Below are 112,430 nucleotides of genomic sequence, written 5' to 3' on the forward strand. Positions count from 1 at the left end.
GGTGTTGCCGGGATTTGTGTCTGGCGGTGATCCCCTGTAGGAGCTGGCTTGCCAGCGAAGGCGGTGAGTCAGGCGACGGAGGTGTAGGCTGTGCTGGCGTCATCGCTGGCAAGCCAGCTCCTACAGGAAAATCACCATTCAAAAAATGGTTTACAACCGCTGCACCGTCACAGACCCTGCAGCCCCCTCCATTCCTGGCTGTCCGTCAACACCAGGCTTGCCGCTCTTGCCGCCATCGGCCTTGTAGACAAGACAGCCTTTGGCCTTGCCGCCGGCACCTGGCTTGCCACCAGGCCCGGCCACGCCACCGGCACCGCCGGCCACTTGAACCTTGATCTTGTCTGCCGGGTAATCGCGCGGCACGGCCAGCTTGACCGCCGCGCCCGGCGCACCGGCCTGGCCATCACTGCCATCGCTGCCATCGGCACCGCGACCCGCCTGGCCCCAGGCGCAACCCGGTGCCTGACCGTTGGCCCCGTCGAGGCCGACGAACCCTGGCGCACCCGCGCCACCGCGAGCATCCACCCGTAATTGCGGGGCATTCAGGGCCTTGATCTGCAAGTCCAGATTGCGCCCGGAACGGGCGGCCTTCTGGTAAGTCCCCGGTGCACCCCGCGCGGTGATCTGGCTGCCTTCGGACAACTCGGCGCGATTGACCTTGAGCTCCAGCGCCTGTTCGCCGGGGACGATGGTGATTCGCGCATCGCGACCCAGGTGCAGTTCGCCGACGGTGACTTCGGTCACGTTCGAGGGAATCAGCAAGGTGCCGTAGTCGGCCACTTCCAGGCGTTCCAGTCGCAAGGTGCTGGCGGTGTTGGGCAGGCGCATCAACGAGTTGGTTTCAACGCTCACCACCTGGGCGCAAGCCAATGGACTGATGAGGGCAGCGAGCAGACAGAGTTTACGCATGGGAAGCCTTAGATACGGTGGGAGCCGGGATGGTTTGCAGGTGGAAAACGCCGAAAAAGAGGATCTTCAGGCGATCGAGCCAAGGATGGGCGCGGCCCCTGAGCGTGCGGAAGCAGAACACCGCCTCCAGCAGATGAAGCCCCGCCAGCAGGCAGCCGGCCAGGTCGACCAGCAGGTGCAGTGGATAGACGAACGGCGTGAGCTGATTGACCAGCACCACCAGCCAGAACACCAGGGTCAACAGCTTCCCCAGCCCCCATATCACCTTCATACGCGCCCCCGATGAGAATTATTATTTGCTCGCACAGTAACGGCTTCCATGCAGGATAAGCCAGAGGGCAAACGGAAATTCTCGAGGAAGATGGCAAATGGCCGACGGAACGACGAAAATCATCGCCCGACGGCTCTATTGCGCGGCTCAGCGATTGACGTGCAATTCCACGCGACGATTCTTCGCGCGCCCTTCTTCGGTTTCGTTATCGGCAACAGGCTCACTTTCGCCCTTGCCTTCGCTGGTGACCTTGTTCGGTGCAACGCCCTGGCTCAGCAGATAGCCGGCGACGCTGCTTGCACGTTGCTGCGACAGTTGCAGGTTGTACTCATCCGATCCGACGCTGTCGGTATGACCAATCACCTTGATGCTCGCGACGCTGGCGTCCTGCAGTTTGCCCATGATCGAATCGAGTTTGCTTTGCATGGAGGGGGTCAGGTCAGCGCTATTGAAGGCAAACAGCACATCGTCGGCATCGCTCAGGGTGATGACTTCGGCTTGCACAGGTTCAGGTTTCACGCTGGCCGGGTATTGCGGCAGCGGGCAACCATGATGCTCCACAGGGGTATTGGCGGGCGTGTCGGGGCAGCGATCGCGACGGTCGAATACGCCATCGTCGTCTTCGTCGCCGTCCTGGGCATAACAGATCAAACCACCGGTCAAGACACCCAGCGCCGCTCCACCGGCCGCCCAACCGCTACTTCCGATAGCGCCCAGACCTCCGCCGACGAGTCCGCCAAGGAGGCTGCAGATCGGCCAGGTACGTTGATTGAGGGGGGCAGTGCCATCGCTGTGAGTAGCGCAACCGGTCAACAGGCTGCCAAGCAGCAGAACCGGCAAGACGGTCCTTGTGAGATTGCTCATTTTTGAAAGCTCCTGTGTCACCGGCCAATGCCGGTTACACAGGAGTAAAGACCCGCATCCACGACTGCACAAGCCGTGGATGCGAGGGGTTTAGCGGTTGATCTTGATTTCCGTGCGACGGTTCATCGCGCGGCCGTCAGCGGTTTTGTTATCGGCAACCGGCTGGCTTTCACCGGCCCCGGTGACCGACACGAAGCTGCTGCGAGGCACACCACTTTCGATCAGATATTCCACCACCGAGTGGGCGCGTTTGTCCGACAGTTTCTGGTTGTAGGCATCGCTGCCCACGCTGTCGGTGTGACCGGTCACGGTCAGTTGGGCGCTGGCTGCTTCCTGTTTCAGGCGAGTGGCAATGGTGTTGAGTTTGTCTTTATCGGCGGCTGTCAGCTTGGCCGAGTCGAACTGGAAGTTGACATCGCGAATGACGATGGTTTCTTCCTTGACCACCACGGCCTCTTCAACCACTGGAGCAGGTGCTGGTGGTGGGCAGCCATCGGCATCGACCCGTACGCCTTTTGGCGTGCCCGGGCACTTGTCGCGGCTGTCGAGTACACCATCACCGTCTTCGTCACCATCACCATGGACCCAGCAATAGGCTGCCGCCGTACCGCCGGCAATCAGCGCGCCGTAGCCGGCCCATGACGAGCTCTCGATTGCCCCGAGACCTGCGCCGACGACACCACCGACCGCCGCACAGATCGGCCAGTCGGTTTTTTGCAAACCTGCGCAACCAGTCAACACACTGGTTAGCAGAACCAGGGGTAATGCTGTCCGAACTATGCTCATCTAGTTTTCTCCTGAAGGATCGGCTTAGAACCGATTCAGGGAGTAAAGACCGGAGTTTTAATCTCCGCCAGCAATAGGCCATAGCAGTTTTGTCTCGTGTTCGCGGGGGATTGTGACTTTTGCCGCAAACCCGCTCTAGGATCGAACTGGCGGGCAGGCTAGTCTTGGTAAATCTGATTGAGGATCTTCGATGATTGCAGGTATTTCTTCGCGCACGCCGCAGCAGGCGCTGGCCGCTTTGCTCGACCGTTACGCCCCCGCGCGCCTGTTGTTGATTGGCGCCAGCGAGTTCCCCGCGCTTGAGGCTTTCAAGCTGGCGCATCCGGACAGCAGCGTGGCGCACGCAGCGCCCGGGCCATTGCCCGCAGAGTTGGCGGCGCTGCGCTTTGACCTGGCGCTGGTGGTCGATTGCCTCGAACATTTGCCCAAGCGTGATGGCCTGAACCTGCTTGGCGGCATCCGCAACCTCAACGCCAGCCGCATCGCGGTACTGGCCGACTTGCCGGCGAGCGGCTGGCAGGAAACGGATTTTTTCTCACTGGCACTGCAAGCCAGCGAACGTTTCCAGCGTGACGAGCAGGTACTGACCCTGTTCACCTATGATCTGCTTGAATACAAACAAGTACCCGACTGGCTCAACTCGCGGTTCTGGGCCAATCCGGAAAACTTCGGGAAATATTGGTGGTAACGCAATGAGTACATCCATTTGCCCCTGCGGCAGCGGCACCCTGCTCGACGCCTGTTGCGGCCATTACCATGCCGGACATCCGGCACCCTGCGCCGAAGCCCTGATGCGCTCGCGTTATAGCGCCTACGTGCTGGGCCTGATCGATTATCTGGTGGCGACCACCCTGCCCGCCCAGCAGGCCGGACTCGACCGTCAATCGATCACCGACTGGAGCGCCCAGAGCACCTGGCTGGGCCTTGAAGTCGAAAGCTCCGAAGTGCTCGGCGGCCAGCCGGAGCATGCCTTCGTCACGTTCACCGCGCGCTGGCACGACGGCAGCGGCGAACACAGCCACCGTGAACGCTCGTCCTTCGTACAGAATGCGGGGCGCTGGTACTTCATCGACCCGACCGTGCAACTGGACATCGGACGCAACGACGCCTGCCCTTGCGCCAGCGGGCACAAGTTCAAGAAGTGCTGTTCGGGGTATTTCGGTAGCTGATACAAGGTCAGGAGATCGACCCGATCTGCAGGAGCCGGCTTGCTGGCGATGCAGGCGACGCGGTCTGTAGGAGCCGGCTTGCTGGCGATGCATACGACACGGTGTGCCAGCCACTCCGCCTTCGCTGGCAAGCCAGCTCCTACAGGGTTCAAGGGAGAACAACGACCATGATCACCCAGAGACTCGAACGCTTTCTGCTCACGCTGGCTCTTTGTCTGGGGCTCGGCGGTTGTGCATCCTGGTTCAGCTCCGACGAGCCGGACCCCGAGGTCCATCTGGTCAGGGTCGAAGTCGTGCGGGCCAAGCTGATGGAGCAACGGTTCGTCCTGCATTTTCGCATCGACAACCGCAATGACAGCGAGTTGACCGTGCGTGGCCTGGAGTATCGCATCCACTTGGGCGACATCCTGCTGGCCGAAGGCGAGCATGAGCACTGGGTCACCGTGAACCCCAGGAGCAGCCGTTTCTACAAGGTGCCGATCCGCACCAACCTGTGGCCCAAGGTCAAGGACCTGGTCAAACAGCTGAAAAACCCCGAGCAGGCCGTTCCCTATCGTCTGGAAGGTGAGATGGAAACCGGTTTATTCATCGCCCACTACGTGCACCTGACGCGTAATGGCGTGATAATCCCCGCCGATCTAATTCCGGAGTAACCCCGATGACCCAGCAACCCCATGTCCATGGCCCAGACTGCAATCACGATCATGACCATCACCAGCATGATCACGACCATGGCCATGTCCACGGCCCGAACTGCGGCCACGCCCACCAGGAACCGGTGCGCAACGCCTTGAAAGACGTTGGCCGCAACGATCCTTGCCCATGCGGCAACGGCAAGAAGTTCAAGAAGTGCCACGGCGCCTGATTGACTGATCGGTAGGAGCTGCGATGCGGCTCCTACAGAGCTTTATCCAGAATGTGTGCGGTGCTGACGACCGTGGCGTACTCGCCATGCAAGTTGCCCAGCGACATCGCATGGACCTCTTCAGCGCTGTGGGCATTGCCGAAAAAGTCGGCCTTGTCGAAGGTAAAGCAGGCATCCTCCGCGACCCAGGTGTCAAACCCCAGATTGCCTGCGGTGCGCGCCGTGGACTCCACCGAGTTGTGCGTCGCTACGCCAACGATGACCAACTGCTCGATCCCCGCCTCACGCAAAAACGCCTCCAGCCCCGTCGAACAAAACGCATCCGGCACCTGTTTTTGAATGTGTCGTTCGCCGGCCGCTGGCTGAAACCGCGACTGAAATTCCACCCCGGATTGCTCGGGCCAGAACACTGAATCCTCTGACCTGGACAAATGCTGCACGTGGATCACCGGCCTGGCACTGTGGCGCCAGTGGGCCAGCAGTTCCAGCATGCGTTCTTCGGCGTGGGGATTGTTCCGGCGACCGAGTTTCGGCTGCAGGATGCCTTTCTGTTGGTCGATGATGATCAGCGCCGCGTTTGTCTTGAGCTCCATGCCGGCCTTTCTCCCTCGGGTCATTGGCTGTACCGCCCCCATCTTGCATGGGAGCGGTCATCAGCACCAGATCAATGACCGAACACGCCCACCTTCTTGGCTTTCTTTTCCGTGCGCTTTTCGATCGCCGATTTCAGCGGTTTTTTCTTCGCTGCCTTCTTTGAATCCATACCTTTGGACATGATGCGTACTCCACTGACTGGGGATGTGAGATCAGGTATACACCTATCGCCGCCGGCGTGTTCTTTTATAATCGCAGGCTTTGCACACCGACAGTCCCAGACCATGCCCGATACCCTGTACACCCGGCTCGACGAGCCGTTATGGCCATTGATGAACAAGTTTTATCGCGCCCACCAATCGTCGATGAAGGCGGTTCGCGACGCACAATTGTGGGTGGCGCGGCGCGACGGGATCGTCGGTGCGCTGTGTTTGCGGCCGGTGTCCGGCGGGTTTTGGCTGACCGGGCTGTTTGTCGACCCGGCCTGTCGCGAACAGGGTGTCGCGGGCGCATTGATCGCCGCAGCGATCAGCCAGGTTGAAAGCCCGGTATGGCTGTTCTGTCATCCGGACTTGCGGGAGTTCTATCAGCGTCGTTGCTTCGTCTTCGATCCGCCGATGCCTTACGCCCTGGTCGAGCGCCTGAGTCGATACGCGCGCAACAAGCCGATGATTGCCATGGGCCTTGCGCGGTAACGGATCAGTCGTCTGCGTTGGGATCCAGATCCGGGAACATCACCTCGGTAAACCCGAACTTGCTGAAATCGCTGATGCGCGACGGGTACAATCGACCGATCAGGTGATCGCACTCATGCTGCACCACCCGCGCATGAAAGCCCGAAGCGATGCGCACGATCGGCTCACCCTTGGGGTCGAAGCCTTCGTAGCGGATATGTTGATAGCGATCCACCGCACCGCGCAGCCCAGGCACCGACAGGCAACCTTCGAAACCTTCTTCCAAAGTCGGGCTCAGCGGCGTGATCAGCGGATTGATCAGGATGGTCTGCGGCACCGCTTCGGCGTCCGGGTACCGTTCGCTGTGCTCGAAGCCGAAGATCACCAGTTGCAGGTCGACGCCGATCTGAGGCGCGGCCAGGCCGACCCCGCCAACGCTTTCCATGGTCTGGAACATGTCGTCGATCAGTTGCCACAATTCGGGGCTGTCGAACATCTCGGCCGGCACTGGCGGGGCAATGCGCAACAGGCGTTCATCGCCCATTTTCAGAATTTCACGAATCATGGTCAGGTTTCGTCTATGGTCGGTTTCGGTTGTGAGTGATCGCGGCCCAGTCCCGATACGTGCTGTTTTTCCTCATGCACGGGGCCATGCTCGCCGGGGACCTTTTCGCCAGGGTCCTTGCCCTCTCGCGACATGTGCTCGATCACCGCATTCATCTCCGCGCCCAGCAGCAACACCGCGGCGGAGATGTAGAAGTACAGCAACAGCACAATGATCGCGCCGATACTGCCATACATGGCGTTGTAGTTGGCGAACTCCTTGACGTACAGACCGAAGCCCAGCGACGCGATGATCCACACCACCACCGCCAGGACCGAGCCGGGCGTGATGAAGCGAAACTCCTGCTTGACGTCAGGCATGACGTAATAGATTAGCGCCACGGCGACCATCAGCAGGATCACGATCACCGGCCAGCGTGCAATGGTCCAGAGGGTAACGATGAAGTACTCGAGACCGACTTGCGCAGCGATCCAGCCCATCACTTGTGGGCCGAGCACCATCAGCGCGGCGGCGATCAAAAGCATGCCGGCGATGCCGACGGTGTAGATGATCGACAAGGGAAAACGCTTCCACGCCGGACGGCCTTCGACCACATCGTAGGCGGCGTTCATCGCGCTCATCATCAGCCGCACGCCGGCCGACGCGGTCCACAGGGCTATCACGATACCCACCGACAGCAGGCCACCTTTGGATTGCTGGAGCTGGTCGATCACCGGGTTGACCTGCTCCAGCGCCTGGGGCGGCAACACCAGTTCCGACTGCAGGCGCAGCCAGGAAAAGAAGTCAGGCAGGTGCAGGAAACCGATCAGGGCGATCAGGAACAGGATGAAGGGGAACAGCGAAAACAGCATCTGATACGCCAGCGCCGAGGCATAGGTCGACATTTCGTCGTCGACGAATTCAGTGACCGTGCGCATCATCACACGGTGCATGGGCAGACCTTTCATGTCCGGAAAAATCATTAGCGTCTCCATTCGCCGCAATCAGGATGGGTTGAAGTCATGGCGACTCAGGGGCTGTTTTCTACATCAAAAGTAGATTACCTGGCGACTTTGAAACAATTTCCCTGCTCAAGTTCAGGCTGACATAAAAACGGCCATCCGTGGATGGCCGCCGCTGTCACCAATCAAGGCCGAATCAGGCCTTGTCGACGCCTTTTTTAACAGCGTCCTTGGCTTTGCCCACCGCTTGTTGAGCTTCGCCTTTCTTTTCCTGCACCACGCCTTCGGCGCGCATCTTGTCATTACCGGTGGCCTTGCCAACGCCTTGCTTGACGTTGCCGGCTGCTTCGTTGGCCATGCCTTTTACTTTATCGCCTGTGCTGCTCATGGTGTTTCTCCCGAACAATATTGATGAATAAAGTGGTTACAGAAGGTTGACCGGAGGCGTTTGCACGGAGTTTCATTTATTTTTACCGCGACATTTCATCGATCCGCGCAGGTTGGGCTTTATGTTTACCGGCCAACCCCCGAGAATGCGCAACGTATTCAGGCCCTGGCGCTGAAGATCCAATTTTGTAGGAATGTTATGAAAATCGATAAAAAGCAGGCCATTGCCCGCAGAAACCTGGAACTGGGCGGTGCTGTGCTTGGCGTCAACAACTGCCATTTCACCGAACTGAACCGCAACCGCAACATCTGGTGGTTCGATATCCCGGTGACGCGCCTGGCCGTTGGTCAGTACGAGTGGATTCACCTGCTGATGCACACCCCGGACACCGACCAACTGCTGCACCTGAAAGTGCCGACCGTGTTCCTGCGCGAGAAGCTCGAAGGCCTGGTGGTGCGCAACGAAGGCAAGCGCAAGGCGGCGTTGAGCCTGGAACTGAGCGCCGACAAGGATTCCTTCCTGCAGGACATGCGCCCGGCGGGCACCAACGTCAATTTCGCGCCGTTCCGCCAATAATCGAAAAGACCGCAGCCCTGTAGGAGCTGCCGAAGGCTGCGATCTTTTGATCGTCAACAAAAAGCCCCGCATCTGCGGGGCTTTTTGTTTTACGCGGCGTTCTTCGCCTTGATCTTCTTCAACTCTTCATCGCGCAACTCACGACGCAGGATCTTGCCGACGTTGGTGGTTGGCAGCGCATCGCGGAACTCCACGGAGCGCGGAACCTTGTAGCCGGTGACATTGGCGCGCATGTGCTCCATCACCTGTTCCTTGGTCAGGGTCACGCCCGGTTTGGCGACGATGAAAATCTTGATCGCCTCCCCCGACTTCTCGTCCGGCACGCCGATGGCCGCGCATTGCAGAACGCCCGGCAGGGTCGCCAGCACGTCTTCCAGTTCGTTCGGGTACACGTTGAATCCGGAGACCAGGATCATGTCTTTCTTGCGATCGACAATGCGCATGTAGCCGTCAGGCTGGATCAGCGCGATGTCACCGGTCTTCAACCAGCCTTCGCTGTCGAGGATTTCATCGGTGGCTTCCTGGCGCTGCCAGTAACCCTTCATCACCTGCGGACCTTTCACACAGAGTTCGCCGATTTCGCCCATTGGCTGTTCGACACCAGCATCGTCGACAATTTTGCACAGGGTCGACGGCACCGGAATGCCAATGGTACCGATCTGGATCTTCTGGATCGGGTTGACCGTGGCCACCGGGCTGGTTTCGGTCATGCCGTAACCTTCGCAGATGGCGCAACCGGTGACCGCTTTCCAGCGCTCCGCCGCCGCCAGTTGCAGGGCCATGCCGCCGGACAGGGTGACTTTCAACGCCGAGAAATCCAGCTTGCGGAAGCCTTCGTTGTTGCACAGGGCCACGAACAGGGTGTTGAGGCCGACGAAACCGCTGAACTTCCACTTCGACAGTTCCTTGACCATCGCCGGCAGGTCGCGCGGGTTGCTGATCAGGATGTTGTGGTTGCCGATCAGCATCATCGCCATGCAATGAAAGGTGAACGCATAGATATGGTACAGCGGCAGCGGCGTGATCAGGATCTCGCAACCTTCATTGAGGTTGGAACCCATCAGTGCCTTGCACTGCAGCATGTTCGCCACCAGGTTGCGGTGGGTCAGCATAGCGCCCTTGGCCACGCCAGTGGTGCCGCCGGTGTATTGCAGCACCGCGACATCGCTGCTGGCCGGGTTGGCTTCAGTCACGGGTTGGCCATGGCCCTTGCTCAACACGTCGTTGAACTTCACCGCTTTTGGCAAGTGATAGGCCGGCACCATCTTCTTCACGTACTTGATCACGCTGTTGATCAGCAGACGCTTGAGCGGTGGCAACAGGTCCGCCACTTCCGTGACGATGACGTGCTTGACCCCGGTTTTCGGCACCACGGTTTCAGCCAGGTGCGCCATGTTAGCCAGGCAAACCAGGGCTTTGGCACCGGAGTCATTGAACTGGTGTTCCATTTCCCGCGCGGTGTACAGCGGGTTGGTATTGACCACGATCAGCCCGGCGCGGATGGCACCGAAGACGGCAACCGGGTACTGCAGCACGTTCGGCAGCTGCACGGCAATTCGATCGCCCGGCTGCAAATCGGTATGCTGTTGCAGGTACGCGGCAAAGGCACCGGACAATTCGTACAGCTCACCGTAGGTGATAGTCCTGCCCAGGTTGCTGAATGCCGGTTTGTTGGCGAAGCGTTGGCAGGATTGCTTCAACACTGCCTGAATATTCGGGTACTCGTCTGGATTGATGTCGGCAGCAATTCCAGCTGGGTACTTATCCTTCCAAAAGTCTTCGATCATGGAAGCCCACTCCTCAGCAACGCGAATTCAGCACCGCATTTGATGCGATTATTATTGGTGTTTGGTTATTGGTGAATCTGGGCTTTCATACAGGCCGAGAAGCACAAAACGCGCCGAGAGTAGCAGCTTTGCCAAGGGTCGCCTAGAGCCAAAAGCGGCCTCTACAGTCACAATTGTGACTCAAGAATGACAAGCGGTCATTTTAGAGCAAAAAACCTATATCGCCTTGAAACCCCCGAAAATCGGGGGCTCAAAACAAAAGATCGCAGCCTTCGGCAGCTCCTACAGGGGAATGTGATTCCTGTAGGAGCTGCCGAAGGCTGCGATCTTTGGAGAGCGCCCCGCTCTACAACCTGTTACGCGATATCCCGCAACTCCCGCCGCAGAATCTTGCCCACCGGCGTCATCGGCAACGACTCACGCAGGACGATGTGCTTGGGCACCTTGTACGCCGTGAAGTTTTCCTTGCAGTAGGCCTTCAGCTCTTCAAGGCTGACCCCCGCCTCACGCGCCACCACGAACAACTTCACCGCCTCGCCCGAACGCTCGTCCGGCACACCGATCACCGCGCAGTTGGCGACTTTCGGGTGAGCCATGACCACGTCTTCGATTTCGTTCGGGTACACGTTGAAACCCGAGACGATGATCATGTCCTTCTTGCGATCGACGATGCGCACGAAGCCGTCCGGGTCGATCACCGCGATGTCGCCGGATTTGAACCAGCCCTCGCTATCCAGCACTTCGTTGGTCGCCTCGGGTTTCTGCCAGTAGCCCTTCATGATCTGCGGGCCCTTGATGCACAGCTCGCCACGCTCGCCCAATGGCTGCTCGACGCCTTCGTCGTTGATCACCTTCAGCGTGGTGCCCGGCACCGGCAGGCCGACCGTGCCGATGCGCGACTGGTCGCCATAGGGGTTGGTGCAGGCCACCGGCGAAGTTTCGGTCAGGCCGTAGCCTTCGGTGATGCGGCAACCGGTCAGTTGCTCCCAGCGCTCGGCCGTGGCCTTGACCAGCGCGGTGCCGCCGGAGTTGGTGAGCTTGAGGCTGGAGAAGTCCAAGGTCTTGAAGTCCGGGTGGTCCATCAGCGCGACGAACAGCGTGTTGAGCCCCAGCAATGCCGAGAACCGCCAGTTCTTCAGCTCCTTGATGAAAGCGCCGATGTCCCGGGGATTGGTGATCAGCACGTTGTGATTGCCGGTCACCATCATGCACATGCAATTGGCCGTGAACGCATAGATGTGGTACAGCGGCAGCGGCGCGATCATTACCTCCTGGCCTTCGCGCAGCAGCGGCCGGCCGTCGGCCGCGAACTGGCCGAGACAGGCCCGGGCCTGCTGCATGTTGGCCACCAGGTTGCCGTGGGTCAGCATCGCGCCCTTGGCCAGGCCGGTGGTGCCGCCGGTGTATTGCAGCACGGCGATGTCGTTGAGGCCTGCCTTCAACCCCTTGATGCCCAGGCCGCGGCCCATGCGCAACGCACTCTTGAAGGAAATCGCCTGGGGCAAGGAATAGGCCGGGACCATTTTCTTCACCTTGCTCACCAGCGTGTTGACCAGCCAGCCCTTGGCGGCCGGCATCAGGTCGCCCATCTTCGCTTCGATCAGGTACTGGATGTCGGTGTCGGGCAGCACTTCCTGGACTTTCTGCCCGAACATGTTCAGGTACACCAGTGCCCGGGCGCCGGAATCCTTGAACTGGTGACGCATCTCCCGCGCGGTGTACAGCGGGTTGGTGTTGACCACGATCAGCCCGGCGCGCAAGGCGCCGAACACGGCGATGGGGTATTGCAGGACGTTGGGCATCTGCACCGCGATGCGATCCCCCGGCACCAGGTCGGTATGGGCTTGCAGGTAACCGGCGAACGCGGCGCTGTAGCGTTCCAGTTCGGCGTAGGTCAGGGTGACGCCCATGTTGGTGAAGGCCGGGCGATCTGCGAACTTCTTGCAGGAACGCTCGAACACCTCGATGACCGACTTGTATTCAGCGACATCAATGTCCAGGGGGACGCCGGCCGGGCGTTTGTCATTCCAGAAATCAGGTTGCATTGTTCTTGTCCTCTTTACCTGAACCGATCCGGGGCCGCTGATCTGTCATTTCTCAAATACAGAACGCGGAGCTTCACGGACACTAGCAGCTATGGCGAATCAGGCAAATATGGGCAAGGGCGTCATAGACCGTGTGAATCTTCCCGCCGTGGCGTGGGCTGATGCCAGCGCCGTTATGCGCTATACAATGCAACCACCCCGCGCCCATGCATGGAAAGGAATCGCCATGATCCACGACACGTTCTGGCTGACCGCCAGTGACCGCAGCCGCCTCTTCGTCAACCAGTGGCTGCCTGCTGGCAGCCCCAGGGCCGTGATCCTGCTGGCCCACGGCATGGCAGAACACAGCGGTCGCTACGGGCGCCTGGCGGAAAAACTCTGCGAACAGGGCTACGGCGTCTACGCGCCGGACCTGCGTGGACATGGCAAAACTGCCGAAAACGGGACGCTCGGCCATTTCGCCGACAGCGATGGCTGGGCCAAGGTGGTGGGCGACCTGGCGTGCCTCAACCAGCACCTCGGCCAGCAGCACCCCGGGACCCCGATTGTGTTGCTGGGGCACAGCATGGGCAGCTACATCGCCCAGGCCTATCTGCTGCATCACAGCGCCAGCCTGCACGGGGCCATTCTCAGCGGTTCGAACTTCCAGCCCGTGGCCCTTTATCGGGCGGCCCGCCAGATCGCGCGTATCGAACGTCTGCGCCAGGGCCCCAAGGGCCGCAGCGCCCTGATCGAATGGCTGTCGTTCGGCTCGTTCAACAAGAAATTCAAACCGGCGCGCACCCGCTTCGACTGGCTCAGCCGTGACCCGGTCGAGGTCGACCTGTACGCCAGCGATCCGCTGTGCGGCTTTCGCTGCACCAACCAACTGTGGATCGATTTACTCGGCGGCTTGCAGCAAATCAGCAAAGCGTCCAATCTCGCCCAGATCGATCCGGGCCTGCCGCTGCTGGTGATCGGCGGCGAATGTGATCCGGTGAGTGAGGGCAAGCGTCTGAATGATCTGGCCAACGCGCTGCGCGAGGCTGGCAGCCAGAGCCTGCAACTGACCGTTTACCCGCAGGCACGGCACGAACTGTTCAACGACATCAACCGCGATGAAGTGACGACCGACGTGTTGGCCTGGATCAACCAGGCGTTGAGCAATCCGCGACCACACCGAACCGAATAGTTTTTTGTGAATTTTTTAATTCGTCACAGGAATCCAGACACATGACCCAGGTTACCAACACCCCTTACGAAGCCCTCGAAATCGGCCAGACCGCCAGCTTCAGCAAAACCGTTGAAGAGCGCGACATCCAGCTGTTCGCCGCCATGTCCGGCGACCACAACCCGGTGCACCTGGACGCCGAATACGCCGCGACCACCATGTTCAAGGAACGTATCGCCCACGGCATGTTCAGCGGTGCGCTGATCAGTGCCGCGGTCGCCTGCGAGCTGCCTGGGCCGGGCACTATCTACATCGGCCAGCAGATGAGCTTCCAGAAGCCGGTGAAGATTGGCGACACCCTGACCGTGCGCCTGGAAATCCTCGAGAAACTGCCGAAGTTTCGTGTACGCATCGCCACGCGCGTTTTCAACCAGCGCGACGAGCTGGTGGTGGATGGCGAAGCGGAGATCCTGGCGCCGCGCAAGCAACAGTCGGTGACTTTGACCGAGTTGCCGGCGATCAGTATCGGTTGATTACGTTAAAAGATCGCAGCCTCGTTTCACTCGACAGCTCCTACAAGGCTGCGATCTTTTGATTTTTCAAGGCTCCTGCACCTGCACGCTCGCCGTCATCCCCGCACTCAGGTTGAGCCCTTCCGGCAACTTGTCCAGCTTGATCCGCACCGGAATCCGTTGCGCCAGCCGCACCCAGTTGAACGTCGGCTCGACTTCCGCCAGCAACTGCCCATCCGGCGTGGTATTGCGGTCGGTAATCCCCCGGCTGATGCTTTCCACCGTCCCCTGCAAGGCATCCCCGGCGCTCATCAGCCAGACTTTCACCGGGTCGCCGACGCGAATCCGCGGCAGCTTGGTTTCTTCGAAGTACGCCTGCACATAAAAGGTCGAGTCGTCGATCAAGGCCATGACTGACTGCCCGGCGTTCACATAGTTGCCCTGGGCCAGGCGCAGGTTGGTGATGTGGCCGTTGCGCGGGGCGTGGATCTGGCTGCGGTCGAGATTGATTTGTGCGGCCTTGGCTTCGGCCTGGGCCTCGCGCAATTCGCCCCGGGCGATGCCGGCGTTGATCTGCGCATTTTCCCGCAGCTCGGCACTGATCGCCTGCGGCCCGAGACTGGCGCGTCGGCTGGCTTCGCGCTCGCGTAGATTGAGTTGCTGCTGGCGGGTCTGCACCACCGCCTGGGCCTTCTCCAGCGCTGCCTCGAAACGATCGCGGTCGATGCTCAGCAACAGGTCGCCGGCCTTTACTTCCTGGTTGTCGTGGACCTTGAGCTCGCGCACCCAGCCCGACACATCCGGGGAAATCACCACCACATCGGCACGGATGCGCGCGTCGCGGGTCCAGGGGGTCAGCATGTAGTACTGCCACAGATGGACGCCGGCAAAAATCGCCACGGCCACCAGGCACAGGGTGACGGCTACACGTACGGGGGTACGCATGTTCAACTCCTTATAAAGGTCCGAGGACGACGGTGATCACGGTCAATACACAGACGTACAAGGCGCAATCGAATAATGCTTCATGCCAGATCCAGCGGCTCACCGGGGTCAGGCGCAATAACAGGCGCAAGGCGCCGGTGACCAGCAGTGCCAGCACCAGGTAAATCAGGAATGGACTGAGCAGCACGCCGCCCACCGACCACTCACGCAAGCCCATGAATTTCCTCCTGCTGGCGGCACCAGGCGCGCCAGCTGTTTTGCAATTGCAGCACCGCGCCCTGGGCCAGCTTCAGCGCATCGCTGGGAGGCAAGGCGTACAGGGTTTGCAGCAACGCTTCACTGGGTTCGGCCAAGGCCTCGGCGCGACTGCCGGCAGGGCCCTGGCGCAGGACATTTTCCAGGTCGTCGAGATAACGCCGCTGCGGCGCCGTGACCGGTACCTGCGCCACCGCCAGGCTCAAGCGCAGGTGCAGCAATTCGTCGCCGATGTCCAGGCCGAGCAGGCCGTCGTCCCAGCGACTGCGCGCCGGTTCCGGCAGTTCCGGATAGTGCCGCGCCAGTTGCAGCAAACGGTCGGCCATGCGCCCGCCGAACCAGCTTTCGGCACCGGCCAGGTTGCGCCGGGTCAGGCGCACCAGGTCGTCCAGGGTTGCCGCCAGCAAACGTCGGCCATGCCAGGTCGGGTTGCGCAGGATCAGCAAATGGAACGCCAGCACCGCCGCACCGACGCCGATCACCATGGCCTGGGCGCTGTTGAAGAAGGTCGCGACGCCGAACTGCATCTGGTTCAGCGGGGCCACCAGCACAATGAAATGCAGGCAGAACGAAGTGGCCGTGGCGCCGATCTGCGGCTTGGCCATGCCCAGCGCGCCGAAAAACAGCGGCACGCCCATGCCCAGGCAGAGCATGGCGAAACTGCTCCATTGCGGAAGCAAAATCTGCCCGACGACAAACGCCGCCGGAATGGCCAGGAAAATACCGCGCATGAAACTCATGCCGATCTGCGCGCCGTTCTCGCGGCTGGCAAACAGGCTGCAGACCACACAGGTCAACACCAGCGCACCAGCCGCGGCGGGCCAGGCGGTTGCCAGCCAGAAGCACGACACCACCAGGAAGGCCAGGGCGCTGCGGGCGCCGAAGACCAGGGCTAACGACAGGTCGCGGTGCGGTGTCAGGGTTCTCGGCGGAACCACTGCGTCACGGCCCTCCTCCACCGCTTTCAACGCCGCGTTCGCCGCCATGGCGGTGTCCATCAACAAAGTGAAACGGACCAGGCAATAACTCTGCGCAGAACTGATGTGCGGGTCATGGGAAGCATCGAGCAACCGCGGGCGCAAGGCTTGCAGGATCGCGGCATCGGCACTGCCCAGCGCCTCCTGGACCTCGTTCATCCACTGCAACAACTGCTCGGACTCCTGCGGTTCCAACTGCTTCCACTGCCGGCGCACCGAACGGGCAATGCGCAACAGCATCAACAGCTTCTGGCTCAAACCGCTGATGGCCCGCGCACGTTGGCGTCCCTGGCCGCCTTCGAACCAGGCGTGTTCGCGCTGGGCGTCCACCGCGACGATTCTGCCGAGGATCTCCAGCAGGCCCTTGCGCGCCTGGCCATCGCCAGCCAGGGTCGCCCGCGCGGCATTGATCCCGCTTTGCCAGGCGGCCCGGGCCTGGTCGGCCAATTGGCGTTCCACCCGCAGCGGCCAAATCAAGGCACTGCTGACCGTGGCGCAGATAATCCCCAGGCTGATTTCCGTGCAACGCGCCACGGCCTGATCGAACACCGTCAACGGATGGTTGATGGCCGGCAAGGCAATGATCGCCACCGTGTAACCGGCCAGCACAAATGAATAGGACCAGGCGCTGCGCAGCAGTGTTGAACTGGCGGTACACAGCCCGAGCCACAACGCCAGGGCCAGCAGGAACAGCCAGGGCGTCTGGGCAAAGACGCCCATGAACACCACCGACATGATCGTCCCGACCAATGTCCCCAACAGTCGCGCCAGGCCTTTTTGCAGGACCATCCCGGACAACGGCTGGGCCACGATGAAGGCCGTCATCAACGCCCAGGCCGGTTGCTCCAGGCCCCAGCGCAACGCGAGCCACAGCGCCACGCCCCCGCCGATCAGGGTCTTGATCGCGAATTGCACGGCGCGCAGGTCAGGCGCGAACAAAGCCTGCAGGGTGATAGGCACTAAATGGACTCTCGAGAGGACGATTTAACGATAGACGGCTTCTCCCACGACCTCTCATAAAACGCGGATTCTGTAGGAGCTGCCGAAGGCTGCGATCTTTTGATCTTGCTCTTCAGCGGGTTCAAAGCCGCCAAAAGATCGCAGCCTTCGGCAGCTCCTACAAGGGTTTTTGCGGTGTTATTCACAGGGCACAAAAAAACGCCAGGCTGGCTGGCGTTTTTGACAGCTAACGAACGCTTACGAGCGTGCGCGAGCCTGGTTACGCAGGGCTTTCACCTGATCGTGATTGCGCTGTACGCCATGGTACTGACGCTCAACCACATCACGAATGCTGACCAGGTTGTCCTTGTTGATTTTTTCGATGGCTTCCTTGTAAGCCTTCTTCGCATGGTCTTCACCACGCTCGGCTTCATTCAATACAGCCTCTTCGTCCTTGCCGGTGAACATCGACTTCACGTCGACCCAGCGACGGTGCAGATCACCGCTGACACTGGTGGAAGTTTCCGGATCGCCACCCATCGAGCGTACGAGGCTCTGCAGTTCAGCGGCAGCTTGTGCGCAATCGGCAGAACGTTGCACGAACAGGGTTTTGAGTTCAGGTTGTTTGATGTCTTCAGCGCAAGTCTTGAACCCTTCCTGACCGTCCTTGCAGGTTTCGATCAGGTCGTTGAGTACAGAAATCGCTTCTTTATTCATGTCGGTCATTTTCAATTCCTCGCGGGTTGATGAAAGATGCAATAGCTATTGCACTGGTCATGCCAGCCCGGAATTGATTGGTAATTCGTTATTTTTCAATTACTTAGAATTTATCCGAAAATCTGTATCCGTTTTATTTGCATGATCTGTCATTTGGCCTGCATGCAGAATGCCTGTATTTTCCAGACTGATTGATTCAAGACGGCCGATTGATGAACCCTGAAAAGCTCGAACTATTGATTACCCGGCAAATGCCCTTCGGCAAATACAAGGGCCGCATCATCGCCGACCTGCCGGGCCCCTACCTCAACTGGTTCGCCCGGGAAGGTTTTCCCCACGGCGAATTGGGCGGGCTGCTGGCCCTGATGCAGGAAATCGATCACAACGGCTTGTCCGAGTTGCTCGAACCCTTGCGCGCCAAACATGGCAAACCCGCACCCCGTCATTGAACCGAGTAACCCCATGCCCGATAACACCCGCCGCGCCCGTGATGAAGCATTCTGGAAAACCTTTGCCGACCGCTACGCTGTGCAACCCGGCCCGATCAACCTGGAAAACGGTTACTTCGGCCGTATGTCGCGCACGGTGGTCGAGGAATATCAGCGCAACATCGAACTGATCAACCGCAGCAACTCGGTCTATGTGCGCCAGCGTTTCGAACAGGGCGAGAGCCAGAAGATCAGCGCGCAGGTAGCCGGGTTGATTGGCGTTGCCGCAGAAAGCGTCGCCCTCACCCGCAACGCGACGGACGGTTTGCAATCATTGATCCGCAACTACAACCTACTTCAACCAGGCGACCAGGTACTGTTCAGCGATCTGGAGTACGACACTGTCAAGGGCGCCATGCGCTGGCTGGCGCGCCACCGCGGTGTTGAAGTAGTCGAGATCGAACACCGTCATCCCGCCAGTTTCGACAGCCTGCTGGGCACTTATCGCGAAGCCTTCGCGCGTTATCCGCGACTCAAGCTGATGGCCCTGACCCACGTCACCCACCGCACGGGCCTGGTGATGCCGGTCCAGGCGATTGCCGCCGCCGCCAAAGAACATGGCATCGACGTGATTCTCGACGGCGCCCATGCGCTGGGCCAGTTCGAGTTCGACCTCGCTGAGCTGGGCATCGACTTCGCCGCCTACAACCTGCACAAGTGGATCGGTGCGCCGCTGACCCTGGGCTTCGTCCATATCGCCCCCGAGCGCCTGGCCGACATCGACCCGGACATGGGCGAGATGCATTTCCCGGCGACCGACATCCGCGCCCGCACGCCGTACAGCACGCCCAACATTCCGGCCTTGCTCACCCTGCCGCTGGTCATCGAGGAGCATCATGCGATGGGCGGTGCCGCCGCCAAGGGTGCGCGACTCAACTACTTGCGCAACCTGTGGGTGAGGCCGGCACGGGAGCTGCCGGGCATCGAAGTGATGACGCCGGATGACCCACGGTTGTATTGCGGCATCACGTCGATGCGTTTTACTGCGCATGCCGATCAACAGCCGATGGTCGAGCGCCTGCTCAAGGACTACAACCTGTTCACCGTGGTGCGCAGCGGGGCGGCGTGTGGGCCGTGTATTCGTATCACGCCGGGGCTGACGACTACGGCGGCGGATATGATGGTGTTGACTTCGGCGTTGACTGAGTTGCGCTGAGATTACTGTGGGAGCGGGCTTGCTCGCGATGGACGTTAACGATAACGCGGGTTGCCTGATGCCCCGCGTTGTTCACAGGTTTTTCGCGAGCAAGCTCGCTCCTACAAAGGTTTTTTTGCGGGCAAAAAAAACGGTGCACCGACCAAGCGCACCGTAAAGCCGTAAAGCACACAACGAAGTGTTGGGGTGAAGCTGATCAGTCCAGCAGCGCCAGGGCCTCGGCGGTGCATTCCTGAATGCGGGCCCAGTCGCCGTTCTTGATCCACTCCGGATCAAGCATCCAGCTACCGCCCACGCACATGACGTTTTTCAATGCCATGTAGCTCTTGATGTTGGCCGGACCCACGCCGCCGGTCGGGCAGAATTTCACTTCGCCGAACGGGCCGCCCAGGGCCTTGATGGCCGCGACGCCGCCGCTGACTTCCGCCGGGAACAGCTTGAAGCGGCGATAGCCCAGGCCGTAGCCTTCCATGATGCCCGAGGCATTGCTGATGCCTGGCAACAATGGAATCGGGCTGGCGACGCTGGCTTCGAGCAGGTCACGGGTGATGCCTGGCGTGACGATGAACTGCGAACCCGCAGCTTCGGCCGCGGCCAGCATGTGCCGATCCAGCACGGTGCCGGCACCGGTCACCAGCTCCGGACGCTGCTCACGCAGCACCTGGATGGCCTTGAGGCCGAACTGCGAGCGCAGGGTCACTTCCAGGGCGGTCAGGCCACCGGCCGCGAGGGCATCGGCCAGCGGCAGGATGTCCTGCTCGCGGGCAATGGTAATGACCGGCAGGATCCGCGCCTTGGCGCAGAGGCTGTCGATCAGGGCAACTTTGTCCGCCATGGAAACGGTCGGGGATGGGTTTGTCATAGCGGCTGTTCCTTGGCTCATGGGCACCAGTAAATCTCTAACGTGGGTTGCAAAAACGCGCGAATCGGCAGTGCGGCGACATCGTCACCGGCCAGTGCGGTATCCAGGGTGGTCAGCTTGGACTGACCGGAAATCGACAGAATCTTGTGTTTGGCCGAGGCCAGCAGCGCACGACTCATGGTCAGGCGCTGACGCGGCACGGTGGGTGCCAGCATCGGGTAACAACGACGGGTCCCGTCAGCCTTCAAGGCTTCGGCCAGGTTCGGGCTGCCGGGGAACAGCGACGCGGTGTGGCCGTCATCGCCCATGCCCAGCACCAGCACGTCGATCACCGGCAGCTCGGAAAGCAAACGGTCGGCGTGATCGGCGGCCTGTTCAAGGTTGGCGCTGGCGCTGTACAGGCTCAGGAACTGCGCCTTGGCCGCTGGCCCTTGCAACAGATATTTCTTCAGCAGGCCGGCATTGCTGTCGGCGTGCTCGACCGGCACCCAGCGTTCATCGGCGAGGCTGACCACCACGTTCGACCAGTCCAGCGCCTGCTTGGCCAGGTGCTGGAAAAACGCCACCGGGCTGCGGCCACCGGAGACCACCAGGGTCGCCGTGCCCTGGGCTTCAATGGCATCGCTCAGGTGCTTGGCCACGTTCAGCGCCAGGCTTTCAGCCAGCAGCACCGGGCTCTTGAACGCATGGGCGCTGACGCCCTGCGGCAGTTTCAAATCAGATATCGCCATACCACGACCTCCCATCCCGCGTGATCAGAGCAATGGAGCTCATCGGTCCCCAGGACCCGGCCGCGTACGGCTTGGGCGCATCACCGGATTTTTTCCACCCGGCGATCAACTGGTCACACCACTTCCACGCGGCTTCGATTTCATCTTTACGGACAAACAGGTTCTGATTGCCGCGCATCACTTCCAGCAACAACCGCTCGTAGGCATCGGGAATCCGTGCGCTGCGCCAGGTGTCGGAAAAATTCAGCTGCAACGGACCGCTGCGCAGCTGCATGCCCTTGTCCAGGCCTTGTTCCTTGGTCATCACCCGCAAGGAAATGCCTTCATCCGGTTGCAGGCGGATAATCAGCTTGTTGCTGATCTGCAGGCGCTGCTCGGGAGCGAAGATGTAGTGCGACGGTTCCTTGAAGTGGATGACGATCTGCGACAGCTTCTGCGGCATGCGTTTGCCGGTACGCAGGTAAAACGGCACGCCGGCCCAGCGCCAGTTGCGGATGTCGGCACGCAGGGCGACGAACGTCTCGGTGTCGCTCTGGGTGTTGGAATTGGGTTCTTCCAGGTATCCGGGCACCGGTTTGCCTTCGCTGTAGCCGGCGATGTACTGGCCACGCACCACCTGGGTGGTCAGGCCTTCCGGGCTGATCGGTGCCAGCGCCTTGAGCACTTTGACCTTCTCGTCGCGGATGCTGTCGGCGGACAGGTCGGCCGGCGGGTCCATGGCGATCAGGCAGAGCAGTTGCAGCAGGTGGTTCTGGATCATGTCCCGCAGCTGGCCGGCCTTGTCGAAGTAACCCCAGCGCCCTTCGATACCAACCTTCTCGGCCACGGTGATTTCCACGTGGGAGATGTAGTTCTGGTTCCACTGGGTTTCGAACAGGCTGTTGGCAAAACGCAGGGCGATCAGGTTCTGGACGGTCTCTTTGCCCAGGTAGTGGTCGATACGATAGGTGCGGTTCTCCGGGAAGAACTGCGCCACGGCGTCATTGACCTTGCGCGAGGATTCGAGGTCCGAACCGATGGGTTTTTCCAGTACCACGCGGGTGTTTTCCGCCAGGCCGACCTTGGCCAGGTTCTCGCAGATCGCCCCGTAGACGGCTGCCGGTGTGGCGAAATAGGCGATGACCCGTTGCGCGCTGCCGGCCACTTCAGCCAGGGCCACGTAGTCTTCGGACTTGAGGAAGTCGACGTGCAGGTAGCTCAGGCGCGCGAGGAAGCGCTCAAGCACGGCTTCGTCCAGCTCCTTGGCACCGACGTAGCGGCGCAGCTCGGACGTAATGAACGCCAGGTGCTCCTGTTCGCTGCCAGGCTCCCGGGCCAGCGCGATGACACGCGTGTCCTCGTGCAAGAGGCCTGCGCCATCGAGTTGATAAAGGGCAGGAAACAGCTTGCGCAGGGCCAGATCGCCCAAGGCGCCGAACAACGCGAAGGTGCACGGTTCAACCGTAATCGAAGGCATGATGTTTGTTCTTTTATCAAGTTAAGCTACAAATACCTTTTTTCAAGGCATCACTCAAGGGAAAATGTAGTAATAACCACAACATTTTCGCAAAATACAGATTCCGTGTGGTGGTCAGTCGGAGCCATCAGTAGGATAGGCCACCGTTACGGGCCTCACCAAAGGCCCTTTTTGCATTAGCCGCGCGCTTATCGGCGCAGGTGTAAAGGATACTTATATGGACCGCGTGCGAAATTTACTGGAGCAAATCCAGAGTCGCCTTGAAGAGCTGAACAAGGCCGAACGCAAAGTGGCCGAGGTGATCCTGCTCAACCCGCAGCAGGCCACCCGCTTCAGCATCGCCGCCCTCGCCCAGGCGGCGTCCGTCAGCGAACCGACGGTCAACCGTTTCTGCCGTTCGTTCGGCGTCAGCGGTTACCCCGAGCTCAAGCTTCAGTTGGCCCAGAGCCTGGCCAGTGGCGCGGCCTATGTCAGCCGTGCGGTCGAGGCGGATGACAACCCTGAAGCCTATACCAAGAAGATTTTCGGCAGCGCCATCGCCTCCCTGGACAGTGCCCTGCAGGCGCTGGACCCGAACCTGATCAGCCGCGCCGTCGACCTGTTGATCCAGGCCCGGCAGATCCACTTCTTCGGCCTCGGCGCCTCGGCTCCGGTAGCGCTGGATGCCCAGCACAAGTTCTTCCGCTTCAACCTGGCCGTGACCGCCCATGCCGATGTGCTGATGCAGCGCATGATTGCCTCGGTGGCGCATACCGGCGAGTTGTTCGTGATCATTTCCTACACCGGCCGCACCCGCGAACTGGTGGAAGTGGCGCGCATCGCCCGGGAAAACGGTGCTTCGGTACTGGGCCTGACTGCAGAGAACTCGCCCCTGGCCAAGGCCAGCACCTTGAGCCTGAACATTCCGCTGCCGGAAGACACCGACATCTACATGCCGATGACTTCGCGGATCATCCAGCTGACCGTGCTCGATGTGCTCGCCACTGGCATGACCTTGAGGCGCGGGGTGGATTTCCAGCCGCATTTGCGCAAGATCAAGGAGAGCTTGAATGCCAGCCGGTATCCGGTGGGCGACGAGTTCAACTGATCCGAAATCCCGGCTGACCGGTCCGGCCTCATCGCTGGCAAGCCAGCTCCTACAGGTTAAGCGGCGGTCGCAGTTTTTGTGCTCGACGCGGACACTGTAGGAGCTGGCTTGCCAGCGATAGGGCCAGCCGAGACACCGCAATATCCAGAGCTAAACCCCCACCCGCGCCTGCAAACTCAAATGCGCCCGCTCCCCAGGCTTCAGGCACAGGCTGTCGGTGCCGCCACTCGCCGCCTCTACACAAACGAATTCGGATATCTCGCTCCAACTCACCCCCAGCAACGGCCGCGAACCCGGATGCCACACAACGGTATCAGCGCTGGCGCCCGTATCGATGCACAACGCCCGCTCCCAGGCGTGATCGTTAAGCTGTAACTCACCGTCATGCTGGAACACCCGCTGGCAGCCGCCTTCGACGCGCAACTCGCCTTCCTGCTGGCAAATCTGTCGGTTCAACTGGTCGTAACCTTGCGCGCCATCGAGCCCAGACAGCGCTACCTCACCGACATCACCAATACGCCAGTAAGCATGCAAAGCCTGGCTCAACTGGCACGGCATGTCGTCCTGATGCTCGGTACTCAGGCGCAAATCCATGCGTTCCCCCAGGTGCGCATGCAGGTCTACCTGCCAGTCGCACAGCTCCAGCTGCCAGTGCAGGCGCACGCCATCGTCATCGTTGCTGCTGTCGATCAGTTTCCAGTCGAGTAAACGCGCCCAACCGTGGGACGGCCAGGCGTTTTCGCTGGGGTGACGGCCGTACCATGGCCAGCACACCGGCACACCACCGCGAATGGCCCCGACCTGCGGCCACTTCGCCGCGCACCACAGCCAGGGTTTCTGGCCCTTGGGCTGGAAGTGCAGCAACTGCGCACCCTGGCGACTGAACACCGCCTGACACAGCGGATGATCGATCACCAGCACGTCGCGCTTCTGATAGCGCTCCCAGGCAAACACCGGCCGTTCGCGCAAGGATTTGAAGAAGCGTTGTAGCGGATGCTCAAGCATGTGCCACGGTCCTGAAAATCGTCTGTTACCGGGGTGCGCCGCCGGCAAAAAAAAGCGGACAGCCTTGGCCGTCCGCAAAATGCGCACATGGAGAGGAGCTTATCGCAGTCGCGTTAGAACACCGACTGAATTTTCAGGCCGGCGACCAAAGCGTCATCGACTTCATCCACACCGCCCGGGTGAGTGATGTATTGCAGGTTGGGACGCACGGTCAGCCAGTTGGTCACGTGGAAGCCGTAGTTGAGCTCGTAGTTGTATTCGGTGTCGCGCAGCGGCGAGAACAGCGGATCGTTGTAATCGCTGACACCATTGGAGGCGTTGACCAGCTCGGCGTTTTTCTTCACGTCATCGTTGACATGGATGCGGGCGAAACCGATCCCCATGTCATCCTTCGGACGTGCATCGAACGGGCCTTTGTAGACGAACATCAGCGACTGGTAGTTGTCGACGATGTTGGTGTCCTTGTCGTGGAACGTCGCGTTGGCGGCGATGTTCAGACCGCGGGTCGCGTCACCGTTATGGCTGGTGAGTTGCTGTTGCGCCACGAACCAGTAGCCGTGCTTGCTGCTGTGGCTGCGATAGGCGTTGCCGCTGGTGGCCGCGTTGTTGCCGTTGTCATCTTCAAGCACGTCATCGGCGCTGGCGGTGCTTTTGTAGTAACCAACACGGTATTCGCCCGGCAACTTGCCTGGGTTGGGCAACCACACCAGTTCCACCGGCAGGACGGTGCCTTCGGTACCGCTGCCGCTGAGCTTGAAGCCGTTGCCGTGCTCCAGTTGGCTCGGGTTTTGGTTATACGCACCGATCTGCGCATACCACTCGGGCGAGAAGTTGTACTTCACGCGGATCGCGGCCTGACTGACCGGCCAGTTGTACCAGATGTTGGTGGCCCAGTTGCCCACCTGGGAGCCGCAGAACGCCAGGTTCTGGAATTCGCAGGGGAAGGTGTTGAAGTCTTCACCTTCACCGAAGTAACCGGCCTTGATGTCGAGTTTGTTGTCGAAGAACTGATGCTTGATCCACAGTTGGGTCAGCCGGACCATGTGCCCACGACCATAGACTTCCTGGGAGGAACTCAAGGTGCCGGCACGCGGGTCGCCGATACGGTCGTTGGAGATGTTCTCACCGTTACGGTTGGTGAGCTGGATCTTGGCCTGGGTGTTGTCCCAGCCGAACAGTTTCTCCAGGTCCAGCGCCGCCCCCAGGCCGAACTGGTCACTGTAGCGTGCGGTCTTGTCATCGTTGAAACCGCCGTCGAGGTTGCCGCCCACTTCACCGACGTAGTCCATCTTGATGTCGATGCCCTGCTCGATCAGCCTGGTCCGCTCACCACCCCAGTCGCCCGTCATCCATTCGGAATCGGCACTGAACGCATCAGCCGCGTGCACGCTACCGGCCAGCATCATTGCCGCAATCGCCGATAACTGGCAGATAAGCTGAGCGTTGTTGTTCTTCTTCATCCCTACATCCTCGTCTTATTGTTATTAACTGTTTTTATCTAACGCGGTTACATCCCCTGTGGGAGCGGGCTTTTGTGGGAGCTGGCCTGCCGGCGATAGCGTCAACTCGGTTCGAGGTTAAACCGAGTTGTCCGCATCGCCGGCAGGGCCAGCTCCCACACGACCCCGCTCCCACATTTTTTGATCTTCAGCGGCCTTTGAATTGGGCCACGTTGGCGGCGTGAGCTTCGGTTTTCGGCAAGCCAGCCACCCCCAGCCGCTCACCTGTCTTGGCATCGAACAGCAGCACTTTCGCCGGATCGAATTGCAACGTCAGGGTCTCGCCAACCTGCGGCGCCACGTCCGGCGCCAGGCGGCAGCAGACCTTGGTGTCGTTGAGGTTGACGAACACCAGGGTGTCCGGCCCCGTCGGTTCGGTGACCTGGACTTCGGCGCGAATGCTCGGCAAGCCATTGGGCTCGCCGCTGGCCAGCACGATCTGCTCAGGGCGCATGCCAAGGATCACTTCGCGGTCTTCGAGCCCGGCGTCCTGCATGCCCAGCGGCAGCTCGCAACGGGCCTGGCCGCTGTCGAGCAGCGCCAGCAGGCGACCGTCCTTGCGCTGCAGGCGCAGGGGGATGAAGTTCATAGGCGGCGAGCCGATGAAGCTCGCCACGAACAGGTTGGCCGGGTTGTTGTAGATATCCTTCGGCGTGCCGAACTGTTGGATGATCCCGTCCTTCATCACCGCCACTTTGTCACCCAGGGTCATGGCCTCGATCTGGTCGTGGGTCACGTACACCGTGGTGGTTTTCAGGCGCTGGTGCATCAGTTTCATTTCGGTGCGCATCTCGACCCGCAGCTTGGCGTCGAGGTTGGACAGCGGTTCGTCGAACAGATAGATCTTCGGCCGCCGCGCCAGGGCACGGCCCATCGCCACGCGCTGTTGCTGACCACCGGAGAGCTGGCCGGGCTTGCGATTGAGCAGGTGTTCGATCTGCAGCAGCTTGGCGACGCGAGTGACTTCCTCATCGATGGCCGACTGGCTCATCTTGCGGATTTTCAGGCCGAACTCGATGTTCTCGCGCACGCTCATGGTCGGGTACAGCGCGTAGGACTGGAACACCATGGCGATGTCGCGATCCTTGGGGCTCATGCCGCTGACGTCCTGGTCGCCGATCATGATTGCGCCGCCGGTGATGGTCTCGAGACCGGCGATGCAATTCATCAGGGTCGACTTGCCGCAGCCCGACGGGCCGACAAGGATCAGGAACTCACCGTCCTTGATCGACAGTTCGATGTTCTTCAGGGTGTCCGGCAGGCCGGCGCCATAGGTCTTGTTTACATTGCGAAGTTCGAGCGTAGCCATGATTACCCCTTGACTGCGCCGGCCGTCAGCCCGCGCACGAAATACTTGCCTGCGACCACATAGACCAGCAGGGTCGGCAGCCCGGCGATCATCGCCGCGGCCATATCAACGTTGTATTCCTTGGCCCCGGTACTGGTGTTGACCAAGTTGTTCAGCGCCACCGTGATCGGTTGTGAATCCCCGCTGGAGAACACCACCCCGAACAGGAAGTCGTTCCAGATCTGAGTGAACTGCCAGATCAGGCAGACCATGATGATCGGCGTCGACATCGGCAGGATGATCCGGCGGAAGATGGTGAAGAAACCCGCACCGTCGAGGCGCGCCGCTTTCACCAGCGCATCGGGAATGCTGATGTAGTAGTTACGGAAGAACAGCGTGGTGAACGCCAGGCCATAGACCACGTGCACGAACACCAGGCCCGTGGTGGTGCTCGCCAGGCCCATCTTGCCGAGGGTGAACGAGGCCGGCAGCAGGACGGTCTGGAACGGCAGGAAGCAACCGAACAGCAACAGGCCGAAAAACAGCTGCGAACCACGGAAACGCCACATCGACAGCACGTAGCCGTTCAGGGCACCGATGGCCGTGGAGATCAGCACCGCCGGAACGGTGATCTTGATCGAGTTCCAGAAATAACCGTCAACCGTGGCCCAGGCCTTGACCCAGCCGATGCCGCTGACCACGGTCGGCCAGCTCAGCAGGTTGCCGGTGCTGATGTCTTCCGGGGTCTTGAAACTGGTCAACAGCATGACCACCAGCGGAATCAGGTAGAGCATCACGGCGAGGATCAGCACGGCGTAGATCGCGATGCGACTCAAGCTGATGGCAGGTTTGGCAGCGAGACTAGTCATGACGCTTGGTCCTCAGCTCGGAGTACAGGTAAGGCACGATGATTGCGAGAATCGCACCGAGCATCAGAATCGCACTGGCCGAACCCATGCCCATCTGGCCGCGACTGAAGGTGAAGGAGTACATGAACATCGCTGGCAGGTCCGAGGAGTAGCCCGGGCCACCGGCGGTCATCGCCGCCACCAGGTCGAAACTCTTGATCGCGATGTGCGCCAGGATCATCACCGCGCTGAAGAACACCGGGCGCAGGCTTGGCAGCACCACTTTCCAGTAGATGCGCGGCATGCTCGCCCCATCGATCTGCGCGGCACGGATGATCGATTGATCAACGCCGCGCAGGCCGGCGAGGAACATCGCCATGATGAAGCCCGAGGCTTGCCAGACAGCGGCAATCACCAGGCAATAGACCACGCGATCCGGGTCGATCAGCCAGTCCAGGCGGAAGCCTTCCCAGCCCCAGTCACGCAACAATTTATCCAGGCCCATGCCCGGGTTGAGCAGCCATTTCCATGCAGTACCGGTGACGATCATCGAGAGCGCCATCGGGTACAGGTAAATGGTGCGGATGAAGCCTTCTCGACGGATGCGCTGGTCGAGGAAAACCGCCAGCAGCACGCCGATCACCAGGGTGATGCCGATGAACATGCCACCGAACAGTGCCAGGTTCTTGCTCGCCACCCACCAGCGGTCGTTGTCGAACAGCCGGGCATATTGCGCCAGACCCGCCCACTTGTAGTTGGGCAGGAAGGTCGATGTGGTGAACGACAGAACGAACGTCCACAGGATGTAGCCATAGAAGCCCACCAGCACGATGAACATGCTCGGCGCCAGCACCAGTTTTGGCAGCCAGCGTTGCAATGCATCGAACGGCGAGGCCTTGCTGAACACAGCAACAGAACTCATGGGGAAATCCAGTACGAGGGAATTAGGAGTACAAGTGCGTGTCCTGTGGGAGCCAGCCTGCTGGCGATTGCGGTGGGTCAGTTGATACATCCGGTGTCTGACACTCCGCTATCGCGAGCAGGCTCGCTCCTACAGGGCCAAGCATTACTTGGCCGACTGAACCGCCGCGCCGAGTTTTTTGGCCGCATCAGCCGGGTCGGCTTTCGGGTCGTTGATGTAGTTGGTCACTACGTCGAAGAACGCACCCTGTACCGCCAGCGTGGTCGCCATGTTGTGCGCCATGCTCGGTTGCAGGCCGCCGGACTTGGCGTCAGTCAGGAAGTCCTTGGCCGCGGTCTGGGCGCACGCATCGAAACCGTACTTGCCCATGTCCGCCAGCATGTCGTTGCGCACCGGGATCGAGCCCTTGTTGATGCTGAAGACTTTCTGGAAGTTCTCACCCAATACGACTTTGGCGATGTCCTGCTGACCGGCTGCAGTGCCTTTGTCTTTTTGCTTGAACACTGCCAGCGAGTCGATGTTGTAGGTGAAGGCCTTGTCGGTACCCGGGAACGCTACGCACTCGTAGTCCTTGCCGGCGACCTTCTTGGCGGCGGTCCACTCGGACTTGGCCCAGTCACCCATGATCTGCATGCCGGCCTTGCCGTTGATGACCTTGGCCGCTTCCAGGTTCCAGTCCTGACCTTTGCCGTCGGCGTCCATGTAGGTCGCTAATTTCTTCAGTTCGGTCAGCGCCTTGACCATTTCCGGACCGGTCAGCGCGCCATTGTCGAGATCAACCAGGGCTTTCTTGTAACCATCGACACCCATGACCGAAAGCACAACGGCTTCGAACACGGTGCTGTCCTGCCAAGGCTGGCCGCCGTGGGCGAGCGCAATGAAGCCGGCAGCCTTGAGCTTGTCGCCCGCCGCGTAGAATTCTTCGAGGGTGGTCGGGTTCTTGGTGATACCGGCTTTCTTGAAGACTTCCGGGTTGATCCACAGCCAGTTCACCCGGTGGATGTTCACCGGAACGGCCACGTAATCACCTTCGTACTTCACGGTATCGGAGACTTTCTTGTCGAGCAGGCTGTCCCACTTCTCTTCTTTGGCAACGTCCTTGAGGACGTCGGTGTCGAGCAGACCGGTCGACGCCCACTCCTGAATGTCCGGGCCCTTGATTTGGGCAACGCCCGGCGGGTTACCCGCTACGGCACGGCTTTTCAGCACGGTCATGGCCGTCGCACCGCCACCACCGGCGACTGCGCCGTCCTTCCAGGTAAAGCCGTCTTTTTCGACTTGAGCCTTGAGCACATCGACCGCTGCCTTTTCACCACCCGAGGTCCACCAGTGAACGACTTCCACGGAACCTTTGGATTCGGCGGCAAGCACACTGAGCGGAAGCGCAGACAGGGAGACGAGGGAAATGACAGTAGCGAGGCGAGAAATCGCATTCATCGAGAAGTACCTTTCTTGTTGTTATGCATGCAAGTCTGGTGCTTGCGCTGCAGAGGATTTTAAACAGGGGACGGCCCTTCGCAGGTAACGAAGGGACGCGCGAATGTCACCGCATGGTTACACAGAACCGCTCTGGGACAATGCTGCCAGCGCACTGGCCATGCTCGGCGCCAACGGCAGGCGCGGGATCAGCACCGCTTGCCAGGCGTGATAGAGGTCGGGTTTTCCGGGCCAGATATCGGCACTTGGGCGGTTCAAGGGGTCGAGTTCGTGATGCCAACTGCCATCGCATCGGTCGATGAAATGACTGTCACAGAATTCCCAGAACAGGCGATACCAGCGTTCGTATTGCTCATCCCCAGTACGCTTGAGCAAGGCACTGGCGGCGGCGCTGGCTTCGCAATGGGTCCAGTGCAGGCGATGGCGAACCACCGCCTTGTTGTCCCAGTCGAGGGTGTAGACCAGGCCCGGCGCGCCGTCGATGTTCCAGCCGTGGCGACAGTTGTGCTCGAAGAGTTTTTGCGCGTCGGTGGCCAGCCAGCCTGGGGTGAGCATGCCGGCGCGTACTCGCGCAGCCTCGAGATGCAAGAGCAATCGAGCCCATTCGAAACCGTGTCCCGGCGTGGTGCCGTAGGGGCGAAAACCATCGGCCGGGTTGTCGTGGTTGTACTCGCGCAGCGGTTGCCAGTCGCGGTCGAAATGCTCGATCACCAGATAGTCATTGGCGGCGGCGTGACCATGTATCACTCGCTCGACGATGCGCTGGGCGCGGTTTAACCAGCGCTTGTCGTCGGTGACATCGGCCAGGGCGAGGAAAGCTTCGGTGGCGTGCATGTTGCTGTTGGCACCGCGGTACGCCTCCTCCTCGCTCCAGTCGCGATTGAAGGATTCGCGCATGGCACCTTCTTCTTCGCTCCAGAAACAACTGTCGATGATGTCGATCGCGTCATCGAGCAAGGCCTGCGCACCGGGCCGTTGCGCGACCACCGCGGAACTCGCGGCCAGGGCCACGAAGGCATGCAGGTAGGCGTTCTTGCCGGTGTTACCGTCACGGTGTCCGGCGACCGCGAACCAGCCACCGTGCACCGCATCGCGCAAGGGCCCGCGCAAGGCCTGGATGCCGTGATCCACCAGGTCGGCAAATCCTGGCAGGCCCTGGATATGCGCCATGGCGAAGCAGTGGGTCATGCGCGCGGTGTTCATGGTGTGGGCTTGGGCGTCGGCCGGCAGACGACCTTTTTCGTCGAGATTGCCGAAGCCTTCAGGCAGTCTTGATGCCTTGGCGAATGCCAGCAGGCGCAAGCCTTCGGCGGCGAGCCATTGCTGATGGGCCGGTGCGTTCAGCCAGCTGCTGAAGGCGGGTTGAGAGGAGTCCATGGGGTGCCTTTTTTGTTGTTATGACTGAGGGGCAGTCTAAACAACGGGCGGTGGTGGGCTTGTAACGAAGGGGGCGTGTTATGTCACCAAGCTGTGACATTTCCCTTTTGAAATTGCGTTGAATGCACTGACGCCTTCGCGAGCAAGCCCGCTCCCACAGTTGGAATGCATTCCAACTGTGGGAGCGGGCTTGCTCGCGAAGAACGATAACGCGGTATTACTAATCAACACTGCGGGGCAGTTGCAGGGTCACCCGCAACCCCCCCTCACGCAAATTCTGCAAACTCACTTCACCCCCATGACTATGGGCAATATTGCGCGCAATCCCCAACCCCAACCCATACCCCTGCTGCTGCCCGGCCAGACGAAAGTGCGGCTCGAACACCTGCTCCAGTCGCTGCTCGGGAACCCCTGGCCCTTCATCATCGACATGCAGGACAAACGCGCTGTCGTCGTCATCGATGTGCAGGTGGGCGTTCTGGCCGTACTTCAGGGCGTTGTCGATCAGGTTGCCGATGCAACGCTTGAGCGCCAGTGGTTTGCCCGGATAGGCCGCCAGGGCGCGGCCTTGCTGGGTCACGCGGCCGTTACCATTGGGTGACAGGTACGGTTCGACCAGGCACTCGAGCACATGGTTGAGGTCGACCTGCTCGATGTTCTCGTGGATGTCGGTGTCTTTCACACATTGCAGTGCGCCCTTGACCAGCAGCTCCAGCTCATCCAGGTCACGCCCGAACTTGGCTTGCAGCTGTTCGTCTTCGAGCAATTCGACCCGCAGGCGCAAACGGGTGATCGGGGTGCGCAAGTCGTGGGAAATCGCGCTGAACAACTGGCTGCGTTCGGTCAGGTAACGGCTGATGCGCTCGCGCATGGTGTTGAAGGCGCGGCCGACTTCGACCACTTCACTGCCGCCGCCTTCGGCCACCGGCTCGACGTCGGCGCCCAGCGACAAATCCCGCGCCGCCCGCGCCAGGCGCTTGAGCGGCCGGCTTTGCCAGTGCACCAACAGGCCGATGAACAACAGCAGGAAGCCGCTGGTGAGGACGATGAACCACACCTGCTGCGCCGGCAGGCCTTGTTCTTCAAGACTGGTGTAGGGCTCAGGCAACAGCGAGGCGATGTACAGCCATTCGCCCGGCGCCATCTGGATCTGCGTGACCAGCACCGGCGGGTTCACCGGCTCCAGGGTCAGCGCGTAGTGCGCCCAGGAACGTGGCAGTTCGTCGAGCTTGAGACCAGCGTTGAAGATGCGCAGGTCTTCGGGGCTGACAAAGGTTACCGAGATGTCGGTGTCCTGCCCGAGGGACTGGCGTAGCACCTGGTCCACCGCCTTGATCACCGCTTCCTTGCGGGGCGTGATCGGCAACACTTCCATGCCCAGGGGTTTGTCATTGAGCGTCACCACGAACCGCGTACCGCCCATGCTGCGCAGCTGGTCGAGCACCAGCGGGCGATAGGCCACCGGCAACGAGCGCAGGTAACTGACGCTGGCGTTCATCGAGTGAGCGAGGCTGCGCGCGCTGGTGACCAGGCCTTCCAGCTGGGTCGCACGTAACTGGGAAACCCAGATCACGCTCGACAAGGTCTGGGCAAACAACACCGCGAGTAACGTCAGCAACAACATGCGCCCGAGCAGCGAGCGTGGCACCGGCACGCGGCCGGCGAGCTTACGCAAAAAATCAGTGACCATTGGCGGCAACCACACTGGCTGCCAGCTGATAGCCGCTACCCCGTACGGTGCGAATCAGCCGCGGTGGTTTTTCCGTATCGCGCAGACGCTGGCGCAGACGACTGACCGCCATGTCGACGATGCGGTCCAGGGGCATCAGATCCCGGCCACGGGTGGCGTTGCCGATGGTGTCGCGGTCGAGGATTTCCTGGGGGTGATCGAGGAACAGCTTCAACAGGGCGAAATCGGCACCGGACAGAATCACCTCTTCGCCATCGATGTGGAACAGGCGATGACTGACCATGTCCAGGCGCCAGTCATCGAAGGCCAGCACTTCGTTGCCGGAGCGCTCCTGGCCGAACTGGGCCCGGCGCAGCAAGGCCTTGATGCGTGCCTGCAATTCCCGGGGGCTGAAGGGCTTGCCCAGGTAGTCGTCGGCCCCCAGCTCCAGGCCGATGACCCGGTCGGCCTCGTCGGAGCTGGCGGTGAGCATGATGATCGGCACCTGTGACTGACGCGGGTGCTGGCGAATCCAGCGGCACAGGCTGAAACCGTCTTCGTCCGGCAGCATCACGTCGAGGATCACCAGGTCGCTGGGGGCGTCGTTGAGGGCCTGGCGAAAGCCGGCGCCATCGGGCGTGGTACGCACCTGGAAACCCGCGCGGGTCAGGTAGGTGTCCAGCAACTCGCGTATCTCTTGATCGTCATCGACCAACAAAATCGACTTGTTGACTGAGCTCACAGGAAGGCGTCCTTGTTATTTGAATTGGGCGGATTATGCCTTAAGCACCATTTCTACAAACACCACAGAAACAATTGTGGGAGCGGGCTTGCTCGCGAAAGCGGTGTGTCAGTCAACGAATGTGTTGAATGTAAAACCGTTTTCGCGAGCAAGCCCGCTCCCACATTTTTGATCGCATTTCACACTGGGACAGATTGTTCCAGTGCTACCCCTGCCCCCATCAACCCGGAATATGGCGCCGTCACCAGCCACACCGGAATCCCCTTGAAGTAATCGCTCATGCAACCCTTGTCGGCAAAGCATCGAGCGAAGCCGCTTTCGAGGAAGAAATCGGCGAAGCGCGGGATCACCCCGCCAACGATGAACACACCACCACGCGCACCGGTGGTCAGCACATTGTTGCCGGCCACGCGACCGAGCCAGCTGCAGAATTGTTCGAGCACTTCCAGGGCAATCGGATCGCCCGCCAACCCGGCAGCCGTAATCGCCTCCGGGGTTTCGAGTACCGGCGTGTGACCGTCCACCGCACAGATCGCCCGATAAACTCGGGGTAAGCCGCCGCCACTCAACGCCGTTTCAGCGCTGACATGGCCGATCTCGTTGAAGATGTGCTGCCACAGTTGAGTCTCGCGCGGACTGCTCAGCGGCAGATCGACGTGACCGCCCTCCCCCGGCAACGCGGCAAAACGCCCGTCGCCCAGATCGAGCAACGTGCCAACGCCCAGCCCCGTACCCGGGCCAATCACCACCGCCGGGCGCAACGGCTCCGGCGTGCCTTCGCACACCACGCGAAATTCGCCGGGTTGCAGGCGGGTCATGCCCAGGGCCATGGCCGAGAAATCGTTGACCAGCAGCAGCTGATCGACCTGCAAGGTCTTGCAGAAACCCTTGCGGCTCAAACGCCAGTGATTGTTGGTGAATTTGAATTCGTCGCCGCTCACGGGGCCTGCCACCGACAGGCATACCGAGCCGATGGAACCCGGCGCCAAGCCGAGTCCGCTCAGGTAGAGGCTGATCGCCTCTTCCGGGCTGGCGTGATCGGCCGTCGCCAGCACCTGGACGCTTTCCAATTGCTGGTTTTTCCACAACGCGAAACGTGCGTTGGTGCCTCCGATGTCACCGACCAAAGCCAGTTTCAATTAAGCGTCTCCAGGGCAGAAGTGAAGGCGCTGGCCCCCTGCTCCGCCGAGCTGAAGGCCATGCGCATGAAACCAAACAGTTCGCGACCGGTGCCGATGTTGTTGCCCAACAAACCCTTGGCTGGTGTGCGCGCTGCAAATTCTTCGGCGTCCACCTTAAGCTCCAGGGTGCCTTTGACGCCATCGACGCGGATGATATCGCCCTCTTGCACCCGTGCCAAAGCGCCGCCCACATAAGCTTCAGGGCTGACATGGATGGCCGCCGGGATTTTCCCCGAGGCACCGGACATGCGCCCGTCGGTCACCAGGGCCACCTTGAAGCCGCGATCCTGCAGCACGCCAAGGAACGGCGTCATCTTGTGCAGTTCCGGCATGCCGTTGGAACGCGGGCCCTGGAAGCGCATCACCGCGACAAAATCCTTCTCCAGCAAACCGGCCTTGAACGCATCGGCCAGGTCCTGCTGATCCTGGAACACCATGGCGGGCGCTTCGACGATCTGGTTTTCCAACGCCACCGCGGAAACTTTCATGACGCCGCGACCGAGGTTGCCTTCCATCACCCGCAGACCACCTTCCGGCGAGAATGCGCGGGCGACCGGACGCAGGATGCTTTCATCGAGGCTTTCGGTAATGCCTTCGCGCCAGACCAGTTCGCCGTTGTCGAGGAACGGCTCCATGGTGTAACGGCGCAGGCCGTGACCGAGCACGGTGTTGACGTTTTCGTGGAGCAGCCCGGCGTCCAGCAGTTCGCGAATCAGGAACGACATGCCGCCTGCGGCCTGGAAGTGGTTGATGTCGGCCTTGCCGTTCGGGTAGACGTGGCTCAGGGTCGGCACCACCTCGGAGAGGTCGGCCATGTCCTGCCAGGTCAGCTGGATGCCCGCCGCCATGGCGATCGCCGGCATGTGCAAGGTGTGGTTGGTCGAGCCGCCGGTGGCGTGCAGGGCGACGATGGAGTTGACCAGCGAACGCTCGTCGACGATTTCACCGATCGGCAGGTAGTCGCCGTTCTGCTTGGTGATGCGCGTCACCTGGTGCGCCGCTTCGCGGGTCAGGGCGTCGCGCAACGGTGTGTTCGGGTTGACGAAGGAAGCGCCCGGCAAGTGCAGGCCCATGACTTCCATCAACAGCTGGTTGGTGTTGGCGGTGCCGTAGAAGGTGCAGGTGCCGGGGCTGTGGTAGGAGTTCATTTCCGACTCCAGCAGCTCTTCGCGGCTGGCCTTGCCTTCGGCGTAGCGCTGGCGCACGTCGGCTTTCTGCTTGTTGGAAATACCCGACACCATCGGCCCACCCGGGACGAAGATCATCGGCAGGTGGCCGAAGCGCAGCGCGCCCATCATCAGGCCCGGGACGATCTTGTCGCAGATGCCGAGCATCAGCGCGCCATCGAACATGTTGTGGGACAGCGCCACGGCGGTGGACAGCGCGATGACTTCGCGGCTCGGCAGGCTCAGCTCCATGCCCGGCTCGCCCTGGGTCACGCCATCGCACATGGCCGGGGTACCGCCGGCGAACTGGCCGACGGAGCCGATTTCGCGCAGGGCCTTCTTGATCAGTTCGGGGAAGACTTCGTACGGCTGGTGCGCCGAGAGCATGTCGTTATATGACGAAACAATTGCGATGTTGGCGGAGTTCATCATCCGCAGGCTGTTCTTGTCGTCGCTGCCGCAACCGGCCACGCCGTGGGCGAAGTTGGCGCATTGCAGCTTGCCGCGCATAGGACCGTCGCTGGCGGCATCGCGAATCAGTGCAAGGTAAGCCTCACGCGTGGCGCGACTGCGGGCGATAAGCCGTTCGGTGACCTCAAGGACGCGGGGATGCATGTGTAGAACTCCAGGCTAACGGATGTTGCGACCTGATTGTCTATGCTGATCAAAGGCCGGTGTCGATGGGATGACAGACGGTTTTCTTGATCGGTTGGACCAGTTGATTCAGGTCACTCGTTGTAGATTGAATAAAATATTGCCATTAAAAAGGCTTGTTTTCTATTTTTTTGCGAATAATCTTGTAATTCCAACAACAAAACGACGGCGGCGCTGATAAATGACTCTACGAATCGCAATCAATGGTTTTGGCCGCATTGGTCGTAACGTCCTTCGAGCACTCTATACCCAAGGCTATCGCCAGGATTTGCAGATCGTCGCCATCAACGACCTGGGAGACAGCGCTATCAATGCGCACTTGCTCAAGTACGACACGGTTCACGGCACGTTCGAAGCCGATGTCCAGCATGACCAGGAAAGTCTGACCGTCAACGGCGACCGCATTTCGGTCAGCGCCATTCGCAATCCGGCCGACCTGCCCTGGGCTGCGGAAAAGATCGATGTGGTGTTCGAATGCACCGGTCTGTTCACCGACCGCGCCAAAGCCGCCGCGCATATTACGGCCGGCGCACGCAAAGTGATCATCTCGGCCCCGGCCGCAGGCGCCGACGCCACCGTGGTATATGGAGTCAACCACGACATTCTGCGCCAGTCGCACCAGATTATTTCCAACGCCTCGTGCACCACCAACTGCCTGGCCCCGGTGGCTCAGGTACTGCACCGCGAACTGGGCATCGAAAGCGGCCTGATGACCACCATCCATGCCTACACCAACGACCAGAACCTGACCGACGTCTACCACAGCGACCCGTACCGCGCCCGTTCGGCCACCCAGAACATGATCCCGAGCAAGACCGGTGCTGCCGAAGCGGTCGGCCTGGTGCTGCCGGAACTGGCGGGCAAACTGACCGGCATGGCCGTGCGCGTGCCGGTGATCAACGTCTCCCTGGTCGACCTGACCGTGCAGCTCAAGCGCGAAGCGTCGAAGGAAGAAGTCAACGAACTGCTCAAGCAAGCCAGCCAGCACTCGAAAATCCTCGGCTACAACACCTTGCCGCTGGTCTCCAGCGACTTCAACCACAACCCGCTGTCGTCGATCTTCGACGCCAACCACACCAAGTCCAGTGGCAAGTTGCTCAAGGTGCTGGCCTGGTACGACAACGAATGGGGCTTCTCCAACCGCATGCTCGATAACTGCCTGGCGCTATGCCACGCCGAATAATTCGGCGCCTGCATGATCGCCATCGCCAGCAAGCCGGCTCCTACAGGAATCGCATACGACGCGCCTTGTAGGAGCCGGCTTGCTGGCGATGGCGTCCTCAGAATCACCCTCGCAAATCGCCTGTGGAACACTCCATGATCGGTATCAGCTTCACCCAAAAATCCATCGCCGCGCGCAAGCGCATCGCCCTGGTTGCCCACGACCACTGCAAGGTGTTTTTGCTCGATTGGGCGGCACGTCAGAAAGACCGCCTGGCCCAACATGAACTGGTCGCCACCGGCACCACCGGGTTGTTGTTGCAACAACGCCTGGACCTGCCCGTGGAGAGCATGATCAGCGGCCCCCTGGGCGGTGACCAACAGCTCGGCGCGCGCATCGCCGAGCAGCGGGTCGACATGCTGGTGTTCTTCTGGGACCCGTTCGAACCACAGCCACACGACCCCGACATCAAGGCATTGCTGCGGGTCGCGGCGGTCTGGAACATCCCGGTGGCATGCAACGAATGCAGCGCCGACTACCTGCTCAGCAGCCCGCTGATGGATCAGGCACACGCCCATCGGATTCCCGATTACGCGACGTATTTGCAGGGTCGTGCGTAAACCTTCACAAATCAGGACTTGACCATTCAAGTAGATGATAAGCATTATCATTCGCTTAAAATGGATCAGGTCCTCCCGTGAGTCAATCGCGCTTCAACGACGTCTTCATCACCCAGCGAGTCTCCCTGCTGCGCACGCTGGAGCGGATGGTCAACAATCACAGCACCGCCGAAGACCTCCTGCAGGAGACCTACCTGCGCGTGACCCGGGCGCTCGGCGAGCGGGCCATCGATCACCTCGAACCCTTCGTTTTCCAGACCGCCCGCAACCTGGCGCTGGACCACCTGCGTGCGCGGCGCATCCACTCGCGCACCATGGTCGACGACGTGCCACTGGAGGTGGTGGAAAGCGTCGCCGCCCCCGCCAGCAGTGCCGAAGACGCCGCCCATGCCGAACAACTGCTCGAGCGTTTGAACGTGCGCCTCAGTCAACTCAGTGCCCGCCAGCAGCAAATTTTCATCCTCAGCCGCCTGCACGGCCACAGCTACCTGGAGATCGCCGAGAAACTCGGCGTCTCGCTCAGTACCGTGCAGAAAGAGCTGAAACTGATCATGACGATATGTATGGCTGTCGCAGAGAACAGCAGCGGCAAGCTTTAAGCTGCAAGCTCCACCGCCGAACCGAGCTTGCAGCATGTAGCTTGAAGCTTGAAACTGCATCTCTCAACCTTCCGAGTAAACACCGTGACGGACACCCACCGCGCCCCTTCGCCTGCCCCGGCGCAGGCTACAGCCGAGGCGATGGACCAGGCCCTGGACTGGCTGATTGTGCTGGACAGCCCGAGCGAAGAGCAGACCCGCCAGTTCCACCAATGGCTCGCCGCCGATCCGGCGCACGCCGAGGCGTTCGCCAGGGCCCAGGCGATCTGGAACGGTGCACCCGTCACACAATGCGCGCAAACCCTGGCAACGCAGCCCACAAAAGTCAGCGTGCTGTCGCGCCTGCGTCCGCACTGGAAACCCCTGGCCACGGCCGCCGTGCTGATCCTCGGTTTGTTCAGTTTCAGCAATCTGCCCATGCGCCTGCAGGCCGATCACCTGACCGTGGTCGGTGAGCGCCAGCGCCTGCAACTGGAGGACGGCTCGCAAGTCCTGCTCAACACCAACTCGGCCTTTTCCAGCACCATCAACGATCAGAAGCGCGTGGCCCGCCTGTATCAGGGCGAGGCGTTTTTCGACGTGCAGCCCCATCGCGGCCTGCCGCTGGAAATCGACGCCGGGCGAGTTACGGCGAGTGTCCGCGATACCGCGTTTGCCGTGCGTTACCTCGACGGAGTGACCCAGGTTCGGGTGCAGCGAGGGGATGTCGACTTGCGCGCCAGCGGCGACAACGCCCTGGTACGCCTGACCGCTGGGGAAAGCATCCGCATCGGCCCCAACGGTTTCGACCGCCCGGCCAAACTGGATGCAGCCACCGACCTGGCCTGGGTCCAGGGCCGCCTGGTATTTGAAAACTGCCCGCTGAGCCAGGTGCTGGCGGAATTGCGTCGCTACTATCCGGGCTGGATCATCAACAACAACGAGCAGTTGGCTGATGTCGCCGTGACCGGAAACTACCGTCTCGACCAGCCGCTGGACGTGGTCCGCTCCCTGGCGCACATCACATCGGCCCGGCTCCAGGAATTCCCGGCACTGGTCATCTTGAACTGAATGAGAATTATTTTTACTCGATAGCCGAAGCTCGTACGTCTCGTTATAGCCAATGCAATTGATTCGCATCCTTGATGCCAATCAGCACCTATAAAGATTCGTGCGACACGGAGCGCTATCGATGTCCTCTCGCCTTACCCGCCCAGCCTCTTCACCTTCCCGCGTACTGTCGCTGCTGACCGCCGCCATCCTGATGGCCGGTACTGCGCCGGTCATGGCCGCCACTGCAGCCGAGCAGCCGTCGCGCAAAATGGGCGATTACGCGTTCACCATTGCGCCACAGCCGCTGGTCTCGGCACTCAATGCCTTTACCGCCGTGACAGGCTGGCAGGTGGGCTTTTCCGCCGAACTGGCGCAAGGCATGAGCTCGCCGGGCGTGCGTGGCTCGCTGCCGCCGGAAAAAGCCCTGGATCGCCTGTTGGTGGGGACCAACCTGAGCTATCGAAAACTGGGCAGCAACAACATCGTGCTGGAACGCCGCAGCAATGCTGGCACCCTGAACCTGCAACAGGTGACGATCAGCGCCACGCGTAACGAGCAGGACGTGAACAGCGTCCCCAGCACCGTCACCGTCCACACCCGTGAAGAGCTGGACCGCAACAACGTCAACACCATCAAGGACCTGGTGCGCTACGAGCCAGGCGTTTCGGTGGGCGGTGCCGGTACCCGTGGCGGGATCAGCGGCTACAACATCCGCGGCATCGACGGTAACCGAGTTCTGACCCAGATCGACGGTGTCGAGATTCCCAACGGTTTCTTCAACGGTCCTTACGCCAAGACCCAGCGCAACTACGTCGACCCCGAGATCATCAAGCGCGTGGAAATCCTTCGCGGTCCGGCTTCGGTGCTCTACGGCAGCAACGCCATCGGTGGTGCCGTCAGCTACTACACCCTGGACCCGGACGACATCATCAAGCCAGGCCAGGACGTCGGTGCCCGCCTGAAGACCGGCTACAGCTCCGCGGACGAAAGCTGGCTGAAATCCGCCACCGTGGCCGGTCGCGCCGACCAGTTCGACGGCCTGCTGCACTACAGCCAGCGCGACGGTCATGAAACCGAATCCTACGGCAGCAACAACAGCACCGGCCTGACCCGCACCGCCGCCAACCCTGAAGATGTGCGCGCCACCAACGTGCTGGCCAAGCTCGGCTGGAACTACAAGGACGATGCACGCCTGGGCCTGACCTACGAGAAATACAAGGACGATCGCGACACCGATCAGAAAAGCGCCTATGGCGGTCCTTACTTTGCAGGCGCGCCGACCATTCCCGACAGCATCCTGCCCGGCGGCATGTACCAGTCGCGTACCGGCAACGACACCATTACCCGTGAACGCTTCGGCCTGGAGCACAGCTTCGCGCTCGACAGCCTGTTGGTGGATAACGTCAAGTGGAGCCTGAACCACCAGATCGCCAAGACCGACCAGAGCACTGACGAGGTCTACTTCCCGATCACCCGCAAGGTGTTGCGTACCCGGGACACGGTCTACGAAGAAAAGCAGTGGGTCTTCGACGCTCAATTTGAGAAGGGCTTCAGCATTGCCGACACCGAACACCTTCTGACCTACGGCACTACCCTCAAGCAGCAGAAAGTCACCGGCTCACGCAGCGGCAACGCCACCTGCCTGGCGGTCGGTCGCGGCTGCACCGCCATCGGTGCTCCCAGCCCGGCGGACGTGCTGAAGAAATCCAGCGACTTCCCGGACCCGACCATCAACACCTACAGCCTGTTCGCACAGGACCAGATCAGCTGGAACGACTGGACCTTCCTGCCCGGCCTGCGCTACGACTACACCGAACTCAAGCCGGACATCACCCAGGAGTTCCTCAACACCGTGGACCCGGACGGCCTTGGTACCGTCAGCGACGGCAACAAGACCTGGCACAAAGTCTCGCCCAAATTCGGCCTGACCTATGCCCTGACGGAAAACTACACCTGGTATGGCCAGTACGCCGAAGGGTTCCGCACCCCGACCGCCAAGGCGCTGTACGGGCGCTTTGAAAACTCCGCTACCGGCTACCGGGTGGAACCGAACCCGGACCTGGACCCGGAAAAAAGCCAGAGCTACGAGACCGGCCTGCGGGGCAACTTCGAGCAGGGCTCCTTCGATGTGGCGGTGTTCTATAACAAGTACCGCGACTTCATCAACGAAGACGCGGTCACCCCGGGCTACGACGAACCGACCTTCCAGAGCGCCAACATCAAGCACGCCACCATCAAGGGTGCGGAGGTCAAGGGCCGCCTGAACCTCGACGCCTTTGGCGCCCCCCAAGGCCTCTATACCCAGGGCTCGGTGGCCTACGCCTACGGTCGCAACAACGACAACGGCGAGCCGATCAACAGTGTCAATCCACTGACCGGCGTGTTCGGCCTCGGTTATGACCAGGACCATTACGGCGGCCTGCTCAGCTGGACTCTGGTGAAAAAGAAGGACCGCGTCGACGACAGCAACTTCAAGTCTCCGGACGGCGTCAGCAGCCAGTTCAAGACCCCGGGCTTCGGCATTCTCGACCTGAGCGCCTACTACAAGGTCACCGACGACGTGACCGTCAGCGGCGGCGTCTACAACCTGACCGACAAGAAGTACTGGCTGTGGGATGACGTGCGTGGCTACGACAACGTCGGCGAAGCGTCGGTGACGCAACCGGCCAACCTCGATCGCCTGACTCAGCCTGGACGCAACTTCGCGATCAATCTGGTCTGGGACATCTGAACCTGTGCACACCGGGCGGCGCTCTGATAGCCGCCCGGTGAGGATTTTTTACTGTCACACGCCTGCTCATTCGTCTCGTTACCAAGCGCCTCTTCTTTTCAAGGATTTGCCATGACCACCCAGGACACCGCCCAACGCCCCACCCTGCGCTCGCAACGCTTGAACCAGGTCACCAACGAGCCCCACAGCAAGCTCGATGCACTGGTCAAAGCCCACGCACCCTTTGAAACCCAGGCCAACTTCGCCCGTTTTGTGGTGGCGCAATACCTGTTCCAATCGGAGCTGGTGGCGCTGTACAACGATGCCGAACTGACAGCCATCGTCCCGGACCTGCCGGCCCGATGCCGTGCCGATGCAGCCAAGGCCGACCTGGCAGACCTCGACACCGAAGTTCCGGCGCCCGTGGCCGGTGCGCTGCAAAACCCGAGCAAGGCCCAGGCCCTGGGCTGGCTTTTCGTCTCCGAAGGCTCGAAGCTGGGCGCAGCGTTCCTGATCAAGCGTGCCGTGGGCCTAGGCCTGAGCGAAACCTTCGGCGCCCGCCACCTTGGCGAACCTGAAGGTGGCCGCGCGCAAGGCTGGAAAAATTTCGTCAAGACCCTCGATGAACTGAAACTCAGCGCAGAGGAAGAAGCCGAACTGGACAAAGGCGCCATCGACGCCTTCAACCGCTTCACGGTATTGCTGGAACAAGCGTACGCCAGCACCCCGGAAATCGCCTGACACCCCACCCCTCCCCTGTGGGAGCGGGCTTGCTCGCGAAGGCGTCGTGTCAGTGATATCAATGTCGCCTGACACACCGCCTTCGCGAGCAAGCCCGCTCCCACAGGGGACCGAGTCAGTCCAAAGAATTCTGATCAAGCGCCCCATGCCTGCCTCCTCCAAACTCGCCCGCTTCCTCTTCGGCCTGCTGGCCTACGTCAGCCTCGGCATCGGTCTGGTCGCCATTGTCATACCCGGCCTGCCGACCACCGAATTCATCCTGCTGGCCGCCTGGGCTGCCACCCGAAGCTCACCGCGCCTGAGTGCCTGGCTGGAAAACCATCGGCTGTTCGGGCCCATTCTCAGTAACTGGCGCAACGGCAAAATCATTGCGCGCCGGGCCAAGGTCAGCGCCACTGTCAGCATGCTGTTCTGTGCCGGGCTCATGCTGGTGATGCTCGATCATGGCTGGCCGATCTACCTGGCGATTGCCGGCATGAGCCTGGGCAACCTGTGGATCTGGTCGCGACCGGAATCACTGGCATAACGCCGACAAACTTCCCCGTTTTTCACCGGCTTTTCGGCACATTCCCCCGCGCAAACGTTCAAACATGACCGTTCGTCGGCAGCCCACTCATGCAATCTGTACCCCCCGCCGATGTGCTGGAATGGCGCTAAATGGATTTGGCGTGTCGAGCCGCCATGGCTCACAGCCAACCTCTCATCCATTCGCGAGCTCGCCCCATGTTCGACTCACTGTCCATCCGCCTGAAAATCGTCCTGCTGTCCGGTCTGTGCCTGCTTGGCGTGGTCGCAGCGATCGTGGGCATGAATTTCTACCAGACCAATCAGAACGATGAACTGGTCAGCGCTTCCAGCAGCACAATGCTCACCGACAGCGTGCAGGACCTGCTCCAGGCCAAGGCCGCCGAGCAAGCGGTGCGGGTGCAGAAGACGTTCGGTGAAACCCTGACGGTGGTGACCGCCCTGGCGGACCAGATCAAGGATCTGCGCACCATGGCAGCCAAGCGTTCGCTGGACGCCGGCACCCTGCGCGAGGAGCTCAACCAGAGCCTGAAGACCGCCTTCGAGCGCAACGGCAAGGTGCTGGGGATCTGGCTGGCGTTCGAGCCCAATGGCCTGGATGGCAAGGACAGCGAATTCGTCGGAGACGCCGCCCGCCAGTCCAACGAAATCGGTCGTTTCGCCTCTTACTGGAGCCGTAGCGCAGGGACCGCACTCAACACGATCATGGTCGAAGAAGACATGACCAAGACCACCCTGAACCTCAGCGGCACACCCTACAACGTGTGGTACACCTGCCCCCGGGACAGCAAGCGTACCTGCCTGCTGGACCCGTACGCCGACACCGTCGCGGACAAGGAAGTGTTGATGACCACCATTTCCCTGCCGCTGCTGGTGGACGGCAAGGTCATCGGCGTCGTCGGTATCGACATCGCCCTCGACACCCTGCAGGCCGCGGCCGTCGACTCCCAGCGCGAGCTGTTCAACAACGCCGGACACATGCTGATCGTCTCCGGCACCGGCGTGCTCGCCGCCTACAGTGTCGACGCTGGCAAGGTCGGCAAAAGCATCGGCGACACCCTGGGCGCAGAGGGTAAGGACATCCAGCAATCGCTGGCCGGCGGTGCGCCGAAGATTCTTCAACAAGGCGACCTGATCCGCGCGGTGTACCCGGTCAGCCCGATTGCCGACGCCAAGCCCTGGGGCGTGGTGATCGACTTGCCAAAGCAAGTGCTGCTGGCCGACTCGGTGAAGTTGCAAGCAGTGCTCGACGATGCCCAGCAAAGCGGCACGCTCAAGGCGATCATGGTCGCCGTCGTTGCCGGCCTGCTCGGCCTGCTGCTGATGTGGCTGACCGCGTCAGGCGTGACCCGGCCGATCAACAGCGTGGCCGAGATGCTCAAGGCGATTGCCAGTGGCGACGGCGACCTGACCCAGCGCCTGCATTACAGCAAGAAGGATGAACTAGGCGAACTGGTCAGCTGGTTCAACCGCTTCCTCGACAAGCTGCAGCCGACCATCGCGCAGATCAAGCAGAGCATTACCGATGCCCGCGGCACCGCCGACCAGTCTTCGGAAATCGCCCGCCAGACCAGCGAAGGCATGCAGGTGCAATTTCGCGAAATCGACCAGGTCGCCACCGCCTCCAATGAAATGAGCGCCACCGCCCACGACGTCGCCAACAGCGCATCGAACGCCGCCAGTGCGGCAAAGGGCGCCGATCAGTCGGCCCGCGATGGCATGCAGATCATCGAGCGCAGCACCCGCGACATCAATCAACTGGCCGACGAAGTCAGCAAGGCCGTGACTGAAGTCGAGGCATTGGCGGTCAACAGCGAGCAGATCGGCTCGGTACTGGAGGTGATCCGCAGCATCGCCGAACAGACCAACCTGCTGGCACTCAACGCGGCGATCGAAGCCGCCCGTGCAGGCGAAAGCGGTCGCGGCTTTGCGGTGGTCGCCGACGAAGTGCGCAACCTGGCCAAGCGCACCCAGGACTCGGTGGAAGAGATTCGCCTGGTGATCGAGCGCATCCAGAGCGGCACCCGCGGCGTGGTCGCCACCATGCACTCGAGCCAGACCCAGGCCCACAGCAACGCCGGGCAGATCCAGCAAGCGGTCCAGGCCTTGGGCAAGATCAGCGACGCGGTCACGGTGATCAGCGACATGAACCTGCAGATCGCCAGCGCCGCCGAACAGCAAAGTGCCGTGGCCGAAGAGGTCAACCGCAACGTCTCGGCGATCCGTACCGTCACCGAAACCCTGACCGGCCAGGCCACCGAATCGGCGCAGATCAGCAGCCAGCTCAATGCCCTGACCACCCAGCAGATGAAACTGATGGATCAGTTCCGGGTGTGATCCTTACCTGTAGGAGCTGCCGAAGGCTGCGATCTTTTGATTTTTCAAGATCAAAAGATCGCAGCCTTCGGCAGCTCCTACGGGGTTTTCATCAGCTCTGAGGTTTTTTTGTTTTATGCTCGGGCTCTCGTTCCGGAGAGCCCTTCGATGACTGATCTACTCACGTCCATTCAAGCCGAACTCGGCTTGCCGCTCACCTGCATCGCATTCACCTCCAGCGGCGCCCTGCCCTCGGCGTTCGCCGTCACCGACCTGGCGTGCGCCAGCATCGCCGCCGCCGGCCAGGCAGTCAGCGAATTGCTGCACCAGCAAACCGGACGCTTGCCCGGCCTTGAGGTCGACCGGCGCCTGGCCTCCTTCTGGTTTTCCAGTTCGATCCGCCCGCTGGGCTGGAAGGTCCCGCCACTGTGGGACCCGATTGCTGGCGACTACCCCACGAAGGACGGCTGGATTCGTCTGCACACCAATGCGCCCCATCACCGCGCCGCCGCTGAAGCCGTGCTGGGCGCTTGCATCGACCGCAAGTCGATGGCAGCTAAAGTGGCGCAATGGGCCAGGACTGACCTGGAACAGGCCGTGGTCGATGCCGGTGGCTGTGCCGCCGAAATGCGCACGTGGGAACAGTGGCAGGCCCATCCGCAAGGGCTCGCGGTCAACGCCGAACCGCTGGTTCAGTTCAGCGCCGGCCACACTCCGCAGAACACAATCTGGCAAGGTTCGGTGGCGCGCCCCTTGGCCGGAATCAAGGTGCTGGACCTGACCCGCGTACTCGCAGGCCCGGTCGCCAGCCGCTTTCTCGCGGGCCTTGGCGCCGATGTATTGCGCATCGACCCACCCTCCTGGAACGAGCCGGGCGTGGTGCCGGAGATGACGCTGGGCAAGCGTTGTGCACGCCTGGATCTGCACGACCAAACCGATCGCCAGGTATTCGAAAGCCTGCTCAAGGACGCCGACATCGTGCTCCACGGTTACCGCGCCGATGCCCTGGAGCGCCTGGGGTATGGTGCCGCCGAACGACAGCAGCGGATCCCCGGCCTGATCGACGTTTGCCTCAACGCCTACGGCTGGAGCGGTCCGTGGCAGAACCGTCGCGGCTTCGACAGCCTGGTGCAGATGAGCAGCGGCATCGCGCACGCGGGCATGCTCAGCCAGCAGGCGGACAAACCGACGCCCTTGCCACTGCAGGCGCTCGATCACGCCACCGGGTATCTGATGGCGGCCAGTGCGATCCGCTTGTTGGCAGAACGCTTGAACAACGGCCTGGGTGGTTCGGCGCGGCTGTCGTTGGCGCGTACGGCGAAGCTGTTGATCGACCAGGGTCCCGGTAGCGCCGAGCCATTGCGGGCTGAAGACGAACAGGATCAGGGCATGCTGGTCGAACAGACGCCATGGGGCCCGGCACATCGCCTGCATGTGCCGCTGAAGATCACCGGGACGCCCGTGCAGTGGACGCTTGCAGCGTCTGAACTGGGTTCCCATCGGGCGCAGTGGTAACCCCATGAAATTCGACCTCGCCTATTGCCTCGGCCTCGAGGAAAAACTGTCGATCTATGACGTGCGCGACCTGAATTTCGACGAGTCGATGGCGTTCGATTCCGCACAGGAACATTTCCAGTGCCCCAACGATGCCTGTCGCCTGGCGTTTGATGCGGCGAACGGTTTGGGCACGTTCAACGCCAAAAACGTCAACTACGTGCGCACGCCGCACTTCAAGAATCTGCCGAGTACGCGGCATGTCGCGGGTTGTCCTTATGCAAGCCTGAAAACCCCGGCTTCGGTCGGCGAGGAAACGGATGACAGTCGCGAGGAACATTTCCCGTCGGAATTGTTACTCAGTCGGCGAGAGTATGTGCGCAAGCCGTCGCACCCGACGGTGGCTGCCGATCTGCAAGGAGCTGAGCCAGCAGCGGCATCGACGATCAGCAGCGTCGAGCAATCCGGCCGCGAGTCGGCGCCGGACAAGACCAGTGTCTTCGCCCATCCGGTGGAATGTTTCGTGTCGAACTTCGAGGACAAGGCGCTGCTCAAGCGCATGCCGCTGAAGATTGGCCAGCACACCGCGCCCTATGCCTCGTTTTTCAAGAAGATCGAGTACCTGCAAGACAACCCGGGACTGATTTACTGGGGCAGGATCAAGCAGATCAAGGACTACACCCAGAGCTTTCGCATCGACTTCGAAAAGAAGGTCTGGTTCGAGAAGACGCCCTACTCGGTCAACGTTTACCTGAACAAGAAGCTGATCGACAGCTACCGCAAACGCAAGGCGTTCCTGGAGGAAATCAAGCACGCCATCGAGAGCGGGAAGCCATTGTATTGCTTCTTTTATGGCGTCCAGCCTGCGTTGCGGCAGGTGCCCAGCAAGAAAAACCCCGAGCAGACGTTCGGGGTGTTCAGCGCCAACATCGAGAATCTGGATCACTTTATCGTACGCGAGGCACCACTTTTGGATGAGTCATCCAAGCCATAAAGGCAGTGACCTTCCGTCTGGCCATGGGGGTATGAAACAGAAAAATCGAAAAATGCGTTTGATCCGGATCGAAAACAACTGTACAAAAACACAGTATATTTAAAACCAGTACTCTCGAGCCCGGAGAACACCCATGGCCTCTCAAGCGATGAAAATCACCCTGGAACGTATCGCCCTCTTCCAATTCACCCCGGCCCACTGCGCCCAGGCCCGAGCGATGCTGGGCTGGAGCGTGGAAGTCTTGTCCCGCGAAGCCGGGGTTTCGGTGCAGGCCATCGAGCGCTTCGAGGCGCGGCAGGAGGTGCTGGATGTCACTCGTCTGGCCTTGGCATACAGGCTTGAAGCTGAGGGGCTGGTGTTTTTCCCGGGGTTTGCGCCGGGTAGAGGGATGAACGTGAAAGGCCCTACGCCGAATCCGGTGGCGCGGGCGGATTTTGCGATGGTTGAATGAGGTCGCAGCGCCATCACTTGCGCTACGACCAGACGTGCATGGAACTGAAACTAGGGCCTGAATGCAGGTATTGGCCGCGCATGGGAGGCTTGTTCATAGCCATACGCCAATGCCAGGAGGCTGGCTTCGCTCCAGCGTGCACCGAAGAATAATGCCGACGTGGGCAGCCCGTCTTCATCCGCTCCGGTAGGCACCATGATGCTGGGGTAGCCAGCCAGCGGAACGACATTCAACCCCGGTGAGCCGACATCGAGCACCACGGCATCCAGTTGGTGCTGCACCAGGACGTCATCGATGGCGGCGGCGTTTTCACTCTGGATGGTCTGCCACAGTTGCTCGTAGGTAAGTGGGTCAAACACCAGGTTGTTGGCCGCGATCAACACGCTTTGCCCATGGTCTTCGACCCCAGGTATGCGTTGATTGAAACGGACAAGGTCTTCCAGGCTCTTGATGGGCAGGCCGGTGCGTTGCGCGAGGTATTCAGGCAGGTGTCGTTTGATTCCCATGGACAGGGCCTCCTCCACCTGCGCCGACTGCGGGTCTTTGAGCTCAATGGGTATCAATTTTGCGCCGGCGGCCTGCATGACTTCCAGCGCCCGGGAAAACTGAGGATCGCTCTGCGCGGCCTCGCCGCTCACATCGAACTTGAGTGGGTAACCGAGGCGTCGCCCCACCAGCGAACCAGGTCGCAGCAATGCCGTGTAGTCCACGCCATCGAGGGCTCGGGGTTTACTGACCGGATCGGCGGCGTCATTGCCCGTCATGGCGTTGAGCAGCAGTGCCGCATCGCGAACGCTGCGAGCCATCGGCCCAGGGGTGTCGAGTTTGTGTGTCACAGCGACAATGCCACTGCGACTCAACAACCCCACGGTGGGCTTGACCCCCACCACCCCATTGAGCGATGCCGGACAGATAATCGAGCCGGCGGTTTCCGTCCCTACGCTCAAGGGTGCAAAACCTGCGGCCACTGCCGCACCGGACCCGGAGCTTGAACCGCAGGGCGTCTGGCTTAACAGATGCGGGTTCCTGGTTTGCCCGCCTCGGCCACTCCAGCCGTCGGGGACCGCGGGGTCACGAAAGTTTGCCCACTCGCTGAGGTTGGTCTTGCCCAGAATGATCGCGCCTGCGGCCCTTAGCCGTTGCACGATAAAGGCATCCTCGGCGGCGGGTTGCCCGATCATGGCCAATGATCCGGCGCTGGTCTGCATCTGGTCAGACGTATCGATGTTGTCTTTCAACAACAGCGGAATACCGTGCATGGGGCCGCGAACATGCCCGCGTTCTCGCTCCCGATCCAGCGACCTGGCAATCGCCAGCGCATCGGGGTTGAGCTCGATGATCGAATTGATCGTGGGTCCGTTTTTATCGAGCCTGTCGATGCGTTGTTGCAGGTGTTGCACCAGCGCCTCGGCACTCAGCTGGCCGCGCTGCATTTCCTTGCTGATTTCATCGACACTCAAGTACTCCAATGGTTGTGCGTTGGCGTAGCTTGCGATCGAAAGCAGAACGATCTGGGTCAGCCGCGTCATGCAGCCTCTTATCCTTACATCCATGTGAATGACATCCTTGTGGTAGCGAGTGAATGAGTTCACTCGCTTTCCAGCCTACAGACATGGCCGGAAATGTCCGTCATCACTTGCCCACGGGTCACATAGGAAAACTCGCCTTGACCTGTAGTGCTTCACACCAGGCTTTGCTGATCCTGGTAGACCTGCCGTTCGACTTCATACCACCACGCCGTACCGCGCTGCGCCGCCTGCATATTGAACGCCTCGCCCATCCGCGGCGTGGTGATCGAGACATTGCGCTCCCAGGCCAGGGCCAGGATGCGGTCGAAGGGTTCGTACCAGGCATGCGTCGACAAATCGAAGGTGCCGTTGTGAATCGGCAGCAGCCAGCGCCCCTTGAGGTCGAGGTGGGCTTGCAGGGTTTGCTCAGGCTGCATGTGCACATGGGGCCAGTCGACGTTGTAGGCGCCGGTTTCCATGAGGGTCAGGTCGAAAGGGCCGTATTGTTCACCAATGCGTTTGAAGCCATCGAAGTAGCCGCTGTCGCCACTGAAAAAGATCCGCGTATCGCCATCGATCATCACCCACGAGGCCCAGAGGGTGCTGTTGCCGTCGAACAGGCCGCGACCGGAAAAGTGCTGCGAGGGGGTGGCGACGAACTGGATGCCCTCGACCTCGGTACCCTGCCACCAGTCCAGCTGGCGGATTTTGCTGGCGTCTATCCCCCACTTGATCAGGGTGTCACCCACGCCCAGCGGGGTCAGGAAGTACCTGGCCTTGTCGGCAAGCTTGAGCACCGCGTGATAGTCCAGGTGATCGTAGTGATCGTGGGACAGTATCACCGCTTCAATCGGCGGCAATTGCTCGAGGCTGATCGGCGGTTGGTGAAAACGCTTGGGGCCGGCCCATTGCACGGGGGAGGCGCGTTCGGCGAAGACCGGGTCGGTGATCCAGAATTTGTCCCGCAGCTTGAGCAATACCGTGGAATGACCGAGGCGATAGACGCTGTGGTTTGGCGCTGCCAGCAACGCCGCTTGCGTCAGGGGTTGCATCGGTACAGGCGCCGTCGGCCGGGTGTTGCGCGGTTTGTGGAACATCGCGTTCCAGAGGATGCGCAAGGTTTTGCCAAGGCTTAAACGCTGAATCGGCCTGTGGTTTTGAAACTGTCCTTGAGCCTGTCGGGAAGCTTCAGGTTGGGAGGCGCTGTTCGCCGCGGAAGTTGATTTGGCCATGGGGCAATGACTCCAGGAAAACCGCAGGCTTCACGGTTTTCCGTTTTTGGGACGATAAATGGCCGAGACACGCACGCATCAGCCGAGCACTCTAGTTTTACCGGGCAGGATTAACAAAACATTACACTGCACAGTGTAGTTTCAAGGTTGCATCAAAGCCGATCACAAGTAAACTACCGAGTGTAATTTTCCTTTCTTCCTGCCGAAGCGTATTTATGACAGCTCCACAGCGCCTCACCGACCGCAAACGCGAAGCCATCATTCAGGCGGCGATTGTCGAATTCCGTGCCAATGGATTCGACATCACCAGCATGGACAGGATTGCCGCCACCGCCGGTGTGTCCAAGCGCACGGTGTACAACCATTTCCCCAGCAAGGAAGAGTTGTTCGCTGAAATCCTCAATCAATTGTGGGTCCGGGTCACGGCGGAACAGGAAGTGCCTTACCGTCCCGACCTGCCCCTGCGTGACCAGATGCGTCATATGCTGACGGTAAAGCTTTCGGTACTGAGCGATGAAAATCTGCTCGATCTGGCGCGGGTGGCCATCGCCGCCACCATCCATTCTCCCGAGCGCGCGCAAAGCATGGTGACGCGTATGGGGGAGCGCGAAGAAAACCTCACTATATGGATTCGAGCCGCCCAGGCCGATGGACGCCTGAAAGCGGTCGCCCCGGAATTTGCCGCGCAACAGCTCCATGGCATGCTCAAATCCTTTGCCTTCTGGCCGCAGATTTCCCTGGGCTTGCCGGCTTTGTCGACCGAGATGCAAGGCACCGTGGTGGAATCGGCGCTGGACATGTTCCTGGCCTGCTATCAGGTGCAATAATTGACAATCTCGACAGCGGCGTCGAAGAACTGATCGCTTCAACGTGTACGGCGCAATGTGTTTCAGAATGAAACTCGTGCCGAGGCTATAGTGAGCCTCAGTCCCAGCGCCTGCAGAGAGCATCATGAATTCCACGAGCAACGAAACCACCGCCCCCGTCGATCACCTGCGTTTCCATCGCCGTCATGCCCACCTGGCGCCGACCTTCGGCAATGACAAATTCGCCCTGCGTGCCGAGGCCTTTGCGCGGTTCTTCGGTACACCGACCTTTCTCGGCGCACAAACACTGATCGTGGTGATCTGGGTGTGCCTGAACCTGTTCGGTGTCACCCACTTCGATGCCTACCCGTTCATCCTGCTCAACCTGGCGTTCAGCCTGCAATCGGCCTATGCCGCACCCCTGATCCTGTTGGCCCAGACCCGTCAGGCCGCGCGGGACAAAGCCCAATCCGATGCCGATGCGCAACACCGCGAAGCGCTGGCGATCGCCAACAGTGAGCGCCAGGCGGAAGCGGCGAAAAACACCGCGCAACTGCTGGCGCTGCTTGAGCAGAACACCCGCCTCACGGAAATGACCAAAGCCCTCACCGAGCGCATCGAAAACCTGACCACGGAAATGCATCAGCACTTCGTGCGCAAGGACCAACCTAAGGCCTGAACGGCCTAGGGTAACTTCAGCGCCCGCCCCAGCTCGTCAAACAGCGTCACCACCGAGCGCAAGGCTCGGCAATCCGGGCGGGTCAGCAGCCACAGCGCGGTGTCGTATCCGTGCAACGGCTCGCCCAGCGGCTGTAATCCATCACCGATCAGAAAGTCCGGCAACGCCGCCACGCCCAACCCCGCCCGCACCAGTTCGGTGACCGACAGCATGCTGTTGCAGCGATAAGCCGGCATCACCCCAGGCATTGCCTGACGTCGCCAGGCCACTGTCGGGTGATCGGGCAGGAAGTCGTCAGGGGCGATCCAGGTCAGTGACACCAGATCGGTCGCATCGACCCCTTGCAGATAACCGGCGCTGGCACACACTCGGTAGCCAATCCCTGCAAGGCGTCGCCCCACCAGATGCTCAGGTGGCGTACGGGTCAGGCGCAAGGCGATGTCGGCATCGCGGCGGCTGAGGTTGGCAAAGTCGTTGGACGTACTGAGTTCAAGGATCAACGCCGGATAGTTCGGCATGAACTGCGCCAGCGCCGGCAGCAGTAAGCCTTGCAGGACCGAATCGGTGCAGGTCAGGCGCACGGTGCCGCTGACCACTTCACCGCCCTGCTCCACACCGACCCTTGCGGCTTCCAATGCCTGTTCGGCGCGCTCGGCCTGTTCCGCCAGGGCCTGCGCCAGGCTCGTGGGCAGGTAACCGGCGCGGCTTTTTTCGAACAACGGCTGGCCCAGTGCGGCTTCCAGTCGACGCACGGCGCGAAACACCGTCGAGACATCCACTTTCATCAGCTGCGCGGCCCGGGCCAGAGAGCCGCCGCGCACCAATGCGAGCACCAGGGCCAGGTCTGGGTAGTCCAGTCGATAGTGCGTCGCTGCATTGATCACTTGGGATAACGCCAATATTGAGTGCGTGAACGCCAATCTATAGTGGCTGCCAGGAATCAACAAGCGCCGAGGTCACCCATGGAAAACCGCGTCATTCGCATCGCCCTGATCGGTGATCAAGACCCTCAAGTCACCGCCCACCAGGCCATCCCGGTGGCGCTCGGCATGGCCGCCGAACACAGCGGCCGAAACGTGCAAGGGCAGTGGCTGGCCACCGATAGCTTGCATGCCAACACGCCGCTCGCCGGGTTCGACGGTTTCTGGTGCGTGCCCGCCAGCCCGTATCGCAGCATGAACGGTGCCTTGCGGGCGATTCGCTTTGCCCGTGAACAGCGGCGACCTTTCCTCGGCACCTGCGGCGGGTTTCAACACGCGGTGCTGGAATATGCGCGCAACGTGCTCGGCTGGGCGGATGCCGAACATGGCGAGACGGCTCCCGATGCATCGCGGGCATTGCTCACGCCGCTGGCGTGTTCACTGGTTGAGGCTGTCGACATTATTCATTTGCGGGAAGGCTCGCTGATCGCCAGGGCATATGAAACCTGTGAAATTCGTGAGGGCTATCGCTGCCGCTACGGAGTGAATCCCGAGTTCGAACGGGAACTGCTCAAGCACGCGCTTCATGCCGTCGGCCATGATGCCGAACACGGTTTGCGCGCGGTCGAGCTCAGCGGTCATCCGTTCTATGTCGCCACGCTGTTCCAGCCGGAACGCGCTGCCCTCGAGGGTACCCTGCCACCGCTGGTGCGGGCCTTGATCGCAGCGTGCGTGGAGCGGCGGTCATGATTGCTGCGCCCTATTACGCAGTGATCTTCACTTCGCTACGAACCGATGGTGACCAGGGGTACGCCGAAGCGGCCGAACGGATGGTGGCGCTGGCGCGTGAGCAGCCGGGGTTCCTCGGTGTAGAGTCGGCGCGGGGCGATGATGGGCTGGGGATTACGGTGTCGTATTGGACCAGTGAGGCGGCGATCCTGGCGTGGAAGCAGCATCCCGAGCACCGGGCAATTAGTGAGCGCGGGCGATCGACCTGGTATGCGCAGTGTCATACCCGGGTTTGCCTTGTTGAGCGGGCTTATGAGTTCACCCCACCCCCTGCAGGAGCGGGCTTGCCAGCGATGACGGCCTGACAGCCAACTGGAATTTCGCGGCTGTACGCGATACCTGTGGGAGCGAGCTTGCTCGCGATGGAGGTCAACGATGACGCGGGAAGCCTGACATCCCACGGTGCTCTCAGGTTTTTCGCGAGCAAGCTCGCTCCTACAGGGGCCCGCCGCGCTGGACAGAACCGGAACGAAACCTCTCGATGGGACAAGAAGATCAAGATCAAAAGCCAAAGCAACAGCAACAGCAACAGCGAGAAAGCCCACTAACCCCGCACCAAACTCCTCACCGCCGAAATCTCCGGCACTTCCCGCCTGTTCATATACACCCGCAGCGGTTCAGTGATGTTTATTCGGTCGTCGATGTTCTGATCCAGCAACAACTGGATCAACTCGCGCTTGAGCGTCATGGTCTGCTCCGGGCCCGGCACCCAGACGAATTCGCTGGTAGGGATGATGCCGTCGTCAGCCACGTCCATGCCGAAGGCGTCCTCGCTGAAACGCACGATGTAGTGGCCAGTCTTGCGATTGAGGCCGACGAAACCCTGGAGTTGGTCGGCGGCCTGGCAGATGAGCTGGGAAGTGATGCGCATGGAAACCTCACAAGAAGTGATCGATGGTTTACACGCATGGCCAGCGAATGGTTTTCCCTCTGCCGGGGAAGTTGCCGGGACGAAGAATAATGCAGACAAGAACACAAAAACGCTGACCGACATCAGCTTTCAACACGTTTATGTCGGTCTCGCGATAGCGCTGGCAACGCTCAGTTGTTAAAAGAGACTCCTTGAAACCTGTCACGAAAGGATCTCGACCATGCCGGCCACCTTCACCCAAAGCGCCCTGCTCCTGAGTTTGCTGCTTGGCCTCGGCCAGGCCCAGGCCGCCAGCGAGCCCGGCCCCGCCGCGCTGGCCACCCGAATGGGCATTCCGCACCCGGCGGTGATCGCCCACCGTGGCGCATCTTTCGATGCACCGGAATCCACCGCCGCCGCCTACAAACTGGCCCGCGACCTCGGCGCCGATTACCTGGAGCTGGACCTGCAGCGCAGCAAGGATGGCGTGCTGTTCGCCCTGCACGACAATAACCTGCAACGCACCACCGACGTCGCCAGCAAATTCCCCGAGCGCAAGGACAGCCCGGCCAATGCCTTCACCATGGCCGAGCTGAAAACCCTGGATGCCGGCAGCTGGTTCAACGCGGCCTACCCGGATCGCGCGCGTCCTGCGTTTGCCGGCCTGAAAATCCTCACCCTCGATGAAATCATCGACATCGCCCAAGGCAATCCGCTGCACAAGCCCGGCCTGTACATCGAGACCAAGGAGCCCAAGCAGTTTCCGGGCATAGAACACGACCTCAAGGAAAAACTCCAGGATCGCGGCTGGCTGAGCCCCGCGGGGTCGAAACTGGCTAAAAGCGAGCTGTCCGTCGGCCAGGGCAAAGGCAAGGTGGTGCTGCAAACCTTCGAGAAAAGCAGCCTCGAATTGCTGCAAAAGGAAATGCCACAGGTGCCGAAGATTCTGTTGTTGTGGGTCGGTGAAGGCAACATCGAGCCAAAATCGACAGTGACCTTTGCTCAATCCGGCGACACGGACAAAGCCGCTTACTACGCCAAACAGCAACCCAAGGACAAAGCCGAGTTCCAGCGCTGGGTCGACTACGCCAAGGCCCAGGGCGCGATCGGTACCGGCCCGTCCGCCGCGCTGACCCAGGGTGGCGATCAGAGCTACGCCGACCTGGTACAACCGTGGATGAACCAGTACACCCACGATCAGGGGCTGCTGGTCCACGTCTACACCATCGATGAAGCGGTGGATTACCAGAAGGTCATGGCGGCAGGCGTCGACGGTATCTTCACCAACCGCGCCAGCGAGCTTCTGAAGTTCTATAAGCGCCCGGCGGCGGCGAGTGTGGCGCAGGTGATACGCAATAACGGCTATTGATCTTTCGATTCAAGGGAATTTAAGTCTGAATTAAGTTGCCACAGTTATTCTGATCCCACTTAAACAGCTCATCCAAGGAAAGAAGCTTATGAAAACCCTGACTGCCCTGTTCGCCGCTGCAACCCTGACCCTCACCGCTGGCCTGGCCCAGGCTGATGTTCCCGTCGACCAGATCCCTCAGTTGGTCAAGGACGGCAAGATCAAGCCACTGGAGGAACTGAACCAGATCGTGCTGAAGCTGCACCCGGGTGCCACGATTACCGACAGTGACCTGGACAACCACTTCAATAGCTACGAGTACGAAGTGGAACTGCGCGACGCCAGCAACGTTGAATGGGACGTGGACGTGAACGCCGCCACCGGCGAAGTCCTGAAGAACAAGAAAGACGACTGATGCACCCGAAAAAAAGCCGCACGATGCTCCCCATCGTGCGGCTTTTTTGCGTTTGGGTGACCGATCAGGCCGAGGTCACAAATCCGTCATCGAGCCTTGCGATGATGCGGCTCACGTGAACCTGTAAAACACGCGACAGGCGCCCCCCATGCGAGCCCTCATGAACCACAGCATCGATCACAGCCATCGCGATCCGGATCTGTTCGGCCTGCTTTACGGTTTCAGTTTTCGCCCCGGTGAGCGCGGCCAGGAAATCGATTCGGCCAGGGCCTTGCAGTACCTGCAACACCCGCAGGACGCCGAGCAATTTCTCTGGCTGCACCTGAACCTCGCCCATGCCGCGTGCGAGCGCTGGATGAAGAGCCACCTGGAACTGCCCGACGAGTTTTTCGAAGCCTTGCATGAAGGTTCACGATCGACGCGCATCGAACATGTCGATTCGGCGTTGCTGGCGGTGGTCAACGACGTGGTGTTCAACCTCAGCAGCATGACCTCCTCCGATGTCTCGACCCTGTGGGTCTGTGCCCGCAGTCGACTGATCATCAGCGCGCGCCTGCAACCGCTGCATTCGGTGGACAAGCTGCGCTCATCGGTCAAGGCCGGTGAATGCTTCCGCTCGCCGCTGGAGTTGCTGGTGCATCTGCTGCGCGACCAGGGCGAAGTGCTGACCCAGATCGTGCGCAAGACCAGCCTGAGCGTGGATCAGATCGAAGATGAACTGCTGTCCTCGCGCCTGTCGACCAACCGCGCGGAACTGGGGGCCAATCGCCGGGTGCTGGTGCGCCTGCAACGCCTGCTGGCGCTGGAGCCGGGGTCGTTGCTGCGCCTGCTCAATCGCCCGCCACCCTGGCTGCAGAAGGAGGACGTCAAGGAACTGCGCAAGTCCACCGAGGAGTTTGCCTTGATCATCAACGACCTCACGGCGCTGGGGGAACGGATCAAGCTGTTGCAGGAGGAAATCGCCGCCAACCTCAACGAACAGAGCAACCGCACCCTGTTCACCCTGACGGTGGTGACGGTGCTGGCCCTGCCGATCAACATCATTGCCGGTTTCTTCGGCATGAACGTGGGTGGGGTGCCGCTGTCCCAGGACCCTGAAGGGTTCTGGATCCTGGTGGCGCTGGTGGCGACCTTTACCTTGATTGCGGGACGTTGGGCCTTTCGCAAGCGCCAGGATTATTAAGATCAAAAGATCGCAGCCCCTGTAGGAGCTGCCGCAGGCTGCGATCTTTCAAGAATCATACAAATCCAAACACTGACACAGGGCAGTCTCTCTGTAACATTTTGCAACGATCATCAACGACACTCCTTCCCTCCTCAGGAATGTCCGGCATGGCTACCCCCTCCTTTACCGCCGCCCCGGCGCCCGCCAGCAGCGCCAAACCGCAATTCGATAAAAAACCCGGTGTGCTCACCCTCGTGGTGTTTTTTGCAGTGCTGGGCATCGGGCTGCTGTTCACCGCCTACAGCCTGATGCACGACATGAACGAACTCGGCACGGAGGTGACCACCTGGACGCCATTCATCCTGCTGGGCGTGGCCTTGCTGATTGCCTTGGGCTTCGAGTTCGTCAACGGTTTCCACGACACCGCCAACGCCGTCGCCACCGTGATCTACACACACTCGCTGCCACCGAATTTCGCGGTGGTCTGGTCCGGGTTCTTCAACTTCCTCGGGGTGCTGCTGTCCAGTGGCGCGGTGGCGTTCGGCATCATCGCGCTGCTGCCGGTGGAGTTGATCCTGCAAGTCGGTTCATCCGCCGGTTTCGCGATGATCTTCGCCCTGCTGATCGCCGCGATCCTGTGGAACCTCGGCACCTGGTGGCTGGGCCTGCCGGCCTCGTCGTCGCACACCCTGATCGGCTCGATCATCGGTGTCGGCGTGGCCAATGCGCTGATGCACGGGCGTGACGGCACCAGCGGCGTGGACTGGGCGCAGGCGACCAAGGTGGGTTACGCCCTATTGCTCTCGCCGCTGGTCGGCTTCGGCTGCGCCGCGCTGTTGCTGTTGGCCCTGCGGGCCTTCGTCAAGAACCGCGCGCTGTACAAGGAGCCCAAGGGCAACACCCCGCCGCCATGGTGGATTCGCGGCATGTTGATCCTGACCTGCACCGGCGTGTCCTTCGCCCACGGTTCCAATGACGGTCAGAAAGGCATGGGGCTGATCATGCTGATCCTGGTCGGGACCTTGCCGATGGCCTATGCACTGAACCGCACCATGCCCGCGGACCAGGCGTTGCAGTTCGCCGCCGTGGCCCAAGTGACCCAGCAGGCGCTGGTCAAGAGTGCGCCGTTGCCGGCACCGGCCGATCCGCGACCGATCCTCTCCGATTACGTGCGCAGCAAGGAGGTCACGCCGCAACTGATCCCCGCCCTCGCGGCACTGGCCGGCAACATCGGTAATGAAGTGAAGGGCTATGGTTCGCTGTCCAAAGTCCCGGCCGAAGCCATGGGCAACGTGCGCAACGACATGTACCTGACCAGCGAAACCATCCGCCTGATGGACAAGAACAAGGTCGGTAACTTCGACGCCGATACCAACGGCAAACTGCAGCTGTTCAAGCAGCAGATCGACAACGCCACGCGCTTCATTCCGTTGTGGGTGAAGATCGCCGTAGCAATTGCGCTGGGCCTGGGCACCATGGTCGGCTGGAAGCGCATCGTGGTGACCGTGGGCGAGAAAATCGGCAAGACCCACCTGACCTACGCCCAAGGCGCCTCGGCGGAAACCGTGGCCATGCTGACCATTGGCGCCGCCGACATGTTCGGCTTGCCGGTCTCGACCACCCACGTGTTGTCGTCAGGGGTGGCCGGGACCATGGTCGCCAATGGCGGCGGCTTGCAGATGAAGACCATCCGCAACCTGTTGATGGCCTGGGTGCTGACCTTGCCGGCGGCGATAGTGTTGTCGGGCAGTTTGTACTGGTTGTTCACCCAGATTTTCTGAATAAAGCAGCCCTTGCAGGAGCCCGGCTTGCCGGCGAAGGCGTCCGAAAGACCAACGCCATGTTGGAGGACGCCTTCGCCGGCAAGCCGGGCTCCTACAGGTTACGCGTTACAGGTAGAGCGAATGACCAACCGCTCCCGCACCACGTCATACACCCAGTGGTAAACGTAGGTGTACGGCAGGAAAAACAGCAGCACGCCGATATCCAGCAGGAACGCTTGCCACAGACTGACTTTCAGCCACCACGCAATCAACGGTACGCCGAGGGCGACCAGCCCGCCCTCGAACAACAGCGCGTGCACCACGCGGACCCAGGCGTTGTGCGCAATGGCGAAATGCTTGAGCACGCGGTCGAACAGACCGTTGAAGACCACGTTCCACGCCAGGGCCAACACAGCAATGACCACTGTGACAGCGCCCATTTCCAGCATCGGTTTGTCCATGATCCAGGCCAGCAATGGCGTACAGATCAGGATGGCCAGCAGTTCGAAACCAATGGCCTGGAAAATACGTTCGGTAATGGATTTATTGGCGCTCATGGCCGGACTCCTTGAGTGACGATGGTTGCCATCATCCATCTTCTTACCGATACTTCATAACCAATAACCATCGATGAAGGCGATAGTTCATGGCATCCCAGGAAGTGTTGCAGGCGTTCGTCCAGGCCGCGACCCAAGGCTCGTTTTCCGCGGCGGCACGCAAATTGGGCCGTAGCCAGTCGACCATCAGCGCCGCCGTGGCCAGCCTGGAAATCGATCTGAACCTGACCCTGTTTGACCGCAGCAGCCGCAAGCCCAGCCTGACCCCCGCCGGGCACGTCGTACTGCAACGGGCCGAAGATATCCTGGCCGCCACCAGCCGGCTGGAGATGACCGCCAGCCAATTGTCCCAGGGCGTCGAGGCGAAGCTGACCGTGGCGCTTTCCGACACCTACCAGTCCGATCGTTTCGAAGTGGCACTCAGTGCCTTCGAGCAGCGTTATCCAGACCTGGAACTCGAATGCCTGATTGCCGAATGCGAGGACCTGGTGGCACTGGTGCAAAGCGGTCGGGCCCACGTCGCCTTCGCCGAAATGCAGGACAGCTACCCGCCTGACCTGGTCAGCTCGACCGTGGACGAACGCACGGAATTCGCCCTGTTCGTGTCGCGTAAACATCCACTGGCCAAGCAGAAAAATATTGACCAGGACACGCTGCAACAGCATCGCGAGCTGCGCCTGGCGACCATCGTCAATCCCTATGAAAGTCGCGCCAAGGGCCGGGTCTGGTCGGCACCGAGTTACCTGATGCTGCTGGAAATGGCCCAGGGCGGATTCGGCTGGGCGCCACTGCCACGCTGGTTGGTAGGGCGTTTTGGCGCGGGGACGTTGCAGGAGTTGGAGGTGCGCGGTTGGCCGAAAACGGTGTCGGTGGATGCCTTGTGGTCGCGCTTGCATCCGCCGGGGCCGGCGGGCAGCTGGTTGCTGGGCAAGATGCTGGAATAGGGGTGCGGCCACTGGCCTCTTTGCGAGCAAGCCCGCTCCCACAGTGATCACTGCTGTACACAAAAATTGTGGTCGACTCATTACCCTGTGGGAGCGGGCTTGCTCGCGAAGGGGCCAGCAAACATCACATCACTCCAACGCCCGCAACCGAGCCTCGATAAACCGCCGCTCCGGCGCCTGCTGCGTCAACTCCAGCGCCCGCTCATAGGCCGCCCGCGCCTGCTCCACCCTGCCCAACTGCCGACAAAACTCCGCCCGCGCCGAATGCGCCAAGTGGTAATCGAGCAAATCCCCCCGCGCCAGAATCGCCTCGACCAGCGTCAGCCCCGCCAACGGCCCATCGCGCCTGGATATCGCCGCCGCCCGGTTCAATTCGATCACCGGCGACGGCCACGCTCGCAGCAACACGTCATACAGCCCGACGATCTGCACCCAGTCGGTTTCCTCGATCGACGGCGCTTCGGCATGCACCGCGGCAATCGCCGCTTGCAGGCAATACGGGCCGAATCGCCGAGTACCCAATGCCCGTTCCACCAGCGCACAGCCTTCGGCGATCATCTGCGCGTCCCACAGCGAGCGGTCCTGGTCATCCAGCAAAATCAGGTCGCCGTCCGCGCAGGTCCTGGCCAGGCGTCGGGACTCGTGCAACAACATCAAAGCGAGCAAGCCCATGACCTCCGGCTCCGGCAGCAACTCCAGCAACAAACGCCCCAGGCGAATCGCTTCGCGGGTCAGGTCTTCGCGGGTCACTTGCGCGCCGCCGGACGCCGAATAGCCTTCGTTGAACACCAGGTAAATCACCCGCAGCACGCTGTCGAGGCGCTCGGGCAGTTCCGCCAGGGATGGCACCTGATAGGGGATTTTCGCATCACGGATTTTCGCCTTGGCGCGCACGATGCGCTGGGCGATGGTGGCGGGTGCCGAGAGAAAGGCCCGGGCGATTTCTTCCGTGGTCAGGTCGCAGACTTCACGCAGGGTCAACGGCACCTGGGCGTCTGCCGCCAGTGCCGGGTGACAACAGGTGAAGATCAGGCGCAGGCGATCGTCTTCCACGTCTTCGTCACTCCAGTCGGCCTGCTCCAGCGCCTCCAGCTGCGCCTGTAACAATGGCCGCGAAGCCTTGAACCGCGCGCGCCGGCGCAGCACATCAATGGCCTTGAAACGCCCGGTGGACACCAGCCAGGTACGCGGATTGTCCGGCACGCCGTCCTGCTGCCAACGTTCCACGGCAACGAAAAACGCTTCGTGCAAGGCCTCCTCGGCCAGGTCGAAATCGCCGAGCAGGCGAATCAGGGTCGCCAGGATCCGTCGCGACTCCTGGCGATAAACCTGCTCGACCCTGGCCTGTACCGGCAGCCCCGGCATCTTAAGTATTCAACTGCCGGACGGGGCGCACTTCGACACTGCCGACCCGTGCCGCCGGGATGTTCCCGGCGACCTGCAGGGCTTCGTTGAGGTCCTTGGCATCGATCAGGTAGAAGCCGGCCAACTGCTCCTTGGTTTCGGCGAACGGGCCATCGGTGATCGACAACTTGCCGTTGCGCATGCGCACCGTGGTGGCGGTCTGCACCGACTCCAGCGCCTCGGCGGCAACCATCCGGCCGCTGCCCTGGATTGCCTCGGCGTAGGCCATGCACTCCTCGTCCTTGGGGCTTTCCGGCAGCGAATGCAGCAGGCGCTCATCGCTGTAGACCAGGCATAAATACTTCATCGCGCTCTCCCGATTGAACGGATCAACTATGGTCGCAGATGGGCCGTTTCGCACGGCTTGCCGACGATCAGGGTTCCAGGTTGAACAAGGTCGTACCGCTCATCATGTCGAACGGGGCCGACCAGTGTTCGTGGACGATGCGCCATTGCCCGGCCTCGCGCCGGTAGCAGGCGGTCACGCGCATCCAGCAGGCCTGGGTTTCGCCCTTCTCGTTGGTGCCGCCGCAATGGGCCAGCCAATGGGCGAAGGCGATGTGCTCGTCGGCCACGATGTTCATGTGGTCGAAATCAAACTTGTGCTGGCCCTGGCACATTTCCATGCATTCCAGCCAATGCGCGCGATAGGCCGCCTTGCCGCGAAATTGCAGGGCCTTGACGGCGTCGTAGGAGACGATGTCGTCGGCGTACAGGGCCATGATTTTATCGACGTCCTTCGAGATGACCGCCTCACGGTAATTGGCGATCAGGGTCTGGATTTCATTGGTATCACTCATGGTGGTTCTCCGTGGTTTTTCTTGGAAGACACCCTTAGTCGTCCGGCGATCCGCCAGATCGACAGTCGAAATAAAAATAATCCACGAGCGCAAACTCGCTAGAATCCGAGGCTCATTTCTATTGGAAAAAGGACACTCCAGTGACCGCCCGACTCGTGCCTTACGAAAGCCTGAATGCGCTGCAGCGCCAGCAGGTGGAGGCCATCGAAGTGCATCCGGAACAGATCAGGTTTTCCGGCGACATTCACGGTGCATTGCACACCCTGCTATCGAAGCCCGGCCCCGGCGTCAAAGGCTTTGCCTTGCTGGCTGATGCGGTGCCGGTTGCCTTTCTGCTGCTCAAACGCCCACCGGTGTTGCCCGCCTGGGCTGACGAACACAGCGCTACGCTGCACGCTTTGCAGGTCGATCAACGCGCCCAGGGCAAGGGTTATGGCAAGGCTTGCCTGCAAGCGCTGCCCGAAGCGGCGCGCCTGGCGTGGCCGGAAATCCGCGGGCTGGAATTGTCGGTGGATGCCGATAACGATGCCGCCATTGCGCTGTATGCCAGGTATGGTTTCGTCGACAGTGGCGAGGCGTACAAGGGGCGGATCGGGTATGAGCGGCGGATGGGCCTCGTGTTCTGACTGACACACATGTCCCCTGTAGGAGCGAGCTTGCTCGCGAAGGTCGTCAACGATAACGCGTGCATTCTGGATAAACGCGGTGTGCCTGGGTTCTTCGCGAGCAAGCTCGCTCCTACACGGGGTCTGCGTCGGGTTCAGAGATTGAGCACCATCTCGTGCCACGCCATGCCGCCATGGTCGGACGCCGATGGCTTGACGTAGGCAAAGCCAAAGCCTGCATACAACGGAATATGCCGCTCCTTGCACATCAGGTCGATGCTGGTTTTGCCCATCGCGCGCATGCGCTCGATGAACTCGCCCATCAAGTGCTTCGCCAGGCCCTGGCCCTGATAGTCCGGGTGCACCACCACCGACATGATCACCACGTGCGGTCCGGCCGGGTCGTGGCCGATCAGTTCCTTGAAAGCCTCGTCGGACATTTCCACCTGGAACGCCGCGCCGGAATTGATGAAACCGGCGACCACGCCGTCCACTTCAGCAACGATGAAACCCTCGGGCCAAGTGGCGATGCGGGTGGCGATTTTCTCCCGGGTCGCGGCTTCGTCGCCTTCGTAGGCAAGGGTTTCGATGGCGTAGCAGCGGTCCAGGTCAGCAGGCGTGACGTGGCGGATGACAGTGTTCATGGCAGCTCGGAATCGGCGAGGGAAAGACCGGGGATGATAAATCAGCAACGGCGCAACATCGAGAGACGAACCGGCTGATCCGCCTCCCGATGCACTTGTCACGCCTTGAGCGGTAGCCAGAGTTCCAGCGTGCCGGTATTGAGCCTGGGGTTGAAGTCTTCGCTGTAGCGTTCGAATTCCGGGGCGTTCAACAGCTCGCGCCCGGACTGCGGCAGCCAGGTGCCATGGATGTACTGGAAGGTTTGCGGCAAGGTGTCCAGCGAGCCTTTGTGTTCGAACACCACATACTGCTGAGGCTGAACCTCTACCCAGCGGTACTGTTCAGGCAAATCATCGAGCTTGCTGATCTCGACGCCAGCGATGTAATCAAAGCCGCCCTTGCCGTCGAAATTGCAGCAGACGCCGTAGGTCACTTCGCCTTTTTGCCCCGGAACATTGCCAATGTGAGGGGTGAATTTTTCCCAGAGATCAGGAATGCTTTTTACGGTTTGCTGGGTAAATTGTCCGCCAAGCCCCGCAATCAGCAGGAAGTGACCGTGTTCGAAGCGTGGTTCCGTCACTTCGACGCGTGTTTGCTCATCCATGACTCGACTCCTGGAAGTAAAAGTGGATTCGGCTGGGAGTATAGAAGCCAAAGCCGATTCGCCCAGTTACAGGGCGTGCAACTGCTCGACGGCGGCAGCACCGACAAACTCGTTGTAACCCGATAGGATCACGTACACCGCGAAATAGCAGAAGATCGCCGCCGATGCCATATAGGAATAGCGCAGCAACTTGTCGCCGAGCAACTTGCCGCCGTGACTCGCCGCGAAGCACAGGCCAGCGGACCACAACAGCCCGGCGCAGAGGAATCCACCGAGGAACAAGGCCGAGCTGAGCGCACCGCCACCACCGGAGCGGGCGATCAACGTGCCACCAACCGCGGCGAACCAGAGAATGGCGCTGGGCGACGACATGGCGAGAAAAATTCCACGGAAAAACTCCTTGCGATGGGAGTTGTGGCCGACCTCGGCGGTTTCGGCCAGCAGCGCCTCATGGTGGATCGCCGAGTAAATCATCTTCGCCGCGAAATACACCAACAGCGCCGAACCACCGATCCATAGCACCCAGCGCACCGTTTCGTATTGCAGCAACACGGTCATGCCGGCCAGCGCCAGCACGGCGTAGATCAGGTCGCCGACGCAGGTGCCCAGCCCCAGGGCGAAGCCTTGAAAGTATCCGCGTTGCATCGCCAGGGTGATCATCGCGATATTGGCCACGCCGATGTCCAGGCACAGCGACAGGCTCAACAAGAAGCCACTGGTAAACTCCATCTAACCCTTTCCTTCGCAAAATTTTGTTTACTTTGAAGCTGGACAGTCTGCCACAGCTGCCATTACATTCCGCCACAGGTCACCGCAGTGACCAGCGTCGCTCGGACGGTTCCGGGCGCTTACGTTATCCGAGGCAACAATGGCCGAACAAGGTTCGCCGCGCCGCTTTGCGCGCATAGATCGACTCCCCCCCTACGTTTTCAACATCACCGCCGAGCTGAAGATGGCCGCCCGTCGTCGTGGCGAAGACATCATCGACTTGAGCATGGGCAACCCCGACGGCGCCACGCCGCCGCACATCGTCGAAAAACTGGTGACCGTCGCCCAGCGCGAAGACACCCACGGCTACTCCACGTCCAAGGGCATTCCGCGCCTGCGCCGGGCCATTTCCAATTGGTACAAGCAACGCTACGAGGTCGACATCGACCCGGAAAGCGAAGCCATCGTCACCATCGGTTCCAAGGAAGGCCTGGCACACCTGATGCTGGCCACCCTCGACCAGGGCGACACCGTGCTGGTGCCCAACCCGAGCTACCCGATCCACATCTATGGTGCCGTGATTGCCGGCGCCCAGGTGCGTTCGGTGCCGCTGGTGCCGGGCGTGGACTTCTTCGCCGAACTGGAACGGGCCATTCGCGGTTCGATCCCGAAACCGAAGATGATGATCCTCGGCTTCCCGTCCAACCCCACCGCCCAGTGCGTGGAACTGGACTTCTTCGAACGGGTGATCGCCCTCGCCAAGCAATACGACGTACTGGTGGTGCACGACCTGGCCTACGCCGACATTGTCTACGACGGCTGGAAAGCCCCGTCGATCATGCAGGTGCCCGGCGCCAAGGACATTGCGGTGGAGTTCTTCACCCTGTCCAAGAGCTACAACATGGCGGGCTGGCGTATTGGCTTCATGGTCGGCAACCCGGAGCTGGTCAACGCCCTGGCGCGGATCAAGAGCTACCACGACTACGGCACCTTCACCCCGCTGCAAGTGGCGGCCATTGCCGCGCTGGAAGGCGATCAGCAATGTGTGCTCGACATCGCCGAGCAGTACCGGCAGCGGCGCAACGTGCTGGTCAAAGGCCTGCATGAACTGGGCTGGATGGTGGAAAACCCGAAAGCGTCGATGTACGTCTGGGCCAAGATTCCCGAGGCCTACGCGCACTTGGGCTCGCTGGAGTTCGCCAAGAAACTGCTGGCCGAAGCCAAGGTCTGCGTCTCGCCGGGTGTCGGTTTTGGCGAGTACGGCGACGACCATGTGCGATTCGCCCTGATCGAGAATCAGGACCGGATTCGCCAGGCCGTGCGCGGGATCCGCGGAATGTTCCGGGCGGATGGGCTCGTCACCAAATCCAACGCCTGACACATAACAACTGTGGGAGCGGGCTTGCTCGCGAAAGCGGTGTATCAGTCAACATTGATGGTGTTTGACACACCGCATTCGCGAGCAAGCCCGCTCCCACATTTGGTTTTGCCCTGGTAGTTCTGTCAGTTCCCGGCTCTGGAACAACCTGTAATGCTGAAGGCCTTTATTGACTCGTCGTCAAACAAAGAGGCTTCCCATGTCCCCATTCAATCCCGCCAATCACACATCCCGCCCCTGGCAACAAACCTTGCTGTTGGCGAGCGACTGCAAAAACTCTGTGCTCGCCGAAATGGATGGCGCCATCAATCGCATGGCGTACACCCCCTATGGTCAGCAATCCGCCCTGCGCAACGCCTGGACGCACCTGGGATTCAACGGTGAACTGCGCGAGGCGAGAACTGATTGGTATTTTTGGGGAATGGTTATCGCACCTACAACCCGCGATTGATGCGCTTTCACAGCCCGGACAAATTGAGTCCGTTCGGAAAAGGCGCCCCCCCCAATTATATCGACTGGGGGAAAAAGCCGACGACACGCCGCCCCCTCATGGAAGGGTATACAAGGCAGCGATCGCTCCAACACCCTACGCGTTCACTGGGCAGCGCAGACCGATAGTTTGGGAACCTCGAAGCACACCACGACAACGCCTGCTGCGCCAAGTGAGTCCAGTTCTCGCAGACCCTCTATCAGCAGCAACTCCAGCTCTGCTTCCACTCCCAGCACTGTCAGCACCATTTCGAGCATAAGCCAATACAGTAATGATTCAGGTTATGCGAGCTCTAATCCAGGCTCCATCAGAAGTAATGGTTCTGCCGACAATCAACTCCAAGCGCGTCTTGATGACCTTCGAAAAAACTAGCCCCTGATGCAAAGCACTGTGGGAGCGAGCCTGCTCGCGAAGGGGGCGTGTCAGTCAACATGGATGCTGATTGACACACCGCTTTCGCCAGCAGGCTGGCTCCCACATTTGTCTTGCGGTGTTGCTTAGACGAACAGCGACAACAACAGGATAAAGCCCAGGCCGACTACGGAGAGGATGGTTTCCATCGCCGTCCAGGTCTTGAAGGTTTCGGCCACGGTCATGTTGAAGTACTGCTTCACCAGCCAGAAACCGGCGTCATTCACGTGGGACAGGATCAACGAACCGGCACCGGTCGCCAACACCAGCAGCTCACGGTTCACGCCCGGAATCATCCCCACCACCGGCACCACGATGCCAGCGCCGGTAATGGTTGCCACGGTCGCCGAACCGGTCGCGATGCGGATCACCGCCGCCACCAGCCAGGCCAGCAGGATCGGCGAGATCTGTGCGTTGACCGCCATATGACCGATCACGTCACCCACGCCGCTGGTCACCAGCATCTGCTTGAAGCCACCGCCGGCACCGATGATCAGGATGATCGCAGCGGTCGGCGCCAGGCTCGCATCCAGCCATTTCATCATTTGGCTGGAACCGATGCCCTGCTTGTAGCCGAAGGTGTACAGCGACAGCAGCAAGGCCAGCAGCAACGCCGAAATCGGGTGACCGATCAGGTCCATGAACGAACGGAAGATGTTGCCATCCGGCAGCGCCACGTCGGCAAAGGTCTTGAGCAGCATCAGGAATACCGGCAACAGCACGGTCACCAGGGTGATGCCGAAGCTCGGCAGTTCAGCCGAATCCGTTTCGCGGGCCAGTTGATCCACCAGTTCCTGGTTCGGGTGACCAGGGATGTGCTTGGCAATGAACGTACCGAAGATCGGGCCAGCGATGATGGCGGTTGGCAGCGCAACGATCAGGCCGTACAGAATGGTCTTGCCGATGTCGGCACCGAATACGCCAATGGCCAGCAACGGACCCGGGTGCGGCGGCACCAGGCCGTGTACCGCGGACAGACCCGCCAGCAGCGGGATACCGATCTTGATGATCGACACGCCGGTGCGTCGGGCAACGATGAACACCAGTGGAATCAGCAGTACGAAGCCGATTTCGAAGAACAGCGGAATGCCGACCAGGAAGGCCGCGAACATCATTGCCCACTGCACCTTGTCCTTGCCGAAAGCGCGGATCAGGGTCTGGGCGATCTGGTCCGCCCCGCCCGACTCGGCCATCATTTTGCCGAGCATTGTGCCCAGCGCGAGGATGATGCCGACGAAACCGAGCACGCCACCGAAGCCGTCCTGGAACGCCTTGATGATGGTGCCGATCGGCATGCCGGAAGTCAGGCCGAGGAAGGCGGCGGCAATGATCAGGGCAAGAAAGGGGTGCAACTTGAACTTGGTAATCAGGACGATAAGCCCGATCACCGTAACCACTGCGTCGAGCAGCAGGAACGTCTCGTGGGACATGCCAAACATTAGGGGTGTCTCCTGGTTGTTGTTGTTATTAAAGCGGGTTAATCAGAAGTCGCGTGGACAGCGCTGTCTTTGCAAGCACGTTCATACCGCCTGCTTCAGGCCGTTGGCCTGCCACCAGGTGTGGGCCTGAACGGCCAGTTCTTCAACGCTGTGGATCGAGGCATTGAGCGCCAGTGTCAGCGGCTCGCCCTTGGGAGACTCGAGGGTGGCGAACTGACTTTCGATCAAGGTGGCCGGCATGAAATGACCCGGGCGATGGGAGACGCGTTCAGCGGCAACTTCCGGGGTCAACTCCAGGAACACGAAGCCCAGGCCCGGCAAGGCGCTGCGCAGGCGTTCGCGGTAGATGTGCTTGAGCGCCGAGCAGGTCAGCACCGGGCGCTGACCCTGGGCATCGATCCGGCGCAGTTCATCGCACAGGCTGTCGAGCCAGCCGGCACGGTCTTCATCGTTCAGGGGGATTCCCGCGCTCATCTTGTCGATATTGGCGGCAGGGTGGAAAGAGTCGCCTTCGATGGCAGTGGCGCCGCTCAATTGGCACAGGGCCTCGCTGACGCACGTCTTGCCGCAACCGGCAACGCCCATGATGACCAGGGCGGTGATGGGATGATTCATGTAACACCTCAGCGCGCAGACAGCGCTACCTTTGCCAGTTATGACACTAGACCAAAAGCAGAAGTTGCCGACGCCTTTCTTGTCATTTTGTGGGTTGCAGCATGTGTGTTCCCAACGCCAAAAAGCGAGGATCAGGCGAACCCCCGCTCACGCATTTGCAGCTGCATCGAGACAGCGCTACCTTAGTGCCTTGAATTTTGTTTGGCAAGCCGTCGATGACTCCAACTAAAAACGATAAAAATACCCGCACCACTGGCCGCCCTACCCTCAACGAAGTGGCACGCCTGGCCGGTGTCAGTCCGATTACCGCCTCCCGAGCCCTGCGCGGGGTCAGCACGGTGGCCACGGAACTCGTGGAAAAAGTCCAGAAAGCCGCGCTGGAACTCAACTACGTGGTCAACCCCGCGGCCCGTGCCCTGGCCTCGGCGCAGAGCCATTCGGTGGTGGTGTTGGTGCCGTCCTTGTCCAACCTGCTGTTCATCGACACCCTGGAAGCCATTCATCAGGTGTTGCGCCCCAAGGGCTTCGAAGTGCTGATCGGCAACTTCCATTACTCGCGCGACGAAGAAGAAAACCTGCTGCGCAACTACATGGCCTATCAGCCACGGGGCTTGCTGCTGACCGGATTCGACCGCACCGAAAGTTCGCGGCGGATGATCGAAGCCAGCAACATCCCGTGCGTGTACATGATGGAACTGGACAGCGCGGCCGGTCTCAATTGCGTTGGCTTTTCGCAACTGGCGGCCGGTGAAACGGCGGCCGAGCATTTACTCTCGCGCGGACGCAAGCGCCTGGCCTACATCGGCGCGCAACTGGATCAACGCACGCTGCTGCGCGGTGAAGGTTTCCGCAAGGCCCTGAAAAAGGCCGGCCTCTACGACCCGGACCTGGAAGTGCTGACCCCGCGCTCTTCGTCCGTCGGTCTGGGTGGCGAACTGTTCCTGCAACTGCTGGCCAGTCATCCGGACGTCGATGCGATCTTCTTCGGCAACGACGACCTGGCCCAGGGCGCCTTGCTTGAAGCCATGCGCTGCGGGATCAAGATCCCCGAACAGGTGGCGATCCTGGGTTTCAACGATTTGCCGATGTCAGAACACATGGTCCCGCGCCTGAGCAGCATCAACACCCCTCGCGAAGCCATCGGCCGTCGCGCGGCGGAGCAGATGCTGACGCTGATGGCCGGTAATACCGTGGCCAGACCGGTGCAGGACATGGGGTTTGAGTTGAAGGTGCGTGAGAGTACCTGATGCTATAACTCGCTTCCTGTAGGAGCTGCCGCAGGCTGCGATCTTTTGATCTTCGCTCTTGAAATCAAGATCAAAAGATCGCAGCCTGCGGCAGCTCCTACAATTGGATATACGCCTCTCGCTGGAGTAGTTCGATGGAACACACACTGAAGATTCTGGGAAAAGCCTCGTCGATCAACGTCCGAAAGGTCCTGTGGACCTGTGAGGAACTGGGCCTTTCCTACGAACGCGAGGATTGGGGCAGCGGTTTTGCCTCGACTCACAGCCCCGAGTTTCTGCGGTACAACCCCAACGCACAGGTGCCGGTGATCATCGATGAGGCGGGTGTGCTGTGGGAATCCAACACCATCTGCCGCTACCTGAGCGCCAGGCACCAGCACCACCACACGGAGCTGCTGCCCAGCGACCCGGCCGCGCGCGCCCGGGTGGAGCAGTGGATGGACTGGCAGGCTACCGATCTCAATTCGTCCTGGAGCTATGCGTTCATGGCGCTGGTGCGCAAGGATCCGGAGTACCAGGAAGCCCATCGCATCGAAGTCGGCGTGCGCGGCTGGAACCAGAAAATGGCCATCCTCGAACACCAGCTCGCGACCACCAAAGCCTATGTTGCCGGGGCAAAATTCAGCGTGGCCGACATTGTCATCGGCCTCTCGGTCAACCGCTGGCTGATGACGCCCATGGAGCGTCCCGATTATTCGGCCGTCGACGAGTATTTCAAACGTCTGGCGCAACATCCGGGCTTCCTTAAACACTGCTGTAACGGCCTGCCTTGAGCGGTCGAGCGCTATAAATCAGCAAAATGTAACCATTCATTGCAATAACTTGGCGAATCTCGGTGTTCAGGCACCGGGATTCACAATCATTGATATCCGATAGCAGGCTAAGCTTCTCCATCATAAAATTGGACCAGCCCATGACTGCTCACGCCCCTGCTGCCCAGGCAGATGACATCGACCCACTGCGCGCCGCGCAGATTTCCGCCCGCATCGATCGCCTGCCCGCCGTCTCCACCCTCTGGCGCCTGGTGGCGTTGCTATCAATCGGTGGGTTCTTCGAGCTCTATGACCTGTTCCAGACCGCCTACATCAGCCCCGGCCTGATCAGCGACGGCATCTTCGCCACCGGCAACCAGGGTGTGTTCGGTTTCTCCGATCAAGCCGCCTTCGCTTCGGCGACGTTTCTTGGCCTGTTCCTCGGCGCCAGCCTGTTGAGCCCTTTGGCCGACCGCTTCGGCCGGCGCGCGATCTTCACCTTCGCGTTGATCTGGTACACGGTCGCCACCGTATTGATGGGTGTGCAGAGTTCGGCGTTGGGCATCATCTGCATGCGCTTTCTGGTGGGCATCGGCCTGGGCATCGAACTGGTGACCATTGATGCCTACCTCTCGGAGCTGGTGCCCAAGCGCATGCGCAGCTCGGCCTTCGCCTTCGCGTTTTTCGTGCAATTCCTGTCGGTACCGGCAGTGGCGCTGATGTCATGGTGGCTGGTACCCCAGGCGCCGTTCGGTGTGTCGGGCTGGCGTTGGGTGGTTTTGGCCAGCGCGGTGTTTGCGTTGTTCATCTGGTGGTTGCGCTCACGCTTGCCGGAATCGCCGCGCTGGCTGGCGCAGCATGGGCGGTTCGAGGAGGCCGACCAGATTCTCGCCCGCATCGAAGCACGCTGCGTGAAGGATCAGGGCAAACCGCTGGACGAGCCGGAACTGGCAGCGGTGGACATCCAGGGCAAGGGGCGTTTCGCCGATATCTGGCAGCCACCGTATCGCCGCCGGGCCTTGATGCTGATCGTGTTTCACGTGTTCCAGGCCATCGGTTTCTTCGGTTTCGGCAACTGGTTGCCAGCGTTGCTCAATGGCCAGGGTGTAAGCATCACGCATAGCTTGATGTATGCGTTCATCATCACCCTTGCCTATCCGCTGGGGCCGTTACTCTTCGTGAAATTTGCCAACCGTTTCGAGAACAAGTGGCAGATCGTCGGCTCGGCACTGGGTGCCATGACCTTCGGCACATTGTTCGCCCTGCAAACCAGCGCGTTCGGCCTGATCTTTTGCGGGGTGATGATCACCTTCTGCAACGCCTGGTTGAGCTTCAGCTATCACTCGTACCAAAGCGAATTATTCCCTACCAACATCCGCGCCCGGGCGGTAGGGTTCTGCTATTCGTTCAGCCGTTTGTCGACTGTCTTCAGCAGTTTGTTGATCGGTATTTTCCTCGAACACTTCGGCACCCCGGGCGTACTGGCGTTCATCGTCAGCAGCATGTTGATCGTCATGTTGACCATCGGCATGTTTGGCCCGCGCACCCGCAACCTGGCACTGGAAAACATTGCCCATCGCTGAAGACCTTACGGTAACTGCAGAAGCCGGCTTGCAGGCTCCTGCAATTCGGTCAGTTCAACTGCAACGTCGAGTTGAACTGGCTGATGGCGTCCACCACATGTCGCGAGCCCTGCTGGATCTCCAGGATCACCTCCCCCGCCTCGTTCGCCAGCTCCACGCCGAGCCCGGTTCGACTCAGGCTCGACTGCATGCTCGACACCGCACTCAATGACAGGTCGTGGTTCTTGCGCACCACATCGACAATCTCCAGGGTGGCCTGGCTGGTGCGTGCGGCCAGGCTGCGCACTTCATCGGCCACCACGGCAAATCCGCGCCCGTGCTCGCCGGCGCGGGCCGCTTCGATGGCGGCGTTGAGCGCCAGCAGGTTGGTCTGATCGGCAATCCCGCGGATGGTCTGGACGATCGAGCCGATGATCTCGGACTGCTTGTTCACCGCATCGATGCTCAGCGCCGCCTGGTTCAAGTCCTTGGAGATGTCCTGGATGATCTGCACCGTCTGCTGCACGACCTCGGAGCCCTTGCGCGCGCAGGCATCGTTTTGCACCGAGGTGCTGTGGGCCGAGTCCGCGGCGGATTGCAAGGTGGTCATCTGTTGGGTGATGTCGCTGGCGAACTTGACCACCTTGTACAGGCGGCCCTTGGCGTCGAACAACGGGTTGTAGGAGGCTTCCAGGAATATCGTCTGGCCCTGTTTGCTCTTGCGCTCGAATCGATGGGAGTGATATTCGCCGCGGTTCAGCGAGGCCCAGAAGTTCTTGTAGCCCTGGGATTCCGCTTCGGCGCGATGGCAGAACATGCTGTGATGCTGACCGACGACTTCATTGAGCGAGTATTGCGTGGTTTTCAGGAAGTTGTCGTTCGCCGTGATCACACGGCCTTCGGGGGTGAACTCGATCACCGCCATGGAGCGGCCAATGGCGGCGAGCCTGCTCTGGTTTTCGTGGTCCTGGTTGACCCGGGCGGAAATGTCGGTAGCCACCTTGATCACGCTGCGCACCTGCCGATCGGGACCCAGCACCGGCATGTAGCTGGCTTCGAGCCAGATCTCCTTGCCGCTCTTGTTCAAGCGCAGGAAAGTGCCGCTGATCGGTTCCCCCCGGGCGAGATCACGCCACAACCTGGCGTACTCCTCGCTGCGATAAAACGCCTCTTCACAGAATATCCGGTGATGTTTGCCGCGCACTTCTTCGGCACTGTATCCCATGGCCTTGCAAAAATTCTCGTTGGCCTCGAGGACGACGCCATCGGGGGTGAATTCAATCATCGCCATTGACCGACTGACCGCAGCCAGCTTGGCGTTGGCTTCGGTCAGCGCGCAGCTGAAACGTTCGATTTCCAGCAGGTCAGCCTTGTGATGCAGGTTAAACATGGTCGTATCACCTTTGCGCGTTTATGAAAGTTGCCGGTCTTTCAAATCCACCACTACGTTCAACAGAACAGGCACACGCGTTCCTCCAAGGAGGAGGAACCCATCAGGTGATTGGTGATGTTCGATCGGAGGGGGTCCTTATAACGACACTCTCATCAAGACATCCTTCTCTTGATAGCCCGGGGTCGGGCCAGCCCTAACGTGCTCATAAGCGAACTCCATTTCCGGATAACGTCCTGCAAGTGTGTTGGTGCCTTGGGTTGCGCACTCTGACAGCCTGGTTCGAGGGACCACATCCACCGATAACGGTCGACATGGTTAGTTACGCGTCAGCATAGACATCGGCCTTGGGCTTGCAAGGCCACTAGTCGGCCAGTATTGAGGACAAAATCGGTTCAGCGAGTGAACGTTTTGTCCGGCCGCCTATTGCGCAAACAACATGGACATGGGGGCGAATGCGATGCTCACGATCCGAGCGTTATGCCCGGTCAGTCGGCGCTGGGCAGTGATCTCCGTCCAAGTGTCGATGATGCGGATATCTTCGGGAATACTGAACGGACAGCAGCCCTTGCCAAGGATCACCTCCCTGATATTGCTCATCACCATGTTGCCCCTGGCGCCAGGCCCATCCACGCCGAAGATCTTCACTGAATGGGCCTTGTTGTTGTGCTGCCAGGAGGCGACCTGGGCACTCATACCGTAGTCGGACAGATTGACCGGCCGGCTTTTCGAAGTGCTGAGCAACGACAATTTCCTGCCTGCGAAATCCGCAGCGCTCCACAGACACACGTAACCGTAATCACAGGCGCGATCTGACTGACCTTCGTCGCCGGGTACCGGAAAGGTCAGCACAACGGCACCGTTGTCGTAAATCACTTGAGTCGAACTGACTTGATGCCCTCCGGACTGACTAAGGAGTTGTCGGTCGATTTGCTGTTGCACTTCGGCTTTTTGCCCAACCGTCATGTGCGGCTCAAACAAGGCATAGGGGCTGCGCTCGACCGTCGCCTGCTTCGCCGAAAAGAACAGTACGCCGACACCGAGGCAGAGTGCCACGAAGCTAACCAGCCATTTGCTGTTCATGCACAAACTCCGTCGCCTGGAACGCTGAACACCTTCAGCGTGAGCAGGAAACCAGAGTCACTTCGGCACAATTGACTGTCTACTGTCAGAAATAACAGGCTCGACGGATGGCACCATCAGGCGGGTTGTTGAAATAACCCCGCGCCCCGCTTGCGCGGGCCCCTCCTGCTCACTAACGTAGCGCCTTTATTGCGCGCCGCCGCCTCTACCCCGCAGGAGCTTTGCCATGGCCTCGCCAGCCCTTTCACATTTTCTACCCCGGTTCGGCGTTGCCGCAGCAGTGGCGGGTATTTTAAGCCTGACCGGTTGTCAGAGCTTCAATGCCCAGGACACCCTCCCGCCCACCTCTGGCGTACAGCCGCTCAAAGGGCTGGCGCAGAACGTTTCGGTGCGGCGCAATGCCATGGGCATGCCGTTGATCGAAAGCAACAGTTTTCACGATGCGCTGTTCGCCCTCGGCTATGTGCACGCCAGTGACCGCATTACCCAGATGGTCACCCTGCGCTTGCTCGCCCAGGGTCGATTGGCCGAGATGCAGGGCTCGGACGTGCTGGACGCCGACCGCTATATGCGCGCGGTCAACCTGAAGAAAAACGCCGGCGAGTTGTACAAGGCCTCTTCTGCGCGCCTCAAGCGCTTCTTCGAAGTCTATGCCCGCGGGGTCAACGCCTATCTGTTCCGCTACCGCGATAAGCTGCCAGCCGACCTCGTCGCCACCGGGTACAAGCCCGAGTACTGGCAGCCGGAAGATTCGGCGCTGATTTTCTGCCTGTTCAACTTCAGCCAGTCCGCCAACCTGCCCGAGGAGATTGCCTCGCTGGTGCTGGCCCAGACCGTCACCACCGACAAACTGCCGTGGCTGACCCCTTCGGCCCCGGATGAAAAACTGCCCCTGGGCGAAAGTGAAAAGCTCCAGGGCATCAAGCTCAACGGCCAAGTACCGGGGCTGGCTGACATCAGCAAGGCCACCGACCAGCTGTCCGGGCTGAATCTGCTGGGCGCCACTTCATCGAACAACTGGGCCATTGCCCCGCAACGCAGCCGCAGCGGTAAAAGCCTGCTGGCCAGCGACAGCCATGGCCCGATGGGGGTGCCGTCGCTGTTCAGTTACGTGCAGATCCGCGCACCGAAGTATCAGGCTTCCGGGGCGACCATCGCCGGCTTGCCGATGATACTGGACGGGTTCAACGGCAAAGTGGCCTGGAGCATGACGACCGTCATGGGCGATAACCAGGACCTGTTCCTGGAAAAAATCAAACGCCAGGGCAACGGGCTGTCCTACGAAACCGCTGGCAAGTGGCAGCCGGCGATCGTGCGCAACGAAACCTACTTCGTCAAAGGCCAGCGGCCGATTCGCGAAGCCGTGTTCGAAACCCGCCACGGTCCCCTGCTCAACAGTGCCCAGGGCCTGGCCCAGGGCGGCGGTTTCGGCCTGGCCTTGCAAACGCCAAGCTTTACCGACGACAAGAGCCTGGACGCCTTCTTTGACTTGTCCCGTGCGCAGAACGTCGAGAAAGCCTCGGACGCCAGCCGCGAAATTCGCGCCATTGCCCTGAACCTGGTGTTTGCCGATGCCAGCAACATTGGCTGGCAGGTCACCGGTCGCTATCCGAACCGCCGCGAAGGCGAAGGCCTGCTGCCCTCGCCTGGCTGGGAGGGGCGTTACGATTGGGACGGTTACGCCGACCCGATGCTGCACCCCTACGACCAGGACCCGGCCCAGGGCTGGCTCGGCACCGCCAACCAGCGGGTCATTCCCCATGGCTATGGCATGCAGCTGTCCAATTCCTGGTCGGCACCGGAACGTGGCGAACGCCTGGCCGAGCTGGCCGGCGTGGGCAAACATGACACCCGCAGCCTGATCGCCATGCAGTACGACCAGACCACCACCTTCGCCGCCAAGCTGAAGAAAATGTTCGAGGCACCGGGTATGTCCCAGCCGCTCAAGCAGGCCATCGAGGCTTTGCCAGTGGCCGATCGTGGCAAGGCTCGCGAGGCCTTGACCCGCCTGATGGCGTTTGACGGCAAACTCAGCCCGACTTCTGCCGACGCGGCGATCTACCAGCTGTTCCTGCAGGAAAGCACCCGGCAGATTTTCCTCGATGAATTGGGACCGCAAGGCAGCCCGGCTTGGCAAGCCTTCATCGCCAATGGCTCGCTGTCCTACGCGGCGCAGGCCGATCACTTGCTGGGGCGTGAAGACAGTCCGTTCTGGGATGATGTGCACACCGCACAGAAAGAAGACAAACCGGCGATCCTCGCCCGCAGCCTGGCCGCCGCGATCAGCGCAGGCGACAGTCAGTTGGGCGGCGATCACAAAGCCTGGCAGTGGGGCAAACTTCACCGCTATGAGTGGAAGAACACCAGTGGCCAGACTGTGCGCGGGCCTCAGCCGGCTGGCGGCGACCAGACGACCCTCAACACGGCCGCGTTCGCCGTGGGCCAGGACTTCAACACCACGCGGGCACCGGCCATGCGTCTGATCGTCGACTTCGGCCAGCCCGAACCGTTGATGGGCCAGATCGCCACCGGCCAGTCCGGCAACCCGGCCAGCCCGAACTACCTCAACGGCATCGAGCCATGGCTGAAGGGGCAGTACCAGAGCTTGCCGATGCAGCCGGCGAATTTTGACCGGGTGTATGGGACCAAGCGGTTGACCCTGACGCCTGGCAAATAACGCCTAGCCAAAATGTGGGAGCGGGCTTGCTCGAGAAGGCGGAGTACCAGTCAACATTCATGTTGAATGTGAGGCCGCTTTCGCGAGCAAGCTCGCTCCTACAGGGGTAGGTGGTTTACCCGGGAAATCCCGATAGAACTTCTCCCTGCGCGCCAGCCTCCTAGCTAACAAGCCCCTCCACCTGGATAACAACGTGGACCTTGTCATCGCGCGACCCGAAGGCTTGTACTGCCCTGCTGGCGATTTCTACATCGACCCGTGGCGGCCGGTCGAGCGTTCGGTCATCACCCACGCCCATGGCGACCACGCCCGTACTGGCAACCAGCATTACCTGGCGGCGGCACCCGGCGAGGGGATTCTGCGTGCGCGACTGGGCCAGGACATCGACCTGCAAACCCTGGCGTATGGCGAGCGGCTGCTGCATCACGGCGTCACCCTGAGTTTCCACCCCGCCGGCCACGTCCTCGGCTCGGCCCAGGTGCGCCTGGAATATGGCGGAGAAGTCTGGGTGGCGTCAGGCGACTACAAGATCGAACCCGATGGCACCTGCGCCGCCTTCGAGCCAGTGCGCTGCCACACCTTTATCACCGAGTCGACATTCGGCCTGCCGATCTACCGCTGGCAGCCCCAGGCGCAAGTGTTTGCCGAGATCAACCAGTGGTGGCAAGCCAACGCCGCGCAAGACAAAACCAGCGTGCTGTTCTGTTATTCCTTCGGCAAGGCCCAACGCATCCTCCACGGCATCGATGCCAGCCTGGGGCCCATCCTGGCCCATGGCGCGGTCGAGCCGCTCAACCGTGTTTACCGCGAGAGTGGAATAAACCTGCCACCGACGCTCTATGCCGGCGACTTCCAGAAAAACGATCCAATCCTGCGTAAAGCGCTGGTCATCGCTCCACCCTCCGCCGGTGGCAGCACCTGGATGCGCCGCTTCGGTGACTTCAGCGACGGCTTCGCCAGCGGCTGGATGCGTTTGCGCGGGGCACGTCGGCGACGCGGGGTGGATCGCGGCTTCGTGCTGTCCGATCACGCTGACTGGCCCGGTTTGCTCTGGGCCATCGAACAGACGGGTGCGCAACGGGTGATGGTCACCCACGGTTCAGTCGCAGTACTGGTGCGCCACTTGCGTGAACAAGGCCTGGACGCCCAAGGCTTCAGTACCGAGTACGGCGACGAAGAGGAGGCATCGACAGCCGAAGCCATCGAGGCGTCGCCATGAAGGCGTTTGCCCAGTTGTACGCCGAGCTCGACGCCACGACGTCGAGCAACGCCAAGCTGGCGGCGATGCAGGATTACTTTGCCCAGGCTGCACCGGAAGATGCCGCGTGGGCGGTGTACTTTTTGTCCGGAGGTCGCCCCAGGCAGTTGGTGCCGGTGCGCGTGCTGCGGGAGTTGGCCGTCGCGTATTCCGGGCTTTCACCCTGGCTGTTCGAAGAAAGTTACCAGGCGGTCGGCGACATGGCGGAAACCATTTCCCTGGTGCTGCCGGAGATGCCCTACCGCTCCAACGACGGCCTGGCGGTGTGGATCGAAGAAAAACTGCTGCCATTGCGCGGCGAATCCCCGCAGGTGCTCGCCGAGCGCCTGCCGGTGCTCTGGTCGCAACTGGACCGTCCCAGCCTGATGCTGTGCATCAAATTGATCACCGGCAGCTTTCGCGTCGGCGTCTCCAAGTTGCTGGTGACCCGGGCCCTGGCCGCCATGGCGCAGCTGGACAGCAAGCGCGTGGCCCAGCGGATGGTGGGCTACACCGACCTGTCCAACCGGCCGAGCGCCGCCAGCTACCTGAAGTTGATCGCCGCGCAATCGCCCGACGAGCATGCGCAACGCGGCGGTCAGCCGTATCCGTTTTTCCTCGCCCATGCCCTGGCGCAACCGGTCGAACAATTCGAAGCGCTGCTCGGTGCCGCCAGCCAGTGGCAGGTGGAATGGAAGTGGGACGGCATCCGGGCGCAGATCGTCAAGCGCGATGGGCGCCTGTGGATCTGGTCGCGGGGTGAAGAGCTGGTCACCGATCGCTTTCCGGAATTCGACAGCCTGATCCACTGCCTGCCCGACGGCACCGTGATCGACGGGGAAATCGTTGCCTGGAAAACCACTCGATCGGCGACCGAAGATGCCTTTGATCCGGCCCCGGATGCCCCCGCCGTGCAACCTTTCGCCCTGTTGCAGCAGCGGATCGGCCGTAAGAACCTCACCCGCAAGATTCTCAATGACGTGCCGGTAGTCATCCTCGCCTACGACTTGCTGGAATGGGAAGGCGCGGACTGGCGCAACCAACCGCAAAGCCGACGGCGCAGTCAGCTGGAGCAGGTGATCGCCCAGGCCAACAATCCACTGCTGCTCGCCTCGCCGCTGTTGACCGGAGAAGACTGGTTCGACCTCGCCCGGCAGCGGGAAGCATCGCGCAAGCTCGGGGTCGAAGGCATGATGCTCAAGGCTCGGGACGCGCTCTACGGCGTCGGTCGCACCAAGGACATGGGGGTCTGGTGGAAATGGAAAGTCGACCCCTTCAGTGTCGACGCAGTGCTGATTTATGCGCAGCGCGGTCATGGCCGCCGGGCCAGTCTCTACAGCGATTACACCTTCGCCGTCTGGGACGCGCCACCGGAAGCCAGCGAGCGCGCGCTGGTGCCGTTCGCCAAAGCCTATTCGGGGTTGACCGATGAGCAGATGCGCCAGGTCGACAGCATCGTGCGCAGAACCACGGTGGAAAAATTCGGCCCGGTGATCAGCGTCAAGCCGAGCCTGGTGTTTGAACTGGGTTTCGAGGGTATTGCCTTGTCCAAACGCCACAAAAGCGGGATTGCCGTGCGGTTTCCACGGATGCTGCGCTGGCGCCAGGACAAGTCGGTCGAAGAAGCTGATCACCTGGGTACATTGCAGGATTTGCTCGGCTGAACCCAATCTTTGCGAGCACCGCGCAGAACCAAAAAAGTGCGGGCTTTTCATCACGCCCAATTTCGTGCACTAATCGCCTCCTGCAATTTCCCGAAAACCTTTTAAACGCTTGTTCGGCACTATGGTTCGGAAATTGCTACTTTCATCAGGGCTTACGCTTACCAGTAACAATAATTCTGCGCCACAAGCGCTCATATTGGTTCTTAGGGATTGAATAATGAAAAAAGCATTGCTGACCCTTTCTGCACTGGCGTTGTGCGTGGCAGCCGGTTCCGCGCTGGCAAAGGAATACAAGGAATTGCGTTTTGGTGTTGACCCTTCCTATGCACCGTTCGAGTCGAAAGCGGCCGACGGCAACCTGGTAGGTTTCGACATCGACCTGGGGAACGCGATCTGCGCCGAGCTGAAGGTCAAGTGCAAATGGGTCGAAAGCGATTTCGACGGCATGATTCCTGGCCTCAAGGCCAATAAATTCGACGGCGTGATCTCTTCGATGACCGTCACCCCAGCCCGCGAAAAAGTCATCGACTTCTCCAACGAGCTGTTCTCCGGTCCGACCGCCTACGTGTTCAAGAAAGGTTCTGGCCTGACCGAAGACGTCGCTTCGCTGAAAGGCAAGACCGTCGGCTACGAACAAGGCACCATCCAGGAAGCCTACGCCAAGGCCGTGCTGGACAAGGCAGGGGTGAAAACCCAGGCTTATCAGAACCAGGACCAGGTGTATTCCGACCTGACTTCCGGTCGTCTCGATGCCGCGATCCAGGACATGCTGCAAGCTGAACTCGGCTTCCTGAAGTCGCCAAAAGGCGAAGGCTACGAAATCAGCAAGCCAGTCGACAGCGAACTGCTGCCAGCCAAGACTGCAATCGGTATTAAGAAAGGTAACACCGAGCTGAAAGCCCTTTTGGATAAAGGTATCAAAGCGTTACACGATGATGGCACCTACGCCACCATTCAGAAGAAACACTTTGGCGATCTGAACCTGTACAGCGGCAAGTAATGCCCGGCGCCCATCTCGCGATGGGCGCTTTTTTCATCCGATCAGGTTGCTGATTTATGTTCGAAAACCTCTTACAAAACCTGGGGCTCTCCGCCTTCAGCCTCAAGGGCTTTGGCCCGCTGCTGATGGAAGGCACCTGGATGACCATCAAGTTATCGGCGATGTCGCTGCTGGTGGCCGTATTGCTCGGCCTGCTCGGCGCCAGTGCCAAGCTGTCAAAAGTCAAATTGCTGCGCCTGCTTGCCCAGTGCTACACGACGCTGATCCGCGGGGTACCGGACCTGGTGCTGATGCTGCTGATCTTCTACAGCCTGCAAACCTGGCTGACGTCGCTCACCGACTACATGGAATGGGAATACATCGAGATCAACCCGTTCAGCGCAGGCGTTTTGACCCTGGGCTTCATTTACGGCGCGTACTTCACCGAAACCTTCCGCGGTGCCATCCTCGCCGTGCCTCGCGGCCAGGTCGAAGCGGCCACTGCCTACGGGCTCAAGCGCGGCCAGCGTTTTCGCATCGTGGTGTTCCCGCAAATGATGCGCTATGCCCTGCCGGGTATCGGCAACAACTGGATGGTGATGCTCAAGGCCACTGCACTGGTGTCGATCATCGGCCTCGCCGACCTGGTCAAGGCTGCCCAGGATGCGGGTAAAAGCAGCTATCAACTGTTCTACTTCCTGGTACTCGCCGCCCTGATCTACCTGATGATCACCAGCGCCTCCAACTTCATTCTGCGCTGGCTCGAACGTCGCTACGCCGCCGGTACCCGGGAGGCCGTACGATGATCGAACTCCTGCAGGAATACTGGAAAGCCTTCCTCTACACCGACGGCCAGAACATCACCGGCCTGGCCATGACCCTGTGGTTACTCAGTGCGTCGATCTTCATCGGCTTCATCGTCTCGATTCCGCTGTCGATCGCCCGGGTCTCACCGCACGCCTACATCCGCTGGCCGGTGCAGTTCTACACCTACCTGTTCCGCGGCACGCCTTTGTATATCCAGTTGCTGATCTGCTACACCGGGATCTACAGCCTGGCCGCCGTGCGCGCGCAACCGGTGCTCGACAGTTTCTTCCGCGATGCGATGAACTGCACCATCCTGGCGTTTGCCCTGAACACCTGCGCCTACACCACGGAGATTTTCGCCGGGGCGATCCGCAGCATGGCCCATGGTGAAGTCGAAGCGGCCAAGGCCTACGGCCTGACAGGCTGGAAGCTGTATGCCTACGTGATCATGCCTTCGGCGCTGCGTCGCTCGTTGCCGTACTACAGCAACGAAGTGATCCTGATGCTGCACTCGACCACCGTGGCGTTCACCGCGACCATCCCGGACATCCTGAAAGTCGCGCGGGACGCCAACTCGGCGACCTTCCTGACCTTCCAGTCGTTTGGCATCGCCGCGCTGATCTACCTGACCGTCACCTTTGCGCTGGTCGGCCTGTTCCGCCTCGCCGAACGCCGCTGGCTGGCCTTCCTCGGGCCGACCCACTAGGACCCGCTTCGGGATACAAGAAAAATGCGCCACCAGATACACGACCTGCTGGCCCCCTTGCCGGGGACCGCACGACAGATCCACAGTTTTCACTTCGGCCCACAACCGGCCAAGGGCAAGATCTACATCCAGTCGTCCCTGCATGCCGATGAAATGCCCGGCATGCTGGTGGCCTGGCACCTCAAGCAACGCCTGGCGGAGCTGGAAGCCGCCGGCCGGCTGCGCAGCGAAATCGTCCTGGTGCCCGTGGCCAACCCGGCCGGCCTGGAACAGGTGCTGATGGATGTACCGCTGGGCCGCTATGAGCTCGAAAGCGGGCAGAACTTCAACCGCTGGTTCGTTGATTTGAGCGAAGAGGTCGGCAACGCCATCGAGGGCCAACTCGGCGACGATCCGCAGCGCAACCTCGAACTGATCCGCGACAGCCTGCGCCATGCCTTGGCGCGCCAAACCGCCAGCACCCAATTGCAATCCCAGCGCCTGACCCTGCAACGGCTGGCCTGCGACGCCGACATGGTGTTGGACCTGCATTGCGATTTCGAGGCTGTCGCCCACCTGTACACCACGCCCGAGGCCTGGCCGCAGGTCGAGCCGCTGGCCCGCTACATTGGTGCGCAGGCCAGTCTTCTGGCGACCGATTCCGGCGGCCAGTCGTTCGATGAATGCTTCACCCTGCTTTGGTGGCAGCTGAAAGAGCGCTTCGGCGAACACTTCGACATTCCCCATGGCAGTTTTTCGGTCACCGTCGAACTGCGCGGCCAGGGCGACGTCAGTCACCCAATGGCCAGCCTCGACAGCCAGGCGCTGATCGATTACCTGATTCAATTTGGCGCGATTGCCGGAGAACCGGCGCCATTGCCCGACCTGCCCTACCCGGCAACTCCCCTGGCCGGGGTAGAACCTGTGGCGACCCCGGTCGGCGGCTTGCTGGTGTTCAGTGCCCTGCCGGGGCAATACCTCGAAGCCGGGCAACTGATCGCCGAAATCATTGACCCGATCAGCGACCGCGTCACGCCTGTCCATTGCACCGCCGCCGGCTTGATGTACGCCCGTTCGCTGCGCCGCATGGCCACGGCCGGCATGGTGATCGCCCACGTCGCGGGCGCCGAAGCCTATCGCAGCGGCTACCTACTTTCGCCTTGAGGATGCATGCTCCATGTACAAACTGACCATTGAAGGCCTGCATAAAAGCTATGGCGATCATGAGGTGCTCAAGGGCGTTTCGCTCAAGGCCAACACGGGTGACGTCATCAGCCTGATCGGTGCCAGCGGCTCCGGGAAAAGTACCTTCCTGCGCTGCATCAACTTCCTCGAACAACCCAACGACGGCGCCATGAGCCTCGACGGCCAGGCTATCCGCATGATCAAGGATCGCCACGGCATGCACGTGGCCGATGCCGATGAACTGCAACGGATCCGCACCCGCCTGGCCATGGTGTTCCAGCATTTCAACCTGTGGAGCCACATGACGGTGCTGGAAAACATCACCATGGCCCCGCGCCGGGTGCTGGGCTGCAGCAAGCAGGAAGCCGAAGACCGTGCCCGGCGTTACCTCGACAAGGTCGGGCTGGCGGCGCGCGTAGCGGATCAGTACCCGGCGTTCCTCTCCGGCGGCCAGCAACAACGGGTGGCGATTGCCCGCGCGTTGGCGATGGAGCCGGAAGTGATGCTGTTCGATGAACCGACCTCGGCGCTGGACCCGGAACTGGTGGGCGAAGTGCTCAAGGTGATCCAGGGCCTGGCCGAAGAAGGCCGGACCATGATCATGGTCACCCACGAAATGAGCTTCGCGCGCAAAGTGTCGAGCCAGGTGCTGTTCCTGCACCAGGGCCTGGTGGAGGAAGAAGGCGCGCCGGAGGACGTGCTGGGCAACCCGAAGAGCGAACGCCTGAAACAGTTCCTCAGCGGCAACCTGAAGTAACGGTCGCCGATGAAAGGGAAGCACGGGCTTCCCTTTCATTTGAAGTTCAGCCACTGGCGTGCTCGAGCCTGAAGCTGCCGTTCTCCACCTCGATACCTTCGGCGTCCAGGCCACGGAAACTTCCGGCAAACTGTGCGTCGCCCCCTACCATCAAATCAAGCGACCCTCGATACAACTCCGTTTCCGAGTCGCCCGTCACATGAATGATCATGGGCGAGCGCTCACACAACCCCAGAGGAAATCCGCCACTCTCGATACCCTGCGGCAGATAGATGTAAAACGTTTTGTCCTTACCATTGCTCGCCCCAAGGCAGTGCAGGCCTGGCAACTCGTAGTATTCGAGCATTGGCGCTGCTCGAAACGCGAGATGCCTCCCACCCTCCGTGATCATATCGGCGTGCAAATGCCCCGTACGAACTGACTTCATCTGAATGTTCCTTTTCATGTTCATGGACAACAGCGCAGCGATAAAACCACGGCCAATCGGCCAATAGGTTTCAACCAAACACACAGTTATTTCCGAATATGAGAAATTCTGAATCGCGTTCAGTCATTAAACCTTTCGCGCTGCGCCGTGGTCACTGAAGGAACACTCTCAGAGCGCACACCGCCGGCATGGGAACCACCACCGACTTCGCAAAACGCTGGTTTGCCGCGCGCGACTGGAAGCCGTTCGACTTTCAGAAACAGGTATGGGCCGCAGTAAAACAAGGACAGTCCGGTTTGTTGCACGCCAGCACCGGCGCCGGCAAAACCTACGCGGTCTGGTTTGGCGCGCTCAATCGCTTCGCCCACTCTTCGCCTGCGCTTGAAACACCTCGCAAACGCAAACCTGTGGCCGCTCCCCTGACCGTATTGTGGATAACCCCCATGCGCGCCTTGGCCGCCGACACGGCCCGCGCACTGGAGGCGCCGCTGCAGGATTCGCAGATTCCCTGGAGTGTCGGCCTGCGCACGGGCGATACCAGCAGCAGCGAACGGGCGCGCCAGAGCCGACGCCTGCCAACCACGCTGATTACCACCCCGGAAAGCCTGACCTTGATGCTCGCCCGAGCCGACGCCCAAACAGCGCTCTCGACCTTGCGCATGGTGGTGGTCGACGAATGGCACGAATTGCTTGGCAACAAACGCGGCGTGCAACTGCAACTGGCCCTCGCCCGTCTGCGCCGCTGGCATCCGCAATTGATCGTGTGGGGCGTATCCGCGACCTTGGGTAATCAGTCCCACGCCGAACAGGTATTGATCCCACAGGGCGGCGGCATCAGCGTTCAAGGCCGCACGCCCAAGAAACTGCAGGTGGACACGCTGCTGCCGCCCGGGATCGAACGCTTTCCATGGGCCGGACATATCGGCCTGAAAATGTTGCCGCAGGTCGCCGCGCAACTGGATGCAAGCGCCAGCAGCCTGGTCTTCACCAATACGCGAGCGCAATCGGAAATCTGGTACCAGGCCTTGCTTGAAGCCCGGCCGGACTGGGCCGGGCTGATCGCACTGCATCACAGTTCGTTGTCCCGGGAAACCCGCGACTGGGTGGAACGCGCCCTCAAGGAAGGTCAACTCAAGGCGGTGGTCTGCACCTCCAGCCTGGATCTGGGAGTGGATTTCCTGCCGGTGGAACGGGTGCTGCAAATTGGCTCGGCCAAAGGCGTGGCGCGGCTGATGCAGCGTGCGGGGCGTTCGGGGCATGCGCCGGGGCGAATTTCACGGGTGACCCTGGTGCCGACCCACAGCCTGGAGCTGATCGAAGCCGCGGCGGCACAGGATGCAGTAGCGCAGCGCCGGATCGAACCGCGAAACTCCCCCCATAAACCCCTGGATGTGCTGGTCCAGCACCTGGTCAGCATGGCCCTGGGCGGTGGGTTTGTGCCCGATGAGTTGTTTGATGAGGTCCGCACAGCCTGGGCTTATCGCGATCTCAGCGTGGCGGACTGGACCTGGGCCCTGGCTTTCGTACGCCATGGCGGGTTTTCCCTGACAGCCTACCCGGATTACCGCCGGGTTGAACCGGATGATCAGGGCATCTGGCGTGTACCCGATGCGCGACTGGCCCGACGCCACCGCATGAGCATCGGCACCATCGTCAGCGATGCGAGCATTCAGTTGAAGTTCTGGAGCAAGGGCGGCGGTGGCAAGCAACTGGGCAGTGTCGAAGAAGGCTTCATCGCGCGGCTCAAGCCGGGTGACGGTTTTCTGTTTGCCGGTCGCCTGCTGGAGTTGGTGCGCGTGGAAAACATGACCGCCTATGTCAAGCGCAGCACCGTGAAAAAAGCTGCGGTACCGCGCTGGAATGGCGGGCGCATGCCCCTTTCCAATGAACTGGCGCAAGCGGTGGTGGAGCGGTTCAGTGCGGCGGCGCGCGGCGAGTTCAGCGGCCCGGAAATGCAGGCATTGCGTCCACTGCTGGAGGTGCAGCAACGCTGGTCTGGCTTGCCGACGTCGCAATCGTTGCTGGCCGAAGCGCTGAAGTCCCGTGAGGGCTGGCACCTTTTCCTGTATCCCTTCGCCGGCCGCCAGGTGCATCTGGGCCTGGCGAGTTTGCTGGCGTGGCGAGTCAGCCAGCAGCAGGCGCTGACGTTTTCCATCGCGGTCAATGACTATGGACTTGAACTGCTCAGCGCCACCCCTGTGGATTGGGTACAAGCACTGAACCCGGGGTTGTTGAGCCCAGAGCATTTGCTGGGGGACGTAGTCGCCAGCCTGAATGCCGGAGAGCTGGCCTTGCGGCGCTTTCGAGAAATCGCCCGGATCGCCGGGTTGGTGTTCGCCGGTTACCCCGGCGCACCGAAAAGCACACGGCAAGTTCAAGCCTCGAGCGGGTTGTTCTTCGAAGTGTTCAAACAGTACGACGCAGGCAATCTGCTATTGGCCCAGGCCGGCGAAGAAGTCCTACGGGAGGAACTGGATATTCATCGCCTGGAACAGACGTTGACGCACATCAGTTCACTCAGTCTCGACCTGCATCAGGTCAAACGTCCTACGCCACTTGGGTTTCCACTGCTGGTGGAACGCATGCGCGAGAGCATGAGTTCAGAAAAACTCGCCGACCGCATCCGGCGCATGGTCAGCGACCTCGAGAAAACCGCCAGTACAGGGAAAGCCTGATGAGTACGCCCTACCCTGTGCAACTGGCCGGCGAGGAGCTCTGGCTGCTGCCGGAAAAAGCCCTCTACTGGCCCGCGCAACAAGCCCTGTTGATCGCCGACGTGCATTTCGGCAAGGCCGCCGCTTACCGCAGCCTTGGCCAACCGGTGCCCCAAGGCACCACCCGCCGCAATATCGCCGTGCTCGATGGACTACTGGCCACCCTGCCCTGCCGCCAGCTGATTTTCCTCGGGGACTTTCTTCACGGTCCGGGCTCTCATGCGAGCGCCACGCTGAAAGCCTTGGCTGACTGGAGAGCACGCAACGCCGAGCTGGCCATGACGCTGATTCGCGGCAACCACGACAAGCGCGCCGGGGATCCTCCGGCCTCGTTGAACATTCGCGTGGTGCCTGAGCCGTTGTTGCTGGGGCCATTCGCCTTGCAGCACGAACCCGAGCCGCATCCGCATCGGCATGTGCTTGCCGGTCACGTGCATCCGGTCTATCGGCTCCACGGTCGGGGTCGGCAGACCCTGCGGCTGGCCTGTTTCAGGCTTGGCGAGGAAATCAGCCTGCTACCGGCCTTCGGCGCGTTCACCGGTGGCTATCAAGTTGAAAGGGGTGACGACTGCAGAATTTTTGTCATCGGCGACAACGAAGTATGGCCAGTGTCCTTGCCCTTGTAGGAGCGAGCTTGCTCGCGATGGACGTAAGGGCACCGCGTATTGTCAGGAAGCCCGCGTCATCGTTAACGACCTTCGCGAGCAAGCCCGCTCCCACAGGTACAGGAGAATATCTCAGGCGACCGGCGCAGGAGGCGGCTCGTCGGGCAGCGTCGGCTCACCGGGTTCGGTCGGTTGTTCGTTGGGGGTATCGGGATCAGGCTGGCCGGGGATGCCACCGGCCATGCTGATTGGCGGATGTGCCAACAAGGACCAGGCCAAAACGCCAACCTGATTGGGCTCAAGCCTTGCCAGTTCGGCACTGATACGGGGGTCGATCTTCATATAGCACTCCTGGGCGATGGCCCGACCCGCCTTGCGCAGATCGGAACAGTACACTCCATAGAGTGTACGCTCGCCCAGGAATTCCCACGGTTCGTCAGACGGCTGACTCAGGTGCGCGGCAGGGTGACGCCACGCTGGCCCTGGTACTTGCCGCCACGGTCCTTGTAAGACACTTCGCACTCTTCGTCCGACTCAAGGAACAGCATTTGCGCCACGCCTTCGTTGGCGTAGATTTTCGCCGGCAGGTTGGTGGTGTTGGAGAATTCCAGGGTCACGTGGCCTTCCCACTCAGGCTCGAGCGGCGTCACGTTGACGATGATGCCGCAGCGGGCGTAGGTGCTTTTACCCAGGCAGATGGTCAATACGTTACGCGGGATGCGGAAGTATTCGACGGTGCTGGCCAGGGCGAAGGAGTTCGGTGGAATGATGCACACGTCGCTGTGGATGTCGACGAAGCTGCCCGCATCGAAGTTTTTCGGGTCGACGATCGCCGAATTGATGTTGGTGAACACCTTGAAGTGGTTGGTGCAACGCACATCGTAGCCGTAGCTGGACACGCCGTAGGAGATCACACGGCTATCGTCGCTGCCACGCACCTGGCGCTCGACGAAAGGGTCGATCATGCCGTGTTCCTGCGCCATGCGGCGAATCCACTTGTCCGATTTGATGCTCATGGCGGGTGTCCTGAATAGCGAGGTGGAAAAAATCTGTCCGGCATCTTACCGGGCGCGCCGCCGGGTTCAAAGTGCGCGCTGCAATTCTCGCCGGACATCCAGGAATTACCTGCGTTGGCGACGAACCGACACACCGTCGATCCTTAAAACAGAGAAACCTTCGCAAGAAGCATTGGCACGTTCCGGAAAAAGGGTTAAGGTGGCGTCACTGTGCTGCTTGTGTCACTGAGAATCTCTACACGATATGTTGAATTTCGATCCAACCATCTACAAGAATTTTTCCTGCTCTTTGCACTCAGTCTCGGCCAGGGTTTTTCCTGAGTCGCAGTTATCTTTGTTCAAGGAGTTACACCATGTCTAATCGCCAAACCGGTACCGTTAAGTGGTTCAACGATGAAAAAGGCTTCGGCTTCATCACTCCACAATCCGGTGACGACCTGTTCGTTCACTTCAAAGCTATCCAATCCGACGGCTTCAAAAGCCTGAAAGAAGGCCAACAGGTTTCTTTCATCGCTACCCGCGGTCAGAAAGGTATGCAAGCTGAAGAAGTTCAAGTTATCTAACTTGTACTTGCTTTAGTAAAAAGCCCCGCCCTCAACAGCGGGGCTTTTTTGTGCCTGCAGGTTTTTCACAGGCAAAAAAAGATCGCAGCCTTCAGCAGCTCCTACATGGAGCTGCCGCAGACTGCGATCTTTTTGCGTCTTACCAGGTCACGCCAAACCCTGCCGTGTACCGGGTCTTGTCCAGGTCAGCATCATCAGTCCCGTCGATGATGTCTCGCTCGGCCTTGAGGTTCAGTGACGCCCAATCCGTCACCTTGTAACGCAGCCCCATCTCGGCATCCAGCGCATACTCGGCCACGCCCGACAGCGGCTTGCCCACCTCGCCATTGGTGAAGAACTCCACTTTCTTGCCAATCAGGTAGCGGTTGTAGTCCCACTTCATCGCGACAGAATAGAAGTTCTCCTTGCTGCCATCGCTGAACTGGTAATCCGTGCGATTGACCAGCGAGCCCAGGGAGAATGCGCCCAGCTCGTCATCCCAGAACTGATAACCAGGACCGGTACCGACGGTGCGCTGGCGGGAAAGGTCTTCGACCTTGTCACGCTTGTACACCAGGCGACCTTGCCAGAACCATTTGTCCGTCAGGAAACGGTCGAGGGAGTACTCTCCCCGCCAATTGTCCGTGGTGGTCACGTCATCCTGATACTCGCGGTTGTACTCGCCTTCTGCGATGTGCCGCCAGCGGCCATGACGCGCAGTGGTCTTGAAGTCGATGTCGTAATCATCGGTATCTTTCTCGGCACGCTGGTAATCGAGGGCCGCATCGATATTGCCTTTCCACACCAGATCCTCGACCACCGGCTTGGGCTTGAGGATTTGCTGGACACTCGCCAGCTCTACCGTCTTGGGCCCATCACCGTTTTCCAAGGTCACCTTGCCGTCATCCGCCGCGTGCAGCGACTTGGCCTTCTCGCCGGTGTAGGCGTCCTGCTTGACCAGCAGTTGCTGATCACTTTCCAGGGTCTTGACCTGCTTCCAGTCGATCGGCACCGCACCGGCATATTCGGTCTGGACCAGCAACTTGCCGCCATCGAACAGGATGATCTTGCCGCTCAGCTTGTCACCGTTCTTCAACCAGACGGTATCCGCGAGCAAGGGAGTGGAGGCAGTGACGACAGCGAGGCATAGCAAGGTTCTGGACAACATAAGCAAATAAAAGGCTCAGGTTCGCGAAAAAAAGTCGGCATTATCCGCAGGAATAAGACCCTAGCAAGGACTGACCCAACTATTTCTATTGAGTTCATTTCTCAATTGGCGATCCAGCATTTACCCTACAGACGGTACTGCGAACGACTTCAGGAACTGCGAACGTGATCGAGCCGACAGAACAACCCGACAGTCCCGCGCAAATCCGACGCACGGCGCTCTACCTGACGCTCGCGTCAGTACCCGAAGGCAAGGTCGTGAGTTATGGTCAACTCGCCGAACTGGCGGGACTGGGACGCGCCGCTCGCTGGGTCGGCAGGACACTGAGCCAACTGCCCGGCGACAGCAAATTACCCTGGCACCGCGTACTCGGTGCCGGCGGGCGCCTGAGCCTGCCCGCAGGCAGTCCCTCCGGGGACGAACAGCGCGCACGATTGCGCATGGAGGGCATCAGTATCCAGAACAATCGTGTTGATATTCAGCGTCATGGGTGGCGCCCGGTAGAGCACAGCGGTTAGAGTGCGCGCTTTGTTTCCGTATTTCTTGAGGCAGACTCCAGCCCATGCCCCGTAAAACCTGGCGCGCCGCGCTTGCTGCCTATGCCAGCCCTTCGACGCTTGTACTGTTATTGCTGGGTTTCGCCGCCGGCTTGCCCTACATGCTGGTGTTCTCGACGCTTTCGGTCTGGTTGCGTGAAGCCGGTGTGGCGCGCGAAACCATCGGCTACGCGAGCCTGATCGGCCTGGCGTATGCCTTCAAATGGGTCTGGTCGCCCCTGCTCGACCAATGGCGCCTGCCGTTGCTCGGCAAACTCGGCCGACGCCGTTCCTGGCTGGTGTTGTCGCAAGGGCTGGTGATTCTCGGCCTGGTCGGGATGGGCTTCTGTGACCCGCAAAAGCATTTGTCCTGGCTGATCGCCATCGCGGTGGTCGTCGCCTTCGCCTCGGCCACGCAAGACATTGCAGTGGATGCCTACCGCCTGGAAATCGCCGACGACAGTCGCCAGGCGGCGCTCGCCGCCAGCTACATGTCCGGCTATCGCATCGCGGCACTGCTGGCCACGGCCGGCGCGCTGTTCTTCGCCGAAGGCTTCGGCTCCACCGGCTTCAACTACAAGCATTCGGCCTGGGCCGGCACTTACCTGTTGTTCGGCGCCCTGATGGTCCCGGCGCTGCTCACTTCGTTGTTCATGCGCGAACCTGCCGTACCGCTGCGTACGCAACTGCAAGCCGGGCGCTACAGCTTCGTCCATCAACTGGCCTCGGTGTTCGTCCTGATCGTGCTGCTGGTGTCCGTGCCAGCCATGTTTACCCAGCTGTACAACACCGACTTTGCCAGCGTGCTGTTCGAAGGCGTGAGCCTGCTCGACCTGCTGCTCGAAGACCGCGCGTTCCTGCGCGCCATCCTCTACACCACGCTCACCGCCCTGTGCCTGTCGGCCATGGGCCGCCGGGGCCTGGCGCCGGTGCTGACGCCGGTCAACGACTTCATCCTGCGTTATCGCTGGCAAGCGCTGCTGCTGCTGGGGCTGATCGCCACCTATCGGATGTCCGATACGGTGATGGGCGTGATGGCCAACGTGTTCTACATCGACATGGGTTTCACCAAGGACCAGATCGCCAGCGTCAGCAAGATCTTCGGCCTGATCATGACCCTGGTGGGCGCCGGCATGGGCGGCCTGCTGATCGTGCGCTTTGGCATCCTGCCGATCCTGTTCATCGGCGGTGTCGCGTCGGCGGGCACCAATATATTGTTCCTGATGCTCGCCGACATGGGCGCCGACCTGAACATGCTGATCCTGACCATTTCCCTGGACAACTTCAGCTCGGGCCTGGCGACCTCGGCGTTCGTCGCCTACCTGTCGAGCCTGACCAACCTCAAGTTCTCCGCCACCCAGTACGCCCTGCTCAGTTCGATCATGCTCTTGTTGCCGCGCCTGATCGGTGGTTATTCGGGGGTCATGGTAGAGAAGTTTGGCTATCACAATTTCTTCCTGATCACCGCCCTGTTGGGCGTTCCGACGCTGCTGCTGATCGCCCTGCACTGGTTCCAGGAGAACCGTCGCGCCGGTCCGACACCAACGCCTGAACCGGTTCCGACCCAGGTCGTTGAAGAATCCTAGGAAACACCCGCAGAATTCCTACAGAGGACGGAGTCAATTCCGTCCTGCTGCCACCGCACCGACCGCACGCCTGTACGCCAGCGGAACTCGCCCGTACAATGCTCCGTCATTTCTCGTCATCAGCAATCGATAACGGCCAACCATGCGCACCAGTCAATTTTTGCTTGCCACACAGAAAGAAACGCCTTCCGACGCGGTCGTGATCAGCCATCAGCTGATGCTGCGCGCCGGCATGATCCGCAAACTCGCCTCGGGCCTGTACACCTGGCTGCCGATGGGCTTGCGAGTGATGCGCAAGGTCGAAGCCGTCGTTCGCGAAGAAATGAACGCCGCCGGCTCGCTCGAAGTGTTGATGCCGAGCACTCAACCGGCTGAGCTGTGGCAGGAATCCGGGCGCTGGGAAGAGTACGGCCCTGAATTGCTGCGCTTCAAGGATCGCCACGGTCGCGATTTCTGCGCAGGCCCGACCCATGAAGAAGTCATCACCGACCTGATGCGCAACGAGTTGAGCAGCTACAAGCAGCTGCCGATCAACCTGTATCAGATCCAGACCAAATTCCGTGACGAGATCCGTCCACGCTTCGGTTTGATGCGCGGCCGCGAATTCATCATGAAGGACGCCTATTCGTTCCACGCTGACCAGCCTTCGCTGCAGGTTACGTACGACCGCATGCACCAGGCGTACTGCAACGTGTTCACCCGCCTGGGCCTGAAGTTCCGCCCTGTGGAAGCCGACAACGGCTCCATCGGCGGCGCCGGTTCCCACGAGTTCCACGTGCTGGCCGAGTCCGGCGAAGACGATATCGTCTTCAGCAACGGTTCCGACTACGCGGCGAACATCGAGAAGGCCGAAGCCGTGCCACGCGAATCCTCGCGCGCCGCTGCGACCGAAGAACTGCGCCTGGTCGACACGCCGGACACCAAGACCATTGCCGCGCTGGTGGAAAAATTCAATCTGCCGATTGAGAAGACCATCAAGACCCTGATCGTGCACGCTGAGGAAGAAGGCAAGCTGATTGCCCTGATCATCCGTGGCGATCACGAACTGAACGAAATCAAGGCGGCGAACCAGCCAGGCGTGGCCAGCCCGCTGGTCATGGCCAGCGATGCCGAACTGCGTGACGCCATTGGCGCCGGCGCCGGTTCCCTGGGCCCGTTGAACCTGCCGCTGCCAATCATCATCGACCGCTCCGTCGAGCTGATGAGCGATTTCGGCATCGGTGCCAACATCGACGACAAGCACTACTTCGGCGTGAACTGGGAACGCGACCTGCCAGTACCGACCGTGGCCGACCTGCGTAACGTGGTCAGCGGCGACCCAAGCCCGGATGGCAAGGGCACCCTGGAAATCAAGCGCGGCATCGAAGTCGGGCACATCTTCCAGCTGGGCAACAAGTACAGCAAGGCGATGAAGTGCGAAGTGCTGGGCGAGAACGGCAAGCCGGTCACCCTGGAAATGGGTTGCTACGGCATCGGCGTGTCCCGCGTGGTCGCGGCTGCCATCGAGCAGAACAACGACGACAAGGGCATCTTCTGGAGCGACACCCTGGCGCCCTTCCAGGTCGCCCTGGTGCCACTGCGCTACGAAACCGAACTGGTTCGCGAAGCCACCGACAAGCTGTATGCAGAACTGACTGCCGCCGGCTTCGAAGTGCTGCTGGACGACCGCGACAAGAAAACCAGCCCGGGCATCAAGTTCGCGGACATGGAGCTGATCGGCATTCCTCACCGGATCGTGGTCAGCGACCGCGGTCTTGCCGAAGGCAACCTGGAGTACAAGAGCCGTACCGAGGCCGAGCCGCAAGCGCTGCCGGTCGCCGACGTGCTGCCTTTCCTTCAGGCCCGTATCCGCCGCTGAAACCAGATAGAGACGTCATGTTCAAGCGAAACACCTTAGGCCTCGGTGGTGCCGCCCTGTGCGGCGCCCTGCTGGTCAGCGGCTGTGCCAATCACATGTCACAACGCAGCGAGCACGAGGAACGTGTCGAGCGCAAACTGCTCGATCACAGCCTGCAGATCGATGTTGGCGAGCCCAAGGTGCTTGAGCTGCCGCAACGCCGGGTGAAAATCCACGAGCAGAAGACTTTTGAAGTCACCGAGTTCGAGGTCACCCGCCATTACGATCGCTACACCCCGTACCAACCCTGGCGGGAGGTCTATGAGATCCCGCTGGGCGCGGTCGCGGTGGTGGCCGGTGTCGGCGCCAATGTGGCCAACGTGTTCGCCCTGGGCAATCTGCCGGACAGCATGACCCGGGACTGGTTCAGCTACGGCTTCGCCGGGCTCAACCCGTTCATGAACGTGCAGTCCCATGGACGCGCCCAGCAGAACCTGGCCGGCATCGACGAAGTCCAGCTCGACAAGCGCACGGAGTATTCGAGCCTGCCCTGGAGCGAGCGTCCGGTCGAAGTCAAGGCCGGCAAGGAAACCTTCGAGATGAGCACCGACAAGAATGGCGTATTGCGCCTGAACCTGTTGGACAGCCCGTTCGCCGAACATGACCTCAACCACCTGAGCAAGCTGCAGATCAACGTCCAGGACGCCAAGGACGATGTGCACAGCGATTCGTCGCTGGCCGTCAGCAGCACCTTGCGCGGCAAGTTGCTCGAAGCCCACGGGTTGATTTACGACGACCTTGAAGACGACGAAGTGAGCCAGTGGGTGCACCGGGTCAAGCGCCTGTCGGAGCTGGGCCTGGAAGAAGAAGCCACCGAGCTGGAACAAAGCCTGATCGAGCTGACCCGCAACGATCCGGAGTTGCAGACCGAATTCCTCAAGTCCCTGACCAAGGATGCCGGGCGACTGGTGGCGGCGGATCCCCGACCGAACTGAGGCACCTGTTAAAAGATCGCAGCCTTCGGCAGCGCCTACAGGGGTTCACATTCCCCTGTAGGAGCTGCCGCAGGCTGCGATCTTTTGATTTTTAACGCTCAAACAACTCCATCTGCTCGAACCCACCCCGCAGATCCTCCAGCCTCACCCCCACCCCCAACAACCGCACCGGTTTGCCTCCACGGTTGAACGCCTGGGTCAGCAACAACTGATAACTGCCCAGATCCCGCCCTGCCCCGGCCTGCTCCAGCGTGGTCTGGGTGAAATCATGGAACTTCACTTTGACGAAGGGTTTGCCCGGCCGATAGCTGCTGTCGATTCGCGCCATGCGCGATGCGAGGGTTTCCAGCAGTTCCGGCAGTTTGTCCAGGCAGCTGCGCAGGTCCGGCAAGTCGACGTCGTAGGTGTTTTCGACACTGATGGACTGGCGGCGACTGTCGTTATGCACCAGGCGATCATCGATCCCACGGGCCAGGCTCCAGAGTCGCTCGCCAAAACTGCCGAATTCGCGCACCAGCGCCAACTTGTTCCACTCACGCAGCTGCGAGCAGTCGACGATGCCGAGCTTGCCCAGCCTGTCGGCGGTGACTTTACCCACCCCGTGCAACTTGCTCACTGGCAAGCCGCTGACAAACGCCTCGACCTGATCCGGGGTGATGACAAACAAGCCGTTGGGCTTTTTCCAGTCGCTGGCGATCTTGGCCAGGAACTTGTTGGGCGCCACCCCGGCAGAGACGGTGATGTGCAACTGATTGGAGACGCGCCGGCGAATGTCCTGGGCAATGCGCGTCGCACTGCCGCCAAAATGCGCGCTGTCCGACACATCGAGGTAGGCCTCATCCAGGGAAAGCGGCTCGATGATCTCGGTGTAATCGCGAAAGATCGTGTGAATTTCCCTGGACGCTTCTCTATAAGCTTCCATGCGCGGCTTCACGATCGTCAGGTCCGGGCACAGCTTCAAAGCATGCCCGGAGGACATGGCCGAGCGCACGCCATAGGCCCGCGCTTCATAGTTGCAGGTGGCAATCACCCCGCGCCGGTCCGCCGACCCGCCTACCGCCAGGGGTTTTCCAGCCAGGCGCGGGTCGTCCCGCATCTCGATGGCGGCGTAGAAACAGTCACAATCGACGTGGATGATCTTTCGCTGGGTCATTTCAACGCGGTGTTCATGAAGTAGAAATAGCGTCACGCGGTGTAGGAAAAACAGTATCTCACTGACAACTGTATATAGCACCAGTACCCGGACGGATCTTTTTCATTCGTTGGAACCGGCCAGAAATTTATTTTCTCAATCGAGAAGTTCACTCCAATAGAGCCGCAGCCCTTGCCATGCCTGCCTCTCAGGCCTCCAGAGTGCGGCAATTTACAGCTAAGCGATTGAACAGGAACAGGTTTTATCAAAATAGCAGGTTGACACACCCGCGTATTTCTATAGAATGGCCAACACAGACGCGGGATGGAGCAGTCTGGTAGCTCGTCGGGCTCATAACCCGAAGGTCGTCGGTTCAAATCCGGCTCCCGCAACCAAACATCAAAAAAGGCTACTCGAAAGAGTGGCCTTTTTTGTATCTGTTGAAAAAGTCCTTTCGCAACAATGACCTGTCACTCTTCAGTGAGCCCTCCGGGTCACCGATTCACTGAGTTCCGACTATGCTCAATCCCAGGCTGAGCCCTCTACGACTGTCGACGAACCGTTACCGGGACTCGGTGCCGGGCGTTAATATTTGTGATTATTTTTTTCTACAGGGATTGGTAACTTGGCTGGATACCCCCATCCTGTCGCGCACAATCCAAGAGGTGATTGATGCGCGCCAACTCGTCTGATCCACAAGACACCGTCACAGCGACACAACCGATCAAGGCGCAACGCCTGCGCTTGCTTGATCGAATCAGCAAATACCGCCAACCCATCGGCCTGGCGGTCACCCTGTTGTTGTTCACCATCGCGCTGATTGCCTGTCGTCACCTGTTGAGCGAGCTCGACCTGAACGCGTTGCACGACTCGATCCTCGAGGTTCCGCAACCGGCACTGCTGGGCGCGCTGGGCGCTACCGTCGTCGGTTTCATCATCTTGCTGGGTTACGAATGGTCCGCCAGCCGCTACGCCGGCGTGAGCCTGGCCCCGCGAACCCTGGCACTGGGCGGTTTCACCGCTTTTGCCATCGGCAATGCCATTGGCCTTTCGATGCTGTCCGGCGGCTCGGTTCGCTACCGCCTGTATGCGCGCCATGGCCTTGGGGCGACCGAAGTCGCGCGCATGACACTGTTCGCCAGCCTCTCGCTCGGCTGCGCCCTGCCCCCGCTCGCCGCGCTGGCGACACTCAGCGACCTGCCCGACGCTTCCGCCGCCCTGGGGCTTTCGCAAGTCTTGCTGGGCACCCTGGCGACGGCTGTGTTGCTGCTGTTCACGGTACTGGCCATCGGCATCTACCGCCGTCGCCTGCCGGAACAACCCTACGCCGACAACCTGCTGGTCAGGATCGGCCGCCGCACCTTGCGCCTGCCCGGGCGCCGCCTGACCTTCCTCCAACTGATCATTACCGCACTGGACGTGGCCGCCGCCGCCACCGTGCTCTATCTGTTGTTGCCGGAGGCGCCGCCGTTCGGCGCGTTTCTCCTGGTTTACCTGCTGGCCCTGGCCGCTGGCGTGCTCAGCCATGTGCCGGGCGGGGTCGGCGTGTTCGAAGCCATCTTGCTCGCGGCCTTCTCCGACACACTCGGCGCCGCACCACTGGCTGCCGCCCTGCTGCTCTATCGCCTGATCTATGTGGTGCTGCCGATGCTGGTGGCCTGCCTGTTCCTGCTGATCAGTGAAGGCCAGCGTCTGTTCCAGACTCGCCAGACCCTGCGCGCCGCTTCCGGCCTGGCCGCGCCTATCCTGGCGGTGCTGGTCTTCCTGTCCGGCGTGGTCTTGCTGTTCTCCGGCGCGACCCCGGAAATCGACACGCGCCTTGAACACATCGGCTTTCTGATCCCGCACCGCCTGGTCGACGCTTCGCACTTTGGCGCCAGCCTGATCGGCGTGTTGTGCCTGTTGCTGGCCCAGGGCCTGCGTCGTCGCCTGTCGGCGGCGTGGATGTTGACCACCATTCTGCTGCTGGTCGGCGCCCTGCTCTCCCTGCTCAAAGGGTTCGACTGGGAGGAAGCCACTCTGATGGTGCTGACGGCGAGCCTGCTGGGGGTTTTCCGCCGCTCGTTCTATCGCCCCAGCCGCCTGACCGAACTGCCGTTCTCGCCCCTTTACCTGGTGGCCAGCGTGTGCGTGCTCGGCGCCTCGATGTGGCTGCTGCTGTTCGCCTATCAGGACGTTCCGTACAGCCACCAACTCTGGTGGCAGTTCACCCTCGATGCCGATGCCCCCCGTGGCTTGCGCTCGCTGCTCGGCGCGGCGGTCCTGCTGGTGGTGGTGTCCCTGACCTGGTTGCTGCGCACCGCTCGCCCGGTGATCCACCTGCCGACACCCGATGAGCTTGCGCGCGCGAGCAAGATCCTCATGGCCTCCGCCCAGCCGGATGGCGGCCTGGCCCTGACCGGCGACAAGGCGCTGCTGTTCCACCCCAACGACGAGGCGTTCCTGATGTACGCCCGCCGCGGCCGCAGCCTTGTCGCACTGTATGACCCGATCGGTCCGGGGCAGCAACGGGCGGAAATGATCTGGCAGTTCCGCGACCTGTGCGACATCCATCACGCCCGCCCCGTGTTCTATCAAGTGCGCGCGGAGAACCTGCCGTACTACATGGACATCGGCCTGACCGCGATCAAGCTTGGCGAAGAGGCCAGGGTCGATCTCGTGCGCTTTGACCTCGAGGCCAAGGGCAAGGAGATGAAGGACCTGCGCTACACCTGGAACCGTGGCACCCGCGACGGCCTGTCGCTGGAGATCCATGAGCCGGGCCAGGCGCCGATGGATGAACTCAAGGTAATTTCCGATGCCTGGCTGACCGGCAAGAACGTGCGCGAGAAAGGCTTCTCCCTCGGCCGCTTCAGCGACGATTACCTCAAGCACTTTCGCATTGCGGTGATCCGTTTCGAAGGACGCCCGGTGGCGTTCGCCAACCTGCTCGAGACCTACGGCCATGACCTGGCCAGCCTCGACCTGATGCGCGCACACCCGGACGCCCCCAAGCTGACCATGGAGTTCATGATGGTCGGCCTGATCCAACATTATAAGAGTCACGGATACGCGCGCTTCAGCCTGGGCATGGTGCCGTTGTCGGGGTTGCAACCCCGGCGTGGTGCACCGCTGACCCAGCGACTGGGCTCGATGGTCTTCCGCCGTGGTGAGCAGCTCTACAACTTCCAAGGCTTGCGCCGCTTCAAAGACAAGTTCCAGCCTGACTGGGAACCCCGTTATATGGCCGTGCCCGCCGGACTCGATCCGCTGGTTGCCTTGGCCGACACTGCCGCCCTGATCGCGGGCGGCTTGACTGGATTGGTGAAACGCTGATGATTCAACGCTCCCTGCGCTATGTACTGGGCACCCTGGTAGTGGTTGCCCTGATTCTCGGTGGTGGCTACTGGTACCTCAAACGCCCGGCACCGGAACCGACCCTTGAGCAATTGACCCCGAACGACGGCGCCGCGATGACCCGGGTTATCCCTGGCACCACGGCAAAGGCTCAGGTGTTGGTGGCGGTCAATGAAGAACAGAAACTCAGCGACAAGCAATTGCTGACCCTGAGCCGCAGCGGTTCGGCAGAGATTGTCCAGGTGATCCTGCCCAAGGACTGCCTGCTGCAAAGCCGTGCCTTGCAGTCGGGCCTGCGGGAACTGAAAGGCCCGGCCACGCTGGTCAGCGGCATCGGCCCGGGCGCGGTGCTGGCCTGGCGCTGGTTGTCCGAGCAGAAGAACGACAAGGCCCAGGCCGTGTCGGTGGACCTGGCCCTGGAAAAACCCGGCTGCACCCACCTGCTGCCGAAAAGCGCCGCCCATGGCCATTGGCTAGTGGCGTGGAACGACAACCCGGACGACACCAGCGCCGGCTTCGTGCGCGACCAGCCCAACGCTGAAACCAGCATCAGCGACTACGACATCAACCTGCCGCAAGTGCTGAATAACGAACTGCGCAAACTGCTGGTCGGTGGCGACAAGGACGCGGGCGGCTTGCAGATTCCAGTGGTAGAAGTGCCCGCCGGCCAGGCCAAGGACACCGTGACCCTGTTCCTGTCGGGTGATGGCGGCTGGCGCGACCTCGACCGCGACGTGGCGGGCGAGATGGCCAAGATCGGCTACCCCGTGGTCGGCATCGACACCCTGCGCTACTACTGGCAGCACAAGAGCCCCGAGCAAAGCGCCCTGGACCTCGCCGAGCTGATGCAGCACTACCGGCAGAAATGGGGCACCAAGCGCTTCATCCTGACCGGCTACTCGTTCGGCGCCGATGTGCTGCCAGCGATCTACAACCGCCTGGCAGAGTCCGAGCAGCAGCGCGTCGACGCCATTATCCTGCTGGCCTTCGCCCGCACCGGCAGCTTCGAGATCGAAGTCGAAGGCTGGCTCGGCAACGCCGGCAAAGAAGCCGCCACCGGCCCGGAAATGGCCAAGCTGCCCGCCGCGAAAGTGGTGTGCATCTACGGTGAAGAAGAAGTGGACGAAAGCGGCTGTACCGACAAGACCGCCGTGGGCGAAGTCATCAAATTGCCCGGCGGCCACCACTTCGACGAAAACTACCCGGCCCTGGCACAGCGGTTGGTGGGTGTGATCCAGAAGCGCCAAGTGCAGGAAACTGAAGCTCAGGAGTGATCTGAGCCGCACAAAAAAGCCCCCGCAGCCTTTTGGTTGCGGGGGCTTTTTTATGGATGCGTGATGTCCCCAAAAGATCGCAGCCTGCGGCAGCTCCTACAGGGGAATGTGTACACCTGTAGGAGCTGCCGCAGGCTGCGATCTTTTGATCTTACATCTCCACCTGCGTCCCCAACTCAATCACCCGGTTCAACGGCAGATTGAAGAAGCGCAAATTGCCGTTGGCGTTCTGCAACATGAACGCGAACAACCCCTCGCGCCAGCGGGCCATGCCTTCGAGCTTGGAGGCGATGACCGTCTCGCGGCTGAGGAAGTACGTGGTGCGCATCGGGCTGAAATCCAGCTCATCGAGATGACAGAGTTTCAGCGCCTTCGGCACGTCAGGCTCGTCGGTGAAACCGAAATGCAGGATCACCCGGAAGAAGCCTTCGCCGTAGGATTCGACCTCGAAGCGCCGGCTCGCCGGCACGCGTGGAATATCCTCGTAGACAACGGTCAGCAGCACCACCTGCTCGTGCAGTACCTGGTTATGCAACAGGTTGTGCAACAGCGCGTGGGGCACGGCGTCCGGTCGCGCGGTGAGGAACACTGCCGTGCCCTGCACGCGATGCGGCGGTTGCACGGCGATGCTGCTGATGAAAATCTCCAGCGGCAAGCCACCCTCGTCGATACGCTCCACCAGCAATTGCTTGCCGCGTTTCCAAGTGGTCATCAACACGAACAGCGCAATACCGGCGATGACCGGGAATGCCCCGCCCTGGACGATTTTCGGCACATTGGCGGCGAAGTACACCCCGTCCACCAGCAGGAAACCCAGCAGGATCGGCACCGCCAGCACCGGCGGCCACTTCCACAGCAGCAGTATCACCGCCGACACCAGGATACTGGTCATCAGCATGGTCCCGGTCACCGCTACGCCATAGGCCGAGGCCAGGGCACCGGAGGATTCGAAACCCAACACCAATAGCACCACGCCAACCATCAGCGCCCAGTTCACCGCGCCGATGTAGATCTGGCCCTGTTCGGCGCTGGAGGTGTGCTGGATGTGCATGCGTGGAATGTAGCCGAGCTGGATCGCCTGACGGGTCAGGGAGAACGCGCCGGAAATCACCGCCTGGGAAGCGATCACCGTGGCCAGGGTCGAAAGACCGACCAGCGGAATCAATGCCCAGCTCGGCGCCAGCAGATAGAACGGGTTGCGCGCGGCTTCCGGATCGCCCAGCAGCAGCGCCCCCTGGCCGAAGTAATTGAGCACCAGCGCCGGCAGCACCAGGATGAACCAGGCGCGGGCAATCGGCTTGCGGCCGAAGTGGCCCATGTCGGCATACAGCGCTTCGGCACCGGTCAGTGCCAGCACGACCGCGCCCAGGATCGCCACGCCCATGCCCGGGTGCACCACGAAGAACCGCACGCCCCACGCCGGGTTCATCGCCTGCAACACTTCCGGGTGCTGGATGATCCCATGGACACCCAATGCCCCCAGCACCACAAACCAGGTGACCATGATCGGCCCGAACAGGATGCCGATGCGCGCGGTGCCGTGGCGCTGGATCAGGAACAACGCCACCAGCACGATCAACGACAGCGGCACCACCCAGTGGTCGATGCCGTCGAATGCCAGCCCCAGGCCTTCAATGGCCGACAGTACGGAAATCGCCGGGGTGATCATGCTGTCGCCATAGAACAGCGCCGCACCGATCAGTCCGCAGACCACCAGGATCGTGCGCAATTTCGCGTGCCCTGCTGCCGCCCGCCGGGCCAGCGCGGTCAAGGCCATGATCCCGCCTTCGCCCTGGTTATCGGCACGCAGGACAAACATCATGTACTTGATCGACACGACCCAGATCAGCGACCAGAAGATCAGCGCCAGAATCCCCAGCACGCCGTCATGGTTGACCGGTACGCCATAGCCCCCGGAAAAGACTTCCTTGAGGGTGTACAGCGGGCTCGTGCCGATATCGCCATAAACCACCCCGACCGCCGCGACCAGCATGCCAATAGGCTTGGCCGCCGTATGACCGGCACCCTCAGCCTGACTACTTGCCTGACCCATCCACCACTCCTACTACCCAGACCCGGGCTTCTGCGAAGAAGCACTATGCTTTGTCATGCAGCATGCGCTGTTTTACTTGCTGTTACAGACGTTTTGTTGACTGTAAAAAATCGGTAAAGCCCAACGGCGCGAAGCATAGCGCAGCACTCGTCGTATTTCCCTGCATAAAGCTGGTCAAGTGAACGTCTCATCGCTAGAATTGCGCACTTTTTGATCAGAGGCGCAGTTCAAGCGCCCGTCCGTCGGTTTTGCCCAACCCGGCAAGCGGCGTCACAAAACACCGAGGTTAGACATGTCCACCACTCCTGCGCCGGCCAATCCAAAGGTTGGCTTCGTATCACTGGGTTGCCCGAAAGCACTGGTCGACTCCGAGCGCATCCTCACCCAGCTGCGCATGGAAGGCTATGACGTGGTGTCAACCTATCAGGACGCCGATGTCGTGGTGGTCAACACCTGCGGCTTCATCGATTCGGCCAAGGCCGAGTCCCTGGAAGTGATCGGCGAAGCCATCAAGGAAAACGGCAAGGTCATCGTGACCGGCTGCATGGGCGTCGAAGAAGGCAACATCCGTAACGTGCACCCGAGCGTGCTGGCCGTGACCGGCCCGCAGCAGTACGAGCAGGTGGTCAACGCCGTGCACGAAGTCGTGCCGCCGCGTCAGGATCACAACCCGCTGATCGACCTGGTGCCGCCGCAAGGCATCAAGCTGACCCCGCGCCACTACGCCTACCTGAAGATTTCCGAAGGCTGCAACCACAGCTGCAGCTTCTGCATCATCCCGTCGATGCGTGGCAAGCTGGTCAGCCGTCCGGTCGGTGACGTGCTCGACGAGGCCCAGCGCCTGGTCAAATCCGGCGTCAAGGAACTGCTGGTCATCTCCCAGGACACCAGCGCCTACGGCGTCGATGTGAAGTACCGCACCGGATTCTGGAACGGCGCGCCGGTGAAAACCCGCATGACCGAACTCTGCGAAGCCCTCAGCACCCTCGGTGTCTGGGTGCGCCTGCACTACGTCTACCCGTACCCGCACGTCGACGAGCTGATCCCGTTGATGGCGGCCGGCAAGATCCTGCCGTACCTGGACATCCCGTTCCAGCACGCCAGCCCGAAAGTCCTCAAGTCGATGAAACGCCCGGCGTTCGAAGACAAGACCCTGGCGCGGATCAAGAACTGGCGCGAAATCTGCCCGGACCTGATCATCCGTTCGACCTTCATCGTCGGCTTCCCCGGCGAGACCGAAGAAGACTTCCAGTACCTGCTGAACTGGCTGACCGAAGCCCAGCTCGACCGCGTCGGCTGCTTCCAGTACTCGCCGGTAGAAGGCGCACCGGCCAATGACCTGGATCTGGAAGTGGTCCCCGACGACGTCAAGCAGGACCGTTGGGAGCGCTTCATGGCGCACCAGCAGGCCATCAGCTCGGCGCGCCTGCAAATGCGCATCGGCCGTGAAATCGAAGTGCTGGTCGATGAAGTCGACGAGCAAGGCGCGGTCGGCCGCTGCTTCTTCGATGCCCCGGAAATCGACGGCAACGTGTTCATCGACAACGGCAGCAACCTGAAGCCAGGCGACAAGGTCTGGTGCAAAGTGACCGATGCCGACGAATACGACCTGTGGGCTGAACAGATCTAAACGCAAAAAATACGAAAAGCCCTGCTCTCTTGAGAGATGCGGGGCTTTTTTACGGCTATCGTTTGGTGAGGAACGGATTCTCATCTCCAACAACCCAAGGGGCAGGCTGGCATGCGCCAACATTCGGTCATTCACACACCGAAACAAAGCGACTACGAAGAATTGACCAGGGTCTGGGAGGCCTCGGTCCGCGCCACCCACGACTTTCTGCCGGACAGCTATATCGAACTGTTGAAGAACCTGGTGCTGACCCGCTACCTCGACGCGGTGATGCTGATCTGCACCAAGGACTCGCAGCAACGAATTACCGGATTCGCCGGAGTCGCGGCGGGCAAGATCGAGATGCTTTTCATCGACCCGGCGCATCGCGGCCAGGGTCTGGGCAAACGGTTACTGCGTTATGCCCTGGAAAACCTCAACGCCGATCAACTGGACGTCAACGAACAGAACCCGCAAGCCTTGGGGTTTTACTTCAAGCAGGGCTTCGAGGTCATCGGTCGTTCGGAGGTCGATGGCATGGGGCAGCCTTATCCGTTGTTGCATATGCGTTTGCGGCAGGCTCAACAGCTGACGCGCAACGGCTGACACAACACAGCTCCTACAAAAAAACGCATGGTACAAATGGAATCGCGATTAACCGGCGCCACGCAGGTACAATGCCCACCCCTTTTTTGTTACGGCCCTGTCATGACTGACCCGATTCGACTCTCCAAACGCCTCATCGAACTCGTCGGCTGTTCCCGTCGGGAGGCTGAGCTGTTCATCGAGGGCGGCTGGGTCACCGTCGACGGCGAAGTCGTCGACGAGCCGCAGTTCAAGGTCGGCACCCAGAAAGTCGAGCTCGACAAGGACGCCAAGGCCACCGCGCCAGAGCCGGTGACCATTCTGCTCAACGTGCCCGCGGGCATGGACGCGGACAGCGCCATGGCGACCATCAGCGCCGAAACCCTGAGCGAAGAGCATCGCTACGGCAAGCGCCCGCTCAAGGGCCACTTCCAGCGCCTGACCGCCAGCACCGACCTGCAGGCCAATGCCAGCGGTTTGCTGGTGTTCACCCAGGACTGGAAGATCCTGCGCAAGCTCACCGCCGACTCCAGCAAGATCGAGCAGGAATATGTGGTGGAGGTTGAAGGCGAGATGGTTGCACACGGCCTCAACCGCCTAAACCACGGCCTGACCTACAAGGGCAAGGAACTGCCGCCGGTCAAGGCCAGCTGGCAGAACGAAAACCGCCTGCGCTTCGCCATGAAGAACCCGCAACCGGGCGTGATCGCCCTGTTCTGCCAGGCCGTCGGCCTGAAGGTCGTGGGCATCCGCCGCATCCGCATCGGCGGCGTGTCCATCGGCAAGGTGCCCCTGGGGCAATGGCGCTACCTGTCCGGCAAAGAGAAGTTCTAAGGCCTCTCACGCCGCCACACATTCTGGCGCCGCGGCTTGTGCGGCGCCCACTGCTGAATATCAGGATTGCACACCATGATTCATAACGACGTACTGCGCAGCGTGCGCTACATGCTCGACATCAGCGACAAGAAAGTCATCGAGATCATCAAGCTCGGCGGCATGGACGTGACCCTGGCCGACCTGCTGACCTACCTCGACAAGAAAGAGGAAGACGAGGAAGGCTTCGTACGCTGCCCGGACGAAGTCATGGCGCATTTCCTCGACGGCCTGGTGATCTTCAAGCGCGGCAAGGACGAAAGCCGTCCACCGCAGCCCATCGAAGTGCCGGTGACCAACAACATCATCCTGAAAAAGCTGCGCGTGGCCTTCGAGCTGAAAGAAGACGACATGCACGCGATCCTCAAGGCCGCCGAGTTCCCTGTGTCCAAGCCTGAGCTGAGCGCGCTGTTCCGCAAGTTCGGCCACACCAACTACCGCCCGTGCGGCGACCAGTTGCTGCGCAACTTCCTCAAGGGCCTTACCCTGCGCGTGCGCCCGCAATAACCCCCAAGGCTGATTGCAACCCCTTGTAGGAGCTGGCTTGCCAGCGAAGGCGGCTGATTGATCGCCGCAAGGCTCTCGGGCCTCTTCGCTGGCAAGCCAGCTCCTACAAGGGCCGACGCCGTATGACCCCTCATTCCGCGCAAAAATAATGGCTCCGCTGACCGCGACTGACGACTAGGGTGTAATGACCTTCAGCCCTCAGGATTCGCCATGCATCCCTACTTCTCCCTGCAAGGCCGCACCGCACTGGTGACCGGCGGCACCCGTGGCATCGGCAAAATGATCGCCAAGGCCTATGTCGAGGCTGGCGCTACCGTCTACGTTTGTGCCCGTGATGTCGAAGCCTGCCGGCAAACCGCCGATGAGCTCGGTGCGCTCGGACGCTGTCACGCGGTGGCCGCCAACCTGGCCACGGAAGAAGGCGTACAGCAGTTGGCCACGCGCCTGGGCGAGCAGATGACCCACCTCGATATCCTGGTCAACAACGCCGGGACCACCTGGGGGGCACCCTTGGAGAGCTACCCGATCAAGGGCTGGGAAAAGGTCATGCAACTGAACGTGACGTCAGTATTCAACTGCATCCAGCAATTTCTGCCGCTGTTACGCAAGGCGGGTTCGCCTGCGAACCCGGCACGGATCATCAATATCGGTTCAGTCGCCGGGATTTCATCCTTTGGCGAACAGGCGTATGCCTACGGGCCGAGCAAAGCGGCCTTGCATCAACTGTCGCGGATCCTGGCGCGGGAACTGGTGAGCCAGCACATCAACGTAAACGTGATCGCCCCGGGGCGCTTTCCGAGCAAAATGACCCAGCATATCGGCAATGATGAGCAGGCATTGGCGCAGGACACCGCGTTGATCCCGATGAAGCGCTGGGGCCGCGAGGAAGAGATGGCGGCTTTGGCCATCAGTCTTGCGAGTACGGCCGGGGCCTACATGACCGGCAACATCATTCCGCTGGACGGTGGGTTCAGCCTCTGAAATCGGCGTTACGGCCTTCGCGAGCAAGCCCGCTCCCACACTGATCTCCTGTGTACCCTATATCAAATGTGGGAGCGGGCTTGCTCGCGAAGGGGCCGGCACAGGCACAACTGAATGCTGGTCGAACGGGTTATCATGCGCGCCTTAATTCTGCCTCGACCCCAAACCATGACCTACAGCGTTTCCCCCATCGGCTTCGTGCGCTCCTGCTTCAAGGAGAAATTCGCCATTCCACGCCAGCCGCAACTGGCCCCGGCCGCCCGTGGCGTACTGGAACTGGTGGCACCGTTCGATCAAGGGGACGCGGTACAGGGCCTGGAGCAGGTCAGCCACGTGTGGCTGCTGTTCCTGTTCCACCAGGCCCTGGAGGAAAAGCCACGACTCAAAGTCCGACCTCCGCGCCTGGGCGGCAACAAATCCATGGGGGTGTTCGC

Annotated in this window: 110 protein-coding genes, 1 tRNA gene and 2 pseudogenes (1 of these 113 running past the window's edge); 63 read left to right on the top strand and 50 right to left on the bottom strand. The window is 60.9% G+C overall.

Translation table 11 applies throughout. From position 1 onward, the window contains the following. Window positions 1–150: 150 nt before the first annotated feature. The 4 genes from SOP95_RS12000 to SOP95_RS12015 all read right to left on the bottom strand — a co-directional run bounded on the left by SOP95_RS12000 (window position 151) and on the right by SOP95_RS12015 (window position 2,830). Window positions 151–909, bottom strand: a complete 759-nt coding sequence (locus tag SOP95_RS12000; protein ID WP_323607231.1) for a collagen-like triple helix repeat-containing protein — start codon at window positions 907–909, stop codon at window positions 151–153. Then, window positions 902–1,180, bottom strand: coding sequence for a DUF1145 domain-containing protein (locus SOP95_RS12005; protein ID WP_323607232.1), 279 nt, complete (start codon window positions 1,178–1,180; stop codon window positions 902–904). The genes SOP95_RS12000 and SOP95_RS12005 overlap by 8 nt, the downstream gene beginning before the upstream one ends. Before the next feature lie 147 nt (window positions 1,181–1,327). Continuing rightward, window positions 1,328–2,044 (bottom strand): OmpA family protein, encoded by a 717-nt coding sequence (locus SOP95_RS12010; protein ID WP_274073404.1) that lies wholly within the window; start codon window positions 2,042–2,044, stop codon window positions 1,328–1,330. A 90-nt stretch (window positions 2,045–2,134) separates the two neighbouring features. Beyond that, the gene (locus tag SOP95_RS12015; protein ID WP_274073403.1) at window positions 2,135–2,830 is read right to left on the bottom strand and encodes an OmpA family protein; all 696 of its coding nucleotides are present in this window, start codon (window positions 2,828–2,830) and stop codon (window positions 2,135–2,137) included. Window positions 2,831–3,020: 190 nt separating this feature from the next. Between SOP95_RS12015 and SOP95_RS12020 the strand changes: the two genes are divergently transcribed. The 4 genes from SOP95_RS12020 to SOP95_RS12035 all read left to right on the top strand — a co-directional run bounded on the left by SOP95_RS12020 (window position 3,021) and on the right by SOP95_RS12035 (window position 4,864). Then, window positions 3,021–3,518, top strand: coding sequence for a DUF6231 family protein (locus SOP95_RS12020; protein ID WP_274073402.1), 498 nt, complete (start codon window positions 3,021–3,023; stop codon window positions 3,516–3,518). A 4-nt stretch (window positions 3,519–3,522) separates the two neighbouring features. After that, complete coding sequence (locus SOP95_RS12025) at window positions 3,523–3,999, top strand: YchJ family protein (protein WP_046816639.1); 477 nt, start codon at window positions 3,523–3,525, stop codon at window positions 3,997–3,999. A gap of 167 nt (window positions 4,000–4,166) precedes the next feature. Further along, a complete protein-coding gene (locus SOP95_RS12030) occupies window positions 4,167–4,652 on the top strand; it encodes an LEA type 2 family protein (protein WP_274073401.1) in 486 nt (161 codons plus the stop codon). A 5-nt stretch (window positions 4,653–4,657) separates the two neighbouring features. Continuing rightward, window positions 4,658–4,864 carry an SEC-C metal-binding domain-containing protein gene (locus SOP95_RS12035; protein WP_008056806.1) on the top strand — a complete coding sequence of 69 codons (207 nt, stop codon included), beginning with the start codon at window positions 4,658–4,660 and terminating at the stop codon, window positions 4,862–4,864. 32 nt (window positions 4,865–4,896) lie between these two features. On the opposite strand, the gene SOP95_RS12040 is transcribed toward SOP95_RS12035, so the two are convergent. Further along, complete coding sequence (locus tag SOP95_RS12040) at window positions 4,897–5,457, bottom strand: cysteine hydrolase family protein (protein ID WP_323607233.1); 561 nt, start codon at window positions 5,455–5,457, stop codon at window positions 4,897–4,899. Window positions 5,458–5,742: 285 nt separating this feature from the next. On the opposite strand from SOP95_RS12040, the gene SOP95_RS12045 reads away from it, so the two are divergent. After that, entirely contained in the window at window positions 5,743–6,153 is a 411-nt protein-coding gene (locus tag SOP95_RS12045; protein WP_323607234.1) for a GNAT family N-acetyltransferase, read from the top strand. A gap of 4 nt (window positions 6,154–6,157) precedes the next feature. Here the strand turns inward: SOP95_RS12045 and def are convergent, their stop codons facing one another. The 3 genes from def to SOP95_RS12060 all read right to left on the bottom strand — a co-directional run bounded on the left by def (window position 6,158) and on the right by SOP95_RS12060 (window position 8,026). Beyond that, entirely contained in the window at window positions 6,158–6,697 is a 540-nt protein-coding gene (gene def, locus SOP95_RS12050) for a peptide deformylase (RefSeq protein ID WP_130210077.1), read from the bottom strand. A gap of 2 nt (window positions 6,698–6,699) precedes the next feature. Further along, window positions 6,700–7,659 carry a YihY/virulence factor BrkB family protein gene (locus SOP95_RS12055; protein WP_274073398.1) on the bottom strand — a complete coding sequence of 320 codons (960 nt, stop codon included), beginning with the start codon at window positions 7,657–7,659 and terminating at the stop codon, window positions 6,700–6,702. Between the two features lie 175 nt (window positions 7,660–7,834). Next, window positions 7,835–8,026 carry a CsbD family protein gene (locus tag SOP95_RS12060; RefSeq protein WP_020798093.1) on the bottom strand — a complete coding sequence of 64 codons (192 nt, stop codon included), beginning with the start codon at window positions 8,024–8,026 and terminating at the stop codon, window positions 7,835–7,837. Between the two features lie 198 nt (window positions 8,027–8,224). On the opposite strand from SOP95_RS12060, the gene SOP95_RS12065 reads away from it, so the two are divergent. Further along, window positions 8,225–8,602: a hypothetical protein gene (locus SOP95_RS12065; RefSeq protein ID WP_274073397.1), complete on the top strand. Its 378-nt coding sequence runs from the start codon at window positions 8,225–8,227 to the stop codon at window positions 8,600–8,602. Window positions 8,603–8,691: 89 nt separating this feature from the next. Here SOP95_RS12065 and fadD1 read toward each other — a convergent pair whose 3' ends face one another. Both fadD1 and fadD2 read right to left on the bottom strand, forming a co-directional pair. Then, the gene (fadD1, locus tag SOP95_RS12070; protein WP_274073396.1) at window positions 8,692–10,389 is read right to left on the bottom strand and encodes a long-chain-fatty-acid--CoA ligase FadD1; all 1,698 of its coding nucleotides are present in this window, start codon (window positions 10,387–10,389) and stop codon (window positions 8,692–8,694) included. Between the two features lie 356 nt (window positions 10,390–10,745). Further along, window positions 10,746–12,434, bottom strand: coding sequence for a long-chain-fatty-acid--CoA ligase FadD2 (gene fadD2 / locus SOP95_RS12075; RefSeq protein ID WP_323607235.1), 1,689 nt, complete (start codon window positions 12,432–12,434; stop codon window positions 10,746–10,748). 226 nt (window positions 12,435–12,660) lie between these two features. Here fadD2 and SOP95_RS12080 point away from each other — a divergent pair, with 226 nt between their 5' ends. Together SOP95_RS12080 and SOP95_RS12085 are read left to right on the top strand one after the other, a co-directional pair. After that, entirely contained in the window at window positions 12,661–13,605 is a 945-nt protein-coding gene (locus SOP95_RS12080) for an alpha/beta hydrolase (protein ID WP_274073394.1), read from the top strand. A gap of 41 nt (window positions 13,606–13,646) precedes the next feature. Further along, the gene (locus tag SOP95_RS12085) at window positions 13,647–14,117 is read left to right on the top strand and encodes a MaoC family dehydratase (RefSeq protein WP_274073393.1); all 471 of its coding nucleotides are present in this window, start codon (window positions 13,647–13,649) and stop codon (window positions 14,115–14,117) included. Window positions 14,118–14,183: 66 nt separating this feature from the next. Here SOP95_RS12085 and SOP95_RS12090 read toward each other — a convergent pair whose 3' ends face one another. From SOP95_RS12090 to SOP95_RS12105, 4 genes are all read right to left on the bottom strand, one after another. Beyond that, window positions 14,184–15,041 (bottom strand): efflux RND transporter periplasmic adaptor subunit, encoded by an 858-nt coding sequence (locus SOP95_RS12090; RefSeq protein WP_274073392.1) that lies wholly within the window; start codon window positions 15,039–15,041, stop codon window positions 14,184–14,186. Window positions 15,042–15,051: 10 nt separating this feature from the next. After that, complete coding sequence (locus SOP95_RS12095; protein ID WP_046816627.1) at window positions 15,052–15,258, bottom strand: DUF1656 domain-containing protein; 207 nt, start codon at window positions 15,256–15,258, stop codon at window positions 15,052–15,054. Next, window positions 15,245–17,233, bottom strand: coding sequence for an FUSC family protein (locus SOP95_RS12100; RefSeq protein ID WP_323607236.1), 1,989 nt, complete (start codon window positions 17,231–17,233; stop codon window positions 15,245–15,247). The genes SOP95_RS12095 and SOP95_RS12100 overlap by 14 nt, the downstream gene beginning before the upstream one ends. A 237-nt stretch (window positions 17,234–17,470) precedes the next feature. Next, a complete protein-coding gene (locus tag SOP95_RS12105; RefSeq protein ID WP_323607237.1) occupies window positions 17,471–17,938 on the bottom strand; it encodes a ferritin-like domain-containing protein in 468 nt (155 codons plus the stop codon). 203 nt (window positions 17,939–18,141) lie between these two features. Between SOP95_RS12105 and SOP95_RS12110 the strand changes: the two genes are divergently transcribed. Continuing rightward, window positions 18,142–18,378 (top strand): DUF3820 family protein, encoded by a 237-nt coding sequence (locus SOP95_RS12110; protein WP_008056784.1) that lies wholly within the window; start codon window positions 18,142–18,144, stop codon window positions 18,376–18,378. Between the two features lie 13 nt (window positions 18,379–18,391). Next, window positions 18,392–19,573, top strand: coding sequence for an aminotransferase class V-fold PLP-dependent enzyme (locus tag SOP95_RS12115; RefSeq protein ID WP_274073389.1), 1,182 nt, complete (start codon window positions 18,392–18,394; stop codon window positions 19,571–19,573). Window positions 19,574–19,769: 196 nt separating this feature from the next. Here SOP95_RS12115 and SOP95_RS12120 read toward each other — a convergent pair whose 3' ends face one another. From SOP95_RS12120 to zwf, 3 genes are read right to left on the bottom strand one after another with little or no spacing between them, the layout of a single operon-like run. Further along, the gene (locus SOP95_RS12120) at window positions 19,770–20,435 is read right to left on the bottom strand and encodes a bifunctional 4-hydroxy-2-oxoglutarate aldolase/2-dehydro-3-deoxy-phosphogluconate aldolase (RefSeq protein WP_020797030.1); all 666 of its coding nucleotides are present in this window, start codon (window positions 20,433–20,435) and stop codon (window positions 19,770–19,772) included. Between the two features lie 17 nt (window positions 20,436–20,452). Beyond that, window positions 20,453–21,166: a 6-phosphogluconolactonase gene (gene pgl / locus SOP95_RS12125; RefSeq protein WP_323607238.1), complete on the bottom strand. Its 714-nt coding sequence runs from the start codon at window positions 21,164–21,166 to the stop codon at window positions 20,453–20,455. Next, window positions 21,153–22,622 (bottom strand): glucose-6-phosphate dehydrogenase, encoded by a 1,470-nt coding sequence (gene zwf, locus SOP95_RS12130; RefSeq protein ID WP_274073387.1) that lies wholly within the window; start codon window positions 22,620–22,622, stop codon window positions 21,153–21,155. The genes pgl and zwf overlap by 14 nt, the downstream gene beginning before the upstream one ends. 226 nt (window positions 22,623–22,848) lie before the next feature. Between zwf and SOP95_RS12135 the strand changes: the two genes are divergently transcribed. Next, a complete protein-coding gene (locus SOP95_RS12135; protein WP_173668879.1) occupies window positions 22,849–23,709 on the top strand; it encodes a MurR/RpiR family transcriptional regulator in 861 nt (286 codons plus the stop codon). A gap of 150 nt (window positions 23,710–23,859) precedes the next feature. On the opposite strand, the gene SOP95_RS12140 is transcribed toward SOP95_RS12135, so the two are convergent. The 11 genes from SOP95_RS12140 to edd form a co-directional block, all read right to left on the bottom strand. After that, on the bottom strand, window positions 23,860–24,714 hold the full coding sequence (locus SOP95_RS12140) for a D-hexose-6-phosphate mutarotase (RefSeq protein WP_323607239.1): 855 nt from the start codon (window positions 24,712–24,714) through the stop codon (window positions 23,860–23,862). 113 nt (window positions 24,715–24,827) lie between these two features. Continuing rightward, the gene (locus tag SOP95_RS12145) at window positions 24,828–26,174 is read right to left on the bottom strand and encodes a carbohydrate porin (RefSeq protein WP_274073385.1); all 1,347 of its coding nucleotides are present in this window, start codon (window positions 26,172–26,174) and stop codon (window positions 24,828–24,830) included. A 187-nt stretch (window positions 26,175–26,361) separates the two neighbouring features. Further along, the gene (locus SOP95_RS12150) at window positions 26,362–27,522 is read right to left on the bottom strand and encodes an ABC transporter ATP-binding protein (RefSeq protein WP_274073384.1); all 1,161 of its coding nucleotides are present in this window, start codon (window positions 27,520–27,522) and stop codon (window positions 26,362–26,364) included. 2 nt (window positions 27,523–27,524) lie between these two features. After that, a complete protein-coding gene (locus SOP95_RS12155) occupies window positions 27,525–28,370 on the bottom strand; it encodes a carbohydrate ABC transporter permease (RefSeq protein ID WP_047532453.1) in 846 nt (281 codons plus the stop codon). Continuing rightward, a complete protein-coding gene (locus SOP95_RS12160) occupies window positions 28,363–29,271 on the bottom strand; it encodes a carbohydrate ABC transporter permease (RefSeq protein WP_034149180.1) in 909 nt (302 codons plus the stop codon). Before SOP95_RS12160 ends, SOP95_RS12155 begins: the two co-directional genes overlap by 8 nt. A 144-nt stretch (window positions 29,272–29,415) precedes the next feature. After that, complete coding sequence (locus SOP95_RS12165) at window positions 29,416–30,708, bottom strand: ABC transporter substrate-binding protein (RefSeq protein ID WP_323607240.1); 1,293 nt, start codon at window positions 30,706–30,708, stop codon at window positions 29,416–29,418. Between the two features lie 117 nt (window positions 30,709–30,825). After that, window positions 30,826–32,085 (bottom strand): D-mannose isomerase, encoded by a 1,260-nt coding sequence (locus tag SOP95_RS12170; RefSeq protein WP_323607241.1) that lies wholly within the window; start codon window positions 32,083–32,085, stop codon window positions 30,826–30,828. 220 nt (window positions 32,086–32,305) lie between these two features. Continuing rightward, complete coding sequence (locus SOP95_RS12175) at window positions 32,306–33,775, bottom strand: ATP-binding protein (protein WP_323607242.1); 1,470 nt, start codon at window positions 33,773–33,775, stop codon at window positions 32,306–32,308. Further along, on the bottom strand, window positions 33,765–34,496 hold the full coding sequence (locus tag SOP95_RS12180) for a response regulator (RefSeq protein ID WP_274073380.1): 732 nt from the start codon (window positions 34,494–34,496) through the stop codon (window positions 33,765–33,767). The genes SOP95_RS12175 and SOP95_RS12180 overlap by 11 nt, the downstream gene beginning before the upstream one ends. Before the next feature lie 179 nt (window positions 34,497–34,675). Further along, complete coding sequence (locus SOP95_RS12185; RefSeq protein WP_274073379.1) at window positions 34,676–35,635, bottom strand: glucokinase; 960 nt, start codon at window positions 35,633–35,635, stop codon at window positions 34,676–34,678. Beyond that, window positions 35,632–37,458, bottom strand: a complete 1,827-nt coding sequence (edd, locus tag SOP95_RS12190; protein WP_008056761.1) for a phosphogluconate dehydratase — start codon at window positions 37,456–37,458, stop codon at window positions 35,632–35,634. The genes SOP95_RS12185 and edd overlap by 4 nt, the downstream gene beginning before the upstream one ends. Window positions 37,459–37,678: 220 nt before the next feature. On the opposite strand from edd, the gene gap reads away from it, so the two are divergent. The 12 genes and pseudogenes from gap (at window position 37,679) to SOP95_RS12245 (ending at window position 50,141) form a co-directional block, all read left to right on the top strand. Beyond that, the gene (gene gap, locus SOP95_RS12195; RefSeq protein WP_323607243.1) at window positions 37,679–38,680 is read left to right on the top strand and encodes a type I glyceraldehyde-3-phosphate dehydrogenase; all 1,002 of its coding nucleotides are present in this window, start codon (window positions 37,679–37,681) and stop codon (window positions 38,678–38,680) included. 134 nt (window positions 38,681–38,814) lie between these two features. Continuing rightward, on the top strand, window positions 38,815–39,279 hold the full coding sequence (locus SOP95_RS12200; protein ID WP_323607244.1) for a methylglyoxal synthase: 465 nt from the start codon (window positions 38,815–38,817) through the stop codon (window positions 39,277–39,279). 77 nt (window positions 39,280–39,356) lie between these two features. Next, complete coding sequence (locus tag SOP95_RS12205; protein ID WP_274073376.1) at window positions 39,357–39,878, top strand: RNA polymerase sigma factor; 522 nt, start codon at window positions 39,357–39,359, stop codon at window positions 39,876–39,878. 84 nt (window positions 39,879–39,962) lie between these two features. Further along, window positions 39,963–40,928 carry a FecR family protein gene (locus tag SOP95_RS12210; RefSeq protein WP_323607245.1) on the top strand — a complete coding sequence of 322 codons (966 nt, stop codon included), beginning with the start codon at window positions 39,963–39,965 and terminating at the stop codon, window positions 40,926–40,928. A 121-nt stretch (window positions 40,929–41,049) separates the two neighbouring features. Then, window positions 41,050–43,641 carry a TonB-dependent receptor gene (locus tag SOP95_RS12215; RefSeq protein WP_323607246.1) on the top strand — a complete coding sequence of 864 codons (2,592 nt, stop codon included), beginning with the start codon at window positions 41,050–41,052 and terminating at the stop codon, window positions 43,639–43,641. Between the two features lie 111 nt (window positions 43,642–43,752). Next, window positions 43,753–44,361 (top strand): biliverdin-producing heme oxygenase, encoded by a 609-nt coding sequence (locus tag SOP95_RS12220; protein WP_323607247.1) that lies wholly within the window; start codon window positions 43,753–43,755, stop codon window positions 44,359–44,361. A gap of 145 nt (window positions 44,362–44,506) precedes the next feature. Next, complete coding sequence (locus tag SOP95_RS12225; protein ID WP_323607248.1) at window positions 44,507–44,887, top strand: YbaN family protein; 381 nt, start codon at window positions 44,507–44,509, stop codon at window positions 44,885–44,887. A 470-nt stretch (window positions 44,888–45,357) separates the two neighbouring features. Then, window positions 45,358–46,365: pseudogene (locus SOP95_RS32140) on the top strand (PDC sensor domain-containing protein); the annotation flags it as partial. A gap of 102 nt (window positions 46,366–46,467) precedes the next feature. After that, a complete protein-coding gene (locus tag SOP95_RS32145; RefSeq protein ID WP_408601063.1) occupies window positions 46,468–47,223 on the top strand; it encodes a methyl-accepting chemotaxis protein in 756 nt (251 codons plus the stop codon). A gap of 147 nt (window positions 47,224–47,370) precedes the next feature. Beyond that, a complete protein-coding gene (locus SOP95_RS12235; protein WP_323607250.1) occupies window positions 47,371–48,717 on the top strand; it encodes a CoA transferase in 1,347 nt (448 codons plus the stop codon). Window positions 48,718–48,721: 4 nt separating this feature from the next. Then, the gene (locus tag SOP95_RS12240) at window positions 48,722–49,690 is read left to right on the top strand and encodes a hypothetical protein (RefSeq protein WP_323607251.1); all 969 of its coding nucleotides are present in this window, start codon (window positions 48,722–48,724) and stop codon (window positions 49,688–49,690) included. A 133-nt stretch (window positions 49,691–49,823) separates the two neighbouring features. Then, complete coding sequence (locus tag SOP95_RS12245; protein ID WP_323607252.1) at window positions 49,824–50,141, top strand: helix-turn-helix transcriptional regulator; 318 nt, start codon at window positions 49,824–49,826, stop codon at window positions 50,139–50,141. 50 nt (window positions 50,142–50,191) lie between these two features. On the opposite strand, the gene SOP95_RS12250 is transcribed toward SOP95_RS12245, so the two are convergent. Further along, on the bottom strand, window positions 50,192–51,670 hold the full coding sequence (locus SOP95_RS12250) for an amidase family protein (protein WP_323607253.1): 1,479 nt from the start codon (window positions 51,668–51,670) through the stop codon (window positions 50,192–50,194). Between the two features lie 152 nt (window positions 51,671–51,822). Further along, window positions 51,823–52,881, bottom strand: a complete 1,059-nt coding sequence (locus tag SOP95_RS12255; protein ID WP_323607254.1) for an MBL fold metallo-hydrolase — start codon at window positions 52,879–52,881, stop codon at window positions 51,823–51,825. A gap of 215 nt (window positions 52,882–53,096) precedes the next feature. On the opposite strand from SOP95_RS12255, the gene SOP95_RS12260 reads away from it, so the two are divergent. Continuing rightward, window positions 53,097–53,708, top strand: coding sequence for a TetR/AcrR family transcriptional regulator (locus SOP95_RS12260; protein WP_323607256.1), 612 nt, complete (start codon window positions 53,097–53,099; stop codon window positions 53,706–53,708). A gap of 124 nt (window positions 53,709–53,832) precedes the next feature. Then, complete coding sequence (locus SOP95_RS12265) at window positions 53,833–54,366, top strand: DUF1003 domain-containing protein (RefSeq protein ID WP_323607258.1); 534 nt, start codon at window positions 53,833–53,835, stop codon at window positions 54,364–54,366. Window positions 54,367–54,371: 5 nt separating this feature from the next. On the opposite strand, the gene SOP95_RS12270 is transcribed toward SOP95_RS12265, so the two are convergent. Continuing rightward, a complete protein-coding gene (locus SOP95_RS12270) occupies window positions 54,372–55,313 on the bottom strand; it encodes a LysR family transcriptional regulator (protein WP_323607259.1) in 942 nt (313 codons plus the stop codon). Between the two features lie 15 nt (window positions 55,314–55,328). Here SOP95_RS12270 and SOP95_RS12275 point away from each other — a divergent pair, with 15 nt between their 5' ends. Both SOP95_RS12275 and SOP95_RS12280 read left to right on the top strand, forming a co-directional pair. Then, entirely contained in the window at window positions 55,329–56,036 is a 708-nt protein-coding gene (locus SOP95_RS12275) for a CTP synthase C-terminal region-related (seleno)protein (protein WP_323607260.1), read from the top strand. Then, on the top strand, window positions 56,033–56,380 hold the full coding sequence (locus tag SOP95_RS12280; protein ID WP_323607261.1) for an antibiotic biosynthesis monooxygenase family protein: 348 nt from the start codon (window positions 56,033–56,035) through the stop codon (window positions 56,378–56,380). The genes SOP95_RS12275 and SOP95_RS12280 overlap by 4 nt, the downstream gene beginning before the upstream one ends. A 239-nt stretch (window positions 56,381–56,619) precedes the next feature. On the opposite strand, the gene SOP95_RS12285 is transcribed toward SOP95_RS12280, so the two are convergent. Then, on the bottom strand, window positions 56,620–56,946 hold the full coding sequence (locus SOP95_RS12285; RefSeq protein WP_323607262.1) for a DUF2025 family protein: 327 nt from the start codon (window positions 56,944–56,946) through the stop codon (window positions 56,620–56,622). Here SOP95_RS12285 and SOP95_RS12290 point away from each other — a divergent pair. The 5 genes from SOP95_RS12290 to SOP95_RS12310 all read left to right on the top strand — a co-directional run bounded on the left by SOP95_RS12290 (window position 56,945) and on the right by SOP95_RS12310 (window position 61,634). Then, on the top strand, window positions 56,945–57,127 hold the full coding sequence (locus SOP95_RS12290; RefSeq protein ID WP_274073359.1) for a hypothetical protein: 183 nt from the start codon (window positions 56,945–56,947) through the stop codon (window positions 57,125–57,127). The two genes, SOP95_RS12285 and SOP95_RS12290, sit on opposite strands and share 2 nt — an antisense overlap. Before the next feature lie 39 nt (window positions 57,128–57,166). Beyond that, the gene (locus tag SOP95_RS12295; RefSeq protein ID WP_323607263.1) at window positions 57,167–58,294 is read left to right on the top strand and encodes a glycerophosphodiester phosphodiesterase; all 1,128 of its coding nucleotides are present in this window, start codon (window positions 57,167–57,169) and stop codon (window positions 58,292–58,294) included. A gap of 88 nt (window positions 58,295–58,382) precedes the next feature. Then, a complete protein-coding gene (locus SOP95_RS12300; RefSeq protein ID WP_323607264.1) occupies window positions 58,383–58,688 on the top strand; it encodes a PepSY domain-containing protein in 306 nt (101 codons plus the stop codon). A gap of 160 nt (window positions 58,689–58,848) precedes the next feature. Beyond that, window positions 58,849–59,871, top strand: coding sequence for a transporter (locus SOP95_RS12305; protein ID WP_274073598.1), 1,023 nt, complete (start codon window positions 58,849–58,851; stop codon window positions 59,869–59,871). A gap of 149 nt (window positions 59,872–60,020) precedes the next feature. Further along, on the top strand, window positions 60,021–61,634 hold the full coding sequence (locus tag SOP95_RS12310) for an inorganic phosphate transporter (protein ID WP_323607265.1): 1,614 nt from the start codon (window positions 60,021–60,023) through the stop codon (window positions 61,632–61,634). A 101-nt stretch (window positions 61,635–61,735) separates the two neighbouring features. Here the strand turns inward: SOP95_RS12310 and SOP95_RS12315 are convergent, their stop codons facing one another. After that, entirely contained in the window at window positions 61,736–62,173 is a 438-nt protein-coding gene (locus SOP95_RS12315) for a multidrug/biocide efflux PACE transporter (protein WP_323607266.1), read from the bottom strand. Between the two features lie 89 nt (window positions 62,174–62,262). Here SOP95_RS12315 and SOP95_RS12320 point away from each other — a divergent pair, with 89 nt between their 5' ends. Beyond that, entirely contained in the window at window positions 62,263–63,117 is an 855-nt protein-coding gene (locus SOP95_RS12320; protein WP_323607267.1) for a LysR family transcriptional regulator, read from the top strand. A gap of 129 nt (window positions 63,118–63,246) precedes the next feature. Here the strand turns inward: SOP95_RS12320 and SOP95_RS12325 are convergent, their stop codons facing one another. From SOP95_RS12325 to SOP95_RS12335, 3 genes are all read right to left on the bottom strand, one after another. Further along, window positions 63,247–64,482 carry an RNA polymerase sigma factor gene (locus tag SOP95_RS12325; protein ID WP_274073353.1) on the bottom strand — a complete coding sequence of 412 codons (1,236 nt, stop codon included), beginning with the start codon at window positions 64,480–64,482 and terminating at the stop codon, window positions 63,247–63,249. A 1-nt stretch (window position 64,483) separates the two neighbouring features. After that, a complete protein-coding gene (locus tag SOP95_RS12330) occupies window positions 64,484–64,828 on the bottom strand; it encodes a YciI family protein (protein ID WP_274073352.1) in 345 nt (114 codons plus the stop codon). A gap of 67 nt (window positions 64,829–64,895) precedes the next feature. Next, complete coding sequence (locus tag SOP95_RS12335) at window positions 64,896–65,321, bottom strand: YybH family protein (RefSeq protein WP_274073351.1); 426 nt, start codon at window positions 65,319–65,321, stop codon at window positions 64,896–64,898. A 140-nt stretch (window positions 65,322–65,461) separates the two neighbouring features. Between SOP95_RS12335 and SOP95_RS12340 the strand changes: the two genes are divergently transcribed. After that, window positions 65,462–65,947 (top strand): GNAT family N-acetyltransferase, encoded by a 486-nt coding sequence (locus tag SOP95_RS12340; RefSeq protein WP_323607268.1) that lies wholly within the window; start codon window positions 65,462–65,464, stop codon window positions 65,945–65,947. Between the two features lie 134 nt (window positions 65,948–66,081). Here the strand turns inward: SOP95_RS12340 and SOP95_RS12345 are convergent, their stop codons facing one another. From SOP95_RS12345 to SOP95_RS12355, 3 genes are all read right to left on the bottom strand, one after another. Continuing rightward, window positions 66,082–66,570 carry a GNAT family N-acetyltransferase gene (locus tag SOP95_RS12345; RefSeq protein WP_274073349.1) on the bottom strand — a complete coding sequence of 163 codons (489 nt, stop codon included), beginning with the start codon at window positions 66,568–66,570 and terminating at the stop codon, window positions 66,082–66,084. 98 nt (window positions 66,571–66,668) lie between these two features. Beyond that, the gene (locus tag SOP95_RS12350) at window positions 66,669–67,154 is read right to left on the bottom strand and encodes a GyrI-like domain-containing protein (RefSeq protein ID WP_274073348.1); all 486 of its coding nucleotides are present in this window, start codon (window positions 67,152–67,154) and stop codon (window positions 66,669–66,671) included. 66 nt (window positions 67,155–67,220) lie between these two features. After that, entirely contained in the window at window positions 67,221–67,883 is a 663-nt protein-coding gene (locus SOP95_RS12355) for a LysE family translocator (RefSeq protein WP_274073347.1), read from the bottom strand. A 139-nt stretch (window positions 67,884–68,022) separates the two neighbouring features. Between SOP95_RS12355 and alaC the strand changes: the two genes are divergently transcribed. After that, on the top strand, window positions 68,023–69,240 hold the full coding sequence (alaC, locus tag SOP95_RS12360; RefSeq protein WP_274073346.1) for an alanine transaminase: 1,218 nt from the start codon (window positions 68,023–68,025) through the stop codon (window positions 69,238–69,240). Window positions 69,241–69,439: 199 nt separating this feature from the next. Beyond that, window positions 69,440–69,691, top strand: coding sequence for a hypothetical protein (locus tag SOP95_RS12365; RefSeq protein WP_274073345.1), 252 nt, complete (start codon window positions 69,440–69,442; stop codon window positions 69,689–69,691). 536 nt (window positions 69,692–70,227) lie between these two features. Here SOP95_RS12365 and SOP95_RS12370 read toward each other — a convergent pair. Further along, complete coding sequence (locus tag SOP95_RS12370; protein ID WP_274073344.1) at window positions 70,228–71,580, bottom strand: GntP family permease; 1,353 nt, start codon at window positions 71,578–71,580, stop codon at window positions 70,228–70,230. A gap of 81 nt (window positions 71,581–71,661) precedes the next feature. Further along, the gene (locus SOP95_RS12375) at window positions 71,662–72,195 is read right to left on the bottom strand and encodes a gluconokinase (RefSeq protein WP_274073343.1); all 534 of its coding nucleotides are present in this window, start codon (window positions 72,193–72,195) and stop codon (window positions 71,662–71,664) included. A 215-nt stretch (window positions 72,196–72,410) separates the two neighbouring features. Between SOP95_RS12375 and SOP95_RS12380 the strand changes: the two genes are divergently transcribed. The 3 genes from SOP95_RS12380 (at window position 72,411) to SOP95_RS12390 (ending at window position 75,777) form a co-directional block, all read left to right on the top strand. After that, complete coding sequence (locus SOP95_RS12380; RefSeq protein WP_046816578.1) at window positions 72,411–73,442, top strand: LacI family DNA-binding transcriptional regulator; 1,032 nt, start codon at window positions 72,411–72,413, stop codon at window positions 73,440–73,442. A gap of 134 nt (window positions 73,443–73,576) precedes the next feature. Then, a complete protein-coding gene (locus SOP95_RS12385) occupies window positions 73,577–74,215 on the top strand; it encodes a glutathione S-transferase family protein (RefSeq protein WP_274073341.1) in 639 nt (212 codons plus the stop codon). 140 nt (window positions 74,216–74,355) lie between these two features. Continuing rightward, window positions 74,356–75,777, top strand: coding sequence for an MFS transporter (locus SOP95_RS12390; RefSeq protein ID WP_274073340.1), 1,422 nt, complete (start codon window positions 74,356–74,358; stop codon window positions 75,775–75,777). 49 nt (window positions 75,778–75,826) lie between these two features. On the opposite strand, the gene SOP95_RS32150 is transcribed toward SOP95_RS12390, so the two are convergent. From SOP95_RS32150 to SOP95_RS12400, 3 genes and pseudogenes are all read right to left on the bottom strand, one after another. Beyond that, complete coding sequence (locus tag SOP95_RS32150; protein WP_442967739.1) at window positions 75,827–76,366, bottom strand: methyl-accepting chemotaxis protein; 540 nt, start codon at window positions 76,364–76,366, stop codon at window positions 75,827–75,829. Between the two features lie 6 nt (window positions 76,367–76,372). Then, window positions 76,373–77,146 (bottom strand): annotated as a pseudogene (locus SOP95_RS32155) (PAS domain-containing protein); the annotation flags it as partial. 423 nt (window positions 77,147–77,569) lie between these two features. Next, a complete protein-coding gene (locus SOP95_RS12400; protein ID WP_323607271.1) occupies window positions 77,570–78,229 on the bottom strand; it encodes a peptidase inhibitor family I36 protein in 660 nt (219 codons plus the stop codon). Window positions 78,230–78,455: 226 nt separating this feature from the next. Between SOP95_RS12400 and SOP95_RS12405 the strand changes: the two genes are divergently transcribed. The 8 genes from SOP95_RS12405 (at window position 78,456) to SOP95_RS12440 (ending at window position 88,220) form a co-directional block, all read left to right on the top strand. Beyond that, a complete protein-coding gene (locus SOP95_RS12405) occupies window positions 78,456–80,906 on the top strand; it encodes a penicillin acylase family protein (protein WP_323607272.1) in 2,451 nt (816 codons plus the stop codon). 193 nt (window positions 80,907–81,099) lie between these two features. Next, window positions 81,100–82,125: a ligase-associated DNA damage response exonuclease gene (locus SOP95_RS12410; protein ID WP_274073336.1), complete on the top strand. Its 1,026-nt coding sequence runs from the start codon at window positions 81,100–81,102 to the stop codon at window positions 82,123–82,125. After that, window positions 82,122–83,807 carry an ATP-dependent DNA ligase gene (locus tag SOP95_RS12415; RefSeq protein WP_323607273.1) on the top strand — a complete coding sequence of 562 codons (1,686 nt, stop codon included), beginning with the start codon at window positions 82,122–82,124 and terminating at the stop codon, window positions 83,805–83,807. Before SOP95_RS12410 ends, SOP95_RS12415 begins: the two co-directional genes overlap by 4 nt. Before the next feature lie 217 nt (window positions 83,808–84,024). Beyond that, entirely contained in the window at window positions 84,025–84,807 is a 783-nt protein-coding gene (locus SOP95_RS12420) for a transporter substrate-binding domain-containing protein (RefSeq protein ID WP_274073334.1), read from the top strand. A 56-nt stretch (window positions 84,808–84,863) separates the two neighbouring features. Further along, window positions 84,864–85,592, top strand: coding sequence for an ABC transporter permease (locus SOP95_RS12425; protein ID WP_274073333.1), 729 nt, complete (start codon window positions 84,864–84,866; stop codon window positions 85,590–85,592). Beyond that, entirely contained in the window at window positions 85,589–86,299 is a 711-nt protein-coding gene (locus SOP95_RS12430; protein ID WP_274073332.1) for an ABC transporter permease, read from the top strand. The genes SOP95_RS12425 and SOP95_RS12430 overlap by 4 nt, the downstream gene beginning before the upstream one ends. Window positions 86,300–86,323: 24 nt before the next feature. Continuing rightward, window positions 86,324–87,442 (top strand): succinylglutamate desuccinylase/aspartoacylase family protein, encoded by a 1,119-nt coding sequence (locus SOP95_RS12435; protein WP_274073331.1) that lies wholly within the window; start codon window positions 86,324–86,326, stop codon window positions 87,440–87,442. Between the two features lie 13 nt (window positions 87,443–87,455). Continuing rightward, on the top strand, window positions 87,456–88,220 hold the full coding sequence (locus SOP95_RS12440; protein ID WP_020797089.1) for an ABC transporter ATP-binding protein: 765 nt from the start codon (window positions 87,456–87,458) through the stop codon (window positions 88,218–88,220). Between the two features lie 46 nt (window positions 88,221–88,266). On the opposite strand, the gene SOP95_RS12445 is transcribed toward SOP95_RS12440, so the two are convergent. After that, window positions 88,267–88,647 carry a hypothetical protein gene (locus SOP95_RS12445; RefSeq protein ID WP_274073330.1) on the bottom strand — a complete coding sequence of 127 codons (381 nt, stop codon included), beginning with the start codon at window positions 88,645–88,647 and terminating at the stop codon, window positions 88,267–88,269. 188 nt (window positions 88,648–88,835) lie between these two features. Here SOP95_RS12445 and SOP95_RS12450 point away from each other — a divergent pair, with 188 nt between their 5' ends. Then, window positions 88,836–91,322, top strand: a complete 2,487-nt coding sequence (locus SOP95_RS12450; RefSeq protein ID WP_323607274.1) for a ligase-associated DNA damage response DEXH box helicase — start codon at window positions 88,836–88,838, stop codon at window positions 91,320–91,322. Continuing rightward, the gene (gene pdeM / locus SOP95_RS12455; RefSeq protein WP_323607275.1) at window positions 91,322–91,987 is read left to right on the top strand and encodes a ligase-associated DNA damage response endonuclease PdeM; all 666 of its coding nucleotides are present in this window, start codon (window positions 91,322–91,324) and stop codon (window positions 91,985–91,987) included. Before SOP95_RS12450 ends, pdeM begins: the two co-directional genes overlap by 1 nt. Window positions 91,988–92,098: 111 nt before the next feature. On the opposite strand, the gene SOP95_RS12465 is transcribed toward pdeM, so the two are convergent. Both SOP95_RS12465 and dcd read right to left on the bottom strand, forming a co-directional pair. Beyond that, entirely contained in the window at window positions 92,099–92,308 is a 210-nt protein-coding gene (locus SOP95_RS12465) for a hypothetical protein (RefSeq protein WP_017336784.1), read from the bottom strand. Window positions 92,309–92,415: 107 nt separating this feature from the next. Further along, window positions 92,416–92,982 carry a dCTP deaminase gene (dcd, locus tag SOP95_RS12470; RefSeq protein WP_046816561.1) on the bottom strand — a complete coding sequence of 189 codons (567 nt, stop codon included), beginning with the start codon at window positions 92,980–92,982 and terminating at the stop codon, window positions 92,416–92,418. Window positions 92,983–93,335: 353 nt separating this feature from the next. Here dcd and SOP95_RS12475 point away from each other — a divergent pair, with 353 nt between their 5' ends. Then, entirely contained in the window at window positions 93,336–93,545 is a 210-nt protein-coding gene (locus SOP95_RS12475; RefSeq protein WP_002554837.1) for a cold-shock protein, read from the top strand. A 139-nt stretch (window positions 93,546–93,684) separates the two neighbouring features. On the opposite strand, the gene SOP95_RS12480 is transcribed toward SOP95_RS12475, so the two are convergent. Further along, window positions 93,685–94,692 carry a DUF481 domain-containing protein gene (locus tag SOP95_RS12480; RefSeq protein ID WP_274073327.1) on the bottom strand — a complete coding sequence of 336 codons (1,008 nt, stop codon included), beginning with the start codon at window positions 94,690–94,692 and terminating at the stop codon, window positions 93,685–93,687. A 137-nt stretch (window positions 94,693–94,829) separates the two neighbouring features. On the opposite strand from SOP95_RS12480, the gene SOP95_RS12485 reads away from it, so the two are divergent. The 4 genes from SOP95_RS12485 to SOP95_RS12500 all read left to right on the top strand — a co-directional run bounded on the left by SOP95_RS12485 (window position 94,830) and on the right by SOP95_RS12500 (window position 99,646). Further along, window positions 94,830–95,210, top strand: a complete 381-nt coding sequence (locus SOP95_RS12485) for an MGMT family protein (protein ID WP_408601062.1) — start codon at window positions 94,830–94,832, stop codon at window positions 95,208–95,210. Between the two features lie 44 nt (window positions 95,211–95,254). Further along, window positions 95,255–96,814 carry an AmpG family muropeptide MFS transporter gene (locus SOP95_RS12490; protein ID WP_274073325.1) on the top strand — a complete coding sequence of 520 codons (1,560 nt, stop codon included), beginning with the start codon at window positions 95,255–95,257 and terminating at the stop codon, window positions 96,812–96,814. 142 nt (window positions 96,815–96,956) lie between these two features. After that, complete coding sequence (locus tag SOP95_RS12495; RefSeq protein WP_323607276.1) at window positions 96,957–98,672, top strand: proline--tRNA ligase; 1,716 nt, start codon at window positions 96,957–96,959, stop codon at window positions 98,670–98,672. A 17-nt stretch (window positions 98,673–98,689) separates the two neighbouring features. Next, on the top strand, window positions 98,690–99,646 hold the full coding sequence (locus tag SOP95_RS12500) for a hypothetical protein (RefSeq protein ID WP_274073323.1): 957 nt from the start codon (window positions 98,690–98,692) through the stop codon (window positions 99,644–99,646). 91 nt (window positions 99,647–99,737) lie between these two features. Here SOP95_RS12500 and dinB read toward each other — a convergent pair whose 3' ends face one another. After that, entirely contained in the window at window positions 99,738–100,799 is a 1,062-nt protein-coding gene (gene dinB, locus SOP95_RS12505; protein ID WP_274073322.1) for a DNA polymerase IV, read from the bottom strand. Between the two features lie 297 nt (window positions 100,800–101,096). On the opposite strand from dinB, the gene SOP95_RS12510 reads away from it, so the two are divergent. From SOP95_RS12510 to SOP95_RS12520, 3 genes are all read left to right on the top strand, one after another. Then, window positions 101,097–101,173 (top strand) — tRNA-Met (locus SOP95_RS12510). Between the two features lie 277 nt (window positions 101,174–101,450). Then, window positions 101,451–104,093, top strand: a complete 2,643-nt coding sequence (gene mprF / locus SOP95_RS12515) for a bifunctional lysylphosphatidylglycerol flippase/synthetase MprF (RefSeq protein WP_274073321.1) — start codon at window positions 101,451–101,453, stop codon at window positions 104,091–104,093. Then, the gene (locus SOP95_RS12520; protein ID WP_323607277.1) at window positions 104,093–105,388 is read left to right on the top strand and encodes a virulence factor family protein; all 1,296 of its coding nucleotides are present in this window, start codon (window positions 104,093–104,095) and stop codon (window positions 105,386–105,388) included. The genes mprF and SOP95_RS12520 overlap by 1 nt, the downstream gene beginning before the upstream one ends. Before the next feature lie 151 nt (window positions 105,389–105,539). Here the strand turns inward: SOP95_RS12520 and SOP95_RS12525 are convergent, their stop codons facing one another. Continuing rightward, entirely contained in the window at window positions 105,540–107,441 is a 1,902-nt protein-coding gene (locus SOP95_RS12525; RefSeq protein ID WP_274073319.1) for a potassium transporter Kup, read from the bottom strand. 292 nt (window positions 107,442–107,733) lie between these two features. On the opposite strand from SOP95_RS12525, the gene rimO reads away from it, so the two are divergent. The 6 genes from rimO to tsaA form a co-directional block, all read left to right on the top strand. Next, window positions 107,734–109,071, top strand: coding sequence for a 30S ribosomal protein S12 methylthiotransferase RimO (rimO, locus tag SOP95_RS12530; protein WP_008052161.1), 1,338 nt, complete (start codon window positions 107,734–107,736; stop codon window positions 109,069–109,071). 111 nt (window positions 109,072–109,182) lie between these two features. Then, a complete protein-coding gene (locus tag SOP95_RS12535; protein ID WP_274073318.1) occupies window positions 109,183–109,656 on the top strand; it encodes an acetyltransferase in 474 nt (157 codons plus the stop codon). A 102-nt stretch (window positions 109,657–109,758) separates the two neighbouring features. Next, entirely contained in the window at window positions 109,759–110,469 is a 711-nt protein-coding gene (locus SOP95_RS12540) for an rRNA pseudouridine synthase (RefSeq protein WP_274073317.1), read from the top strand. A 75-nt stretch (window positions 110,470–110,544) separates the two neighbouring features. Then, a complete protein-coding gene (locus SOP95_RS12545) occupies window positions 110,545–111,015 on the top strand; it encodes a DUF1456 family protein (RefSeq protein ID WP_103394455.1) in 471 nt (156 codons plus the stop codon). 210 nt (window positions 111,016–111,225) lie between these two features. Continuing rightward, window positions 111,226–111,996 carry an SDR family oxidoreductase gene (locus SOP95_RS12550; protein WP_274073316.1) on the top strand — a complete coding sequence of 257 codons (771 nt, stop codon included), beginning with the start codon at window positions 111,226–111,228 and terminating at the stop codon, window positions 111,994–111,996. A 168-nt stretch (window positions 111,997–112,164) separates the two neighbouring features. Further along, window positions 112,165–112,430, top strand: partial view of a tRNA (N6-threonylcarbamoyladenosine(37)-N6)-methyltransferase TrmO gene (gene tsaA, locus SOP95_RS12555; protein ID WP_323607278.1) — the beginning only. 433 nt of this gene lie beyond the right edge of the window; 266 of the gene's 699 nt are visible here — the first part of the coding sequence; the start codon lies at window positions 112,165–112,167; its stop codon lies beyond the right edge, outside the window.

It is taken from the genome of Pseudomonas sp. YuFO8, from assembly GCF_035065025.1.
In the GTDB taxonomy this organism is placed as follows: Bacteria; Pseudomonadota; Gammaproteobacteria; order Pseudomonadales; family Pseudomonadaceae; genus Aquipseudomonas; species Aquipseudomonas putida_AE.

Bases quoted from the DNA above. Each gene is read 5' to 3' on its own strand.
- SOP95_RS12255 (WP_323607254.1), bottom strand. From the start codon at position 52,881: ATGGCCAAATCAACTTCCGCGGCGAACAGCGCCTCCCAACCTGAAGCT.
- SOP95_RS12090 (WP_274073392.1), bottom strand. From the start codon at position 15,041: ATGCGTACCCCCGTACGTGTAGCCGTCACCCTGTGCCTGGTGGCCGTG.
- SOP95_RS12535 (WP_274073318.1), top strand. From the start codon at position 109,183: ATGCGCCAACATTCGGTCATTCACACACCGAAACAAAGCGACTACGAA.
- SOP95_RS12400 (WP_323607271.1), bottom strand. From the start codon at position 78,229: ATGAACAGCAAATGGCTGGTTAGCTTCGTGGCACTCTGCCTCGGTGTC.
- SOP95_RS12365 (WP_274073345.1), top strand. From the start codon at position 69,440: ATGTCCCCATTCAATCCCGCCAATCACACATCCCGCCCCTGGCAACAA.
- SOP95_RS12440 (WP_020797089.1), top strand. From the start codon at position 87,456: ATGTACAAACTGACCATTGAAGGCCTGCATAAAAGCTATGGCGATCAT.
- SOP95_RS12425 (WP_274073333.1), top strand. From the start codon at position 84,864: ATGTTCGAAAACCTCTTACAAAACCTGGGGCTCTCCGCCTTCAGCCTC.
- SOP95_RS12445 (WP_274073330.1), bottom strand. From the start codon at position 88,647: ATGAAGTCAGTTCGTACGGGGCATTTGCACGCCGATATGATCACGGAG.
- SOP95_RS12345 (WP_274073349.1), bottom strand. From the start codon at position 66,570: ATGAACACTGTCATCCGCCACGTCACGCCTGCTGACCTGGACCGCTGC.
- SOP95_RS12105 (WP_323607237.1), bottom strand. From the start codon at position 17,938: ATGACCGACATGAATAAAGAAGCGATTTCTGTACTCAACGACCTGATC.
- SOP95_RS32145 (WP_408601063.1), top strand. From the start codon at position 46,468: ATGCAGGTGCAATTTCGCGAAATCGACCAGGTCGCCACCGCCTCCAAT.
- SOP95_RS12260 (WP_323607256.1), top strand. From the start codon at position 53,097: ATGACAGCTCCACAGCGCCTCACCGACCGCAAACGCGAAGCCATCATT.
- SOP95_RS12275 (WP_323607260.1), top strand. From the start codon at position 55,329: ATGGAAAACCGCGTCATTCGCATCGCCCTGATCGGTGATCAAGACCCT.
- SOP95_RS12115 (WP_274073389.1), top strand. From the start codon at position 18,392: ATGCCCGATAACACCCGCCGCGCCCGTGATGAAGCATTCTGGAAAACC.
- SOP95_RS12005 (WP_323607232.1), bottom strand. From the start codon at position 1,180: ATGAAGGTGATATGGGGGCTGGGGAAGCTGTTGACCCTGGTGTTCTGG.
- SOP95_RS12480 (WP_274073327.1), bottom strand. From the start codon at position 94,692: ATGTTGTCCAGAACCTTGCTATGCCTCGCTGTCGTCACTGCCTCCACT.
- SOP95_RS12000 (WP_323607231.1), bottom strand. From the start codon at position 909: ATGCGTAAACTCTGTCTGCTCGCTGCCCTCATCAGTCCATTGGCTTGC.
- dcd (WP_046816561.1), bottom strand. From the start codon at position 92,982: ATGAGCATCAAATCGGACAAGTGGATTCGCCGCATGGCGCAGGAACAC.
- SOP95_RS12160 (WP_034149180.1), bottom strand. From the start codon at position 29,271: ATGAGTTCTGTTGCTGTGTTCAGCAAGGCCTCGCCGTTCGATGCATTG.
- SOP95_RS12045 (WP_323607234.1), top strand. From the start codon at position 5,743: ATGCCCGATACCCTGTACACCCGGCTCGACGAGCCGTTATGGCCATTG.
- SOP95_RS12055 (WP_274073398.1), bottom strand. From the start codon at position 7,659: ATGATTTTTCCGGACATGAAAGGTCTGCCCATGCACCGTGTGATGATG.
- edd (WP_008056761.1), bottom strand. From the start codon at position 37,458: ATGCATCCCCGCGTCCTTGAGGTCACCGAACGGCTTATCGCCCGCAGT.
- SOP95_RS12415 (WP_323607273.1), top strand. From the start codon at position 82,122: ATGAAGGCGTTTGCCCAGTTGTACGCCGAGCTCGACGCCACGACGTCG.
- SOP95_RS12290 (WP_274073359.1), top strand. From the start codon at position 56,945: ATGGAAACCTCACAAGAAGTGATCGATGGTTTACACGCATGGCCAGCG.
- SOP95_RS12010 (WP_274073404.1), bottom strand. From the start codon at position 2,044: ATGAGCAATCTCACAAGGACCGTCTTGCCGGTTCTGCTGCTTGGCAGC.
- SOP95_RS12325 (WP_274073353.1), bottom strand. From the start codon at position 64,482: ATGCCGGGGCTGCCGGTACAGGCCAGGGTCGAGCAGGTTTATCGCCAG.
- SOP95_RS12350 (WP_274073348.1), bottom strand. From the start codon at position 67,154: ATGGATGAGCAAACACGCGTCGAAGTGACGGAACCACGCTTCGAACAC.
- SOP95_RS12040 (WP_323607233.1), bottom strand. From the start codon at position 5,457: ATGGAGCTCAAGACAAACGCGGCGCTGATCATCATCGACCAACAGAAA.
- SOP95_RS12520 (WP_323607277.1), top strand. From the start codon at position 104,093: ATGATTCAACGCTCCCTGCGCTATGTACTGGGCACCCTGGTAGTGGTT.
- pgl (WP_323607238.1), bottom strand. From the start codon at position 21,166: ATGGCGATATCTGATTTGAAACTGCCGCAGGGCGTCAGCGCCCATGCG.
- SOP95_RS12490 (WP_274073325.1), top strand. From the start codon at position 95,255: ATGCCCCGTAAAACCTGGCGCGCCGCGCTTGCTGCCTATGCCAGCCCT.
- SOP95_RS12335 (WP_274073351.1), bottom strand. From the start codon at position 65,321: ATGAGTGATACCAATGAAATCCAGACCCTGATCGCCAATTACCGTGAG.
- rimO (WP_008052161.1), top strand. From the start codon at position 107,734: ATGTCCACCACTCCTGCGCCGGCCAATCCAAAGGTTGGCTTCGTATCA.
- SOP95_RS12250 (WP_323607253.1), bottom strand. From the start codon at position 51,670: ATGACGCGGCTGACCCAGATCGTTCTGCTTTCGATCGCAAGCTACGCC.
- SOP95_RS12380 (WP_046816578.1), top strand. From the start codon at position 72,411: ATGACTCCAACTAAAAACGATAAAAATACCCGCACCACTGGCCGCCCT.
- SOP95_RS12280 (WP_323607261.1), top strand. From the start codon at position 56,033: ATGATTGCTGCGCCCTATTACGCAGTGATCTTCACTTCGCTACGAACC.
- SOP95_RS12215 (WP_323607246.1), top strand. From the start codon at position 41,050: ATGTCCTCTCGCCTTACCCGCCCAGCCTCTTCACCTTCCCGCGTACTG.
- SOP95_RS12175 (WP_323607242.1), bottom strand. From the start codon at position 33,775: ATGGTCACTGATTTTTTGCGTAAGCTCGCCGGCCGCGTGCCGGTGCCA.
- SOP95_RS12545 (WP_103394455.1), top strand. From the start codon at position 110,545: ATGATTCATAACGACGTACTGCGCAGCGTGCGCTACATGCTCGACATC.
- SOP95_RS12235 (WP_323607250.1), top strand. From the start codon at position 47,371: ATGACTGATCTACTCACGTCCATTCAAGCCGAACTCGGCTTGCCGCTC.
- SOP95_RS12315 (WP_323607266.1), bottom strand. From the start codon at position 62,173: ATGAGCGCCAATAAATCCATTACCGAACGTATTTTCCAGGCCATTGGT.
- pdeM (WP_323607275.1), top strand. From the start codon at position 91,322: ATGAGTACGCCCTACCCTGTGCAACTGGCCGGCGAGGAGCTCTGGCTG.
- SOP95_RS12420 (WP_274073334.1), top strand. From the start codon at position 84,025: ATGAAAAAAGCATTGCTGACCCTTTCTGCACTGGCGTTGTGCGTGGCA.
- SOP95_RS12120 (WP_020797030.1), bottom strand. From the start codon at position 20,435: ATGACAAACCCATCCCCGACCGTTTCCATGGCGGACAAAGTTGCCCTG.
- SOP95_RS12025 (WP_046816639.1), top strand. From the start codon at position 3,523: ATGAGTACATCCATTTGCCCCTGCGGCAGCGGCACCCTGCTCGACGCC.
- SOP95_RS12540 (WP_274073317.1), top strand. From the start codon at position 109,759: ATGACTGACCCGATTCGACTCTCCAAACGCCTCATCGAACTCGTCGGC.
- SOP95_RS32150 (WP_442967739.1), bottom strand. From the start codon at position 76,366: ATGACCACCTTGCAATCCGCCGCGGACTCGGCCCACAGCACCTCGGTG.
- SOP95_RS12165 (WP_323607240.1), bottom strand. From the start codon at position 30,708: ATGAATGCGATTTCTCGCCTCGCTACTGTCATTTCCCTCGTCTCCCTG.
- SOP95_RS12450 (WP_323607274.1), top strand. From the start codon at position 88,836: ATGGGAACCACCACCGACTTCGCAAAACGCTGGTTTGCCGCGCGCGAC.
- SOP95_RS12500 (WP_274073323.1), top strand. From the start codon at position 98,690: ATGTTCAAGCGAAACACCTTAGGCCTCGGTGGTGCCGCCCTGTGCGGC.
- mprF (WP_274073321.1), top strand. From the start codon at position 101,451: ATGCGCGCCAACTCGTCTGATCCACAAGACACCGTCACAGCGACACAA.
- gap (WP_323607243.1), top strand. From the start codon at position 37,679: ATGACTCTACGAATCGCAATCAATGGTTTTGGCCGCATTGGTCGTAAC.
- SOP95_RS12385 (WP_274073341.1), top strand. From the start codon at position 73,577: ATGGAACACACACTGAAGATTCTGGGAAAAGCCTCGTCGATCAACGTC.
- SOP95_RS12015 (WP_274073403.1), bottom strand. From the start codon at position 2,830: ATGAGCATAGTTCGGACAGCATTACCCCTGGTTCTGCTAACCAGTGTG.
- SOP95_RS12435 (WP_274073331.1), top strand. From the start codon at position 86,324: ATGCGCCACCAGATACACGACCTGCTGGCCCCCTTGCCGGGGACCGCA.
- SOP95_RS12225 (WP_323607248.1), top strand. From the start codon at position 44,507: ATGCCTGCCTCCTCCAAACTCGCCCGCTTCCTCTTCGGCCTGCTGGCC.
- SOP95_RS12220 (WP_323607247.1), top strand. From the start codon at position 43,753: ATGACCACCCAGGACACCGCCCAACGCCCCACCCTGCGCTCGCAACGC.
- SOP95_RS12370 (WP_274073344.1), bottom strand. From the start codon at position 71,580: ATGTTTGGCATGTCCCACGAGACGTTCCTGCTGCTCGACGCAGTGGTT.
- SOP95_RS12310 (WP_323607265.1), top strand. From the start codon at position 60,021: ATGGCTACCCCCTCCTTTACCGCCGCCCCGGCGCCCGCCAGCAGCGCC.
- SOP95_RS12240 (WP_323607251.1), top strand. From the start codon at position 48,722: ATGAAATTCGACCTCGCCTATTGCCTCGGCCTCGAGGAAAAACTGTCG.
- SOP95_RS12265 (WP_323607258.1), top strand. From the start codon at position 53,833: ATGAATTCCACGAGCAACGAAACCACCGCCCCCGTCGATCACCTGCGT.
- SOP95_RS12300 (WP_323607264.1), top strand. From the start codon at position 58,383: ATGAAAACCCTGACTGCCCTGTTCGCCGCTGCAACCCTGACCCTCACC.
- SOP95_RS12095 (WP_046816627.1), bottom strand. From the start codon at position 15,258: ATGGGCTTGCGTGAGTGGTCGGTGGGCGGCGTGCTGCTCAGTCCATTC.
- SOP95_RS12035 (WP_008056806.1), top strand. From the start codon at position 4,658: ATGACCCAGCAACCCCATGTCCATGGCCCAGACTGCAATCACGATCAT.
- SOP95_RS12320 (WP_323607267.1), top strand. From the start codon at position 62,263: ATGGCATCCCAGGAAGTGTTGCAGGCGTTCGTCCAGGCCGCGACCCAA.
- SOP95_RS12065 (WP_274073397.1), top strand. From the start codon at position 8,225: ATGAAAATCGATAAAAAGCAGGCCATTGCCCGCAGAAACCTGGAACTG.
- SOP95_RS12430 (WP_274073332.1), top strand. From the start codon at position 85,589: ATGATCGAACTCCTGCAGGAATACTGGAAAGCCTTCCTCTACACCGAC.
- SOP95_RS12495 (WP_323607276.1), top strand. From the start codon at position 96,957: ATGCGCACCAGTCAATTTTTGCTTGCCACACAGAAAGAAACGCCTTCC.
- SOP95_RS12330 (WP_274073352.1), bottom strand. From the start codon at position 64,828: ATGAAGTATTTATGCCTGGTCTACAGCGATGAGCGCCTGCTGCATTCG.
- SOP95_RS12475 (WP_002554837.1), top strand. From the start codon at position 93,336: ATGTCTAATCGCCAAACCGGTACCGTTAAGTGGTTCAACGATGAAAAA.
- SOP95_RS12110 (WP_008056784.1), top strand. From the start codon at position 18,142: ATGAACCCTGAAAAGCTCGAACTATTGATTACCCGGCAAATGCCCTTC.
- SOP95_RS12150 (WP_274073384.1), bottom strand. From the start codon at position 27,522: ATGGCTACGCTCGAACTTCGCAATGTAAACAAGACCTATGGCGCCGGC.
- SOP95_RS12245 (WP_323607252.1), top strand. From the start codon at position 49,824: ATGGCCTCTCAAGCGATGAAAATCACCCTGGAACGTATCGCCCTCTTC.
- SOP95_RS12170 (WP_323607241.1), bottom strand. From the start codon at position 32,085: ATGGACTCCTCTCAACCCGCCTTCAGCAGCTGGCTGAACGCACCGGCC.
- SOP95_RS12085 (WP_274073393.1), top strand. From the start codon at position 13,647: ATGACCCAGGTTACCAACACCCCTTACGAAGCCCTCGAAATCGGCCAG.
- SOP95_RS12145 (WP_274073385.1), bottom strand. From the start codon at position 26,174: ATGAAGAAGAACAACAACGCTCAGCTTATCTGCCAGTTATCGGCGATT.
- SOP95_RS12405 (WP_323607272.1), top strand. From the start codon at position 78,456: ATGGCCTCGCCAGCCCTTTCACATTTTCTACCCCGGTTCGGCGTTGCC.
- fadD1 (WP_274073396.1), bottom strand. From the start codon at position 10,389: ATGATCGAAGACTTTTGGAAGGATAAGTACCCAGCTGGAATTGCTGCC.
- SOP95_RS12355 (WP_274073347.1), bottom strand. From the start codon at position 67,883: ATGGAGTTTACCAGTGGCTTCTTGTTGAGCCTGTCGCTGTGCCTGGAC.
- SOP95_RS12020 (WP_274073402.1), top strand. From the start codon at position 3,021: ATGATTGCAGGTATTTCTTCGCGCACGCCGCAGCAGGCGCTGGCCGCT.
- SOP95_RS12155 (WP_047532453.1), bottom strand. From the start codon at position 28,370: ATGACTAGTCTCGCTGCCAAACCTGCCATCAGCTTGAGTCGCATCGCG.
- SOP95_RS12305 (WP_274073598.1), top strand. From the start codon at position 58,849: ATGAACCACAGCATCGATCACAGCCATCGCGATCCGGATCTGTTCGGC.
- SOP95_RS12295 (WP_323607263.1), top strand. From the start codon at position 57,167: ATGCCGGCCACCTTCACCCAAAGCGCCCTGCTCCTGAGTTTGCTGCTT.
- SOP95_RS12285 (WP_323607262.1), bottom strand. From the start codon at position 56,946: ATGCGCATCACTTCCCAGCTCATCTGCCAGGCCGCCGACCAACTCCAG.
- fadD2 (WP_323607235.1), bottom strand. From the start codon at position 12,434: ATGCAACCTGATTTCTGGAATGACAAACGCCCGGCCGGCGTCCCCCTG.
- zwf (WP_274073387.1), bottom strand. From the start codon at position 22,622: ATGCCTTCGATTACGGTTGAACCGTGCACCTTCGCGTTGTTCGGCGCC.
- SOP95_RS12390 (WP_274073340.1), top strand. From the start codon at position 74,356: ATGACTGCTCACGCCCCTGCTGCCCAGGCAGATGACATCGACCCACTG.
- SOP95_RS12550 (WP_274073316.1), top strand. From the start codon at position 111,226: ATGCATCCCTACTTCTCCCTGCAAGGCCGCACCGCACTGGTGACCGGC.
- SOP95_RS12200 (WP_323607244.1), top strand. From the start codon at position 38,815: ATGATCGGTATCAGCTTCACCCAAAAATCCATCGCCGCGCGCAAGCGC.
- SOP95_RS12080 (WP_274073394.1), top strand. From the start codon at position 12,661: ATGATCCACGACACGTTCTGGCTGACCGCCAGTGACCGCAGCCGCCTC.
- SOP95_RS12060 (WP_020798093.1), bottom strand. From the start codon at position 8,026: ATGAGCAGCACAGGCGATAAAGTAAAAGGCATGGCCAACGAAGCAGCC.
- SOP95_RS12030 (WP_274073401.1), top strand. From the start codon at position 4,167: ATGATCACCCAGAGACTCGAACGCTTTCTGCTCACGCTGGCTCTTTGT.
- alaC (WP_274073346.1), top strand. From the start codon at position 68,023: ATGGCCGAACAAGGTTCGCCGCGCCGCTTTGCGCGCATAGATCGACTC.
- SOP95_RS12465 (WP_017336784.1), bottom strand. From the start codon at position 92,308: ATGAAGATCGACCCCCGTATCAGTGCCGAACTGGCAAGGCTTGAGCCC.
- dinB (WP_274073322.1), bottom strand. From the start codon at position 100,799: ATGACCCAGCGAAAGATCATCCACGTCGATTGTGACTGTTTCTACGCC.
- SOP95_RS12525 (WP_274073319.1), bottom strand. From the start codon at position 107,441: ATGGGTCAGGCAAGTAGTCAGGCTGAGGGTGCCGGTCATACGGCGGCC.
- SOP95_RS12375 (WP_274073343.1), bottom strand. From the start codon at position 72,195: ATGAATCATCCCATCACCGCCCTGGTCATCATGGGCGTTGCCGGTTGC.
- SOP95_RS12140 (WP_323607239.1), bottom strand. From the start codon at position 24,714: ATGCTTGAGCATCCGCTACAACGCTTCTTCAAATCCTTGCGCGAACGG.
- def (WP_130210077.1), bottom strand. From the start codon at position 6,697: ATGATTCGTGAAATTCTGAAAATGGGCGATGAACGCCTGTTGCGCATT.